Origin of the sequence: Winogradskyella bathintestinalis (assembly GCF_030407435.1) — a bacterium.
Taxonomy (GTDB): Bacteria; Bacteroidota; Bacteroidia; order Flavobacteriales; family Flavobacteriaceae; genus Winogradskyella; species Winogradskyella bathintestinalis.
In genome coordinates this window covers 461,372-576,714 of record NZ_JASDDK010000002.1, presented here as the reverse complement: position 1 = coordinate 576,714, position 115,343 = coordinate 461,372, and the positions used below count along the sequence as shown (strand labels likewise).

Below are 115,343 nucleotides of genomic sequence, written 5' to 3'. Positions count from 1 at the left end.
CTATGTCTTATTAATTGAAATACGAGAAAAATTTGCTGATATGAGTAGTTAATAATCTTAATAATTTAGTCGTTTATCGAATGCTTCAACCTTTTTCTTATATAAGCACTCTTTCTAGCGAATAATTCAGGAATTTGCACAAAAAATTTCCCTAATATGAGCAATCGCACTATTACTAATATAAATTTAAATTTTCAACAGATAGTTTTATCACTACTGTATCTGAGTTTTTCTACTCAAATTTTTTCTCAAAGTACGGTGAGTACAACTTCAAAAGAGATTTCAAAAAGTATTTATTTAACAGCCAATATAGGTTTGGATCAGTCAACAAATTCCGCTGATATTATTCAGGCTATTATTAAAGCTTCCCAGTCGGATGACAAGGCTGTATTTCTTGCATTGGGTAATACCACCAGAAAAAATGGATATCCTAAAGATAAAAATGACAGAAGTAAAGAAGAAGCATATCTTAGATCACAATTATTAGAACCACTTAAAAATTTTAATGGTGAATTAATTTTTATTCCAGGAAAGAATGAATGGAATAAAGGTGGTCACAAAAATTTAGATGACTTAGAGTCATTTCTGCAAGATAATAGTACTTCCGAATTTTGGCCGAATGATGGCTGTCCTTTAGAGCGAGAGACGTTAAGTGATGAGGTGGAACTAGTTATGGTAGATACTCAATGGTTTTTAGAAGATTGGGACAACTATCCTTATATAAATAATGATTGTGAAATAAAGACCCGCGAACAATTTTTTATAGAATTTAAAGACGAGCTTAAAGACGAGCAAAATAAGACTATTGTTGTAGCATTACATCATCCGGTTTTAACTGCCACAAACCATGGATTAATTGGTCGTATGGGAGGTTTGTCTAAACAAGCCTATTATAATAATAATATGCAGTATTTAATAGGGCGATTAGAAACTTTAGCAAGTCAATTTAATGATGTTATTTTCGTTTCTGGTAGCGATAGAAATTTACAGTTTTTAATGGACGATGGTATCCCTCAAATTATTAGTGGTGCCACCGGAAAAACGAGCAAGTCTAGGCCTGATACTAAAGATGGTCATTTTGGTAGCGATGAACCGGGTTTTGCTAAACTCAACATTTTTAAAGATGGAAGTTCTGAAGTGGAAATTTATACTGTAAAGAACAACCAGTCTAATAAAGTATTTACTTCTCAAATAAAATTAAAAAAGGGCGCATTAGAAGATTTTGACTATCATACAAATAGCGATTTTGGCGAGACTTATAAATCATCAATCTACACAGAAAAAGAAACTAATAAATCTGGATTTTATAAATGGTTTTGGGGTGATCATTATAGAGAAACTTATGGTCGTAAAATAGAAGCTCCAGTATTATTTTTAGACAGTTTACCAAACAATGTTAGAGCAATTACTGAAGGTGGTGGTAATCAATCCCGAAGTTTACGACTTATTGATGATAATGAAAATGAATTTACGGCGAGAGAATTGCGTAAAAGTGGAGTTCGTTTTATACAGTCTTTTATAAAAGATCATTACGTCATAGAATATGCTGACAATACAGCAGTTGAAACTTTAGTGCAAGATTATTACACTACAGCACAGCCTTATGCCCAATTTGTCATTAATGATTTACTAGATGCTATCGATATACCACATGCAAATCCTAAAATTGTTTATCTGCCTAAACAGGAAAGGTTAGGTCGATTTAATGAAAACTATGGAGATAAATTATACATGTATGAAGAGCATGTAGGTGATGAAAATAAAAGTTTTGAAACGTTTGGTAATGCAGATGACATTATTAGTACTAAAGATATGCTGCTAGAACTTCAAAATGATAAAGACGCAAAAATTGATGAAGACAGTTATTTAAGAGCACGATTATTCGATTTGCTTATTGGAGATTGGGATAGACACGCCGATCAATGGCGTTGGGCGCTGCACGAAAAAGAAGATGGTGTTATGCTCTACAAACCTATACCAAGAGATCGCGATCAAGCATTTCCAAAATACGATGGAGTCTTTCCCGCTATTCTAAAATTAGCAGCTCCGTTGGCAAGAAACATGCAAACGTATGCACCAGAGATTCAAAATATAAAAACCTTTAACAACGCAGTTTATTATTTAGATAAAAATTTTATAAATCATGCACAGTGGGAGGATTGGAAAAAACAGGCAGAGCAACTACAAAACAATTTAACCGACGAGGTAATAGATAACGCATTTGCGAACTTATTAGAAGATACTAAAGATCAAAGTACAGAAAAAATTAAGTCGATTTTAAAACAGAGACGTGAGAATATAGTTTCTATAGCAAAAGATTATTATCAATATTTTAAGGAGCATGAAATTATTGTAGCCACCAATAAAGATAATACTATCGATATAGTGAGATTGCCAAACGGAAAAACGAATGTAACTATTCGTCAAAAAGATAAAACACTTATTAATAATACCTATTCTAAAGATCTCACCAAAGAACTTTGGATATATGCCTTAGATGGTAATGATGACATTAACATTACAGGTGATGGCGATGATTACATACACATTAAAATTTTTGGTGGTGAAGAAAATGATATCTATAATGTAGAAAATAAGCGCGCTATAAAAGTTTACGATTACAAATCGAAGAAAAATACATTCAATTCTCCGGTGCGTAAAATGCTTACAGATGCTTACGATATTAATCATTTTGACCCGCAAAAACGAAAGTATTCAAATAATGTAGTCTTGCCAACTGTAGGCTTTGATCCTGATGCTGGATTTAATGCCGGAATAACAAACACCTTTACAACTTACAGTTTGTTAAGAAATCCATTTACTACGCAACATACATTAAATGCTTCATATTATTCAGCAACACAAGGTTTTGAGTTTTCTTATATTGGCGAGTTTGCTCATATTTTTCAAAATTGGAATTTGAATTTAGATACACGTATAACGAGTGCAAATTTCGCTACCAATTTCTTCGGAATTGGCAATGAAACGGTATATGATGAAGATGATAAGGATATGGACTTTAATCGGGTAAAAATTAAACAATGGCATATTCAACCATCATTAATTTATAGGTCGAGTGGAAATGTAAGTGCTCATGTTGCGGCAAGAATAGAAGCCCATGAAGTAGAAAATTCTGATGACGGAATTACAGAAACTATGTTTAGTTTAGATGATGATGTTTTTGATAACCAAATATATGCAGGAGCTGAAGTCGGCATAAATTTCAATAATAAAGAAGGTTTATTGAGTTTACCTCGTCGTGGAATGGAATTGGGCCTTGTTGCAGGTTACAAGCAAACTATTGATTCAGATTATGATAATAAATTTTCTTATATAACTCCAACGGCTTCGTTTATTTTTCCTATTCACGAAAGTGGTTTAGCGACTTTAGCGACCAAAGCACAAGCCAATTTTATTCTTGGAGACAATTATGAGTTTTATCATGCGGCCACGGTAGGTGGGAATACAAGTTTACGAGGGTATAGAAATGAGCGCTTTTCTGGTGAAACATCATTTTTTCAAACTACAGATTTACGAGTGTGCTTTCTTGAGAGACGAACTGGATTTGTGCCCCTTAGAATTGGTGTAACCGGAGGGTTTGATTATGGACGAGTTTGGAATGAAAATGAAGATTCTAGCCAATGGCATAATAGTTATGGTGGATCAATCTTTATTAATGGATTTCAGGCATTCACAGCAAATGTGGGGTATTACCAAAGTAATGAAGATAGCCGAATTATATTTACCGCAGGGTTTAGATTTTAAATAGTGCTTGTTATAAGCTGGATTTCTTTAAAAATACTTCTTTGAGAGACCTGTTGAAAATTCAGATGTGTTTCAGTTTGCGAATAAACTTTCAAAATTTGTAAATGAGATGATTTTAAAGACGTTAAGTTTTTCTTAAATCCAAGGGAAAATGTAGGTTTCGTTCTCTTTTGTGTAGAAGAAACAATAGTTTTGCAGCATATTTAAAATGAAATCAGAAATTTATGAGTCAAGTAAAAGAAAATGATACTGTAAAGGTACATTACACAGGAAAATTAAAAAGCGGACAAGTCTTTGATAGTTCTTTAGAGCGTGAGCCTTTAGAATTTACATTAGGACAAGGTATGTTAATTCCTGGTTTTGAAAATGCAGTTATTGATATGAAGGTGAATGATAAGAAAACAGTTGACATTCCAGTAACTGAAGCTTATGGAGATGTGAGAAAAGAATTATTCCATAAAGTAGAAAAAGCACAATTACCAGAAGAAGTAAAACCCGAAGTTGGTTTAGGTTTAGCTTCTAGAGATGAACAAGGTAATGAGCACCAGTTTAGAATTGTTGAGGTAAATGAAGATCACGTAATTGTTGATGGAAATCACCCTTTAGCTGGTCAAGAATTAGTGTTTGAACTTGAAGTTGTAGAGATCAAATAATTAATTTTTTCATAAAAATAGAATAACCTGTGAACTAATATTTCACAGGTTTTTTTTATTCATAACATTGGAAATGAATACTAAGCTTTTCTACTATTGATTCACTTTCGAAGGTTTGTTTAATTCTGACACTAATCCTGCATCAGAAAATAGCATTCGTCCAATTCAAGGCGTTCATTTAGTTTTTGATAATTTGTTTTTACCGGGCAATAATGCTATACTGGTTCCGAAAACAGCTGATAGTCGTGAATTATTTTTAGTACCATGGCACAATAGAGTAGTGGTAGGTACAACAGATACGTTATTTGATAGCTACAGTTTAGAACCAAAACTATTAGAGAATGAAATCGATTTTGTATTAGAAACGGCTAATAGATACCTGAATAAATAAGCAAGTAAAAAAGATGTCTTAAGCGTCTTTGCTGGTCTTAGACCTTTAGTTGCACCAAAAAATAAATCTTAAAAGATTCACGGAGCAAATGGCACGGAAGATTAGTCTAATCGTTTGTATATTTACGGTACAGATCAAAAAGGAATTGAAAAATAGATAATAGAAAATCCTGATTTGGGCGAAAATTTGCATACTCGATTAAAGTTTACAAACGCCTAAATCATTTGGGCTGTACGCCATGAAATAGCAAGAACTATTATAGTGTTTTAGGGAGAGAGTGTACGCGTACTGTTTTTAGGTGCTAAAGCAGCAGTGGAAGTTGCACCAATGGTGAGTGAATTAATTAGAGCGGAATTTATTGAGACCGACAAATGGTTAGCAGAACAAATATCGAAATTTAACCAAACTTCTGATTGCACAGTAATAAAAGCCAAGATAACAGGATAGTACAAGGCTATTGAGGCTTTAAAATATTGGACGGAGAACAGTTAAGATTATGGTAAATCCTGAATTACCTTTACAATGAATAAAACATTACCTAAAAATAAATTGAAAAGAATTAGACGTTTTTTCAAAATAACGAATTTATGAAGCGAACTATCAAACTTGTACATTTATATGTTATATGCCTTATGTTTTTAGGCTGTAAATCTGTTAACGAAAATTCTTTAACCAAAAGTTCTGACGTTACTTTAAAATTAATGTCATATAACATCCGATTAGATATTGCTTCCGATGGAGAAAATGCCTGGCCGAATCGACGTAATTTTTTGAGTTCGCAAATTTTATTTTTAGATCCAGATATTTTTGGAGTTCAAGAGGCTAGACCTAACCAAATTCAAGATTTAAATAAAGCCTTGCCAAATTATCAATTCATTGGCATAGGGCGCGATAACAATGGAGAGGGTGAGCATGCAGCTATCTATTATAACTCCAGGCATATGGGCGTAGAAAGGGAAGATACCTTTTGGTTGTCTAATACACCAAATGAAGTTTCTAAAGATTGGGATGCTGCGTATCCTAGGGTTTGTACTTATGGCTTGTTTACATCACTTAGAAATCAACGGAAATTTTGGGTCTTTAACACCCATTTGGATCATGTAGGTACAGTATCGCGGCAAAAAAGTATTCAGCTCATACTTAAAAAAATAAAGTTGGTAAATACTGAAAATTACCCTGTTATGCTTATGGGTGATTTTAATGTAGAACCTCAAAGTGAAGTGGTAGCTGAGATATCTAACACAATGACGGACTCAAAAGATATTGCACAAATAGAATTTGGACCTGATGGAACGTTTAATGGTTTTAAATATAATGAACCGAATGCCCGAAGAATCGATTATATTTTTGTTTCTAAATTACCAAATGTTGAAGTTCATAAATATGGGGTATTGTCAAGTGCAATAAATTTTAAGTTTCCCTCAGACCATTTCCCTGTATTTATTGAAATAGAATTTTAATACATTCTATACTATCAATAAAATAGCAAGGTATTTATATCTGAATAAAGCGACACCGAATGCAATATAGATTTGAAATTATGCGATGATCTGAAGTCATTTTAAATTTTCTATATTATTTTACAGCAGGGAAATATGAAAAATAAAAATTAGGCAACATCTTTTTTATTCAAATGAAATTGCAGGGCGCCGGATGGGCATTTCTTAATCTGATTTACAATTGTTTCGGTTTGTGCCCCTTCTAAATCAATCCAAGGAATCACGGATCTTCGAAAAACATCTGACAATTGTTGTGCACATAGTTCTGCATTTGCGCAACAACGAGGGGTGTAGGTTACGGTAATTTCAGAATTACTGAAAACGTTTGCGTTAAATTCCATAATAAGTAGATTAGTTTGGGGTTAAGCATATAAATTTAACTGGATATAGCTAAGTAAATCTAGCTAAAATATAGTTTAAAAACAAAAAAGATCGATAAAGTGCTTTTTATTTTAACTAATAAGATGAATTGTTTTATTCAAATTCTGAAGTCATATGAAAGGTAATACTAGGATATTTTTGTTGAGACATTTGTAACGAAAACATAGAATCTGCTAAAAATACCAACTGATTATGTTTGTCCCTTGCCAAATAGCGTTGTTTTACTCTTAGGAAATCTTTATATTCTTCACTTTTCTCGTCATCCGTTTTAATCCAACATGCTTTATGAACATTAAGATTTTCATAGGTACATTTCGCACCATATTCATGTTCTAATCGGTATTGAATAACTTCATATTGAAGAGCTCCTACAGTACCAATAACTTTTCTGCCGTTAAAATCGAGGGTAAATAATTGCGCTACACCTTCATCCATCAATTGATCGATACCTTTGTATAACTGCTTTGCCTTCATTGGGTCTGCATTGTTAATATATCTAAAGTGTTCTGGTGAAAAACTAGGAACTCCTTTGTAGTTTAATATTTCACCTTCAGTAAGTGTATCTCCAATTTTAAAACTACCGGTATCTTGAAGTCCAACAATATCACCAGGATACGAAATATCCACGATTTCTTTCTTTTCAGCAAAAAACGCATTTGGACTAGAAAATTTTAATTTTTTATCATGTCTAACATGTAAATATGGAGAATTTCGTTTAAATTCTCCCGATACAATTTTTACAAAAGCTAATCTGTTTCTATGGTTAGGATCCATGTTAGCGTGTATTTTAAACACAAAACCACTAAATTTCTTCTCATCAGGTTTTACTAAACGTTCTTCACTCTGTTTAGGTCTTGGTTTAGGGGCAATTTCAACAAAACAGTCTAATAGTTCTCTTACACCAAAATTATTTAAAGCCGAGCCAAAAAATACGAGCTGTTGATTTCCATTGAGATATTCATCTTTATTAAATTGAGGATAAATACCAGTAACCAATTCAATTTCGTCTCTTAATGTATTTGCAGCTTTTTCGCCAACGAGTTTATCTAAGTTAGAAGATGATAAATCTGAAATCTCAATGGTTTCCTCAATATCTTTACGGCTATCACCCGAGAAAAGATTAATGTTTTTCTCCCAGATATTATAGATTCCTTTGAAGTCGTAACCCATGCCTATTGGGAAACTAAGTGGCACAACCTTTAGACCTAATTTTTGTTCAATTTCATCTAAAAGATCAAAAGCATCTTTACCTTCTCTATCCATTTTATTGATAAATACAATAATTGGAATCTTTCGCATTCTACAGACTTCAACTAATTTTTCTGTCTGCTCTTCTACACCTTTGGCGACATCAATAACCACTATAACGCTATCTACGGCAGTTAAAGTTCTAAATGTATCTTCAGCAAAATCCTTATGACCAGGCGTATCGAGAATATTTATCTTAATTCCATTATACTCAAATGCTAAAACGGAAGTCGCCACAGAAATACCACGCTGACGTTCAATTTCCATAAAATCACTCGTAGCACCTTTTTTTATCTTATTGCTTTTTACGGCTCCAGCTTCTTGTATCGCACCGCCAAATAATAGAAGTTTTTCAGTAAGTGTGGTTTTACCTGCATCAGGGTGCGAGATGATACCAAAGGTGCGTCGTCTGTTTATTTCTTTTAAAAAACTCATATTTATAATTGGATCCGTTTTAAAGTTTGATTTCTTCCTCTTATGTTGTAAAAGGTGAATAAACTTTTTTTTTTAGTTAAAAAACGAGTGCAAATATAAGCGAATACACCAAGTTTATAAAACTGTCTTGCTATAATTCTCCACTGATGGAATCGTTGAAATGAATTTTATTCTGGTGACATATTTTATAAGACGTGAATTATCGTATTCGGTAGCTGTGGTAGGTTTTACAGGTTTATTATTAATTGCTATAATGTAAATTTCTAAAATACAATTACATTAAAATTACTATGCGTGCATAATAAATAAATAAAAACATTTGAAAATGTTAACTTTTAATTTATATTTGCACCAAATTGCATTTTATCGACTAAATGTCGACTTTTGTCGACGAAATATGTTAAAAAAAAGTTATAGAAATATAATTTTTGTAATTTAATAACGATTAATAGCATAATCATTTTGAACCTACAGACATTTCATTTAAGCCTATCACGCATTATGCGAGATCAGGTTTTTTTGTTTTTTATATCTAGGATTTTATTGTGCTAAAAAATGAATTATCATAAGTCTATAGTGACTAATAAAACATCAAAATATTAAATAATTTTACCTCAAAATAACATGAAAATCTCTACTCGATTCTCTAAGAATAATAATTTAACACGATTATTCTGTATTACGTTGACATTTGTAATGCTGTCAATGTTGGAAAGTTTTGGTCAGAACATTCCCGCTTCTAATCTTAATTCTAATGGCAATAATCCTTGTTACAATTGTGTTCCAACCAATTGGGCAGATACCGGTGGAACTCCAGATATGTCAAATGCTATTCTTGCAGCAGCAGGTACTGTGGGTGGTGGATCTGATGGATGGAATTTTTCTCCTTCAAATCAATTACCGTTACCTCCTAATAATCATGCATTATGGATATCATTGAGAGATATTGGTGGCACCGAGGAGTCCGTTACTACAACTATGACGAATTTAACTGTAGGTGCTACCTACGAGATAATTTTATATTGGTTTGCGCCAATTACTAGAGGAGTAGGACAGCCAGGTGGAAATAGCTTTTATGCAGGAACCTATATTGAAGATTTTGAATACCAAGTAGAAGGTAGTTCTAGACAATTCATATTTGTTAATAGTCCGGACAGAAATCAGTGGAATACAACTGCTGTAAGATTTATGGCAACTGCAACGGATATGGATTTTACGTTTTATCCTGGTACTGATGCTGCTCCTAGAGGTACAGGGGTTGGCTCTAGATTCGTTTATGAGACTGTACAATTATCTATAACATTAGATGCTATTAATACAGCACCAGTAGCGGATGACAATTCTGATGTTACTCCATTTAATACATCCACAACCTTCAATGTCACTAATACGGATACGGACATCGATGGAAATATAGTAGATGCTTCAGTAGATTTAGATGTAAGTACACCTGGAATCCAGAACACTATATTAACAGCTCAAGGAACTTGGTCTGTTGATACCAATGGTGATGTTACTTTTACTCCAGTAAATGGTTTTACTGGCACAGCAACCTTATTGTATACTGTAAAAGACGATTACTCAGTTGATTCTATTCCGGTACCTGCAACATCGAATCAGGCTACCTTAAGTGTAACAGTAGATGTGGACCCATGTTTAGATGGGGCAATTGTGGGTACAGTAACTGCTAATGACCCAGATGCCGACGGGATTAATAATATATGTGATGTCGATGATGATAACGATGGTATTTTAGATATCGATGAATGTGGTGGCGGTATCACGATATTAAATTCCTCAACATTGTCTAGTGGTGCAGGCGGAGATATTTCATCGTTCTCCTCTACTTTTACTCCAGTAACAGGTAATAATAGAGCTTTAATTCTAGTGTTAGGCTCAGAATATTCTCCTGCTGATGCCGGTCTTACAGAAAATGCAACCGTTTCTTTCGGTGGTATACAGATGCAACAGTTAGGTATAAAATATGGGGTGAAAACAGCTGGAGATAATAATTATATCGCAGTATATGCTTTATATGAATCAGATATTATAGCCGCAGCAAATACTAATATAATTGTAAATGCGGTTGGCATTAATCAATCTTTCGCCGCATATGTTATGACTGCAGAAAATACTGAAATTACAGATACTATTAGTCCGGTGTTTTTCGATATAGGACTCATCGGGTCCGATGATACTAATGTAAATTATTCAGCACCTACAGTGAATTATATAGCAAGTGATAATTTGTTTATGTTCGCTAATAGTGGGAGTACTGGTGCAACTTATACCTTTGATCAGGGCACGGAAATTACAGAGATTGGGGTTTCGGGGTCTTCATTAGGAGGAATGAATTACACGTCTAATATCACGCAGTCTATTGCCTTAAGTGGTACTATCTCTGCAACAAGAAGAAGTAGTGGTGTGGTTTTTAAGTTAAGACCTTCCGTTGGAAATTCATGTTCAGATTCTGATAATGATGGTATAGTAGATCGTTTAGATTTAGATTCAGATAACGATGGTATTTACGATATAGTCGAATCAGGTAATGGTGCCTTAGATACTAATAGTAATGGTTTTATAGATTCAGGTGATACCGGAGATTTAAACGATGCTGACGGTAATGGTGCTAATGATACATCAGAATTAACATCACCGATAGATACTTTGAGTGATGGAAGTTTCGATTTTCAAAACACAGATAGTGATGGTGATGGATGTTCTGATGCTAACGAGGCCTATAATGATGCTAATGCAGATGGTGGCGATGGCGGTCAGTTCGGTTTTGGTGATCCAGTTACTATAAATATTACAAACGGATTGGTGTCCGATACTGAAGTAGATTACACCATTGGCACTAATGCGGCAGTGACAGATGCTACAGGAGTATCTGTATGTGATTGTGGTATAACAGATATTGCCTATTCAAACGAAACAACCTGTAATAACAATGGTACGCCTTCAGATACCACTGATGATACCTTTACAGCTGATATTGCGATTACTTTTAGTAATCAACCTTCTACAGGAACATTAAATTTAACGGGAGATGTTATCGGAACTTATACTATTTCAGTTTCTAGTTTAACGTCACCATACACGTTTAGTAATGTAGTATTACCTGCAAATGGTAATGCGATATCATTAACGGCGACTTTTTCAGATGAATTAACATGTACTCTTGAAAACACCAATGTTTTAATAGCACCATTTGAATGTAGTGATGACGCTTGTGATGATGTGATACCTTTAGGTAGTCCAACCGCTCAAATCGATGCTGCAGATATAACATTAGATATTACAGGGACAGGTGGAGCGTCTAGTGCTATTCTAAATTCTATTTCTATTGCGGGTGAGCCTAATCCATTTACAGAATTATATATTCCAAGTCGAATGTATTATCAATTTGCTAATCCTGGAGCATCTAATCAATATATAGACGATATGTCTACGACAGGTGCTAATATTACAAATGGGGCAACCGTTTTTGATGCCGAACTTTTAGCCGCATTCACAGATAGAGATCTTACACATTATTTAGCAACGGATAATCAAATAACTAATACAGATAATGTTATTTTGCGCTATGACGCTCCGATTTCAGCAGCATCAAATCGATATGTTGCGGTAACCGAAAGAAATGGTAACAATCGTGTTAGATTACAAGCATTAGATGCTTTAGGCAACTTAATGGGTACAGCGAGAGAAATAAACCCTAGTAATTATTTTGACACCACGGTGTCCGCTGTACCAAGTACAGGTGGTGCATCACAAAATATTTATATGGCCGTATATCCTTTAACTAGTTTTGTAACTTCTGGAAGCGAAATTTATGGTTTTATCTTAACACAATCTGGGGCCGCAGGTAATGATGGTGGTGATGGAAAGGTTTTTGTAATGTTCGATTCTGCATTCTTAACTCCACCACCAACTATTAATCCATTAACTAATGTGGTGCAACCCACTTGTCCCTCAAACGAAGGTTCAATTACTGTCGATGCAACTAATAATGGCGGAGGTACTATTGAATACAGTTTAACTAGTCTAAGCGGTACGAATGAAGTGACATGGCAAACCTCAAATGTCTTTAATAATTTGCCGCCAGATGAGTATACGGTTGTAGTAAGGTATCAAGCAGCACCAGACTGTATAGCGATATCTGCTAATCCAGTAACACTAATAGAGGCTTGCTGTAATATTACAGGAATCTCAGCATTAAATATAGATCAATGTAATGATAACGGAACCCCAGCTATTTTAACGGACGATACATTTACTGCAGATATAACAGTTACTTTTATATCTGCTCCAGCTAGTGGAACATTAAATTTATCGGGAGATGGAACAACATCTGTATCGGTTACGGGATTAACTTCTCCATACACATTTGTAGATGTTGTACTTCCTGCAAACGGTAATTCTATTAATTTAATAGCTACATTTTCAGGACAAGCTGGCTGTCCATTTACCAATTCAAACGTTTTTACAGCACCATCAGAATGTAGTGATGATGGCTGTTTTGATTCGATACCAGAAGGTAGTCCAACAGCACAAATAACTTCTAGCGATGTTACTATAGATGTAACTGGAGCTGGTGGTGCTTCGAGTGCAATTCTAAATTCCATTACCATTGCTGGTGAACCTAATTCATTTACAGGTTTTTATATACCAAGTCAGGTTAATTATCAATTTGCCAATCCTGGTGCGTCAAATCAGTTTGTAGATGATATGTCATTAGTAGGTACAAACATTACTGATGGGCCAATAGTATTCGATCCAGAACTTTTAGAAACTTTTTCAGATAGAGATCTTACACATTATTTGGCTGCAGATAATCAAATTACTAATACAGATTATGTTCAAATACGTTATGATGCCCCTATTTCAGCAGCATCTAACAGATATGTTGCAGTTACAGAAAGAGACGGCAATAACCGTGTTAGGGTCCAAGCATTAGATGCTACAGGAAATGTTGTAGGAACAGCAATTGAGGTAAACCCTGGAAACTATTTTAATACTACAGTGCCAGCTATACCTAGTACGGGAGGGGCAGCACAAGATATTGGTATGGCTGTTTATCCTTTGACGAGTTTTCTAAATTCCGGTAGTGAAATTTATGGTTTTAGAGTAACACAATCTGGAGCTTCTGGTGGCGATGGTGCTGACGGAAAAGTTTTTGTAATGTACGATCCAGCCTTCTTAACACCACCTCCGACAATAGCATCAACAACAAGTGTAGTGCAACCGACATGTCCATCTAACGAAGGGTCAATTACAATTGATGCTATCGATAATGGAGGAGGTGCAATAGAATATAGTATTAATGGTGCTGCAGGTCCATGGCAAACGTCTAATGTATTTAACAGCTTGTTGCCAGATACATATACACCTGCAGTAAGATATGAATTGACACCAGAATGTTTGGCTGTTTCTATCAATCCAATTACTTTAAATACAGCCAACTGTCCTAGTATATCATTAATTAAGAGTATAACTAATAACACAGCTTTGGGTGCCTCAGGCATATTAGATGATGAACTTACGTATACTTTTACTGTTACTAATACAGGAAATGAAACATTATCCAATATTATAGTTAATGATCCTATTGTCGGCACAGTTCTTTGTGTAGCAACAACTCTTCTACCAGGGACAAGTACAACATGTGAAGCTACCTACACAGTCTTACAAAGTGATATTGATGCTGGTGGTATAGAAAATACAGCTAATGTGAGAGCTGAAGCCCCCGGTGGTAATGCGTCCGATCCTAATGATGATATTGTTGATGTCTCAGATACAGGAACCACAGCAGATGGTTCGATAGTAGCAGATCCTGAAACCGTTGAAACTGATGATATCGATAGTGTCAATGGAGATAATAATGATGCAGACCCGACGAATGACGTCACACCATTTTCAATTGTACAGAACCCAAGTATCGAAGCCGAAAAAACGGTAGCAATCACTAATGATATCGCACCAGTAGGAGCAAGTCTAGGAGATACTATGACATATATTATTACTGTGACCAACACCGGAGATGTGACTTTAGATAACGTTGCTATAGTAGATACCTTAACTGATACTGATGGTAACCCATTAGTATTGACTACAGGTCCAACGTTCGATGCTGCGAATTCAGACAATATTGAAGGAATTTTATTAGTTGGAGAATCAGCAAGCTATACAGCAACATATGTTATCGCTCAAGAAGCTGTAGATGCCGGAGGTTTTGAAAACAGTGTCGTAGCGAGTGGAGATAGTCCTGCAGATACCACGGTAAATGATACCAGTGACGATGGAGATGATACCGATGGGAATACTGAAGATGATCCCACAGAAACAATCATCGCAGAGAACCCAAGTATCGAAGCCGAAAAAACGGTAGCAATCACTAATGATATCGCACCAGTAGGAGCAAGTCTAGGAGATACTATGACATATATTATTACTGTGACCAACACCGGAGATGTGACTTTAGATAACGTTGCTATAGTAGATACCTTAACTGATACTGATGGTAACCCATTAGTATTGACTACAGGTCCAACGTTCGATGCTGCGAATTCAGACAATATTGAAGGAATTTTATTAGTTGGAGAATCAGCAAGCTATACAGCGACATATGTTATCGCTCAAGAAGCTGTAGATGCCGGAGGTTTTGAAAACAGTGTCGTAGCGAGTGGAGATAGTCCAGCAGATACCACAGTAAATGATACCAGTGATGATGGAGATGATACCGATGGGAACACTGAAGATGATCCCACAGAAACAAGTCTTGTGCCAGATCCTAAAATCAGTTTAATTAAAACTGCATTGCCTTTAGAAGACACTAATGGTGATGGTATAGTTGGAGGTATAGATGATATTATCATGTATGCATTCACTGTAGAAAACATAGGTAATTTAACGTTAACTAATATTGTAGTAGAAGATGACTTATTAGGGGTAGACTTAATAGGAGGATCAATAGCTCAGTTAAATCCTGGTGAATCAGATAGTACAACCTTTACGGCAACGTATGTAATAACTCAAGCAGATGTAGATTTAGGAAGTGTTACTAACACGGCTTCTGTAAGTAGTGAATTATCTGATGGAGATTTAAATGATCCAACAGACGATATTACAGATATCAGTGATGATCCAAATGATACAACCAATATTGATGATAATGGTGATGGCGATCCAGATGATCCAACCGTCACACCTGTAACATCCGTTTTTGATTTGGCGATTACTAAAACGGTTGATGAAACTAATCCAATTGTGGGTAATCAAGTTACTTTCATTATTGAAGTGGCAAATATTGGAAATGTTACAGCCACTAATATTAGTATTGATGAACAAATTCCAAGTGGTTACCGATTCATTTCAGCACTTATAACTGAAGGAATATATTCTGAATTAAATGGAGAATGGATAATTTCACAATTAAATCCAGATCAAGTAGAAATTCTTGAAATCACCGTTGAAGTGTTAGGTTTCGGAGAATATTTAAATACGGCATATATACAGGAATTTGATGGTGGAGATGATATTGACTCAAGTAATAATGAGGCCAATGCTACAGTAGAACCTGTTTGTTTAACAATTTATAACGAGTTTTCTCCCGATGGTGATGGTGTTAATGAAACATTTGTAATTGATTGTATTGAACAATACGCCAATAATAATTTAGAAGTCTATAATAGATGGGGGAACATAGTTTATAGTGTCAAACGCTATAACAATGATTGGGATGGTACCTCTAATGGAAGAGCTGTTATCAATCAATCCGATGAGTTACCTGTTGGAACCTATTATTATGTCTTAGATTTAGGTGATGGTTCAGAACCGCGAGTAGGATGGTTATACATTAATAGAAATAACTAATAAATACTGAAATATAAAATATATTAAAATGATACATAAATCATCATTAATAAAGGGATTAATAGCTTTAGTGTTTGTACTGATTAGTGCATTTAGCTATGCACAACAAGACCCTCAGTACACACATTATATGTTTAATACATTGAGTGTAAATCCTGCTTATGCAGGTCAAAGAGAAACGCTAAGTATTGTAGGTCTTCACCGATCCCAATGGGTTGGAGTTGATGGAGCACCACAAACGCAATCATTAGGTATTCATACTCCTTTACGCAACGAGCGAATAGGTTTAGGATTAAATGTGGTCAATGACGCATTAGGACCAGTGAGCGAAACTTTCGTAGATGCTAATTTTTCATATACCATACCTTTAAACGCTAATGATTTAAAATTATCATTTGGTGCTAAAGGAGGATTTCACATGTTAGATTCAGATTGGAGTAAAGGACGCTACAAAAATTCTGACCCTAATAACTTTGGGGATAATATAAATTTGACTTCCCCAATGATAGGAGCAGGTTTATATATGCACACACGAAAGTGGTATGTAGGTTTAGCTGTTCCTAATTTTATAGAGACTGAGCATTATGACGATTATAAAGAATCGGTTGCAATAGAGCGAATGCATTTTTATTTAATTGGTGGATATGTATTTAATATAAGTGAAACTACAGAGTTGAAACCTGCATTTTTAGTAAAAGGAGTTTCAGGCGCACCATTAATTGCAGATGTTTCAGCAAATTTATGGATTCAAAAGAAATTAACTTTAGGTTTAGCATGGAGGTGGGACGATTCTGTAAGTGCACTTGCTGGTTTGCAAATAACCCCTGGTATGTTTTTTGGTTATAGTTATGATCTTACTACGACAGGTCTAAGCAATTATAACAGTGGAACACATGAGCTAACCCTAAGATTCGAAGTTAAAAGATTAGGTAGAATATTATCACCACGTTTCTTCTAAAAACAATATTATGAAAACAATATCGAAATATATATTAGTAACATTTGTAAGTTTATTTGCCACAATTGCTTTGGCACAGAATGGCAAAATTCAAAGTGTAAAAGATGATTATCGGGATTTCGCTTATGTGAAAACTAGTGAAGTATTATTAGAGGTGGCGAATAAAGGTTACAAATCTGCAGACCTGTTTCAGAAATTAGCAAATTCATTCTATTTTCAGAATAAAATGGAAGACGCAGCCAAATGGTATGGGGAATTAATGAACATGGAAGAGGTTGTAGATCCAGAATATTACTTTAGATACGCTTTAGCTTTAAAAGGAATTAAGGATTACGAAGGTTCTGATAAATGGATGAAGAAATTCAATGAACTTAAACCCGATGACTTAAGGGGAAAGGCTTTCTTATCTAAAGTAGATTATAAATCCTCAATAGAGGAATTGAGTAGAGAAGATATTGAAATTGTTAACCTCGACATCAATACCGAGCTATCAGATTTTGGCACTACAGAATACGAAAACAGTATTGTCTTCTCTTCAGCGAGAGGTGGAGGTCGAAAATATAGATGGAATGAAGAGCCTTATTTAGATTTGTATGCGGTAGAAAAAGACGAGGAAGGTAATTTTGGTGAGGCTAAAGCAGTAGAAGGCGAAGTGAATACAAAATACCATGAGTCGAGTGCTGTATTTTCACCTAATGGAAAATACATGTTTTTTACGAGAAATAATTATCACCGCCTTAAGTATAAAGAAGACGAATCGGGCATCAATAGATTACAATTATACAGAGCTACTTTAAGTGACGATGGTACTTGGGACAATATTCATAAAATTCATTTCAATAGTATCGATTATAGTGTGGCACATCCTGCGCTAAATTTAACAGGAACTAAACTATATTTTGCTTCAGATATGCCTGGAACTTTTGGCCAATCTGACATTTTTGTAGTAGATGTGAATGATGATGGAACATTAGGTGAACCAGAAAATTTAGGCACATCAATAAATACGGAAGGGCAAGAGTCGTTTCCATTTATTAACACTAATGGTGACTTGTATTATTCCTCAACCGGCTTTCCAGGTTTAGGTGGTTTAGATGTGTTTAAATCAGAAGGTTTAGATAAAAAAGTGAAAGAAGGTTCTAACAGAAATTTTCCAATCCAAAATGTAGGGAAACCTGTAAACAGTGCAAAGGATGACTTCGGCTATTACGAAAACTTAGTCACTAAACGCGTTTATTTCAGTTCAAATAGGGAAGGCGGAAAAGGAAGTGATGACATTTATACTTTTGAAATTCCAGAATTAAAACTCTTAGTGGAAGGTACTGTTGAAGACCTTAATTCAAGAGAATTAATACCAGGTGCAACAGTTATTTTGTATGATGAAAATGGAAATGAAATAATGCGTGACACCGTTGGGGATGAGGCTTATTTCAATTTTGAAGTTGATCCTAAAAAAGAATATCTTATTAGAGCAGAAAAAGACAAATATACATCAGACGAAAAACGCTTTATAACCCCAAATAAAAATCAAGAATTAAAAATGGTGTTGCTAATAGAACAAGACGAGCAACAAATTGAACCTTGCGACGATTTAGCCAAAGTATTAGATATTCCTATTATTTATTTTGACTTCGATAAATCAATTATAAGATACGATGCTGAAATTGAAATTCAAAAAGTATTAGCAGTGTTGACTAAGTACCCAACGATGCATATTGATATTCGTAGTCATACAGATTGTAGAGGAGCCGCAACATATAACGAAAAATTATCTGATAAAAGAGCTCAATCTACGCGTCAATATCTTATCGATAACGGCATTGATGCAGACCGTTTAACAGCAAAAGGTTATGGGGAAGCTCGCTTGGTAAACGATTGTGGTTGCGAACCATCTAACGATTCAAATTGTTCTGAAGAAGAACACCAACTTAATAGACGTAGTGAATTTATAATTACAAGTATTAATGGTAAAACTTGTGAAGAGAAGGAATAAGCATTAATTAAAATAACTCTGTTTAGATAGCCGTTTAATTATTAAACGGCTATTTTTATGAAATCATTTACTTTTATTTAAACTTAAGGTAGTAATTTCGCAATATGACAGAAGAACAAGTCATCCTAGTCGATGAGAATGATAAACAGATTGGCTTAATGCCAAAGATGGAAGCCCATGAAAAAGCCCTTTTACATCGTGCATTTTCGGTTTTTATATTTAACGATAAGAATGAGTTAATGCTTCAACAGCGCGCGTTGCATAAATACCATACACCGGGTTTGTGGACCAATACCTGCTGCAGTCATCAAAGGGATGGAGAAAGTAATCTTGAAGCCGGAAAACGACGTTTGCAAGAAGAAATGGGTTTTGTTACCGAATTAGAGGAATCGACCTCCTTTATTTATAAAGCACCTTTTGATAATGGTTTAACCGAACATGAATATGATCATATTATGATTGGTTACTATAATGATAGTCCAAAAATTAATGCTGATGAAGTAGAGGACTGGAAATGGATGTCACTAGATGTTGTAAAATCAGATATGGCTGTGAACCCTCAATTATATACAGCTTGGTTTAAAATAATTTTTGAAAAGTTTTACGAATTTATAAATATTAACAAATAATAATGAAGGTTACAGTACATAGAAAAGCACATTTTAACGCAGCACATCGTCTTTATAGAAAAGATTGGAGCTTCGAAAAAAATGATGCGGTTTTTGGTTTATGTAACAATCCTAATTTTCACGGTCATAATTATGAATTGATTGCTAGTGTTACAGGAGATATAGATCCAGAAACCGGTTATGTTATAGATATTAAAACTTTAAAAGACATCATTAAATCTGAAGTTGAAGAGGCCTTTGATCATAAGAATTTAAATGTTGATGTGCCTGAATTTAAAGATTTAAATCCAACAGCCGAGAATATTGCTGTCATTATTTATAACAAAATAAAAGCCAAGTTAGATTCAAAATTTCATCTTGAAATTACACTCTATGAAACGCCACGTAACTTTGTAACTTATTCTGGAGACGAATAGTAGTAAAAAATTTAGTGCTTTACACTTTTAAATTAAAAGGTATAAAGTGGTAATGATTTACAGAACATTTTAGAATTATAAGTCTTAAACTTAAGATAATAAATAATAAAATAACTAAATGGATTTAGTATTTTTGCATCCAAATTAGCCGAGGCCTATTTGCTAAGGTGTAAGTTATATAAAACATAAATAACATGTCGAATAAAAGAGATTTAAAAAAGGATATCAACTACGTTTTAGGAGATATTATTGAAGCCGTTTACATTTGGGAACTGACAAATTCAGAAAACTCAACGAAAGAAAGTGAAGCAATTATTGATGAAGCTATCGTAACCTTTGATGAGTTAATTGCTCGAGTGAATGATAGAAGTGTCGAAAACAAAAAAGCACACTTCAAGGCTATTAATAACGATCTAGAATCTAAAGGAAGAGATCTTATTGAAAAAATAAATAAATTAAAATAAAAAGGATTTGTAAATTTGAAAATCTATTTTAAATTTGCGCCTGCTTACCATAATTAGGTAAGCTTTTTTATTGCCGATGTAGCTCAGCTGGCTAGAGCAGCTGATTTGTAATCAGCAGGTCGTGGGTTCGAGTCCCTCCATCGGCTCTAAGTTAAAACTCCAACTATATTATTTAGTTGGAGTTTTTTTTGTAAATAATGTAGATACTTTTAAATTTTGCTTTTAGAGTTCACAAAGGTTGTTTTGTTCTTTATAGGTTCCAAAAACAAAAAATCCAATCATTAAAAAGTGATTGGATTTTTTGCATTAGTAGTTATTCTACTTCTAAAAATAATAGATCAATGAAAGTTAGCGAATATTATTCAACCGAATCTCTATCTGCAATAGCTTCACCTAATTTTTTCCCGTAAAATGAATTCTTAATATCAGAAGTTAAATTGTTATAAACAGAATCAACATACACAGGATTCGTATTTCGAGCTTCATACAATACGAGATAAGGAGCTACTTCACTATCGTTATTATTCATTGCAAATTGAATAGTGTACGCGTATTTTCGTTTTATGAGTTGATCTGCTACTTTCGTTAAAGAATCTGCTGCGATACTATCTTTACTTTTTTGAGCATTAAAGCGTGCTTCAAAAACATCTAAGTTTTTATTATTGTATTGTGCCATCACATCTAAATATTCTTCTAAAAGTACTTGTTGCTTAGAACCTTTAATTTCAGAATCGAAATCGAAATGTTTTAGAGAGGTATTAATTTCAGTTACGCCTTTATCAGCAAAAAAAGGAATATAATGCTCCTCTCCATCATTTTTAAATAATTTCAAATAGAGTAGAATTGGTTCTTCTATATTGGTTTGTAATTTAAATTCAGATTGACCTACGATGACCATAGAATCTAAATCTACAATACTAGAATCACCATCCTTTTGAAGATAAACTACACCTTTTTTTAAATCTTTAATATTACCCTTTAAGGTAAAGTTAGAAGTATTTTCTTTTCCGCAAGAAACGGCTAAAATGACTAAGATAATAAGACTTAGGGCTTTACTTAATTTTGTCATGCTGGGCTAAAATTTTTGGTGGGCAAATATCTTATAATAGTTTTAATATTGAAGACAACTTGTCTTTTTATTTTTAAGGAAATACTGAAAATTAATTAATATCAAATGTTAGCTAACGGCAGCCAACTCCATTAGAATTGTACAGCCAATTGCAGCAATTGTGCCCACGGCATAACCAAATACAGCAAGTAAAACTCCTACAGTTGCTAAAGATGGATGAAAAGCAGAAGCTACAATAGGAGCAGAGGCCGCACCGCCAACGTTCGCTTGACTTCCAACCGCTAAAAAGAAATAGGGAGCTTTAATAAGTTTTGCGACCAAAATCAATAATATAGCATGTATGGTCATCCATACCACACCAATAGCGATTAGACCAACGTTATCAAAAATCATCTTAAGATCCATTTTCATACCGATACTTGCTACAAGAATGTAAATAAAAACACTCCCAAATTTACTAGCGCCAGCCCCTTCATAATTTTTGGCTTTAGTATTAGATAATAATATTGCAATTAATGTGGACACACTTATCATCCAAAAGAATTCTGAGCCTAAGAACGTAAAGATATTCCGTGTGGTTGGTGAAGCTATATCTGCAACCATACCTTCAAAAAGTGGGGCGAGATAATTAGCACTTAAATGTGCAAAACTCACGGTGCCGAAAGCAATGGCTCCGATAATCATAATGTCTGTAAGCGATGGATTTCGTTTTACTTTTTCTGAAAATGAAGATACTTTTTCCTTAAGGTCTTCAATTGAAGAGGTATCGGCTTTTAACCATTTATTAATGCGGTTTCTTTTTCCAATCCCAATTAAAATAATGGCCATCCAAATATTGGCGACTACAATATCAACAAACACCATACCTCCATATTTGGCTTGGTTATAACCATAAATTTCAAGCATTGCTGTTTGGTTGGCACCTCCACCAATCCAGCTTCCTGCTAGAGTGGAAAGTCCTCTCCAAACCGCATCTGGTCCTACACCTCCAACGGTATCAGGATGGATACTTGCAATCAATAAAATGGCAATAGGGCCTCCAATTACAATGCCTAATGTTCCTGTAAAAAACATAACCAATGCTTTCCAACCTAAATTAAACACGGCTTTTAAATCGATGCTCAACGTCATAAGTACCAAAGCTGCTGGTAACAAATACCGACTCGCCACATAATAAAGACTTGTGCTGTGTTCTGTGAGAACACCAGTTTCAGAAACCGTTGTCCATTCTGGTGCAATTAAACCAGTAGTAGTCAAAACAGCGGGTAACATGTAAGCCATAAATAAACCTGGCACAATTTTATAGAATTTTGGCCAGAAGCCCGTTTTAATGGATTCTGTGATAAATACAAATCCAAGTGCAAGCATTAAGAGTCCAAACACAATAGTGTCATCAGTAAAAATTGGAGTATTGTCCATAGTTTAGTTGTTTAGTGCGTGCAAAATACAAAAACAAAAAAAAAGTAACCGTTTCCGATTACTTTTTATCTGCAGAATTATCTTTTGGTTTGGGTTGTCTATTGTGTTCTTTTAGATATTGCATTAGCATCCACTCAATTTGGCCGTTGGTACTACGAAACTCATCTGAAGCCCATTTTTCAATGGCTTTCAGCATATCTTCATTCATGCGTAGTGCAAAGGCTTTCTTTTTAGACATTATAAATTAGTTAATTTTTGGTTTGTAAGTGGCTAATACACTTTCGGCTTCAATTTGTTTTTGAGTGCCAATTAAAAGTTTGTTACCGTTTTCTAACTCTAGTTGAATACCGATATCTCCAGAAACATTAATAGCTTTTCCTTTAGATGTATTCCAAAGAATTCCTCCTCTTAATCCCCAACCACCATATTCATTTAAAGGACTGTACGTTCTTATATAGGCATTGTTTATTTCCTTCCATGTAATGATTTTATAACTCCAATGAAACGGAAAGAATTTATAATGGATTCCTGTTTTGTCTATTCTTGTGCTTAACTTAAACAAAAATATTAAACTAGCTGCCAAGACTATGAAACTAATTGTCAATATAAATTCTATGGTGGAAAAACTGCTTGGACTATTGATGTAATCTTTAATTGTGATTCCTATCGGTACCATCATGCTAATTACTAATAGTATAATTAACCATGCCTTGGTAAACCGCTGTTCTTCTTTAAATATTCTCATAATTTTATTTCAAGCATTTTAAAAGCTAGAGCTGCTTAGTTAATTATAATTTTTATTGTCACTTCTACCTTCATATGCATAAAAATTAGTTTCGTAAACAGTTTTCTGTGAAGGTTCTAAATCAGAATTTTGACCTAGTTACTTTAGGATCCTACATATTAAATATTTAAGATCTATTTTTTGCTATGGCAAAAATTAACAGGGGATCCTTTTAATGGTTCAGTGTTCCTGTATTTACTACGGGTGAAACATCTTTATCACCACAAAGCACTACCATAAGATTACTGACCATAGCCGCCTTACGTTCTTCATCTAAATCTACCACTTGCTTTTTACTCAATTGGTCTATAGCCATCTCTACCATGCTCACAGCTCCCTCAACGATTTTATGTCTAGCGGCTACAATCGCAGTGGCTTGTTGTCGTTTTAGCATCGCGTTGGCAATTTCGTTTGCATAAGCCAAATAGCCAATTCTCGCTTCCAAAACTTCTATGCCAGCTATAGTTAAGCGTTCGTCAATTTCTTTTTCTAGAGCTTCACTGACTTCATTGAGGCTAGAACGAAGCGTAATATCTTCATCCAACCCTTCATCTGCAAAGTTATCATAAGGATACATACTTGCTAATTTCCTAACGGCAGCATCGGTCTGTACACGCACAAAGTTTTCGTAATTATCAACATCAAAGGCGGCGTTATAGGTGTTTGCTACTCGCCAAACCAATATGGTACTAATCATTACTGGATTCCCTAACTTGTCATTCACTTTTAACCGCTCGCTATCAAAATTTCTAGCTCTAAGAGATATTTTCTTTTTGGTGAAGAGTGGATTTACCCAATAAAAGCCATTCTTTTTTACAGTACCTACATATTTTCCAAATAAAAGCAATACACGTGAGCCATTTGGTTGTACCATTAAAAACCCGAATGCCAATATAATGGCCGTAATTATTCCAATTATGGACCAACCTGTTTGTGTTAATGGTATAAGTGCAATACTTCCAAAAAATAACGCTATAAATAGGAAAAGCATTAAGTAGCCATTTGCTGGGACGATGATTTTTTCTGCAGACATAAGTTTTAGATTTAATTGGTTAGTAATCCTTTTAATTCAATATGATATTAAAATGATATCATAAAGATATGTTTTATTTTATTAGTGTGCAAATATTTAATTTGTTACAGTCTCGGTTACAGTTTCAATTTTTCATTTCAGTATCCGTCGTAATCACAATTTCGGATAAGGTGCTTAGGAAATATTTTAACGGAAAGAGTAGCAATGGAGAGGATACAAAAGAGGAAGCAATTGTTTATCCATAAAAGGTTTTAATAACCAAAATTTTTATTAATCTATATAAGCAATAAATTATTGCAAAATAAGTGAAATATAAAGTTTGGCACAGCATTTGTAATATACTAAGCGTAATGACTATTACAAGAGTTACCATTTGGTAACAATACTACAAAGTAGTAGCATTATTTTTTGGTTGGTTAGTTAGAAAAAGCATCTCGTGGTTGGGATGCTTTTTATTTTTAATTATGCTAGAATCTAAAAGCAAAACGAAGAAAAATGCAGTGTTATTAAAGTAGGATTTTGTAATATATTAGGATTGTATGAATTCCACAATACTCTCAATAAGCTGCGGTGAAATATTACGAAATGACTCATTGTACGATTTTGAATTTTCTAAATCACCTCCATCAATTTCAAATAGTACATGATTCATATTTTCAATAATAATTAATTTAGCTTTGTTGTTGGCTCCTTTTAGGACTTCAGCTTCCTTAACAGAAACCTGAAGATCCTTGGTACCATTAATAATCAAAATAGGCATGTCTAGCTCGTTAATAATTTCGGTCGGATTGTGGGTCATCCAATTCATCATAAATTCTTGAATCTCTGGACCAAATAAGGAGCCTAATGCGGCAGGATAATCTGTGGTATTTTCGCCTTGTTTTAGTAAACTAACAACGCGTTGGGCTTCTTCACCTAATTTAGGTGCCATTTTAGTGACTTGCTCAATAATAACATCTCCAATATTGTTACCCGCACCAGCTAATGAAATAAAACCATCGGCTTTGTCTTTAGCAGATAGCATTCCGACTAAACTCCCTTGACTGTGACCAATCACATAAATTTTGTTATAATTTTTTTCATTCTTGAAGTAATTCAATACAGCGGAAGCATCACTTACAAAATCATCAAACGTAATATCTTTATCGATATCATTTTTGAGAATTTGTTTTACAATACGTTTATCGTATCGAAATGTGGCTATACCATTTTCCGTTAAACCTTCCGCTAATTTCTTGAGAGAATTATTTTTTAAGAAATTCTGATTGCCATTACGATTTGTAGGCCCAGAACCGGCAATTATAATGGCTAAATTAGGTTTTGTATTTATTTTGGGTGTTAGTAATGTACCATCAATCCATTTGGTTATAGCTAATTCTTCTTCTGAATACGTTCTTTCTTGACCAAAACCATTAAAACAAATTAAACACAAAGCGAGAATTATATACTGTTTCATTTCAAATCTATTTAATGAGGTTTAAAGTTACTTTATAAAGATTGAAAATGAAATTTTAGATTCAAGTTTTATTCCAATTTAAATTTTACTAGCACAATATATTCTGTTTTGAAATATGTATTTCAACGATAAAAATGATATTTTCAACTGTAAATGTTAAAATTAAGCGCATTACATCGATTAAATATGTTTTTTAGCGTTATATTTCAAAATGAATTATATATTTGACATGTACTGAAAATTAGTTTTTAGTTCAATGGATTAATTAATTAATATTTGCCTTATGTTGTGTAATTAGAGACCCTAAATCTACCAGCATAGTTAGAAAGCAAATAAACGAAAACCGAGATTGAGGGATCTCGGTTTTTTGTTTTTAAGAGTTTCGATCTAGCTCAGCTATTCTGCATTTTTCTTATAAATTAAAAGGTTTTAGTTTAATTAAATTTTTGTTTGGCTCCAGCAAACTGGTCTACATTCTATTTTTTTAGTAATTTAGTATCTGGTCAGAAATAGTACAATTTGAAAGAGGTTTTTTCCAAGTCTAGTTCAGTATATGCTTTTCTACGATATTTGCCTTTGTTTTTAATCGTTTACTGTTCATGCGCAACTCATGGAAAAGAACAAAATTTCATCCAGAATAATTCAGTTTATACTATGTTTCTATTTTCGACTACACATTAATTTTAATATTTCAATATGAATTATAAAATAATTTTACTTTTAGGAAGCTTGTTATTCATGACTTTAAGTTTTCAAAAAAAGGAAACCTTACCTGATGGTTTCGTGTATGCAAAATCGGTTATTCCCGATTTAAATGTTGAATTACGGTATTTTTCTGAAAACAATTTTGTCGGTGATACCATAGACGGATACAAATCCAATCGTTTAATTTTAACAAGGGATACAGCGGAAAAACTAAAATTGGTTCAAGATGAATTGCAAAAACAAAATTTATGTCTCAAAGTGTACGACGGGTACCGACCGCAACGTGCAGTTAATCATTTTATCCGCTGGGCAAAAGATTTGAATGACACAATCAACAAACCACAATTTTATCCTGAAGTTTGTAAAAACACCTTATTTGAAGCAGGTTATATATCATCTCGTTCTGGGCATAGTAGAGGCAGTACAATAGATCTAACGATTAGTGATGGAGAAACGGGTGAGCCTTTGGATATGGGCAGTCCTTATGACTTTTTTGGTGAGCAATCTTGGGTAGATCACAATGATATAAGTGAAGAACAAAAAAAGAACCGACAATTATTACAAACCGTAATGTTAAAACACAACTTCAGAAATTATAGTAAAGAATGGTGGCATTTTACATTGCGTTGGGAACCATTTCCTAAAACTTATTTTGATTTTGAAGTAGAATAATCTATGTCTTTCTTAAATAGATAAGTCCAACGGCGGGTCCTATAGCGAGGATTAGAAATACATATTGTATAGATATTTCTACTGCAATTAACAGGTTTATTAACTGTATGCTTACAATGGTGATAGCGAAACCAATACAATTTACAATCGTTAAGGCCGTTCCTTTTGATTTAGAATTGCTGTTTTGTGCAACCATAGTGGAAAACAATGGAGAGTCTGCGATAACGGCCATACCCCAAATAATAAGAAATGCAATAAATAAGATACTGGAATTTATTATAAAGAACAATGGAGACAGTAAACAGCATAAACCAGACGTACACAAAGCTACCATTGCCGTTTTCTTAATGCCATAAATTTTGAAGCCTATACCACTTAAAACACAGGCAATTGCGCCAGAAGCAATGATAGTAAAAATTAACAAATAAACATTTATTATTATGTTATGAAACGTGCAATAGGAGATAAGCAAAACCGGTAGAAAGGTCCAAAACGCATACAGTTCCCACATGTGTCCAAAATAACCGAAGGCGGCGGCTCTAAATGCGTTGTTTTTAAAAATTTTAATAATCTTAGTTATTTCAAACTTAGAGGCTAATTTTTGATAAGGACCATTTTTCACGAACATAAAAATGAGCAAACCTCCAATCAATGCCATGATGGAAGTCGTCCATACAACAATTTTCCAATCGAAGTTTAACCCAAGAGATTTAATAAAATGAGGAAAAGCGGTGCCTAAAACTAATGCTGCAACTAAAAAACTCACTGATTTTCCCAGACCTTTTTTAAAATGGTCAGCTGCAATTTTCATCCCCACAGGATAAATCCCGGCTAAACTAAAACCTGTTAAAAAACGAAAACATAATAATGTAGAAATGGTATTGTGAGAATAAAGCATACCAAGATTAAAACCAGCACCAAGAAGGGCACAGGTAAAAAATATCTTGGAAGGCGAAAAACGATCACTTAACGTAAGGATGGCAAATATTAAGGTTCCAACTATAAAACCGAACTGTACGGAAGCGCTCAAATAACCCAACGATTGTGGATTCAGGTTGTAAACAGCGATTAAATCTTCAATAACTGAGTTGCCTGCAAACCAAATAGACGTGCAACAAAATTGGGAAAAAATAATAATTGGTAAAACCCGTTTCGTGGTGCGAGATTTGGTTTGGGTTTTCAACGTGATTTTAGTTTAAATAAATCCAAGCCCAATACATCAATCCAAATTGCAATGGAATACGAAGTATCAAAATCCATCTTGGAATACCTGCTGCAGCTTTTTCGCTAGAAAGCATATAGAAATGTACCAATAGAAAAACAGCCAACATAGCAATAATTCCATAAATAGATATAGCTTTTAAATCTGGAACGCATAAGCCTATGCCTAATAAAATTTCTGCAATACCGCTTAAATAGACTAAAGCTTTATGACCCGGTAAATACTTAGGCATAATTCGCATATACATTTTCGGTTTGAAGAAATGCATTAATCCGGCGAAAACATAAATTCCTGCCATAATATATAGACCTAACGGTTCATTCATCTTTGTAGGTTTTATAAGTTAATCCTATGCCATAGTTAAATAAATCTCTTTTGAGTAAACTAGATTGCAGACCATTGCCTTTGTCGAAATTTACCCAATTATTTCCATTGATAAACACTCGTTTTATATAGGTGTTTTTTTCTTCAACTTTATCAGTAAATGGTAATAAGGGTCTAAAGTTGGTCGGGATTTTAACGATGCCTCCAGTTTTAGATTTTATCTCTTTGTATTTCTTGTTGGGCAGCAACTTACCGGCTTTATTGGTGTAACCTAAAACTTGAAGCGATACAAAAAAGCCGTTTTCCGGAATATAAATATCAAATTCATCTACTTGCAATTCAAATGCATCTCCATCTTTTTCAGTAGCTCTAAAAACAATAGTTTCATTAGTTAATACTTTGTCTGGAACACCATCGTTATTATTGTAAAACTTCACTTTAAACAGTGTAGAAAACTTTTTCTTTTCACTGTTCTTGCGATTGCGTTTCTCCCAATCTTTAGATTCTAAGGCAATAGGAAAAAATACCGTTTTCAACCTTTGATCCTGACTTGTCGTTTTAGGAAAATAAACTGCTATTTCGGATTCTATAGTGGGCAACCAGCAATTATAATAATCATTGTCTAAGTATGGCTTTAGGTTTTCTTCTCTAAATTTTCGGTCTAACGCGACATCAAGTACCACTTCGTCTAATTCAGCAGCTTCGGGGTGCATGCGTAATTGATTTGGTAAATTTTTTGTCGCCACATTTAGGTCTTTAAAACCCAAAGCCGAAATAAAGAGTGAGTCGATATCTGGATATAATTTTTCAGTAAAGTAAAATTGCCCTTCATCATCTGCAAAAATACCGTTGCCATTACCAAAAGAAATAGTAGCATAACTTACAGGATAGGTTGTAATACTGTCTTTAATAGTAATCTGACTAAAAGCCAATGGCCCGATGAATAGAAATAGGGCTAAAGTTTTGTACATATTTCAATTTTCGTTAGGTAAAAGATTAAAGATGCTGAAATAAATTCGAGATTACAATTAATGGAATGGATAATTACTGAAAAAAATACGTTTTCTAGGTATATTTAGTTTCTCTCTCAACTTCCCACTTCTAACATCACACTTCTCAATACCAACGCTTTTTCTTCTTTTTAGAAGCTTCACTTTTACGTCCTTTTTTGTACTTACTTCCTTGTTTTTTATGTACAATAGGTTTCGCCTTTGGATCCAGCGGATAAGGATGTTCATTCTCTACAGGAATTTGAACATTTATAGCATTCTGAATCGATTTTACATAGCTTTTTTCATCAGCAGAACACATGGCGTAAGCTTTACCAGAGTTACCCGCTCTGCCTGTTCTACCAATACGGTGTACGTAAGTTTCAGGTACATTTGGCATATCAAAATTTAGAACATTGTCTAATTCATTGATGTCAATGCCACGAGCTGCAACATCAGTTGCAATTAATACCTTTACATAGCCATTTTTAAATTTATTTAAAGCCGTTTGCCGATCACTTTGGTTTTTATCTCCGTGAATACTATTTACAGAATAGCCATTTTTAAGCAAAGTTTGCTCTAATTTATCAACACCGAACTTGGTACGTCTAAAAATAAGGATATTACCTTTAATGGTATTTCTTAACAAGTGCAAACACAGTTCAATTTTGTTGCGTTTTGGAACATAATACAACACTTGACTAACATCTTTGGCCACCGATTTTGTTGGAGTCACATCAATACGTTCGGGATTTTTGAGAATAGTATTTGCTAATTCTTCAATTTTATGAGGAATGGTTGCCGAAAATAATAAGGTCTGTTTGTCTTCTGGACACAAGCGTTCAACTTTCTTTATATCATCGATAAAACCCATATCTAACATGAGATCGGCTTCGTCTAAAACAAAAGTCTCAATATGATCGAGGTTAATGTAATCTTGTTTGTGCAAATCGAGCAATCTACCAGGAGTGGCTACTAAAATATCAACTCCTTTATTTAGTACATCGATTTGTGGTTCAATAGAAGCGCCACCAAAAACGACTAAAGAGCGCAGATTAGTAAATTGAGCGTAAGTTTTAAAATTCTGTTGAATTTGAACCGCTAATTCACGTGTCGGACTTACAATAAGTGCTCTGATTTTTTTACCTTTTTTTGGGGCGTCCTGTCTATCAAAAAGTTGCTGTAAAATGGGAAGTGCAAAAGCTGCTGTTTTGCCTGTTCCGGTTTGTGCTGAAACAATCACATCCTTTTTATCTAAAACCAATGGAATAGCACGTTGCTGAACTAACGTTGGCTCTGTGTATCCAGAGGCGTCTATGGCTTTCAATAGGGGTTTAATAAGTTGTAAGTCTTTAAATGACATGTGCTTTTTATTTTAGCAAAGGTAGAATAAATGTTCTACCAACGATCTTTTATCCAATTCTTCTGTTCCTCTTCAGACAAAAACGTCCAAGCAATACATCGGCTAATTTTATGGCCTTGACCCATTTCTATCGTTTTTACATCGGTAGCATTAACCTTTTGTAAAATTTTATAGGTAGGTTTTAGTGTCGTTTCTTTCGAGATTAAACTTGTAAACCAAAAGCATTGTTTGCCAAAATGCTTGCTTTCATAAATCATATCTTTTACAAAACGTGCTTCACCTCCTTTGGTCCAAAGTTCGTTATGCTGGCCGCCAAAATTTAAAAGGGCTTTGTTTGGTCGTTTTCCTTTAAGATTTTTCTGCTTTTTTAAACTTGCCTTTTGAGCTTCTTCTGCAGACGCATGAAACGGTGGATTGCAAATTGTAAAATCAACTTTTTCTTCGGGTTTTAAAATGTTGTGAAAGAAGTCATTGGATTTTTCTTGTCGTCTAATTTCTAATGTAGATTTTAAACTAGAATTGCGCTGCTCAATTTCTTTAGCCGACGTAATTGCGGTATCGTCTGTATCACTGCCTATAAATGACCAACCATACTCGTGCTGACCAATAATTGGATAAATACAATTGGCTCCCACACCAATATCTAGACCTTTTATTTGTTTGCCTTTTGGGATATCAGAACGATTACCTTTTAAAAGATCAGCAATATTATGGATATAATCTGCCCGTCCAGGAATCGGTGGACATAAATAATGTTTAGGAATATCCCAATATTCTAATCCATAATGATGAATTAACAAAGCTTTGTTTAAAGCTTTAACGGCATTAGGGTTAAAAAAATCGATAGACTCATCCCCATATTTATTTGGAGCAACGAATGCTGCTAATTTTGGTGAACTTTTAATAAGTGCTTCAAAATTATAGCGTTCTCTGTGTTGACTTCTGGGATGAAGTTCTGATTTTACTTTCGGATGTGATTTTTTCTTTTGCAATGTATTAAAATTAGTTAGACCAAAGGTAGGTTAAAAGAGAATGATGATCAGTAATTTTCAATTTCAAATTAAATTATTATAAGATGCTTACGATTATAAAATGCGATTAATAGGATAGCAAAACTTAATCAACTTTCTTAAATCGAAGAATTTCTTCTCCGCTATTATTTAATAATAATAAATTTAAACCATCTTTTTTATAGCTCACTGAATTCCTTAAGGCATTGTCAAAACGATCTGAAACAGTCATATCCGGGCACATTTTTCTAGTGGTCGCTATGGCCCCAAATTTAATGGATATCGAGTCCAAGGATGTAATTGATCCGTTGTAATTGTTGCAACCATTGTTTCCCATAACACGCATTTCAGTGGTATTAATTTCTAAGCTTGGTGCTATTAGTTGATCCGTAATTGCTTTTCCATTAATATGGGTGGTTGACCAAATATCGTGAATTGCCAATTTTGGATCTTGAATTTTCTCTAAAACATCAATAAGTTCATATTGAATTGATGATGTATCAGCAGGAACTTTATTAGGATCTAAGGTAGTTTCAGAAACTTCAATTTTATATAAATATCCAGGTTCAAAAGTAAAGCCATTTATGGAGGCATAAAACAAATTCCAATCAGCATTCACATAGCTTTCTGCTTTAGTTACTTGTAAACATTGCGTTTTTCCTACACCAGCATCGCAATCTACTTTAGCACTATTTACCCAATAAGTTGAGATTGTAGTTGCATTTTTTGAAGACCCACAAGACGTTAATAGGACAGTAAACATTATAATAAAAAGTGTTTTTAACTTAAACATATATTTCTATTTAATTTTGAAATTAAAATATATTCAAAATACCTTTCATTAGACAGCATAAAACGTTAAATCTATGTTAGAAAAATTACTAATTCATTTTTATTGAGCGTTTTATTTTAAGCCCTATGAACAATATATTCTTAAGGTTGCGATGTAAAAGGAAGAGCACATGTTATTCCATAATAATTATCAAATCATCTTGTTTCACCATTCGACCTTCTTTTAGGATTACCGATTTAATTTTTCCAGATTTATGAGCGGTTACTGTAGTTTCCATTTTCATGGCTTCTATCACAAACAATGGATCATTTTCTTCAACCGAAGCTCCTTTCTTTACCAGTATTTTATACAGTGAACCCTGTAATGGCGCTCCAATTTGGTTAATATCATCTTTATCTATTTTTGCATTTTCTACTTTTTCTATATTTAATGAAGTGTCAAAGACTTCTACAAATCTGTTTTCACCGTTAACTTTGAAAAAGACTGTTCTTACACCTTCATCATTAGGAATTCCTACAGAAAGTAGTTTAACAATAATTGTTTTACCAGGCTCTAAAGTAATATTAGTTTCTTCTTGAAGTTTCATACCAAAGAAGAAATCCTTAGTTGGTATCAGGGCAATATTTCCGTAAAGTTTATAATTTTCGTGAGCTTTCTCAAATACTTTTGGATATAACATATAAGATAAAAAGTCTTCCATTTCAATAGGTCTTGTAAAGCCTTGTTGAAATTTTTTCTTAAAAGCAGCATATTCCTTAGTGAAATCTATTGGCTCTAAATGTGCATTTGGTCGGTCAGTATAGGCTTCTCTATTTTTAAGAATAATTTTCTGTAGTTTCTTTGGAAACCCTCCAACAGGTTGTCCTAAGTCTCCCTTAAAGAAATTAATTACCGATTCAGGAAACGAAATTCCTTCCCCACGTTCCATCACATCAGCAGGAGTTAGATTATTGGTCACCATAAAAATGGCCATGTCACCAACGACTTTAGAACTTGGTGTTACCTTAATCAAGTTACCAAACATATTATTGACCTCTGCGTACATTTTTTTAACGTCATCGAAACGATCGCCTAATCCTAAAGCAATGGCTTGAGGTCGTAAGTTTGAATATTGACCTCCAGGAATTTCATGCTGATACACTTCTGCTGTTCCTGCTTTTAAGCCCGATTCAAATGGATAATACATTTCGCGCGTATCTTCCCAATAATTAGAAAATTGATTTAATGAGCCCATATCAAAATCGTGTGCACGATCTTGCCCTTTTATCATTTCTACTACTGCATTAAAATTGGGTTGGGAAGTAAGACCTGACAGCCCACCAAGCGCAACATCAACCACATCAACTCCGGACTCTATGGCTTTTAAATAGGTGGCAGTTTGTAATGACGAGGTATCATGCGTATGCAAATGAATAGGAATATTTAAAGTGTCTTTTAACGCCGTTACCAATTCCGTTGCAGCATAAGGCTTTAATAGGCCTGCCATATCTTTAATGGCGACCATGTGTGCACCTGCATTTTCTAAATCCTTAGCGAGTTGCGTGTAGTATTTTAGATTATATTTGGTTTCTTTTGGATCTAAAATATCACCTGTATAACTGATCGCAGCTTGGGCAATACCACCAGTTTTGTTTCTAACATAATTAATACTTGGTTCCATAGCTTTTACCCAATTGAGCGAATCGAAAATTCTAAAAATATCAACGCCATTTTCCCAAGATTTTTCCACGAATTTCTCGATCAGGTTATCAGGATAGGCTTTATAACCCACTGCATTGGAGCCGCGAAGTAACATTTGAAATAGGATATTTGGAACCGCTTTACGTAATTCTCGCAAACGTGTCCACGGACTTTCGTGTAAAAATCGTAAACAAACATCAAAAGTAGCTCCTCCCCAAACTTCCATACTAAACGTATTAGGATGGTTTTTTGCAAAACTTTCTGCAACTTTCAACATATCGTAACTTCGCATTCGAGTTGCCAAAAGTGATTGATGTGCATCGCGCATCGTGGTATCTGTATAATGAATCTTTTTGTCTTTCATTAACCATTCACAAAATGCTTCAGGACCTAATTCTGTTAATAAATTTTTTGTGCCTTTCGGAAACGATTCCGTACGGTTATATTTTGGAATTTTAGCGGTTCTGAATATTTTAGTCTTATCAATGTTTTTAACATCAGAATTTCCATTGACAATAACTTCGGCAAGAAAATTAACAGCCTTGGTAGTACGGTCTTGCGGTAATTTTATTTCGAATAAAGATGGTGTATTCTGAATAAAATTAACCGTCACTTTACCTTCTTTGAAAGTTTCATGCTGAATGACATTTTGAAGAAAATGAATGTTGGTCTTTACACCTCTAATCCTAAATTCTTTCAATGCGCGAGTCATTTTCCGAACGGCTCCATCTAAAGTTCTACCATGAGCAGACACTTTTACAAGCATAGAATCGAAAAACGGACTAACATTATAACCTTGGTAAATACTGCCGGCATCTAATCGAATCCCCATTCCCGACGCACTTCTATAAGTTGTGATATTACCGTAATCTGGCGTAAAATTATTTTCAGGATCTTCGGTAGTTAATCGACATTGAAGCGCAAAACCATAAGTGGCTAAGGTCTCTTGCTCATATATTTTTATTTGTTTATCAGATAATTTATAACCCCCAGCAATAAATATTTGTGTTTTAACCAAATCGATTCCAGTGACCATTTCAGTTACCGTATGTTCTACCTGAATTCTTGGATTGACTTCAATAAAATAAATGTTGTCTTGTTGATCGACTAAAAATTCAACCGTACCAATATTGTTGTAATTTACTTCTGAAGTAATTGCGATGGCGTATTTGTACAAGGCATCTTTCACTTTTTGAGATACATTGTAAGAAGGTGCCACTTCCACCACTTTTTGATGACGACGTTGTACGGAACAATCGCGCTCAAATAAATGGCGAATATTGCCATGTCTATCGGCTACAATTTGTATTTCAATATGTTTTGGGTTTTCGACATATTTTTCTAAAAACATGGTGTCATCACCAAAGGCGTTCAGAGCTTCGTTTCTTGCAGAATCAAAATGTTGCTCCAAATCTTTGTCATTTCTTACCACACGCATACCACGACCTCCGCCACCTGAAGCCGCTTTGAGCATTAAAGGGAAACCAATGGAATTGGCTTCCGAAAGTGCTATTTTTAATGAGGAAAGGTTTTTTTTGTTACTTTCAATAATAGGAACTTTACATTTTACAGCGATTTTCTTTGCGGTTATTTTATCTCCCAAGGCATCCATAACTTCGGGATCTGGACCGATAAAAATGATGTCGTTTTCGGCACATCGTCTTGCAAATTCTGAATTTTCAGACAAAAATCCATAACCCGGATGTATGGCATCGACATTTTTATCCTTCGCTAAAGCCACAATCTCATCAATATCTAAATAGGGTTTTAAAGGATCATTATTTTCGCCAATTTGGTAAGATTCATCAGCTTTGTTTCTATGTTGTGAGTAGCGATCCTCATAAGTGTATATAGCTACAGTCGCAATGTTAAGTTCTGTACAAGCTCTTAGTACACGGATGGCAATTTCACTTCGATTGGCAACTAATATTTTTTTAATTTTCATGGTCGGCAGAATATGATGATTTGTAATAATATATAAGTTTTATACGTAATTATGTTGTTTCGTTTTAGTTATTCTCAAATATATAAAAGACTTACTACAACGTTTTCGTAATTATGGTATATTTTTTTTAAAGCTAATAATTAGATGTGAAGATTCTCGGTTAATTTTTGCAATTACCATAAACTAATTCAGTCTTTAAAGAAGATTATAAGTCTAGAGGAGTGCGTGGAAATAATAATCAACGTAAAAAAGGCATTAAGCGCTTTTTTATACTTGGAGGCAGAGCCTCATTGGTTAGTAATACACTGATATGTTTTTTGTTTTTATGTTCGGCATATAATAGTTTGAAGAGATGAAAAATGGAAAGACTGTTATTTGAACGTTCAACCAATTGAAATAAGTCTCCATTTTTTACAGTTCCTACTTCTAAAACCCGAACGTAGGTTCCAGAATAACCATGATCTATAAATTGTTGCAATACTGCTTCACTCCCAAATTTATGAGCAAACTTGAAGCAAGGTTCTCTTGGTTGAGTAATTTGTATTAAAGCATTACCAACTTTATATTTATCACCAATATATAGCTGTTTTTCGTCTAAATTTTTAACCGTTAGGTTTTCACCCAGCATTCCGTAAGTCCAATCTAAATTGGGGTATAAATTTTGCCAGTACGGATATTGATTTGCTGAAAATAAATAACAAGCTTTAAATTCTCCACCATGAACTTTTCGGTCTGAAACTTCATCGCTTCTAACACGGTCTTTTTCTAAATGTATGGGTACGTCAATGGGTTTCTTATAGATTCCAGTGGTGACCTCTTTTCCATGCCATTGAAAAGTTTGAGGTTGCGCAATATTGGTTGAAATGATTTCCATGTGTTAAAAGTACTATAATAAGAATAATTGAAGTTTAATTAAAATTCTTTAATAATTGAACAAAAATAAACCTTTGAATTTTCTGAATTCATAATAAAATTATGTTAACAAAATGTTAAAATTTAAATTTTTTAAAACCCGACTATTCAATTTCTCGTAAGTATTAATGTCTTACCCAAAGAGGCGTTAATCGTTAACCTTCAAACTAAAAACTAATCAACATGAAAAACAAAATTACTATGGTTATTGCATTTGCAATGACTTTTTTTATTTCAACAGATTTGTTTGCACAAGTAGTTACTAGTAGTGCAGATGATGGAACAGACGGAACTCTGCGAAACGAAATTGCGGACACACCTGCTGGAGGAACTATTACTTTTGATCCTGCAGTAACAACAGTAACTTTAACGAGCGAACTATTAATAACGAAAGAATTAACAATTACTGGTCCCTCAGTTACGATTGATGCTAATAATAATAGTAGAGTATTCTACGTTACAGCTGGTTCGTTAGAATTAAATTATCTAACATTAACTAATGGAATGGCTATAGATGGTGGTGGTATTTATATGACCAATGCAGCTGTTACAATAAATAATTGTACAATTTCAAATAATATAGCCTACGGAGCTTCTGGTTCTGGTGGAGGAATTTACAATGCGGCTGGTGGTACTTTGGTCGTGAATGATTCTGAAATTTCTAACAACACGGCAAATAGAGCAGGTGGTGGAATTGAAGACAACTCGGGTGCTGGTTTAGCAATTACATTAAATAACGTAAATCTAGATTATAATAATGCAGGGGTATATCCGGCTATTGCTGCACCAGGAAATGGTGGTGGTTTACACATTACAGGTGCAGGCGACACTAATATTTCTGGAGGAACTGCAAATGGAAACGTTGCTGCACTCGAAGGTGGTGGACTATGGAATGGTTCTGGTGTAATGACTATTGACAACGCAACTGTGCAGAACAATACAGCTTCTGGAGATGCTGCAGATGATGGTGGAGGTGGAATCTTTAATAATGGAGGAACGTTAACATTATATGGTGGATCTCAAGTTTTATACAATACTGCTGATGGAACATCTGGATCTGGTGGTGGTATTTTTAGTACTAATGGAGTTGTAACTATTAATTCATCATGGGTAGCTTATAATAATTCACAGAGAGCTGGTGGTGGTATTGAAGCTATTGAAGGAACGATAAATCTTACTAATGTTACATTAGACTATAATGAAACTGGACCAGCGCCAGGAAATGGAGGAGGACTTCATATTACCGGTGCTGCAGATGCTTATATAAATAATGGAACCGTAAAAGATAATATAGCAGCACGAGAAGGTGGTGGACTATGGAATGGTTCTGGGAGCATGACTGTAGATGGAACGATTATAGATGGCAATGATGCACAAGGTGCAGCAAGCGACGATGGAGGTGGAGGAATCTTTAATAATGGGGGTGCTTTAGTGGTGATGCCAGGAACCACAATTTCAAATAATATGGCTTCAGGAACATTAGGTTCTGGTGGTGGAATCTTTTCTTTAACACCAGGGACGCTTGATATCGATGGCATAACAATAAATAACAATACGGCTAACCGTGCTGGTGGAGGAATCGAAATTAATTCAGCAGCTTATGAAACTTATACCTTTAATAATCTATCCTTACATTCAAATACGGTAAACGGTCCAGCACCAGGAAATGGTGGTGGCTTACATATCTCAGGAATGGGGAATGTAGTTTATAATGGTGGAGCTGTTACCAATAATACGGCTTTTGAAGGTGGTGGACTATGGAATAGTGTAGGTGTAATGTCAATTAATGGAACTACTATTACAGGAAACACAGCCAATGGCAATGCTACTGGCGGTGGTGGACTTTTTAATAATGGTGGAATCTTAAATGTAGATGAAGATACTACCTTAACAGGAAATATTGCTGACGGAACAGATGTTGGTGGTAGAGGTGGTGCTATTTTCAATAATGAAAATGGAACTTTAAATTTGGCTAATGGATTAGCAATCACCGGAAACTTCGCAAGTAGGGCTGGTGGAGCCATTGAAGATAGCTCAAATGGAACTTTGATTTTATCTGGAGTAACATTTACAGGAAATGCTGCTGGAGTCGATATTGAATTAGGAAACACCATAACTCCTAATCCAGGAAATGGTGGTGCGATACACTTATCTGGTACAACAAATGCCACAGTTTCCAACTTTTCAACGATTTCAAATAATTATGCTGCTAAAGAAGGTGGAGGACTCTGGAACAATATGGGAACCATGGACGTGAGCGTATCATTTTTGGACGGTAATATAGCTTCAGGTGATGATGCCGATGATGGTGGGGGAGCAATCTTTAACAATGGAGGTACATTGATTGTTGGAAACGCAGCGTCAATATTAAATAATATTGCTGACGGAGCTTCAGGATCTGGTGGTGCTATTTTAAGTACGGATGGTGCTGTAACGATTTCAGGTGCAGTTATAACGTTTAACCGATCTAATCGTGCAGGTGGTGCCATAGAAATTATAGAAGGTTCAATTGAATTTTCAGAAAACTTTAATGTAAGCAATAACAACACAGGAGTTGAACCAGCAGTCGCAAATCCAGGAAATGGAGGCGCACTACATATTAGTGGTTCTGCATCTGCGACGATTACAGGTGGAACGATGAGCAATAACGTTGCCGCGAGAGAAGGTGGTGGATTGTGGAACAGTACAGGAACTATGACCATTAATGGTACAACCATCAATGGAAATGAAGCACAAGGACCGGCAGCGGATGACGGTGGTGGTGGAATATTCAACAATGGAGGTACATTAATTGTTCAAAATGACACAGCTATTACTAACAATACAGCAACTGGAGCCTCAGGTTCTGGTGGAGGCATTCAAAATATTTCTGGAGGTAACGTAACTGTTTTAAACTCTGTAATTACAGGGAATACTTCCAATCGTGCTGGTGGTGGCATTGAAGATAATTCTACAATGGCCTCAGGAACTTTAATATTAACTAATGTAACTTTAGATAATAATTCTACTGCTTCTGCCCCTGGAAATGGTGGAGGTTTACATATCACGGGTCCAGGTAATGCAACAATTACAGGAGGAACAACAAATATGAACACAGCTGCTAACGAAGGTGGTGGATTATGGAATGGATCTGGTGTAATGACTATTGTTGACCATACGGTTGATGGCAATATAGCCTCCGGAAGTGATGCTGAAACAGCAGGCGCAGCAGGTGGCGGAGGCATCTACAATGAAGGTGGAACTTTGGAACTTTCAGGTGCAACAGAAATTAAAAATAACATAGCCGACGGAGCACAATCCACAGGTGGTGGCATATTGAATGCTGCCGGAACCTTAACGGCTAATGGAATTACAATTCAAGATAACACCTCAAACCGAGCAGGTGGCGGAATTGAAGTTAACGGTGGCGGAGCAGTAATGCTGACTAATGTCTATTTAAATTTAAACGACACTGGAGTCGTAACCGGAATGGGAGCACCAGGAAATGGCGGTGGACTTCATATTAGTGGTAATAGTAATGTTGACATCACAGGGGGAACAACAAATATGAATACAGCCGCTAACGAAGGTGGTGGATTATGGAACGGATCAGGAATAATGACCGTTATAGATCATACGGTAGATGGTAATACGGCCTCAGGAAGCGATGCTGATACAGCGGGAGCTTCAGGAGGTGGAGGGATTTACAATGAAGGAGGAACTTTAGAACTTTCGGGTTCAACAGAAATTACAAATAACGTTGCCGACGGAGCACAATCCACAGGTGGTGGTATATTGAATGCAGCCGGAACGTTAACAGCGAATGGTATTGCGATTATGGATAATACCTCTAACCGAGCAGGTGGAGGAATCGAAGCCAATGGAGGTGGAGCAGTAATGCTTACAAACGTTACTTTGAATTCTAATGATACAGGAGTTGTAACAGGTATGGGAGCACCAGGAAATGGTGGTGGTCTTCATATTAGTGGCAATAGTACTGTTGATATAATAGGAGGAACCGTAAATATGAATACTGCAGCTACTGAAGGTGGTGGTCTTTGGAACGGTACTGGAACAATGACTGTCGAAGGGTCTACCATTAGTTTAAATATTGCTTCAGGTGATGATGCTGCCGATGGTGGTGGTGGAATCTTTAATAATGGAGGAACTTTAATGGTTCAAAACGATGCCATTATAAGTAATAATTTGGCTAACGGAACCGCTGGTTCAGGTGGTGGAATTTTTAGTATTGCGGGGGCGGTTACAGTTAATAATTCAAATATCCAATTCAATTCTGCAAATCGTGCAGGTGGTGGTGTTGAGATTGTTGATGGTACAGCTGACTTTCTAAATAATGCTAATCTTTTAAATAATGATGTTAATGGATTGGAATCAGGAACACCCGCGCCAGGTAATGGTGGAGGTCTTCACGTTACAGGAGGTGCTGCAGTAATAACATATACCGGTGGAACCGTTTTTGCAAATGAAGCTGCTAGTGAAGGTGGTGGATTATGGAATAACGGAGGAACAATGACCATTGCCGGAACTCTAATTGACGGAAATATTGCTTACGGTAATGATGCTGATAATGGTGGTGGCGGTATCTTCAACAATGGAGGTACATTGAATATTAATGACACTACTCAAATAAAAAATAATTATGCAGACGGTAGTTCTGGTTCTGGTGGTGGAATTTTCAGCACAGATGGTATGATAACTATTATTGGTGCAGTAATTACATCAAATAAAGCTAACCGAGCAGGTGGTGGTATTGAAATTATAGATGGTACATTATTGGTCACAAATACCGACCTGAACACTAACGACGCCGGAAGTTTAGCACCAGCACCAGGAAATGGAGGAGGACTTCACATTTCTGGCATGGCGGACGCAACATTTATTGGAAGTACAGTTAATGAAAATAGTGCGGCTCGTGAAGGTGGTGGATTATGGAATAGTACTGGAATAATGACGACTGATGCGACGATTATTAATGGTAATATTGCTTCGGGTGGTGCTGCTGATGATGGTGGAGCAGGGATCTTCAATAATGGAGGAACTTTAAATGTAACGAATGGAACAATTATAAATAATAATATTGCTAACGGAGCTTCTGCTTCTGGTGGCGGATTATTAAGTGTAGGCGGTTCTGTAACTGTAGAAAATTCTTCTATTGTTTATAACCGTGCTAATAGAGCTGGTGGAGGTATTGAGCTGGCAGCGGGTACATTAAACATGACCAATTCAGATTTAAGCGCTAATAATGTTGGAGTTTCACCAGCAGTGCCAGCACCAGGAAATGGAGGTGGACTTCATTTAGGTGGAATGGCAACCGCAACCATTGCGCTTTCAACTATACGAGATAATTATGCTGTTGAAGGTGGCGGACTTTGGAACGGTGGGTCAGATATGACAGTAACTACTTCTGAAGTTTCCGGTAACTATGCCGCTGAAGGTGGTGGAGTTTACAATAACACGGGAGCAACGTCGACGGTGATGACAACTACGATTTCTGGTAACTCTGCATCAATGTCTGGTGGTGGTTTAACTAATGCTGGTACAAGTATGGACTTAAATGCTGTTACTGTTGCAATGAATTCAACCGATGGATATGGCGGAGGTATAGATGCCGAAAGTTATACGTCTTTAATGAATACTATCGTAGCATTAAATATGGCCAGTTCTGGTGTTGATGTTTCAGGTTTAATAACGTCAAACAATTATAATTTAATTGGAGAAGACGATCTGAATGTATTTACAGTGGAAGCTAATGATGTTGTTGATGTTAATCCATTGGTTGGACCGTTACAGAATAATGGAGGTACAACATTTACACATCAATTATTAGACAATTCACCAGCGTTCAATGCAGGTGATCCAGAAGATACATTTACAGATCAAATTGGTCAGTTGGTATTTGGTAGTGCTCGTGATATTGGAGCCTATGAAGCACAAGTGGCTTTATCTGTAGAGGATTTCAATGTTGCATCTGTTTTAAATATATATCCAAATCCAACCAAAGGACAATTTAATATTGTGATTGATGATGCAGTTTCTGGGAATGTAAAAGTTCAAATTGTATCAATGACAGGAAGATTAGTTAAACAATTGTTACTTGGAAATGGCACTAATGCTTTAGATATAAGTGGAATGTCTGCAGGAGTTTATATTGTAAATATTAATACAGAAAATGGTGATTCGTCACATAAATTAATTTTAGAATAAAGGGGTATTAAAACCATTTATATAGTTGAAAAGACCATCGAAAGATGGTCTTTTATTTATAATAAAGTTCAATTTATTAAGCTATATAAAAGCAAAATTCCACAATATTAATGGGATTTTCTGTAATCTCATTTAAATAAAAAGCGCAAGTTATATAACTTGCGCTTTTTGGTGCTATTAATCTTTAAGGGTAAAAGATCTTTAATCAATTGTATAATTGTGGTGCAAAATTAGTAATATTTTTTCTTCTAAAAATTGATGTATGGTAATAAACTTATTTACGAGCTAGATCCTTTCTGATTCTACTTAAACTTTCAGTGGTTATACCTAAGTAAGAAGCGATATGATAGTTTTTAATACTTTTTTCAATATTTGGATACGTATTTATAAAGTTGAGATAGCGCTCAGTTGCGGTTTTGGATATATTCGCGAGAATTCGTTTTTGAAAAGCAGCAAAAGCACGTTCGAGCTTTATCCTAAAGAATCGATCAACTTTCGGAACGTTATTATATAAATAATCCTTATCCTTTTTTGAAATTTTATAAATTGTAGAATCTTGTAAGACTTCAATGGTTAGACTAGCCTTTTCTGATGTGAGAAACGCAGTAAAATCACCCATCCACCAATCTTTTATTCCAAATTGTAAGGTGTACTCTTTTCCATTTGGTGCCGTATGATAACTTCTTAAGCAGCCATCTAAAATATAGTATTTACAATCAGCAATATCCCCAGCATTGAGTAAAATAGTGCCTTTTTTTACAAAAATCTTATGAAAAGAAGACTCAATTATCTGAAGTTCTTCATCCGTGAATTTAAGACCATTAAAAATGTCTCGAGTTTTTGGGTTAACAATGTTCACTTTATTTAGGGTTGATTGGCTAGATAAATATATATAGAACTTGCTAATTTACTTGGTTAATATCGTTGTACTTAATAAAAAATAGGTTGACGGCTTTAAATATGTAAACCTATGGGTTATAGTGCAATAAGTTGATTGGGAAATTGTAAGTTAGTGTAACTAGATTTATGTGCCGTTTTAAATGCTGATTAATAAAGTTATAATTGATATTATGTTTTTATAACTTCAATAGTATAAGTGGCAACAATATCATTCTTAATATTTAAATGCACATCATAGAAGCCGTTACTTTTAAACTTGCATTTAAAAGAGATTATCCCATTCTCGTTTTTAAGATCATAAATTTTATAAGGCTTTTTATCCGCTCCTGATATTTGAATTAGTGAAATTTCGTCTGTATTAATGGATTTTAAGTATTTAAATTTAAAGTTTATTTCTTCATTTTTATTTATAGTAGTGACCAATTTTTTCGGGCTAATAGGAATCGTTTTTTGACTAAATGTTTCTCCATAAACTATGGGTTCTGCTCTAAATTTAGCCTTTATTTGATCGTCATTTAGAAACCATTTTTTTTGTATGGGAAAATGATTTTTAGCAAATAATATGGGATCTGTTAGAAAATAGCCGTCATTATACTCTTGTATAAATAACTGACCATTAATCATATATCCACTAGACCAAGTGGCATCACATAAATACCATTTATTATTTAGTTTTACAGCGTTCCAAGAGTGATTGGCAGATTCAAGTTTTTCTACGTTTGTTTCAAAACTTCTGCCATAACCATCAATGATTACGGATTCAATATTAGCGATAAAACACATCTCTTTAATTAAATATGCATAACCTGTGCAAATGGTTTTTTTCTGATTCAGCAATTTTTTAAAAACGGTTTTTTTAAACTCACTATTCCATATCAAGTAACCTATACTGTCATTTTTAAAGTTTTCCCGAGATTTTTTTACTTTGTTTTGTTGCTTGTAATCTCCTCTAATATTTGTGCAGACCCATGTGTAAATTGCTCTAAATTTTTCTACATCTGTAGTTAATTTCGACGTTAATTTATGTACCAAAACTGGTAAATTTTCTAAACTTCCGTCTTTATTTAATTTAGCAATATTATCTGCTTTCGTGAAATCGATGGTTTTAAAATCCGAAACTTGGGCATTACAAATAGTCAAGATAAAAATCAACAAGAAACTGAGTCTATTTTTCATAAAACAGAATGGCTTAATTTCTTTTGGACTTATAAACGTCTTTAACGGCAACTTTCCCCATAATGATGCAAGCATCAGCTTTCATATCAATATTAAGTGCAATGTTTAGATCAGCATCTTTATTCTCAATAACAATTTTTTGAGATTCCATGCCGATATAACTAATGATTAAAATATCTCCGATTTTTAATTTTTCAGGAAATTCAAAATTACCGTCAAAATCGGTTGCAACGCCAATAGTCGTACCTTCTAAAACTACATTGGCTCCAGGAAGTGGCATATTGTTTTCTGTGACATTACCTTTTACCACAATATTTTTCACAAATTTTGAAGCTTTAATTTCTGACTTGTTATTTTTTTGAGCTATAGCTTTTACTGTATCCTGAGCCTGTGCTGTAAAACTAGAAAAGAATGCCAAACATGTCAATCCTATGGTAGTTATAAAACCAATCCGCTTGTTCTTTTTGGATTCAACGTTATAAGTTTTTAATTGGTTGTTGTTAAATCGGCCACAAGTGTTTTGAGTTGCTTTAGTTTTGAAAAAGGTTATAATGTCTTCAGTAGTCATTACAGAAAAGTCTATAACTTCTTTTTCGCAAGAACCACAAAAACCGCCGTTAGAAGTCGGTGAAAACTGATCGAAATTTTCTGAACATGGTGTTGTAATGTCTAAATGGAATTGATTTTTCATGATGTAAAGTTTTAATGTTACTATGCATCAAACTTATACATCAATGAGAAGATAAAAAATGAAGAATCAGGGAACTGTGCTTTTTGGTGAGTGAGTGGTACCTATTAATTAGCAACAAAAAACCACTCTGCGTTGACAAAGTGGTTTCAAATAATAATTTTTATACTTATTCAACTTTCCTGGCCACATTTTCCTGTCCGGCCTGAAATATTGTAAAGCTTTCTACCTTTCCAGAAGTATCTTTATTGAATTTAACTTTTATGGCAGCAACTTTAGCGAAAAAAGTCGTCTCATCTTCGGCATATATTTCAAATTGGCCTTGGCCTGTAGCTTGGGCAAAAATTTGACTGCCATCCACACTAATCTGAACGTGAAAATTAGGTCCCAACTCGTATTTGCCGATGTACGGTTTTAAAACAGCATTTGTAAGTGTCACTGCTTTCTTTTCTTCGGGCATTAGTTTATTAACTTTCTTACCTCGACTTTCAGTATTGGTAATAAAAATAGCTTCATGTTTTCCATTTTCGGAATTAGAAAACTTGTATTCTATGCCACTGCCCTCAAACATATAACGATTTTCGGATAACGGAAAAATTTCAAAAATTGTATTCGTTTCCGATTCTCTCATGCTATAGAGTTTGTTATCTTTTAAAAAAATATGCCTTACTGCTCCATCTTCAAATTCATAAGCTCCAACCCACTGTTTCATTTTATCTTCAGGTATGTTTACGACATCAGACATTGTGGGAAACGGTTTTCCTATGGCAACAGCAGCTAGATTACGGGTTACAGCACCGATGTCATTGCAACTACAATTACTTAAACCAATAACATATACATCTTCTTTTATCAAATAAATTCCATCTGTGGAGGTGCCAAAAATTCCACCACTGTGTGAATATCCTTTAGAACCTTTAAGATTCATTTCACCCAAACCATAGCCATAAGCAATATGTTCACCATTATTAAGGTTTGAACCATTTATAGCTTTATCCAATGATGTAGCTTTAATTAGTGTATTGTTGACTAAGGCATTTTGCCATTTTAGCATGTCATCAATAGTAGAAGTCAATGAACCTGCAGCTTGTGGTAAAGTCATACTCAAATAACTCGCATTAACATAGCCATTGTCATTTTGTTCGTAAGGTCTTACTCTGTTTTTAACTAATTCTCTATTATTTCCATAACTGGATTGCTGCATATTTAAAGGTTCAAAAATGTGCTTTTCTATAAAGTTTTCGTATGTATCTTTTGAAATCACTTCAATGATTTTTCCTAATAATATATAGCCAGAGTTATTGTATTTAAAGGCCTCTCCTGGTTCAAAATCCAGTGGATCATTTTTAAAAGTATCTATTAACTCATCGAGTGTTTTATCCATACGAGCAAATTGTAAAAAATTTGCATTGTCGGTATAACTTTTAATTCCTGAAGTGTGATTGAGCAACTGATGAACAGTTATCGTTTTTCCTTGTGTAGGATACTCGGGGATAAACTTAGTAATTGGATCATTTAATTTCAATTTCCCTTGTTCTTCTAGCATTAAAATTGCGACGGCTGTAAATTGTTTTGTAATAGAAGCAAGCATAAACACATTTTCTGGAATCATATCGACATCGAGTTCTAAACTCGCTTTTCCAATAGCTTTTCTATAAATGGCTTTACCGTCTTTGGCAACTAGAATTGTAGCTCCAGGCGCATCTGCATTGTAATTCTGAGTAACAATAGCGTCAAATTGTTGTGTTAAATCTTGAGCCTTGATATTTAAAATAAAAAGGAAAGTAAATAGCAATAATGGAAGAGTGTGATTTGTTTTCATTTTTCTTTGGATTGATTAATACTTGTAGGACGTGCTAAAAGAGAATAAGTTACAAAAAAAACCACCTTGAATTAACAAAGTGATTTTAGTTTTTTCCGAAATTTCGGGATTGGCTCTAAAATTCCCTTTTTCAAGAGAATTGCGTTACGCTTATTTAATCATTTCGTAACTACGTTTTATAAAGTTCGTCAACTCTTCGCCTTTTAATAGACCTTGAGATAAACGTGCTAAATCTAAACTCTGCGTAATTAAACGTTCTTGTTTCTTTTTGGTTTTAGTTCCTAAAATTTCACCGACTAATTCAGAATTTGTGTTCACTATAAGATTGTACATTTCTGGCATATTACCCATACCAAACATACCTCCGCCGCCACCAGTCTGCTGCATTTCTTTCATTCTGCGCATAAATTCTGGTTGTGTAATGATAAAAGGAGAGGCACCACTATCCATAGCTTCTAATTGCACAGCGAACTTTTCAGATGGAATTACTTCTTTTAAAAGCGTATCTAATTCTGTTTGTTGCTCTTCGCTTAATTTAGAAATCGCAGTTTCCTCTTTCTTAATTAAGTTATCAATATGATCACCATCTACACGTGCAAAAGAAATGTTTTCTTTAGTCGATTCTAACTTCTGAATTAAATGCGATACAATTGGAGAATCTAACATTAGCACTTCATAACCTTTGGCTTTAGCAGCTTCAATATAGCTGTGCTGTTGGTCTTTATTTGAAGCGTAAAGAATGACTAACTTACCATCTTTATCTGTTTGAGTTGCTTTGGTTTTGTTAAAAAGCTCCTCGTACGTATAATATTTACCATCTACTGTTGGATATAAAGCAAATGCATCTGCTTTTTCGAAGAATTTTTCTTCAGACAACATACCGTATTCAATCACGATTTTGATATCGTCCCATTTCTTTTCGAAATCTTCACGATTCGCGTTGAATAATGATTTCAACTTATCAGCCACTTTTCTCGTGATGTAAGATGAAATTTTCTTAACAGCACCATCTGCTTGCAAATAAGAGCGCGATACATTCAACGGAATGTCTGGAGAATCGATAACTCCACGAAGCATCGTTAAAAATTCAGGAACAATACCTTCTACATTGTCGGTTACAAAAACCTGATTTTGGTAAAGTTGAATTTTATCTTTCTGAATATTCATATCGTTCGTCATCTTAGGGAAATACAAGATTCCTGTTAAGTTGAACGGATAATCGACATTTAAATGAATATGGAATAATGGCTCCTCAAATTGCATTGGATACAATTCTCTGTAGAATTCCTTGTAATCTTTATCTTCTAATTCGGTAGGTTGTTTTGTCCAAGCCGGATTTGGGTTATTGATAATATCATCTACCGTAATCTGCTTGTGTGGCTCCGTGGTTTCTTTACCATCTTTATCTTTTGTGGTTGCTGGTGTAAACTCAGGATCGTTTATGTCCTTTGTACCAAATTTAATCGGAATAGGCATAAACTTGTTGTACTTATTCAACAACTCACGGATTTTAGCTTCTTCTAAAAATTCAGTAGAATCTTCCGCAATATGAAGGATGATTTCTGTTCCTCTTGTGTCTTTATCAGATGACTCTAATGTGAATTCTGGAGATCCATCACAGGTCCAATGAGCTGCTTCTGTACCTTCCTTATAAGATTTTGTAATAATTTCAACTTTTTCTGCTACCATAAAAGCAGAATAAAAACCAAGTCCGAAATGACCGATAATTCCGGTATCCTTACCTGAGTCCTTGTATTTATCTATAAATTCCTCAGCTCCAGAAAAGGCAATTTGATTGATATATTTTTCAACCTCCTCGGCTGTCATACCCACACCTTGATCTACGATATGGATTTTTTTACCTTCCTTATCGATTTTTACCTCAATAATAGGGTTGCCATATTCTACCGAAGCTTCTCCAATGCTAGTTAAATGTTTTAATTTTAAAGTCGCATCTGTTGCGTTACTAATGAGCTCACGTAAAAAAATTTCGTGATCGCTGTACAAGAATTTTTTAATAAGCGGAAAGATATTCTCTACCGATACATTAATGTTTCCTTTTGCCATGTTTAATTTTATTAATTATTCCCACAAGAGTGGAAATCAGTTTATATTTTAGTTTTTACTTCTATTCATTTACTTGTCAAATAAAATACCAATTAAAAATTAATGACAAGATGGCATAAAAAAAGCCATTCCTATTAAGAATGGCTTTCTACTAATTAAAGGAGCTCTTAATCTTTTATCATGTTATCATTTTCACTTTCATCATCATCTTCATTCTCTTTTTTATTTTTCACATGCTTATCTAACCATTGGTCTTGTTCCCAAAGCATATGCATAATAGATTCTTTTGCTCTGTAACCATGACTTTCCTTTGGTAACATTACTAATCGCACAGGTGCACCTAGTCCTTTTAAGGCATTAAAATAACGTTCACTTTGTAAAGGGTAAGTCCCAGAATTATTATCTGCAACTCCATGAATGAGGAGTAGTGGAGTTTTCATTTTATCAGCATGCATAAAAGGGGACATGGTATTGTAGGTGTCTGGAGAATCCCAATAACTACGTTCTTCACTTTGAAACCCAAAAGGGGTTAATGTTCGGTTGTAGGCTCCACTTCTGGCAATTCCGGCAGCAAATAAATTGGAATGCGATAATAAATTGGCGGTCATAAATGCACCGTAACTATGGCCACCAACAGCGACTTTATTTCTGTCTATATAGCCCAATTCATCAACAGCATCGATGGCCGCTTTACCATTAGCTACTAATTGTGTTCTAAAAGAATCATTCGGTTCTTTAGTGCCTTCACCAACAATCGGAAAAGCAGCATCATCTAAAACAACATAGCCTTTAGTAACCCAATAAATCGGTGAACCCCAATTTGGATACACAAATTCATTTGGATTTGTGGTACTTTGCGATGCGCTAGCTTTATCCTTATATTCTCGAGGATAAGCCCATAATATCATTGGATATTTTTTTCCGGCTTCATAATTTAATGGCAAGTAGAGTGTGCCTTCTAAATCCAATCCGTCATCACGTTTATAATTGATGACACGTTTATCTACACTCTCGAGACTTTTAAATGGATTTTCAAAAGCTGTGATTGCCGTTAAATCATTCTTTTTATTAATATTTCTTATATAATAATTAGGATATTCTTTTTGAGACTCAATACGAACAAGAATTTCTCCTTTCTTCATATCTATTGCAGAATTTAAGCTTTCTAATTTGTCAGTGTATTCAGATTGATATAAACGTTTGGTTTTGTTTGTCTTAATATTATATTCATCAATAAAGGGAAATTGCCCTTCTTTAGAATACCCATCTCCCATAAGGTAAAGCTTGTCTCCATTCATAGTTAAGGTATATTTCCCGAATTTGTTTTTAGAGTTCACAAAATCTCCTGGATCGCTATAAACATCTTGATAACTTCTATCTGTTATTACTTTCGCGTCCATTTTAGAATTTGAAGGATTAAAAAGATAGGTCTTTGTATTTCTGGTATTCCACCAATAATCATAAGCTACAGCCGTATTATCATCTCCCCATTCAATCCCGGCAAAACGCTGTTTGGTTTTTAATAGCAGTTTAGGCTCTCCATTAAATGGAGCATCAAGCTGGTAAACGGCATCTCTAAAATCTACGTCCATTTCTGGGTTACCTTGGTCTAAAGCCTCTGCCCACACCAAGGTTGATGCTTTATCGTCTCTCCAAGTCATGCTTCGTTTTCCAGTCCTTGTAGCCATAAATCCCTTAGGTCTAACTTCATCTAAAGGAACTTCGTTTACGGTTTTAATTTTAGAACCTTTAGTATCATAAATTATACTTTCGTTGGGAAATCTTGAATAGGTTACTAAATATGAAAATGGTCGTTTAATTTTGGAAATCATGATATAATTTCCGTCGGGTGAAAAATTAATGCCACGATACATGTCGGCTTCTAAAAAATTACTAACATCACCATTTATGGATACTTTTTTAATTTCGGAACGTGCTAGCTGTTCAAAATTAAATTCATCGTTGGGGGTTTTTAATAAATCTTGATAGGTCCTATTCTGTGCCTTTTCACCATCACTTACCGATATTGTTGGTCCAGTTGCTACAGCAGTTTCTGTATCGACTAATTGCTTTCTATCCGTAGGTAACATTTTAACCAATAAATTTTCATTATCTGCGAACCAATTAATAGTACTGCCTGTATTCGCATTTACATTCGCATCTGTTAATTTGGAAACTTTAGCTTCCTTAATATTTAATACCCATACTTCTACACCTTTTAATGTGGTGTTAAGACAAGCAATCATGGTTTCGTCCGGGGACCAGCTAAAACCAGTTAGACGTGCGTCTTTCGGTAAGCCAGAAATCTGTTTGGCGTCTTTATCTGTTGTTTTTTTGACTTTAATATTGGTGTAAAAAGTGGTTCTGCTGCCGATGTTTGTTACGGGATTTATTCGTAACCCAGCTAGTCTTAATTCAGTTTCAGACAATTCTGCTATAGATTTATATTGGTTGCGATACAGCAATACCATGTTTTCTCCTTTACTGTCTATTTGCACCGCAGGGGCTAAATCGACGTCCGCAAGTTCTAAAATTTCTTTGGACGGCTCTTGATAAGTTAAGCTTTGTTGCGCATAACTATTTACAAAAATGAATAGGATAAATAATTGAAATAATTTTTTCATGATAATTTTATGATTGGATTAACGCTCTTAAGATACTGAAAAAAATGCGTTTTCAAATGATAGAGCGTGGTTAAAAATGAGGGCTTGTTTTTTATCGATAGACTTAAGGAATTAAAATAGTAAATTTGCCGTATATTTAATGTTTAAAGTAAATAATGAGATTCCTTTTTTTTAAGGAATAAAAAACAGTGGTTTTTTATGTATAATTCAAAAATAATAGGTTTAGGCAAATACGTGCCAGACAATGTGGTAACGAATAACGACTTGTCTAAAATGATGGATACTAGTGATGAGTGGATTCAAGAACGTACCGGAATTAAAGAACGTCGATGGGCGAAAATGGGTGATGGGGATACCACGGCAACTATGGGAGTAAAAGCGGCCAAGATTGCGATTGAACGATCTGGACTAGATAAAGACGATATTGATTTTATTGTTTTTGCCACCTTAAGTCCGGATATGTATTTTCCTGGTCCAGGTGTACAAGTACAACATGCTCTAGACATAAAAACTGTGGGAGCACTAGATGTGCGTAACCAGTGTTCTGGTTTTGTATATGCCATGTCTGTCGCTGATAATTTTATTAAAACCGGCATGTATAAGAATATTCTTGTTATAGGTAGTGAATTACATTCTCATGGTTTAGACAAGACAACTAGAGGACGCGGAGTATCTGTAATTTTTGGAGATGGTGCAGGAGCGGTAGTTTTAACAAGAGAAGAAGATAATACGAAAGGTGTTCTCTCTACACACTTACACTCTCAAGGCGAACATGCCGAAGAATTAGTTTTAATCGCTCCAGGAATGGGTAAGCGTTGGGTGAATGATATACTTGAAGACAATGACCCTAATGATGAAAGCTATTTTCCGCACATGAATGGGCAATTTGTATTTAAAAATGCTGTAGTTCGTTTTAGTGAAGTAATCATGGAAGGTTTAACAAAAAACAATTTACAGCCAGATGCTATTGATATTTTAATTCCACATCAAGCAAATTTGCGTATTTCGCAATTTGTACAGAACAAATTTAAATTGTCAGATGATCAAGTGTTCAATAATATCCAGAAATATGGCAACACCACTGCGGCATCAATTCCGATTGCAATGACTGAAGCTTGGGAAGAAGGAAAAATAAAAGAAGGTGATACGGTTGTCTTGGCCGCTTTTGGTAGTGGATTTACTTGGGGAAGTGTGATTATTAAATGGTAACAAAATCACTTTCAAAAAAAGAGATCTCATAGATTGAATATTAATATCCATTATATGTTTTTTTTAGAAAATAAATTGCGTTTTAATAAACTATCTATTGGCGAGCAAATGCTAGTAGTTTTCTTACTATTTATTTTTTTTGGTTTAAATATTGGATTCGCTCAACAAAGCGATATTTATATTAAAGCTGGAATTTTATACGATAGTGAACAAAATGAACTTCTAAGAAATAAAGTCATTCACGTTAAGAATACAGAGATTGTTTCAGTGGGAACAATTGAAATGATTCCGGAGAATGCTGAAATTATAGATTTATCAGCATATACAGTTCTTCCCGGATTTATCGATGCACACACTCACGTACTTTTTTCTCAAGATGCAACAGAAGATTTTTCCGAGCATAGCATACATTCACTCACCATGGAGAGTGATGCTTTGAGAACACTTAGAGGTTATAAAAGAGCGAAATCTTATTTAGATGTCGGAATAACGAGTGTAAAAGATCTCGGTAATTCAGGATTATTTTTAGATGTTGCTTTGCGCGATGCCATTAACGAAGGTACAATTGAAGGACCTCGAATTTTTGCATCAGGACCAATAATGGGAGCAACGGGAGGGCAGGTTTATGGAGTATCGCCAAAACATCAAAACCTTATTGATTTAGAATATCGAATTATTAATGGCGTAGAAGATGCTCAAATTGCGGTTAGGGAACACGTAAACCAGAAGGTGGATCTCATTAAGATTTGTGCAGACAACATACCGAACAATACGCATTTGTCTATTGACGAAATGAAAGCTATTGTAAAAACAGCAAATTCTTACGGTCTCACAGTTGTAGCACATTCAATTACCAATCAATCGGCATGGAATGCTATACAAGCGGGTGTTTCCGGAATTGAACATGGTTTTAAATTGGCCGATTCTACATTAACTTTAATGGCACAGAAAGAAGTTTTTTTAGTTCCAACAGAAAATAGTAGAACGTATATGAAAACCTACAGCAAACTTGCTAGTTTTGACGACGGCGACTTGGGTTGGGTAGATAATTATATAGACCGAATGAAGGGCAGATTAACTAGAGTCATCGCTAAAGGTGTTACCATCGTAGCAGGTTCGGATAACTATACAGATATTGGTGGAACTCGTGGTGAATCTTCTATTGATATGTTTCGTGCATATTTTGAGGCGGGAATGAAACCTTTAGATATTTTACAGTCGGCAACATATCTTTCTGCATTTAATTTAAATATGAAAAATGATATAGGTGTTCTTAAGGCTCAAGCAAAAGCAGATATCATTGCAGTAAAGGGCGATATAACCAAAAATTTTATTAGTACAATTGAAGCTATAGTCTTTGTGATGAAGGATGGGGATATCTACAAAAGCGACATTAAGCAAATTAATAAATCCAAGTAGAAAATTTATTATAGCGATAATTTTGTATTTTTAGGACTACAGATGAATCGTGCAACAACAATACAAGAGGTTATTAATCAGCTAGATAGTATCATAGAAAATGCTGTCAAAAGAGATGATCGTCTTGGACTGTTCGCTTATGTATATCGTAGAACTACAGCAGAAATATTAAAAGAAGTTCAATTAGGAAATTTTGAAAACAATGAACTTTTGGAACAACTTGATGTTGTTTTTGCTAACTTGTATCTTGATGCTTATATAAAATATCAAAGGAATGAACCTGTCCGCAAATCTTGGCAGTTTGCTTTTGTAGAGACAGACAATTCATTATCTATTTTACAACATATTATGTTGGGCATGAATGCGCATATCAATTTAGATCTAGCGATTGCTACTAGTGACACCATGACCGGAAAGGATATTGAATCCGTTAGAAATGACTTTGACAAGGTAAATGATATTCTGTTTGGTATAGTCAATGAGATTCAAGATCGATTAAGCAGAGTTTCACCATTACTATTTCTGTTAGATTGGGCAGGAAAAAATTCTGATGAAAAAGTTATTGATTTTAGTATGCGCAAAGCGCGCCAACAATCTTGGAACAGCGCTAACCTCCTTTGGGGACTTGGGGCTGAAAACCAATCGGGTTCAATAGACATTATCGATAAGGTAACCTTAGAGCTTGGGAAAATGATGGCTGCTCCTAAATCTAGGTTCATTCGTTTCTTATTAAAAGCCATTAGTCGATTTGAAAGTAAAAATGTCGGACAGGTAATTTCAAAATTAAGAGCAGACTGACAACAATTAATCAGCAATTTTATACACGAATAATATTAAAAAAAGCCCAAACAAAAAACTGTCTGGGCTTTTCAGCTATTAACCAACTTAACTAACACTATTATAAAAACTAATCTATAATAATTATTACTTAAAACTTATTACACCTATAGACGTAGAAAGTTCTATTTTATTTCATGATTTTTTAGCTTTAACGTGCATTTAACAAAAAACCTGATAATTTAAAAAAATAGACTTATCAAGATTTTCTCAATTTTATAGGTAAGCATTTTCACTAACTATCAACTAATTTTTTGATTGGTTTTTTTTTGATTGATATTTTTGAATGTCGTAAATTAGAGGACTAATTCTAAAATATGTTACTTGATTTAATTTGCCCTAACAAACTTTAACAATATGAATAAAAAAACATTAGTCATCGGAGCTTCATTAAAACCACAGCGTTATTCTAACATAGCTATAAAGCGTTTACGGAGTTATAATCATGAGGTAAAAGGTTTCGGTTTAAGATCTGGTGAAGTTGAAGATGTAACTATTGACACGGAATTAATGTCTTATAAAGATATCGATACGGTAACTTTATATCTCAATCCCCAACGTCAAAAACCGTATTACGAATATATTATTGGTTTAAAACCTAAACGTATAATCTTTAATCCGGGCACCGAAAACCCTGAGTTTTATAATCAATTAAAACAGAATGACATTGATTTTGAGGTCGCATGTACTTTAGTAATGTTGAGCACTGGTCAATATTAATCAAACCGGTTCACATTATCTTTGGTTTTCAGGTATGTAAAGTTGACATTTCTGTTTTATCGAATAATATCACCAAATGAATTCTGTTCAATATTTACAAAGAATCAATGTGTGTAAGTTGAATACTAACTCTTTGGTAGTAAGTTAATTAAAGAGTCTTTCGTAAAATAGAAATTATCTGTCTAATTTTTTAGTTGTTCTGTTCTCTGACAGTCGTCATGGAATCATTTTTCTTCCTAATTAATAATAAGCCTAAAAACATTATTAATCCGTTATATATTAATATTTCGAACCCAATTTCGTGTCCATTAAACAAATCTTTAGAATAAAGGTTTAATGCATAAGATATTAGGGGAGCGACAATAGCAATAATCCAAACATACCGATCTTTTATTTGTGATTTGGTGATTAATCCGAAAGCAAACAAGCCTAATAAAGGTCCGTATGTGTAACCAGCAGCTTTAAAAAGTTCCCAAATTACGGAAACATCTGTAAAAATTAAATCGAACAACAGTATAACAATAACTAACACAATACTAAAGCCAATATGAACACGTTTCCTTAAGCTTTTTCTTTTAGGTTCTGGTCGGTTTTCAATATTTAAAATATCGAAACAAAATGAGGTGGTCAAAGAGGTTAAAGCCGAATCTGCGCTAGAATAAGCGGCTGCAATTAAACCTAATAGAAAGAAGGCAGAAGTAGCAATACCTATTTCAGGAAGCATTGCAATGGTTGGAAATAAGTCGTCTTTTGTAGCGGTAAGCCCATTTTTAGCTGCATACTGTGTGAGCATTAATCCTAGTACCAAAAAAAGAATATTCACAAAAATCAACACAATACTAAAGGTAACCATGTTTTTCTGGGCATCTCTCAAATTACGACAAGTCAAGTTTTTTTGCATCATATCTTGGTCTAGTCCAGTCATGGTGATGGTAATAAAAATTCCCGATAAAAAACTCTTCCAAAAGTATTGCGAATCGTTACCATCTTCAAAAAAGAATACCTTGCTTAATTGACTTTCTTTGGTATAGGTAATAAGATCTCCTATGCTATTTAAATCTAAAGCAGAGGCTAAAAACACAATGGTTACCACAACAGAAACCAGCATAAATAAGGTCTGCAACGTATCTGTAAAAATAATTGTTTTAATGCCTCCTTTAAATGTGTAAAGCCATATTAAAGCAATAGTAATCATTACTGTAAAAGCAAACGGGATGTCAAAAAGATCAAACACCAATAATTGTAAAACTTTGGCGACTAAAAACAAACGGAATGCTGCACCAACGGTTCTAGATATGAGAAAAGCGACAGAGCCTGTTTTATAACTAACAATTCCAAAACGATCTCTTAAATATGTGTAGATTGAGGTTAGGTTTAGCTTATAGTACAGTGGTAATAAGACATAAGCTATAATGAGATAACCAAAAAAGTAACCAAAAACCACTTGCAAATACCCAAATTGTTTTGCCTCTACAGCTCCTGGAACTGAAATAAAAGTAACACCAGATAAAGACGCACCGATCATCCCAAACGCTACTAAATACCACGGTGCAGATTTGTTAGCCTTAAAAAAAGCAGCATTAGAATCTTCTTTTCCAGTGAAATAGGATATCAAAACAAGCAATCCGAAGTAAGCTGCAATTAATATTAATATAGATATCGGAGACATAAATTAGGGATTATTAGTATTATTTTTGAAAAGTAGTACTTTTGAAAAAAACAGACCGCTTAAAAAATGAATTATTTATGAAAAAAATTGTTTGCATTTCTGCATATATCCTGTTTGGTTTGTCTCTTTATGCTCAAGATTATAAACAGCTCATTGCGGAAGGAGAATCTACTGTAGAAGAAATAATTGAAGTAGCAGAACGTCACTTTGATACTGTAGGTAGAGAACGAGGTAGAGGGTACAAGCCATTTAGAAGATGGCAGTATTTTGCAGAACGTGCCATGGATGAATCAGGAAAAGTAAAATCTCCTGAGTTTTATTACAAAGAATTACAAGATTATAATGCGAGAATTAATAATGAAAGTTTAGCGGCTAGAACCATTGTGGGGACGTGGCAAGAAATGGGACCAACGTATTGGAATGCGACTTCTGGTTATAATCCTGGTGTGGGCCGAATTACTTCTATTGCCACAGAAAAAGGTAATCAAAACCATATTATCGTGGGTAGCGATACAGGTGGAGTTTGGAAAAGTTTAAACGGAGGTACTACTTGGACGGTACTTACCGACAATTTAGCAAACATGGATGTCTACGCATTGGCTATAGATCCACTAAATAGTTCAACATATTTTTGGGGTTCTTATGGAGGTTCAATTTTTAAATCGGTTGACGGAGGTGCTACATGGTCGTTATTAGGTAATTTGCCTGGTGGCGGAAGAGTGAACAAAATTTTAGTTCATCCAACAGACACTTCAAAAATGTATTGTAGCTCTGAAGGTGGTGGTTTGTTTAAGTCTGTAGATGGCGGTTTTAATTGGTCTATAATACATCATACGGCTACCAATGGTTATGATTTTGAATTTAAATCGGGCGATCCTGATGTGATCTATGCTTCAGGCAACAATGTATACAAGTCAGTAAATGGAGGTTTAAGTTTCGAAATTTTTGAGGAAGCATCAATTTGGGATCAAGAATTTATTTCTGGGTCTATTTCTTGGACTACAAGTGGATCAAACATAAACAATTCTGTGGTTCCAAGAACAGGAGAATCCATGGGATTATTTTATGTCGAAAATTATTCAAATCCTATGACCCAATTAATAAGTCCGGCATTAGATTTATCAGAAACAGTATCACCAGAACTAAAGTTCTCTTTTACACAAGTAGGTTGGGATGGCGATATTGATGCTTTAAAGGTGTTATACAAAACATCGGCTACAGCAAATTGGATAGAACTTGCGAATTATACAGCAGAAGTAACTAATTGGTCTGATATAACCCTTAGTTTACCAAATCCATCAGCAAATTACTATGTTGCTTTTGAAGGAACAGCTAATTACGGTAGAGGTATAACATTAGATGATGTGTCAATCGAATCCTCCAATTTAGGAGTGGTATTTTCAGATGGTTTTGAATCTACTTCCAATGCCTTTGGTTTCGGACCTAAGTTAATTGGGGTGTCTCCTGACAATCCTTCGGTTGTCTATGTTTTAGAAGCAAAAGATAATGTATTTGGTGGAATATATAAATCTACGGATAATGGTTCTACGTTTTCGAAACTGAATCATACTAATAAAAATTATTTTGGTTATGATTCTTTTGCTTCAGATGACAAAGGTCAAGCACCACGAGATATGGCTATTGCTGTAAACCCTAATAATATAAACGATGTGCATATTGCAGGTATTAATACCTGGCGATCAACGAATGGAGGTACTGATTTTACTATAAGTTCACAATGGACTCCTTACGATGCTTATATAGGTAATGTTGGCTATTGTCACGCCGATGTGGATATTTTAGAATTTGTAGGCAATGGAGCCAATACTAAGCTTTTGGTAGGTACAGATGGAGGTATATATAGTGCAGAGAATCCTACAGTAGTAAACAACCAATATTACACTGATTTAACAGCAGGTTTAGGTATTAGACAATTTTATAAAATTGGAGTCAGCCAAACCAATCCTGTTATAGTAACTGGTGGTTCTCAAGATAACGGATCGTCAATTCTTGGATCTGATGGTAATTGGACTGACTGGTTTGGTGCAGATGGCATGGAAGGTTTTATAGATAAAAACAATTCACAGGTTATTTATGGTACCGCTCAATATGGTAATTTGATTAAAAGTTTTGATAGCGGAGCAAATGTTTCTTATTTAACACAACCCGAGGATAAGGGTGGCGACTATTCATGGAATTGGGTGGTGCCTTTTGAACAAGATCCTGTATTACAAAATGTTGTGTATTGTGCTTTTGATGTCGTTTATAAATCGGTAGATGGTGGGTTTAATTGGATTGCTATTTCGCCAGAATTTTCTGGAAATATTGATCATTTTAAAGTGGCATCAACAAATAGTAATATAATGTATGTGGCTATTAATGGCATCTTTGTTTACTCTACCGATGGCGGAATGAATTGGGTACAATCCTCTTTAAATTTAGGTGGTGGACGAATAAATGAGATCGCTGTACATCCTACAGATCCTAGTAAGATTGCTATTGCAACCACAAACAATCAAAAGGTATATATAAGTACAGATAATGGAGCGTCGTTTACATCAGTACGGTGGGATTTGCCAGGTTTCTCATCTCAAGCATTGACTTGGCAAGATAATGGTAAAGATGGACTTTACGTTGGGATGAATTACGGTATATATTATACCGATAATGAATTGGGTAATACTTGGACAGCTTTCAATAACGGTTTACCCAATGTAAGAATTAATGAGCTCGAAATTAATGCTGTCGAAGGCAAAATATACGCGGCAACTTATGGTAGAGGGTTGTGGAGTTCTAATCTTTATGACGAAACACTAGGTGTTAATAACTTTGAATTAGATGATCTGGTGTTATACCCAAACCCAGCAACTTCTGAAGTAAAGCTAAAATGGAATGTTTCTGAAGACGTATCAATTCGTATTTATAACACCTTAGGAAAATTAATGTTTTATACGAAAAGTGAGAATCTAACGAATGATTATAAGATAAATTTATCAACTTTTAAAACTGGTGTTTATTTTGTAAAATTAAATACGTCCAAAGGCGAAATCACTAAAAAACTTATCTTGAATTAAAATTGCAAATCATAACTAAAGTCCAGTTGTAAAGTCTTTGCAATTGGGCTTTTTTATTTGCAAAAATCAGTACCTTCGTAATCATGGAATTTTCATCAAAACTCTTAGAGAACGCTGTCAACGAAATGTCGCAATTACCCGGAATCGGTAAGCGTACAGCACTGCGTTTAGTCTTACATTTACTGCGTCAGCCAGAAAGTCAAACGAATCAATTAGCAAATGCTTTATCAAAGGTACGAAGAGAAATAAATTTCTGTAAATCGTGTCATAATATCAGTGATAAGGTATTGTGTGAAATCTGCGAAAACCCTAATAGAAACAGTGAAATTATCTGTGTGGTTGAAGATATTAGAGATGTTATGGCAGTAGAAAATACCAGTTCTTTTAAAGGGTTGTATCATGTTTTAGGTGGAAAAATATCACCAATGGATGGTATTGGTCCCCAAGATTTAAATATAAGCTCGTTAGTAGGCAAAGTTAAAGAAGGTAAAGTAAAGGAATTGATTTTTGCCATGAGCCCTACGATGGAAGGAGACACCACTAATTTTTATATTTTCAGACAAATACAAGACTGTAACGTGGCTACATCTACTATAGCTAGAGGGGTTGCGGTAGGTAACGAATTAGAGTATACGGATGAAATCACTTTAGGACGAAGTATTATGGACCGTGTACCTTTTGAAGCCTCATTAAAATCGTAATGAAATTATCTATCATCATATTAAATTATAATGTACGCTATTTTTTAGAATTATGTCTAAAGAGTGTGGAAGATGCCATTGCTCAATTGGATGCCGAAATTATTGTGGTGGATAACAACTCTCCCGATGATAGTTGTGCTATGGTAAAGCAATTATTTCCTCAAGTAAAACTAATCGAAAATAACGAAAACTCAGGATTTTCTAAAGGCAATAATCGTGGCGTGGCTACAGCTAAGGGTGAATATCTTTGCATTTTAAATCCAGATACAGTGGTAGCAGAAGATACGTTTTTAAAACTTATTGATTTTGCTGATTCTACAAATAATCTAGGTATTGTTGGTTGTCAGCTTATCGATGGTCGAGGAGAATTTCTTCCAGAAAGTAAGCGCAATATACCAACTCCCATCGTCTCCCTAAAAAAAGTATTAGGCAATGGAAGCGCTTATTATGCAAACCATGTGTCCTCAGAAGGCACTGCTAAAGTGGATATATTAGTTGGTGCATTTATGTGGCTAAAAAAAGACGTTTATGAATCTGTTGGAGGCTTTGATGAAGACTATTTTATGTACGGTGAAGATATAGACTTGTCCTATAAAGTAGTGAAAGCCGGTTACGATAATTATTATTATGGTAAGACAACTATTATTCATTTTAAGGGAGAAAGTACACTAAAAGATGCCAAATATGCACAACGCTTTTACGGAGCTATGCAGATATTTTATAAAAAACATTTTAAACAGAACTTGTTTTTTAATGCTATGGTTTGGTTAGGTATTAAAACGGCACAGATGTTGCGTAAATCTTCAGAGGAAGTAGAGTTAAAGTCTAAACGTTCTTATGTGTATTCTACAACGATAGACCATTCTCTTGAAAAACAATTATTAAAACCGATACTTATTACTGATACTATACTGCAAGAAATTGAAAACTGCAGTATGTTGGTATTCGATTTTAATAAGCTGAGCACCAAAGAGGTAATTAAAGAAATGAAAAACAAATCGAAGCAAAAAAATATAGTTTTTAGATTTCTACCAAAAAACAGTAAATTTATCCTCGGAAGTGATAGTGCAACCAGCAGAGGTGAAGTGCTACATTTCTAAGATGTATATAATTGAATAAAAATCAATGATTCATCTGTTTTTTTATTAATTTTGCAACCGATTACAAAATAAAGACCTTCAAATTAAAGATATGGCAAAGTTTGAACTTAAATTACCTAAAATGGGAGAAAGTGTTGCAGAAGCAACCATAACTTCATGGCTTAAAGATATTGGGGATACCATTGAAGCCGACGAAGCCGTTTTGGAAATAGCAACGGATAAAGTAGATAGTGAAGTTCCGAGTGAAGTCGATGGAGTTTTAGTTGAGAAACTTTTCGATATTGATGATGTTGTGCAAGTAGGACAGACCATTGCGGTAATTGAAACAGAAGGTGGTGAAGCGGTAGAAGTAAAAGCGACTACAGCGGAAACAAAGCCAGAGGTAGAGTCGGAAACACTTAAGGAACCAGAAACCTCAAAAGCGGTAGCTGATGTTGCAAATACGGTTGTTGCTGCAAAAACTTCAGTGGAACCTGTAGTCTCTACAGAAGATCGATTTTACTCTCCATTAGTGAAAAACATAGCTAAAGAAGAAGGTATTTCGCAGTCTGAATTAGATCGTATTTCAGGGACAGGAAAAGATAATCGCGTTACAAAAAACGATATTAAGGCTTACTTAGAATCTCGTAGTTCTTCAAATGTTACTCAGGGTGAAGAAATCATGGAGACATCAAAAACAAAACCTGTTTCAGCAACGAAAAATGATGACACCATGCAGGTGGAAGCAGCACGAAGCAGAGATTCAATAAAAAGAACTGATAATAATGTAACCGCGCCTGCAGATAAGCCAAAAACTGATAAATCTTCTGAAAAGAAAGTTACGGCATCAAATGGTGATGAGATTATAGAAATGACTAGAATGGGGAAACTCATTTCAAAATATATGGTAGATTCGGTACAGACGTCTGCACATGTGCAATCGTTTATAGAGGCCGATGTAACTGCTATCTGGAACTGGCGAAAGAAAGTGAAGAGCGATTTTATGAAGCGCGAAGGTGAAAATTTAACCTTTACTCCAATTTTTATGGAAGCGGTGACTAAAGCGTTGAAAGAATTTCCAATGATGAATATATCCGTTCAAGAAGATAAAATCATTAAAAAGAAAGCCATTAATGTTGGTATGGCAGCTGCTTTGCCAGATGGTAACTTAATTGTTCCTGTAATTAAAAATGCAGATCAGTTAAATTTATTAGGCATGGTGAAGCGTGTTAATGATTTAGCTAATAGAGCGCGTACTGGGCAATTAAGTCCAGATGACATACAAGGTGGTACATACACCGTTACCAATGTGGGAACATTTGGTAGTATTATGGGAACACCAATTATCAATCAGCCGCAAGTTGGTATTTTAGCGTTAGGTGCTATTAGAAAAACACCTGCAGTAATTGAGGGGCCAGAAGGAGATTATATTGGTATACGTTACAAAATGTATCTATCACATTCTTACGATCACCGAGTTGTTAATGGAGCGCTTGGAGGTCAGTTTGTAAAAGCCGTTAAGGATTATTTGGAAGGTTGGGATTCCGATCGAGAAATTTAAACACATCCTTTTAAAATAGGATGAGATAATAGAAAAAAGAAAAGCACAATTTAAAATTGTGCTTTTCTTTTTTGTTTAGGAAACGTTAGTTCTTGTCCTCTACAAAACCATCCCAACGTTGCATATAAGTAATAAAGGTATCACTTAACCCTTCATTTTTTAAATATTGTGCTGATACTGGAGTGTCAATAGGATTAAAGTTGTGATTTTCCATTACTTTTTTAGGAAAATCATGATGCAAAATGGCCGAACGACCAATAGTTACAAAGTCAACACCTAAGTCTAACACTTTGAGAACTTCATTGCCTGTGCCAATTTTTCCTGCAACCGTAAGTTTTACATTTTTATAGTCGAGCTGTAAAATATGTTCTAATATATTTAATGGACTTTCAGGATATTCTTCAGGGGTTTTAAAACAATCCCAAAGTGATAAATCTAAAAAGTCAATGTGATTACTATCAATTAATTGTTGCGATACTATTTTAATTTCAGATAGTTTCATGGCAAATCGTTCTGGTGATAATCGCACACCTAATAAAAATTCTGGACCACATTGAATTCGGATTTCATTAATAATTTCGAATAACAATCTTGAACGATTTTCAAGTGACCCACCATACTTATCTGTACGCTTATTAATATCAGAACTTAAAAACTGCGTTAGAATATAGCCATGCGCTCCATGGACTTCAACACCATCATATCCTGAGCGTTTTGCTCGTATTGCAGCATCTACAAAATCCTCTTTCAGTTGATATATTTCTTCTAGAGTTAATGCCCTAGCATTATGTTCTTTATTTTCAGAAGGACATACAGCTTTTTGTTCAATAACTTCTTTGGGCGAGCGCATTCCGGCATGATGCAATTGTATAACTGCTAAACTACCTTCTTCTTTTATTGCTTTTGTAAGTTTGGTATGACCTGGAATTAAATCATCCGAAAAAATACCTAACTGTCCTGAGAATCCTTTCCCGATTTTTTGGACATGAGATGCACAGGTCATCACCAAGCCAAATTGTCCTTTGGCACGCATGGTTAGCCAACGAAACTCGTCCTCTGAAAGTTGTCCGTTTTCATGACTTTGTCGATTGGTTAGCGGGGCTAGCATAAAACGGTTTTTTAGTTTCGCTCCACAATTAAATGTTACACTGTCGTCAAGATTATATTTCATAAATTATTTAAGATTTATAGGGTTGCAAAGTTCGGTTATTTATTTTTTAATTTCAAATTAGAGGAAAGATCGAGGCGATAATTTTAATCTCCATATCTTTGCATAAAAATTTAATAATAATGCAACTCAATCTCAATAAGCCGATCTGTTTTTTCGATTTAGAAACCACAGGTATAAATATTTCTAAAGACCGCATCGTAGAAATTTCCATTTTAAAAGTACACCCAAACGGGAAAGAAGAAGCTAAAACGTGGATCGTTAATCCTGAAATGCTAATTCCCGCTGAAGTTACAGCTATTCATGGAATTTCAGATGCAGATGTTGCTGATAAACCTACTTTTAAAGAATTATCTAAGGACATTTATAACTTAATAAAAGATTCTGATTTAGGTGGTTTTAATTCTAACCGTTTTGATATTCCTTTATTGGCAGAAGAAATGCTTCGAGCTGAAGTAGATTTTGATATGAAGAATACGCAATCGATAGATGTACAAACCATATTTCACAAAATGGAACAACGTACCTTGGTTGCCGCTTACAAATTCTACTGTGATAAAAGTTTAGAAGATGCGCATAGTGCAGAAGCAGATACTAAAGCGACTTACGAAGTTTTAAAAGCACAACTCGATCGTTACGAAGATTTAGAAAATGACACTAAATTTTTAGCGGAATTTAGTTCGCGCAAAAAGTTTGCCGATTTTGCTGGCTTTTTAATTTTTAATAAAGAAGGTGAAGAATGTTTTTCGTTCGGAAAACACAAAGGAAAACGTGTGTTAGATGTCTTAGAAAAAGAACCTGGTTATTTTGGTTGGTTGCTGAATGCTGACTTTCCGCTTTATACAAAGAAGGTGTTAACCGCTATAAAGTTGCGTCAGTTTAATAATAAGTTTTAAGAAAAAACATTTAGAAAATTCAACCTAGAATCTAGACATTTTTTATGATAATTATATGTATATAATTTTTACAGTCTATAAATCTAAATAGTGAAACGATCTAATATTTAACGTCGATAAAAAATGAAACTCATCTGCATAGGTCGAAACTATACCGACCACATTAAAGAATTAGAAAACGAGAAGCCGACAGATCCTGTTGTTTTTCTTAAACCAGATACTTCAATTTTATTGAAGAAACAACCCTTTTTTATTCCAGATTTTTCCAATGATGTGCATTATGAAGTTGAGGTACTCATAAAAATCAATAAGGTAGGTAAGCATATAGATAAAAAATTTGCAAATAAGTATTATGACCAAATCGGACTTGGTATTGATTTTACTGCGCGCGATCTCCAAGCGCAACTTAAAGCTAAAGGTTTGCCATGGGAGAAAGCTAAAGCCTTTGATGGTGCTGCCGTAATAGGAAAATGGTTACCAAAGTCTGAATTTCAGGACATAAACGATATCAATTTTAGTTTAGAAAAAAATGATGCGATTGTTCAAACAGGAAATACAAGTCTAATGTTATGGAAAATTGACGAAATAATAGAATATGTGTCAAAATATTTTACTTTGAAAATTGGAGATATTATATTTACAGGCACACCTGCAGGGGTTGGTAAAGTTATTGCAGAAGACCAATTAAAAGGATACCTTGAGGGCGTGGAAATGTTTTCATTAAAAATTAAATAAATGTCACAACATTATAAATTACATCGTGTACGGGAAATGGCTGATAACGACGAAGATTTCGTTGCAGCTCTAGCCGCTGCTTTTTTAGAAGAAGTACCAGAAGATGCTGAGCGATTAAGAAAAGGCGTGCCAGCGAAGGACTATAAAGACGTCTATCAAGCGGCTCATAAAATGAAACCGACTATAGATTTGTTTGAACTTGGAGTTTTAGATACCTTGATTGAAGTACAGGATTGGGGAAAGTTTGAGCAAACTGACAAAAATGTAGATCAACAATTGACTATGGTTTTGACTGCTGTCGATAATGCGGTTAATGAAATTAAAGCCGATTTCGGACTTTAAATCACTGTATTAAATGCAAGCAGAGATTATTACTATTGGAGATGAGATACTCATCGGTCAGATTGTGGATACCAATTCGGCATTTTTAGGTAAGGCTTTCAACAAAATTGGCATTTCTATTTATCAGATAACCTCAGTGCAAGATGACGAATCTCATATTCTTAAAGCGCTTAAAGAAGCTGAAGAGAATGCAGATATTATTATCATCACCGGTGGGTTGGGACCTACTAAAGACGATATAACTAAACACACTATTTGTCAATATTTCAATGATACTTTGGTAGAAGATAAAGCTGTATTAGCTCATGTAGAGCAGATTTTCTCAAAATATAGTACGGCGCCACTTTTGGAAGTCAACAAGCAACAAGCTTTAGTACCTTCAAAATCTAAAGTATTAATGAATCATAATGGAACCGCACCTGGAATGTGGTTAGAAAAAAATGGGAAAGTGATTGTGTCGCTTCCTGGAGTGCCTTATGAAATGAAGGCATTAATTACAGAACAGGTAATTCCAGAGTTAAGAAAAAAATTTAAGTTTCCTTATATATTACACAAAACAATCCTAACCTATGGTCGTGGGGAAAGTGCTTTAGCGGATCAAATTGAGAATTGGGCGGATAATTTACCCAGCTTTATTAAGTTAGCTTATTTACCAAGTTTAGGGCGTGTACGATTGCGATTATCAGGAAAATCATTTGATAAAAAAGCGCTCGAAAACGAAATTCAAAATCAAGTTAATTTATTATTACCTCAAATAGAAGATGTTTTTGTTGGTTATGAAGAAGACTTATCCTTAGAGGCTATAATTGGTGAACAATTAACCTTAGCTGGAAAAACTTTAGCTACAGCCGAAAGTTGTACAGGCGGACGTATTGCAGAATCCTTAACTGCCAATGCTGGTGCTTCAACCTATTTTAAAGGCAGTATTGTGGCTTATGCAACGGAAACGAAAGTGAAAATATTAAATGTTTCTCAAGAGGACATTAATACCTATTCCGTAGTCAGTAAAGAGGTGGCAGAAAGCATGGCGAAGAATGCAAGAACCTTATTCAATACCGATTACGCCATAAGTACCACAGGTAATGCTGGCCCTTCAAAAGGCGAATCTGATGCAGACGTTGGTACTGTTTGGATTGCTATTGCTACAAAAGAGAGGGTTTATTCTGAATTTTTTAATTTTGGAAATCATCGAGAAAAAGTGATTGGCAGAGCTACAAATAAAGCTTTTGAAATGCTTCAGAAACTTTTTTTGAAAAAGTAGAGTTTTAAGTTTGCTGAAATGTAAAGTTTTATTAAATTTGCACCCTGTTTAAAATATCCATGTTCGGATTTTAGATTCTTAATACTACTATTTGATGACCATGTCTTCAATAACAATGACGGAATTAAGAGTTAACAGAAAAATAATAATAGACCTAAAGAAAGAAAACAATGTCAAGAGTTTGTGAACTTACTGGGAAAAAAGCGATGGTTGGAAACAATGTTTCTCACGCTATGAATAAAACGAGACGTACATTTGATGCAAATTTAATGAAAAAGCGTTTTTACATTCCTTCAGAAGATAAGTGGGTAACATTAAAAGTTTCTACATCAGCATTAAAGACTATCAATAAAATTGGTATCGAAGCAATGTTAAAAGAAGCTAGAGCAAAAGGATTTTACAAATAATAGCGTCATTTAACGCTTAAGTCAATTTACAATGGCAAAAAGAGGAAATAGAATACAAGTCATCTTAGAGTGCACAGAGCATAAAACTTCTGGGAAACCTGGAACATCAAGATACATTACAACAAAGAATAAGAAGAATACGCCAGACCGTATGGAGATTAAGAAATTTAATCCTATCCTTAAGCGTATGACAGTTCATAAAGAAATTAAATAAATGTAGATTCCCATTTTATGGGGATTGTAAAAATATTTTACAATGGCAAAGAAATCAGTAGCGTCTTTACAGACAGGATCAAAACGTTTGACAAAAGCGATAAAAATGGTAAAATCACCAAAAACAGGAGCTTACATGTTTGTAGAATCTGTAATGGCACCAGAATTTGTCAATGATTTTTTAAATAAAAAATAATCTTTTTTACTATAAAGATTAACGGAACTGCTTTCTTATGAAAGCAGTTTTTTTATGGCTATATTTGAATGTTTTTATGACAATTTAGCAGTAAATCTTTAAGGGCAAGGTTGTTGTATTTGTTTTTGGCGTTACCCTTGAAACCTATGATATTTTAGAATATTGTAGAAAACGGGGAAGGCTTACAAAATGCTATCTTCGTAGAGCTTAATTAATTTGCTCAAATTCGACGCATTAGCGATTTTTGTTAAAGTAAAATATGTTGGGTAGAGTACTCCTTGACACAGCAAAAAATAACTAAATATCTAACAACCAGAAATAATGAGTTTTTTTAAAAAAATATTCTCTTCCGACAAAAAAGAAACATTAGATAAGGGTTTAGAGAAATCTAAAACTTCATTTTTTAGTAAACTAAATAAAGCCGTTGCCGGAAAATCTAAAGTCGATGAAGACGTCTTAGATAATCTTGAAGAAATATTAGTGACAAGCGATGTAGGTGTTAACACAACATTAAAAGTTATTGATAGAATTGAAGCACGCGTCTCGAAAGATAAATATTTAGGAACTTCAGAACTTAATAAAATATTAAGAGAAGAAATTGCAGCCTTATTGTCTGAAATCGAATCAGGCGAAGAAACTGAATATACTATACCCAAATTACCAAATCAAGCAGACGGTACAAAGACTCCATATGTGTTAATGGTCGTTGGAGTTAATGGTGTTGGTAAGACTACAACTATAGGTAAATTAGCTTATCAATTTAAAAAGAAAGGTTTAAAAGTTGTTCTTGGTGCTGCAGATACGTTTAGAGCAGCTGCTATAGATCAATTACAAGTTTGGGCAGATCGTGTAGATGTTCCCATGATAAAACAAAAAATGGGTTCTGATCCCGCATCTGTTGCTTTTGATGCTGTAAAATCTGGCGTGAACCAAGATGCTGACGTAATTATAATTGATACTGCTGGACGATTACACAATAAAATCAACTTAATGAACGAGCTAACCAAGGTAAAACGCGTAATGCAGAAAGTTATTGGTGATGCACCTCACGATGTGTTATTGGTATTAGATGGTTCAACAGGTCAGAATGCTTTTGAGCAGGCTAAACAATTTACGGCAGCAACAGAAGTAACGTCTTTAGCTGTAACCAAATTAGACGGTACGGCCAAAGGTGGTGTTGTGATTGGAATTAGCGATCAATTTCAAATTCCTGTAAAATATATTGGAGTAGGAGAGGGCATTGAAGATTTGCAGGTTTTTAATAAGTACGAGTTTGTGGATTCTTTCTTTAAATAATAGATATATTCACGAAAACAGAAATCCTTATAATATAAATAAAGCTTCAATAATAGGGAAGCAAAAATTTTAAAGCCGAATACAATAGTAATAGTTGTATTCGGCTTTTTTCGTTGTTCAGAGGTCTTATCCATTGTTCGGATGTCTATCGACATTATTTACAGATGCTCATGGTTATGGATAGATAATTTAACCGTTTCACCCTGTTTTACATCATAATTTATAATTTTATACCAGCCACTAAATCAATTTTTTACACACAAATTTGAGCAATCGTAAATCAAAAACTGAATATCGTAAATCATTCCGTATCTTTGCAAACTGATTTACAAAAAGCATGAGAACCAAAACTATAAAAAAGAATAGAATCAACGTTGTTACACTGGGTTGTAGTAAAAATGTTTACGATAGTGAAGTGTTAATGGGACAACTAAAAGCAAGCGGCAAAGACGTGGTCCATGAGCAAGAAGGCAATGTGGTAGTGATTAACACTTGTGGCTTTATTAATAACGCCAAAGAAGAGAGTGTGAATACTATTCTCGAGTTTATGAAGAAAAAAGAAGAGGGCGATGTCGATAAGGTTTTTGTAACCGGTTGTTTGAGCGAGCGCTATAAACCAGACTTGCAAAAAGAAATTCCAAATGTAGATCAATATTTTGGTACCACTGAATTACCGGGTTTATTAAAAGCTTTAGGTGCAGATTATAAACACGAATTAATTGGTGAACGTTTAACAACAACTCCAAAAAATTACGCATATCTTAAAATTGCGGAAGGTTGTGACAGGCCTTGTAGCTTTTGTGCTATTCCGATTATGCGTGGAAAACATAGAAGTACTCCTATTGAAAATTTAGTGACCGAAGCTGAGAAATTGGCAGCTTCCGGTGTTAAAGAATTAATTCTTATTGCACAAGATTTGACCTATTACGGTTTAGATTTATATAAGAAAAGAAACTTGGCTGAATTATTAGAAAACTTAGTTAAAGTTGACGGCATTGAATGGATTCGTTTACATTATGCGTTTCCGACTGGTTTTCCGATGGATGTACTAGACGTTATGAAACGAGAACCGAAGATCTGTAATTATTTAGATATTCCTTTACAGCATATTTCTAATGATTTATTAAAGTCGATGCGTCGTGGTACAACCAAAGAAAAGACGACTAAACTCATTAAAGAATTTAGAGCTATAGTTCCTGAGATGACGATTAGAACAACACTAATTGTCGGTTATCCTGGTGAAACAGAAGAGCACTTCGAAGAACTTAAGCAATGGGTTTCAGAAATGCGTTTTGAAAGGTTAGGGTGTTTCACTTATTCTCATGAAGAAAATACACATGCTTACAATTTCGAGGACGATGTTCCTGAAGATGTAAAAATGCAACGTGCCAACGACATTATGGAGATTCAATCCCAAATATCTTGGGAATTAAACCAAGCTAAAATAGGGCAAGAGTTTAAAGTGGTTATTGATCGAAAAGAAGGGAATTATTTTGTTGGACGTACGGAGTTTGACTCGCCAGATGTGGATAATGAAGTGTTGATTGATGCGTCTTCTACATATTTAAAAACTGGTGAATTTGCGACTATTAAGGTAACTGAAGCAGAAGACTTTGATCTTTATGGAGAAGTCGTAGCATCTAAATCGTAATAGAAAAAATCATTTATATAGAGAAGAGTTTATAACATATTTTTTAAACTATAAACTCTTCTTGCAATTTAAAATTCAGTCTATATCTTCTAAAATATTATCTGGCCAAAAATTAGGATGTTCCCCACTAAATCCAAATTTCGGTAATTGATCAATTTGTTTCATTTCTGAATCAGACAGTTTAAAATCAAAGAGTTTAATATTGGCTTCAATCCTTTTATTGGTTGTTGATTTAGGAATCACTATAACTTCATGTTGAATAATCCAACGAAGGCAAACCTTGGCAACAGTAATATCATGTGCTTTTGCTATCTTTTTTAATACGTCATTTTCAAATACTTTCCCTCTTGCTAGTGGTGACCACGATTCCACCGCAATGTTTTGTTTTTTACAATACGCAACCAGTTCTGGTTGCCAATAGCCAGGATGAAATTCTATTTGATTTACTGCTGGTTTGACGCGTGTGGTTTTAAATAACGCTTCAAGATGCTCTTCATAAAAATTACTCACGCCTATAGATTTTATTTTTCCTTCCGCTTGTAGATCCTCCATGGCTCTCCAAGCCTCGGCATTGGCGTGTTGCCAGTTATCATAGTTTTTGGAGTTGGCAGGCCAATGAATCAGATAAAGGTCAATATAATCTAAACCTAATCTGACTAGTGAATTTTCAAATTCTTGCTTAGCTGAATCATATCCTAAGTTTTTGCGCCACAATTTAGTGGTCACAAAAATGTCATCTCTCGCGACACCGCTTTGTTTAATTCCTTTTCCAACAGCTTCTTCATTTCCATAAACTGCCGCTGTATCTATTGACCTGTACCCATTTAATAGAGCATGTTTTACGGCGTCAATACCTTCTTGCTCTGTTGCTTTATAGGTTCCGAAACCTACAATTGGCATAGAATTGCCGTCATTTAGTTTGAGATTTTTCATAATGTATTGCGTTTGATATTATAGTTTATGTGATCTAAAAATTAATGCTTATTTTATTAAATAAAGCTCTATTGTTTTAAAAATGAACGTAATGGTTTTATAAAACTGTCAAATTTTTCAATATGAGGTAAATGGCCGACATTTTCTATTTCCACCAATGTTGCATTAGGGATTTTCTCTTGTGTGCTCTTTCCCAATTTATCATATAGTCCCATTGTATTTCTAACGTCTTCGGATACTAGTCCTTTACCTAGAGCTGTTCTATCTCTTGTGCCAATAATTAAAAGAGTGGTTGCCTTAATGTTTTTAAATTCGTAAACCACAGGTTGGGTAAAAACCATATCATAAGTTAACGCTGCATTCGTAAACTATCTGATTGGGCTGTTGACAATTGAAATACAAATAGAAGTGTTAATGTTAATAGTAAATTTGTTTTCATAATATTTTTTTAAGATGAGTTCTAATTTTGAAATCGTTCAATTCTAGATCTAAATCGAATAAGCAATCTTAAAACTACTAAACCAATTTCGCGGCATTCCTGGATAATAATACCTCGGTTCTGAATTGCCAAATCCCACCGCATTTATGAGTATGGAGGAGTCATAGGCTTCATTTGTAAAATTGTTAATTCCGGCATTGATTTCCATTGATAAATGTTTTGAAAGATTATTATTATAGGATAATTTCGTGCTAAAAACGGTATACTCGTCAGAATACAACGTGTTTGCATCGTTCATTGGCATTTCTCCAATATGAAGGAAATTAGTGTTTAAAGTGAAATTTTTAAATCCGAATTGAATTCCACCGTTTACTTTTCTACTTGGTACACCTGTTAATTCGTTACCGGAAAAATCATTTTCATCATCTACAAAATCGATAAATTTATTGTCGGAAAGTTCAGCATTCAAATATGGAGTAATTAAAAAATTGTTGTTGAAGGATTGTGTATAAGATAGGGCCAGTTCAATTCCTTTGTGTTCGGTTTTTCCGGCATTACGGCCAATGTACTGATCGTCGCCTACGCGTTCGGCCACAAGCAGATTGTCAATATCTAGTAAATAGGCCGAAATATGTATTTGTAAACGTCCTTTGAGTAAGCTTACTTCGCTTCCAATTTCATAATTAAATCCTGTTTCGGGCCCCAAATCAGGATTAATAACACCTTCTGGCGTCAGCGTTTCTTCAATGGATGGATAATTAAAGCCACGACTGAAATTCGCATAAACATTGGCATGGGGCGTGAACTGGTATAGAAGATTCACATTTGGTGCGAAAATAGGATCAAAATCGCGATCTGCATTGAGGTTGGCTTCTCCAACGTTAAAATCATCCGTGAACGAATAATTGGTGGTATTCACGTTAATACCAAATTGCGCTTTTATCTTTGTGGTAAATGGAAGTGTGGCCGTCGCAAAAACGTTAAAATTATTTCGGTTTTCAATATTGTCGCTGAGGGTTTGGCCTTCTAAACTCCCGTTACCATTATTTTCGTCGTAGAGATTTTCTATGGTTTTCCAGTTGTATTGATCCTTATAAATTTCACCACCAAAACTGAGATTGGCTTTATTGTTTAAAAAATTAAAATCCTTAGCGAATAGTGTTCTTGCACCATAACCGTTGGTGTATTCATCTAATATATTAAATGGTCGTGGTTCATAATGATCCAAGTACGTATAAAAAAATGTGGTGGTATTACTAAAATGGTCAGAAAAGCGGTGTGTATAATTTAGGCCTGCTAAAATCTGTTGATTGTCCTCATAACCTTCAGCGGCATTCCATGTAAAAGCAGCTTGGGACGGATCTTCTTCAAATGCTGTTTTACTAATGGAACTGGGAATTTGGGCAAAATAATCCGTGTAATTCATTAAAACGCCGAGCTCATTTTTTTTATCAAATCTATAATTGGCCGTTAAGAAAACTGCGTGGCGAGTGTAACTATTGTTATCGCGAAAACCGTCTGTTTCTAGATAATCATAATTCAGGTTGAGCGCTAATTTATCAGTTGCGGTAGCGAAAGACACATTGTTTTTTATCAATCCATAACTGCCAACGGTAAGATTGGTCTTAAAATAAGTTTCTCCTTTTAAGGCTTGTTTTGAATTTAACAATAAAGTTCCGCCTAAATTAGTCCCATATTGTGTGGCTTTCGGACCTTTAACGATTTCTAGATTTTCTATATCTTCAGGGTCAAATGCATCAATAGCCGTATCGCCTGTGCCATTTGTAATCGGAATACCATTAAAATAGGCGCGTATTTTATTGGTGCCATAGAGCGTTCGAGAGCCAACACCTCTAATAACAATTCTGTTGGTATTTATGGCGCCACTTTGAATATAAATACCAGGGGTTTCGTTAATGGCAGAAACCAAATCTACAGGACTATAGGTTTCAATTTTTTCTGAAGTCACTTTAGCCGTGGGAATAATGATTTGACTTTCTTTTTGGTAGGTGGAAGAAATAATTACTTCCTCAAGATTCTGTGTGTTTTCTAATTCCAAAAGCTTAATTGTGCTATTGTTTTTTGAAAATATCACAGTTTTAATATAATAATCGGGATGTTTTAAAATCAGTTCAATAGGAAGCTGATAAGTTTCAGATAACGTAAAAATACCGTCGGCATTGGTTTCAGCAATAATTTCGTTATTAATAAAAATCGAAACGTCTGGTATAGTTGCGTCTGAATAATCAGTCACACGACCGCTAATATTTTGAGCATGTAGAGGATTGATAATGGCGATTAAAAATATAATCGCCATTATTTTAAATTGTATTTCTTTCATGTGATACTTAAAGTGTGGATTTTTAGATACTACTTATTATAGCTCACTTTCCAAATGACATTGCCCGAATCATCATTGACCAATAAATCTCCCGACGGTGTCACAGCAACACAAACAGGTCTTCCATAAACGTCAGTCTCACTATCTTCCGCAATAAAACCAGTAAGGAAATCTTGTGGTTCACTTGTAGGCTTTCCGTTTTTAAAAGGTATAAAAACGACACGGTAGCCTGAAAGCACAGATCGGTTCCAAGAACCATGTTGACCAACAAAGATGCCGTTGTTATATTTAGCGGGAAAATTTCCTTCGTTATAAAACGTAAGTCCGAGTGACGCAGTATGCGGACCAACAGAAACATCTGGTACTATGGTTTTGGCCACAAGATCTGGTGCTTCACCTTTTAATCGTGGATCTTCAATAGAACCAAAATAAGCATAAGGCCAGCCATAAAACCCACCTTCTTTTACACTCGTTACATAATCTGGCACTAAATTATCTCCGATTTTATCACGTTCATTTACCGCTGTCCAAAGTTCGCCATTGGCAGGATTCCAATCCATGCCTACGGGATTTCGAAGTCCACTGGCATAAATTTTTTCATTCTCTCCGTTTAAATCAACTTCCAAAATATTAGCACGTCTAATTTCTTCTTCCATGCCATATTCGCCAATATTACTGGCAGAGCCAACCGAGATATAAATTTTATCTTGTGCATCATTGGTAATGATATTTCTCGTCCAATGGTGGTTGTAACCTCCAGCAGGCAGGTCTACTATTTTTTCCGCTTCTGAAGCTTTTAATGCCGTTTGACCCGTTTTGTATGGATATTTATATAGACCATCGGTATTGGCGACATAGAAATGATTATCAATAATTAACATACCTAAGGGTTGCTTTAAATCATCGAGAAAAGTTTCACGTAAGTCTATGGTGCCGTCATTATTTTTATCTCGTAAAATCGTTATCAATCCCGCACTTTCTTTAGTATTTGCTTCACAAACAAAGAAGTCTCCATTAGGTCCAACGTATGTCCAACGCGGATTTTGAAATCCGTCAGCAAATTTGGTAACTGTAAATCCGTCTGGTGCAGTAGGCATTTTACCCTCAGGCCATTCCACCATTTTACTTTCGTTTCTAACAGACTCAGATGAATATGGTTTAGGCAAAATCACTTGGCCTACGGCGGTCTCAACAGTATCTGCCGATTTTTGAGATATCATTTCTTTTTCGTTTTTAGATACCTCTGTCATTTCCGTTTCAGAGTTGTCTTTATTGGTTTTACAAGATAGCATAGAAACTAAAAGCGCTATAAATAATAGGAGTTTTTGAGTTTTCATAAGTGTTAGTTTTTTATTTAATCAAAGTTAGTTTCTTCTCTCGAAATGTTTAACTCAAATGATTTATGCATGAACGCATATAAATCCTTAATATACGGTTAACATTGGCATTTATGAATCACAAGTAGAACGGTAAGTGAGTTATTTTATCTATAAATAATAGAAATGATTTGGTTCTTTTTTTTAGACTTTCTATAACATTTTATGGTATGATTTATGTTTGTTTTTAAGTATGAAATTGAACTACTTTATTCTACTCTTTTTTCTAATATTAACCTCTTGTAAACAAGTTCAGAAAGTTTCGGATGTGATAACAAATCCATCTTCAAAAGAAATTTTTGAACGCGAAATTGTAGCTAATGATAGTGTTTATCAGCATTATCAAAATATTTATTTAAATGCGAAACAGAATGGATTGCGTTTGGAATTGCCATCAACATTACAATCAAAGTCGGATACTTTAAATTTTAAGGTCTTAGCTTATACCGTTGACTTGCAACGTGGAGAACGTTTTAAAATTGAATCGAATATGGAATCGGATAGTTTGAAATTGGCTATAGATTTATATATGTTTGAAAATGATTCTGTAGTGGCTAAAAAACCGATAACCTCAAATGAACCTCAAGAAAATTATTTAGAGTTGACGGTTACACAAACTGGTCTTTATAAATTAGTTATACTTCCTTATCGTACTCATAATACCTCCTTTGGATTAAAATGTTTTACAGAACCACCTATGGCATTTCCTGTTAGCGGAAAAGACAATAGGGCGATTCAGAGTTTTTGGGGAGCTTCAAGGGGAGGTGGTAGTCGGTCGCATAAGGGTATTGATATTTTTGCTAAAAGAGGCACACCAGTTGTAGCGGCAACGGACGGTTTTATTTCAAATACAGGGAATCGTGGTTTAGGAGGTAAGCAGGTTTGGTTACGTGATGGAATTTTTGGGCAATCCTTATATTATGCCCATTTAGATAGTATCACTGTTTCTGGAGGTAAACGTGTAAGGGTCGGAGATACGCTGGGTTTTGTCGGGAATACCGGAAATGCCAGAACGACTGCGCCACATTTGCATTTTGGGATTTATACAAGTAATGGAGCCATTGATCCATTGCCATTCGTAAAATTAAATACGCCTACTGATTTTAAAGTGGAATCATTCCTTACATATGGTGAAACACGATTACGAAAAAATGAACTTAGGATTGGAGCCGCTGTTAAAACAAGGAAAATACAAGATTTAGAGCCAAACACCCATGTTGAAATTTTAGGAAAAACGGACCGATGGTTGCACCTACGAGTTAATGATAGTTTACAAGGTTTTATGCATGAATCCTTAGTTAAGGCAATTCTATAATTTCTAAATGGCCAGCAGATACGCTTCTTTCATCCATTTAATCAATTCATCATCCACATCTTCAACAGCAGTGATTTGAACTCTGTGTGTGCACATGGTACCAAATGGTCCGGAATTCTCAAGTCGATCTGTAGTTGGTTTGTTTGGAAGTTTTAATCCCAAATCGATGCGAGTTTTTGTAGCTGGTTTTATCAGTACAAATTGCCGTTTTCTAATCACACTCACACTTGTTTTTTTTGGAGTAATCGTAACATCATTTCCAAATTGCTTTACAGCTGTTAGTAGTCTTTCAAAAATAGGAATTAGCGATTCTTTGCCTTTGTACTGAGTGGATACTAAATCTTCGGCTGAATTATTTTCTTCTTTAGAGAGTGTTACAATAGTATTGGCAAAACCATGTGTAACATTATGTTCTTTCTTAAGAAAATTAACTCCTTCTGAGTGTTTTGAGAAAGCTTTGGTCGTTAAAATTTTTTTCCATTGCTCTAATGATTTACCAGTTTTCTCTGGCATATTGTCAATCATGGTTTGCAGTGCTTTTTCCATAGTTTTAGTATTGGCAATACCTTAGTGAATATCTTATAGGTGTCGTTTGGTTATTTTTCTACGTTATAATAATTTTTTAGAATAGAATCCATGGTTTCTTTACCAAAAACTATACGCTCTATTTTGTGCCATAAGTCATCTTTTAATAGCACTTTTAAGGGTTGGTTGTGATCAGTTATTCTATCAAAAACATCCGTGAGTTGTTTATCCCAAGTTTTATGAAAGTTTACCAAATCATCTGGATAAACCACTTTTCTTTTTGTGCCTTCATCGACAGGTTAAAAAGGTTCGGTAATATTTAAATATCCATAATCATCAGTTAATTGTTCCCCTCTTTATATATCTCTAATGGCAATTTCAAAATCATAAGCCGTTGTGAGACAATTGGCTCTAAAACTGTGATTTACAAAGCGCCCATTATCCCAACACAACACAAAGTTGCCTTTATTATTCCTATAGGAATACGTATCCATAATATTTTTATAAACCGAATCCATTGCTTTAACTGCATCTGGAGTAAACGCTCTATCTAAATCGTCTAAGGCCCATGTTATAGTTCCGGCGGGAATAAACTCTGTGGCCACAACCCCATAACCAATGCTGTCGTTTATAAATTTTAATGCAGTTTTTGGATGTATCATATGATTTAAAAATATAAATTGAATTATAACCTTAAATATGTTGGTCAATCAAAATCGCGTTCCCATCGGGATCTAAAACCACAAAACTTGCAGGTCCTGTAGTAGATTCATCAGCTTCGTGTTCTAGCTGTATGTTTTTGCTTTTTAAATGTTTCTGAATAGTTCGTACATCATTAAAGTTTTGAAGTGGATTGGCACTTTGGTCCCAACCAGGATTAAAAGTTAGAATGTTATTTTCAAACATGCCTTGAAATAAGCCAATGAGCGTTTCTTCATTTTTCAAAATGAGGTAATTTTTTTCCATATCTCCGGCGAATACAGAAAATCCTAAGCTTTCATAAAAGGCTTTGGACGCTTTGATATCTTTAACGGCTAGACTTATGGAAAATGCTCCTAATTTCATTTTTTAAGAATTTTGTTAGAAATAAAGATAATAAACTTTTAATTCACTTCACTTTTAATCTATAAAATCATTTAGGAAATTGCTGTGCTGTTTGCGTAGTTAAGGTCTGCCCTTTTTAAGCTTTAAAAGCCTCTTGTACAGGTCTAATATAGTGCTTTTGTCATTGGCGTTCGGTTAGGAAATAATTGTATACATAGTGCGCGAAATCTTGAAGCTTTACATTTCTTATTTTAAAAAACGTTCGCTTAATTACAACTCATAAGCATTATTATTCACCATAAAAATAGCATTTACCAAAAACAATTTTCCATTTTCCCAGAAGCTTCTAAAAAGTATATTATCTACCATGTAAATAAAGCTGCCACTACCCATGCGTTCTTCGCCAAAAACTAAAGTTTGTTCTAAATTTTTCACGGCATTTTGTCCAGCGAAACCAGAATATACTTTAGTATCATCTAGGTAAGCGATGTTATAACCACTATCTAATAAACTGTAAGCTGAGTTCCCTAATTTTAAGGTAAAATAATTAGTGTCATAACCAAAAGCCATAGGATGTGTGTTATCTACTTTGGTATTAAAAATGGCACCTGTAATTAAGTCGTTACTAGATTCGCGTTCACGATCAGCATAAGGTGTAAGATTTTGGATCTTTTTATCTTCTTCTTCATCGTCAGATTTTTTGAATTTTAAGCTAAAACCATCTTTTCCAGCAAAACTTTGTAAGGCACCATCAATCGCAATTACTTTACCTCCTGCGCTGACCCAAGTTTTTAATTTGGCCATATTTTCATCGTTTAATACATTATTATAATACCCATTAGGAAGAATTAAAATAGTATAGTTGTCTAAATTAATTTTGGCAAAATCCCTTGTATTAATTGAGGTAAGTGGATACTGTAATTGCTGTTCAAAGAAATGCCAAATTTCACCATAATTCAATGAGTTAGTACCTTCACCAGAGAGCACAGCAACCTTTTGTTTATTCAATAATTTAATATCTGGCGAGCCAATATCGGGTATGGTTTGAGAAAATCCTGTATTAATTGCTGTTAATGGTTGTGCATGATGTTGCGCAATGGTATTTAGTTTTGAAACCATTTTATCAATATGCTTATTGTCTCCTTTAGTAATAATTAATGCGCCCCGATTAAATTTTTTGTTATTTGAACTGAATGGCTTTTCAGTAAAACGTACTTTAAAATTTTGGCGTAATAATTCGGTTAAGAACTGAGCATCTTCCATAGAATTCCATTTACTCACATAACCATAGGCATCATTTAATGTTTGAAGAACTTTAGGGTCAGACAATGTATTACCGGCTACTTCTGTAGTACTCGCTATAGCATCTAATCCATAAGCATAAGGCAGTGACCATGCTGTAATATCATAAGTTAAAGAATCCGAAAGTTTGGTATTGGGTTCAAACAACGATTTTACCATTTTGCCTTTGGGCTGATTAGTTTGTACCACGAGCGCATTGTTATCAACATTCAAATTTGTTTGTTGACCTGTAGTATAATTATATCCAGAAATTTTAGAGGCTAATGCGTTTTCGTAAGTGATGTTGTGTTTGCTTAAAAGTGTTTTCAAACGATTTAGGCGATCTTCATTACCCTTAATAACGTAGCTCTTGTATTTTAAGTTGGAATTATCAAAGAATTGTGCAAATTCAGAATTTAATTTTTCGGCATTTTTAGAAGCCATTTCAACCGTTGAAATCCCAGCGGTGGTGTGATGCGTTAATCGATCAATTAATGTTAAAACTTCACCTTCATCATTACGTATGCCTAAACCAGCTCTTCCGTGTCCTGCTTGTTCATAAGTCATGCCTATAGCACCCATAAATGTTGGGTAGGTGTCGCCATAGCTCGGATACAACAAATCGAAACGTTCTCTGGTAAAGAACAACCAACCTTCAGCATCAAAATATTTAGCATGGTTTTTACCTATTTGTGTTTGAAAATCACGTTGCCAATCAGATATAATTTCATGAAACGGCTCTGCTGCTGGTGCAAAATAATAGGGTTCGTTAATGCCTTGTTCATGAAAATCGACATGTACATGAGGCATCCATTTGTTATAAACAAGCAAACGTTGTTGTGTTTCTACTTGCGTTGCCCAAGCCCAATCTCTGTTGAGGTCAAATAGATAATGATTAGGACGACCACCAGGCCAAGGTTCATTGTGTTCATTGGCATTACTGTCAATATCGAAAGGTGTACTTTTTGTTTCATTATACCAATTAACATAACGATCGCGACCATCTGGATTAACACTTGGATCCATAATTACTACAGTATTTTTAAGTAAACCTTGGTGTTCTGTAAGTAATTTATAAATAGTTAGCATCGCCGCCTCAGTACTCGACGCTTCGTTGCCATGTACATTGTAGCTTAGCCAAACAATTGCGACGTCTGTAGAAGTTGGGTTGCCTTCTAATAAGCCAATTTGTTTTAAATTATTTTCACGAATTGTTTCGAGGTTTTTAATATTTGCTTCGCTAGATATATAGGCCAAGTGCAAGCCTCTTCGCTCATAGGTGTTACCATATTCTTTTAATATAACTTGATTTGGAAGGGTTTTAGCCACTGATTTAAAATAATCAATTACTTGGTGGTGGCGACTAAATTGCGTGCCGATATCGTAACCTAAAAAACTACTTGGGGATTGAAGATTTTGAGCCGATGTTAACGTGAAACTACCAAAAACGACCCACAGAATTAAAACTATTTTTTGCATTTAAATGATATTTATGATGAAAAGTTTAAAGATAGGTAGTGCAACTGAATTAACTAAAAATTAGCAGATAAAAAATTGAAGAGTATTATATTTATGCCTTAATTGAATTTACGTATGCCAACCAACTATATTCCGTTTAAGGAAACCAATTATTTTTCGGATTTTATATGCGACTATCTCGCTGAGAAAGACGAATTAAAGAAATTTTACCATCACTTTCCTAACCTAGAAAATTTTGAAACACAGCTTGCAGAAAAACGTGCATCTGTAAAATCAAAATCAAGGACAGTTTTGGTTGAATGCTTGAAATCGCAATACAAAACGCTCCAAATTTCAGATGCAACTAATGATAACATTGATAGTTTGGCTTCTGAAAATACCTTTACCATCACTACTGGCCATCAATTAAATTTGTTTACAGGGCCACTCTATTTCCTGTACAAAATCATTTCTACTATAAATTTAACTAAACAACTAAAAGAAGCGTATCCTAAAAATAATTTCGTGCCTATTTATTGGATGGCTTCCGAGGATCACGATTTTGATGAAATTAATTTTTTCACTTTTAAAGGTAAAAAGATCCAATGGAATTCTAGCCAAACAGGAGCCGTAGGTCAATTTAATTTAGAAGGTTTAGAAGAGGTTTATAAAGTGGTTAAATCTGAATTTGGGGAAGGTAGAAATGCACAGCAATTAAAATCTTGGTTTAAGGAAGCGTATTTAAATCACAATAATTTAGCCGATGCTACACGGTATTTAGCTAATGAGTTATTTGCAGAATATGGCTTAGTCATTTTAGATGCGGATGATAAAGATTTGAAACGTTCTTTTATTCCTCAGATGAAAAAAGAAATGTTGAAGCAAACAGCCTTTAAAACAGTTTCTAAAACCAATAAGAAATTGGAAGATTTAGGGTTGAAAATTCAAGTCAATCCCAGAGAAATCAACCTATTTTATATTAAGAATGGCTTGCGAGAACGTATTGTTGAAATTAATGGTGTCTATTCGGTTTTAGATACCGACATAACATGGAGCGAAAGTGAGTTACTAAAACATCTCGATGAAGTACCAGAGCGTTTTTCACCTAATGTCATTATGCGTCCTTTATATCAGGAGGTTATTTTACCAAACCTCTGCTACATTGGTGGTGGTGGCGAACTTATTTATTGGTTACAATTAAAGTCTAATTTTGAAGCTCAAGATGTGACATTTCCGATGTTACTATTAAGAAATTCAGCATTAATTAAAACGCAAAAGCAAACCGATAAACTTGAAAAATTAAATATTTCAGACAACGATTTATTTTTAGATAGACATTCTTTTATTAATAAAAGGGTTCGGAAAATTTCAAATATTGATATCGATTTTTCAAAACAAATGCAGCATTTGGTAAAACATTTTGATGAGATGTACCAACTTGCAGAAGACACGGATAAGTCGTTTATTGGTGCAGTGAAGGCGCAAGAGGTGAAACAGATCAAGGGCCTAAAACATCTTGAAAAGCGATTGCTTAAAGCCCAAAAAAAGAAATTAGCTGACCAAATTAGCCGTTCCACAGAATTGCAAGAACAACTTTTTCCAAATCAAAGTTTACAAGAGCGGAATACTAATTTTTCGGAATTGTATTTGGAATATGGCGACGAATTGATTCCTGCGTTGATAAAGCGTTTAGAGCCATTAAAAGGAAAGTTCTTAATTTTAAATTTAAAATAATTCATGCACCATATCGATATAGAGTTAATTGAAATGACATTAGATGTCATGAAATATGTCATCGGTAGAGTTTCCGCAACAGAACATCAAATAGGAAAACCAAGAAAAGCCGAAGAGTTAAAAGCAGCAGTAGGGGAAACTGTAACAGCAAAAGGAGTTGGTGGAGAGTATGCTTTCAACTTGTGGAAAGCGCATTTGGCAAATACAAATGTTCCTGTAGACCATCCTCGTAATTTAGCTTTTGTACCGGCATCGCCAACCAAGGCAGCTATTATGTTCGATTTAATTACTTCAGCATCTAGTATTCATGGAGCCTATTGGATGGAAGGTGCAGGCGGGATTTTTTGTGAAAATGAAGCCATGAAATGGATTATTTCTTTAACTGGTTTGCCAGAAGGGGCTTTCGGTGTGTTTACAAGTGGTGGCACAGCGGCTAATTTATCTGCAATAGTTACGGCTAGGGAGCACTGGAGAGAAAATCCAAAATATAAGCGAGAGAAAGGTTTGATTATTACTTCAATGGGCGCACATTCTTCAATAAAAGCCATGGCAAAAGTTGCTGACGTTGATATTGTGTTGGTAGATTCAGAAGAACATTTAACAGGTGAAGCGCTTCAAGAAACAATTTTATCTTTAAGTGAACATCAAAGAAAATGTTTGTTTGCTGTTGTAGCTACGGGCGGAACAACAAATGCAGGTATTATTGACGATTTACAAAGTGTTGCCAAAATATGCGCTGAAGAACAATTATGGTTTCATGTTGATGCCGCATACGGAGGCGGTGCATTGGTCGCCGATTCTGTTCGTCATTTGTTTAATGGTATTGAAAAAGCAGATAGTATTACTATCGATCCTCACAAATGGATGTTTTCCCCGTATGATTGTGGTGCCGTTATTTATAAGAATATGGAGTTGGCAAAAAATGCTCATTCACAACAAGGCTCTTATCTCGAAATATTTAAAGATGAGGGAGCACACGGTTTTAATCCAACAGATTATCAAATTCAACTTACACGCCGAGTTAGAGGTTTACCATTGTGGTTTTCATTGGCAACACATGGAACGGACCGTTATAAAGAAGCTGTAGAACGCGGTTTGGAATTGGCTCAAATTGCAGGTAGAATGATAGAAGAGCATCCCGATTTAGAATTAGTTAGGGAGCCTAGTTTATCTTGTGTGCTGTATCGTAGAAAAGGTTGGGCACCCGAAGATTATACACATTGGACGTATGAAAACCATCAAAAAGGGTTTGCTTTAGTAACGCCGACCAAATGGAAGAACGGGGATACATATGAAACCTGTTCGCGATTTTGTTTTATAAATCCTGATACTACAGAGCGCGATATTGAGATGATTTTAGAAAGTATGGTTTAAGTTTTAAATAAAAATTGAAGGCTTACGTTGTTGAATAATTTGACCTTAGGATAACGTAACTCAAACGTAGAATAACTGATTTCGAGAATTGTGGTTTTATGTTAAAAATTAATTTAAAAAATCACATATCGTAAATCGTAAATCCCAAATCAATCACTATTTTTGCACATGCAACACAACAAAATCCTAATATTAGATTTCGGATCGCAATACACACAGCTTATTGCGCGCAGAGTTAGAGAGTTAAACATCTATTGCGAAATTCATCCCTACAACAAAATTCCAGCAGATTCAGAAAGCTTTAAGGCTGTTATATTATCTGGTAGTCCTAATTCCGTCAGAGGAGAAAGTGCACTCCATCCTGAATTAGATAATATTAGAGGAAAAAAACCAATGTTAGCCGTTTGTTACGGTGCTCAATATTTAGCTCATTTTTCAGGTGGCGAAGTTGCTGAATCCAATTCTCGAGAATATGGAAGAGCAAATTTAAGTTTTGTAAAATCAGATGAGGTTTTCTTTGAAAATATTCACAAAGGTAGCCAAGTTTGGATGAGCCATAGTGATACTATAAAGCAATTACCAACAAATGGTGTGCTTTTAGCAAGTACAAGTGATGTTGAAAATGCTGCTTTTAAAATTGAGGGAGAACTAACCTATGCTATTCAGTTTCATCCAGAAGTTTATCATTCTACAGATGGTGCACAATTATTAAAGAATTTTTTAGTTAAAATAGCAGAAGTAGAACAAGATTGGACTCCACAATCTTTTGTTGAAGAAACCGTCGATTATCTAAAGACTAAAATCGGTAACGATAAAGTAGTTTTAGGGTTGTCAGGTGGTGTAGATTCTTCTGTAGCAGCCATGTTATTACATAAAGCGATTGGGAAAAATTTGTATTGCATTTTTGTGAATAATGGCTTATTACGAAAAAATGAGTTTGAAGATGTCCTTACGCAATACGAAGGCATGGGATTAAATGTTAAAGGTGTAGATGCTTCGGCACGCTTTTTGGATGCATTAAAAGGATTGAGTGATCCAGAATTGAAGAGAAAAGCGATTGGTCGTGTATTTATTGAAGTTTTTGATGATGAAGCGCATGAGATTAAGGAGGTAAAATGGTTAGCTCAAGGCACTATTTATCCAGATGTTATAGAAAGTGTTTCTGCTACAGGTGGACCAAGTGCTACTATAAAAAGTCATCATAATGTTGGGGGGTTGCCAGATTTTATGAAACTTAAAGTTGTTGAGCCTCTAAAAGCATTATTTAAAGATGAGGTAAGACGCGTTGGCGCTTCCATGAATATGGATAAACAATTGTTGGGTCGTCACCCTTTTCCAGGACCTGGTTTAGCGATCAGAATTCTCGGTGATATTACAGCTGAAAAAGTACGTATATTACAAGAGGTTGATGCCGTATTTATAAATAACTTACGCTCTTGGAATTTGTACGATAAAGTTTGGCAAGCAGGTGCTATGTTGTTACCTGTAAATAGTGTAGGAGTAATGGGAGATGAGCGTACCTATGAAAAATGCGTAGCTTTAAGAGCAGTAGAAAGTACAGATGGTATGACGGCAGATTGGGTAAATTTACCGTATGAGTTTTTGCAAAAAACATCTAACGAGATAATTAATAAAGTGAAAGGGGTGAATAGAGTTGTTTATGACATTAGCTCAAAACCACCAGCGACTATTGAGTGGGAATAAAAACCGTAATGAATATATAGTCTCAATTTTCAGTAAAAAAAGTTTTCAGTCTCAGACTATGCTATTTCGATTATTATCGGGATTGATTTAGCTTACATATATAAAGAAAAATAGATTTCATGAAAAACATATTAACCATCATATTAATTGTGTTTGCAATTGGCTTAAATGCCCAAAATTACATTGAGCACACGGTAAAACCTGGTGAAACCATTCAGACTATTGCCAAAGAATATTTGGTAACACCTTTTGATATTTATGCTTTAAATCCTGATGCTAAACGCAAGTTTCAGCCAAATACGGTTTTAATTATACCGAATTCTAAAGTTAAGAATGACAGTATTATAGAGGATAGTAAAAATCTTATCGGTTATAAAAACCATAAGGTTAGACGAAAAGAAACCTTGTATGGTTTAGCTCAAGAATACAATGTTTCGGAAGAGGAATTGAAGAAAGCTAATCGCTTTTTATATTCTGAAAATCTCAAAAAAGGAGATAAAATTAGAATCCCGAGATACCGAACTGTAGCTTCTAAACAAACTTTGAATAATACCATAAAGAAATATACCGTTCAACCTAAAGAAGGAAAATGGCGAATCGCTTATAAATTTGGAATTTCGGTATCCGACTTGGAAGCTTTAAATCCTTTTATGAATGCAACCATTCAGCCAGGCAATGAGCTTAATGTTCCCAATATTAAAGACCAAGAAGAAAAAGCAATTGACTCTACTTATGGTTATTATGAAGTCTTACCGAAAGAGGGTTTTTTTAGATTAAAAGTAAAACTTAATCTCACACAAGAACAATTAGAGGAATTAAATCCTAATTTGAAAGAAACAGGTTTAAAAGCTGGAATGGTCTTAAAAGTCCCAGAAGGTGTTGACACATTAGGCAACTTAGAAACCGTTGAAACTATTGATTTAAAAGGTAATTTAAAAAATTATAAAACAAAAAAAATAGCTTTAATGATGCCATACCGTCTCGATAGAATCGATGTTGATGCGGTTGACGAAACTAAAGATAAACTTAAGAATGACAAACGATTATCTGTTGTTATGGATTTTCATGTGGGTGTTATTATGGCTTTAGATTCTGCTAAGCAATTGGGGATTTCTACTGATTTAAAGGTGCTAGATACAAAATACCATATTTCTGGAACAAGTGAATTATTAGCGAATAATGATTTTTCAGATTATGATGCTGTAATTGGTCCTATGGAAGAAAACAGCTTTAATCGTGTAGCACTAGCATTAAAGTCAAAGAATATTCCTGTCATTGCAGCTATGAATAAACCAAAAGAAGTTTATAGTAATGTATTTCAGACCATACCTGAAGAGAAATTATTACGTAAGGCTATTATAAATTATGTTAAGGCCGATAGCTCAAAAACTAGAGTGGTAGTTATTTCAGATCGAGCTCATAAAACGACAAGTGAAGCGTTACAAAACGAGTTTCCAAATTCTAAGTTAATTCTTTCTAGAATGGACAGAAAAAATAAAACTAAGGACGGACATTTTATTCATCATGTTGATTTGCAAAATATTTTTTCCCCTGGTAAAACTTATGTGTTTTTAGAAACTGATAATAATTCTTTCGTCTCTAATGTTACTAGTTTGCTAAACGGGTTAGTCGTTAATAAAAGAGAGATTATTTTAGCTACAACGGACAAGAATAAGGCATTTGAAGGAAAAGATATTGATAATAATAATTTATCTAATTTAAAATTTCATTACCCGTCAATTCATAAGGATTTTGATGAGACCAAGGCTAATGGTTTTGTTTCTGCCTATCGAGAAGCCTATGGAGTATCACCAAGTAAATATGTGTCCCGTGGTTTTGATATTACTTTAGATATTTTAATGCGATTGGCTTCAGCAGAAAGTTTATATGATGCATCTATGGAAGCAATTGAAACGGAATACGTAGAAAACAAATTTAGATACGATAAAGCCCTATTTGGCGGATATGTAAATCAGGCCGTATATGTGGTGAAATTTGATGAATTAAGAATTGTAGAAGCAAATTGATTTCTTTTAAAGTTGCTATTTAAGGTTGATTTTTTTGTTGTATATCCCATTTTTTAGACCTATAATTAAAAAGATATTACTTTTAAATCAATTCATAAATACACACTGTTGAAAAATTTAATCTTATTTATCGCATTTATTTTTTTTGGTAATATTACAAATGACCAAGTTATGATTTGGAATGAAACCTCCAAACTGACTTGGGCAGATTTTAAAGCCCATCCAGATACCGAGTCAGATGCTGTCGCATTAACTGCATCAGGCATTACATTTGGGTATTCATTAAAGACTTCAGGAGATAAAATTGTTGACTTTTCTACAAATGTTGAAGCGCATTTTTACCCCGATAAATCGTGGTACGTTAAAGAAAGAGGAAATGCTCATATATTAGCGCACGAACAATTACATTTTGATATTACCGAACTTTACGCACGTCAGTTTAGACAGAAACTCACTAAATTAAAAGTTAATCAGAACCTAAAGGCCCAACTAAATCAGTTACAGGTATCCATTAATGAGGCTATTACTGAAACGCAACAACGTTACGATAAAGAAACTAACCATTCAATGGTAATAGATAAACAAAAAAAATGGGAAGCTTTTATTGCCATAGAGCTTAATAATCTAGCCCAATATAAATCATAATATTTACACAATTAATCTTCGAATTAATTAGATAAAATCTCCTGCAACTAAGATGGAATTAGACGGCACCGTTTTAATCGAATTAGCACATTATAAAATGCCATTTGGTAAATATAAAGACCAATATTTAGTCGATATTCCGGAATATTACTATATATGGTATCAACAAAAAGGTTTTCCCGAAGGAAAATTAGGCCGTATGATGGCCCAAATGTGCGATATTAAAATCAATGGTTTAGAAAATTTGATTTATACAATCCGCCGAGATTTTAGAAAGTGATATTTTTTTATTCTTTTAGTTTAGCATTAAATTGGATTTGATTTTAGAACATCAAATAAATGATAAGATCTCATAGCAAATTAGGAGCTTGCGAAGGATGCTGACTTCTATACTGTATCAAAAATTACTGAGCAAATTCGTAATGTACAAAGTAAACAGCAAATGATTTTATGGAGATAATCCACATAGTTTATGCTTTTATACCTCGGGACGACTTTAATTTTTCCAAATTAACTATTTTAGTTTTGAATTTATATTTCTTATATAGTAAGTCTGAGAAATAATTCGTTAAAAATACTTCTCAGAATTTTAAGATATATTGTTACGCATTATTGTTTTAGAATTTTAAAATTATGCTTTCCGGTGGTTGTATTTAAATTAACTACATATATTCCTCTAGCTAACTCCGTTAAATTTAATTGTATATGAGATGATGTCGTTTGTTGAGAAATAACTTCTTGACCTATAAGGTTGATAATGTGAACGGAATTGATTTCAGAATTGTAAGCTATATTCAAAAAATCTTTTACAGAAGTCGGAGAGACAGATAAAGCATTTGTGTTAAATTCATTTATACTTAAACTACTAATATTCAAGGTGAAATCAATAGCTTGTCCATATCCGTTTTGAACTCCTTGACCAAAAGCGTTGAATGCTATGGCACAAGGATCGACTATAGCAGGTGAAGTAGAATCTGTATAAGTTTTGGTAATTCTAATTCGAGTATTTCCTGCAGTAGCATCCGATGGCACTACAATTTCTGCAGTAACAGCATCAGCTTCGGTGTTTCCATCGGTATCGAATAGGGTGCCAATGGCATATACTTCATTATCATCGTCTAAAATATTATTTTGATTCCAGTCGATAAAGGCGACAATATTAGTTGAAAAGGTTCCATAAGTATTACCGTTAACCGTTATAGAATAGGTTTCTTCTGGAGTAACATTAATTACAGTGCTTGTAGCATCAATTAAATTTAAAGTCGTATCTGTATTTGTAATACTATTTGTGTCAAAATCTACCGAAGTGATTTCTTCAACTATAGTGCCATTTGTAATTTGGCAATATGGATTGGGGAATGTTTGGGCCTGACTACTAAATGTTAGAATAACGAGGACGAGAGTAATTTTTTTCATGAATTGTGAGTTTGTGATTGACCTTCAAGTTAGTGAAAATTAAACTTAAAAGTCTTATAGTATCCATCTCTTAATAGGATATGGTCATTTAATACTTGTTAAAAAATTGAAGATCATCTTAGTAAAAGCCTTTGACACTAGGCTTTAGTATACCAAATTACAACATATCAACAAACCATAAACAAATCATAGATAACTCGTTTTATTTCGTAAATTTGCCTGCGTTTAACAGCGCATCATGACCACAAACCCTAAATATATTTTTGTAACAGGAGGTGTGTCTTCTTCACTAGGAAAAGGCATTATAGCTGCATCTTTAGCTAAACTCTTACAATCTCAAGGTTACAGAATTACCATTCAGAAATTAGATCCATATATCAACATTGATCCTGGAACCTTAAATCCTTATGAACATGGCGAATGTTACGTCACTGATGATGGTGCCGAAACAGATCTGGATTTAGGACATTACGAACGTTTTTTAAATGTTGCTACATCACAGGCCAATAACGTAACGACGGGAAGAATTTACCAAAGTGTTATTGATAAAGAACGACGTGGCGAGTTTTTAGGAAAAACAGTACAAGTTATTCCGCATATTACCGATGAGATAAAGCGTCGAATTCAAATTTTAGGGAACTCAGGAGATTACGATATTGTTATTACCGAAATAGGAGGAACCGTTGGCGATATTGAGTCTTTACCATACATTGAAGCTGTTAGACAGTTAGAATGGGATTTAGGAGAGCACAATACTTGTGTTATTCATTTAACCTTGGTTCCATTTTTATCGGCAGCCGGGGAATTAAAAACTAAACCGACCCAACATAGTGTAAAAACTTTAATGGAAAGTGGAGTTCAAGCAGATATTTTAGTTTGTAGAACAGAACATAAACTTAATGATGGTTTAAAAACCAAACTGGCACGTTTTTGTAACGTGAAAAAGGAAGCGGTTATAGAATCTATTGATGCATCAACTATTTATGATGTTCCAAATTTAATGTTGGAAGAAGGACTTGATAAAGTCGTTTTAAAACAACTACAATTAAAAAGCGATGTACCAGATTTAAAACGTTGGAATCAGTTTTTAAAGCGTCATAAAAACCCAAAGAGTGAAGTCTCAATTGGATTGATTGGTAAGTATGTGGAACTTCAAGACTCTTATAAATCCATTCTCGAAGCCTTTATTCATGCAGGTGCAGAAAATGAAGTTAAGGTTATTGTGGAACCTATTCATTCTGAATATTTATCTGAAAGTAATATTGAATTTAAACTGGGGCATTTAGATGGTGTTTTAGTTGCGCCAGGTTTTGGAGAACGTGGTATTGAAGGTAAAATTGATGCTGTACGTTTTGTGAGAGAACATAATATTCCTTTTTTAGGAATTTGTTTAGGCATGCAAATGGCTGTGATTGAATACGCTCGGAATGTCCTGAATATTAAAGATGCAAATTCAATTGAATTAGATGATCAGACACCAAATCCAGTGATCAATTTAATGGAATCACAGAAAAATGTGGTGAACAAGGGAGGTACCATGCGATTAGGCACTTGGGATTGTCAGCTCGAAAAAGACAGTATAGCTTATGATGTTTATCAATCTGAAATGATAACAGAAAGGCACAGACACCGCTTTGAATTTAATAATGCCTACAAGACACAGTTTGAGAATGCCGGATTAAAAGCAACAGGTTTCAATCCAAAAACTAAATTGGTAGAAATTGTAGAAATTCCAGAAAATAATTGGTTTGTTGGAGTACAATATCATCCAGAATACAAAAGTACGGTAAGAAATCCACATCCTTTATTTGTGGCCTTTGTAGCTGCAGCCTTGAAATATAGAAAGAAGAAAAACTAACTTACAAACGTGCCACTTTGGCGCATATAGAACTTTTGGGTAACTTTTTGAGTCAAGCAAAAGTGACTGTAAATGACTTGTCAACTAAATACTGATTCGAACTCGGCATAAAACAACTGACAGGTCTAAAATTAAAATGATTAATTAGATTACCGCCCTAGCGGAAAAGAGTATGGAAGAAAAGAAATTCGACGTTAAATCTATTATAGGTTTTGTCCTTATATTCGGAATTTTGGTATTTATGATGTATCAAAATCAACCCACACCAGAAGAACTTGAAGCTCAGAAAAAAGCAGAACAAGAACAAGTTGAAGCAGAAAAGAAAGAAAGACAGCAAAATGAAACCTTAGTTACAACTTCGGATGATTTTACAAATACTCAAGCTTTAGATTCTACACAACAAGTTGCACTTCAAAATAAATTAGGATCTTTTGCCTATGCAGCAACATTACCAGGTGAAGATATTACTACCGTACAAACGGATGTTTTTGAACTTAAATTTAACCGCAAAGGGGGACATTTAGCACAAGTAAAACTCAAGAATTTTGTTGATTATGATTCAGTGCCAATTTATTTGGTTAAGGAGAATAACAGTGCATTCAATATAAGGTTTGGTACATCAGATAATCGTACTTACAACACTCAAGAACTTCCGTTTCAGCCTAACGTAACCAAAAGTGGAGAGAATACGGTGGTATCCATGAAATTTAAAGCTTCTGAAAGTGCCTTTATAGAATATCGTTACGAATTGAAGCCTAATGATTACATGATTGATTTTTCAATTAAGTCCCAAGGTTTAAGTAGTGTTTTTAATACGTCGCAAGCTATTGAGTTAGATTGGAAACAAAAAAGTATTAGGCACGCAAAGAGTATCAGCTACGAAAATCGCTACACCAGATTAACCTATATGCATGACGACGGGCGGGTAGATAAATTATCTCAAAATGGTGATGACGATGAAATTATTGATGATGTAGAATGGTTATCTTACAGACAACATTTTTTTAGTTCTATATTAACTTCAGATGATGGTTCATTTAATAATGTGTCAATAACCTCTCAGGATTTAGTTGAAGATGAAGAAATAGATACTTTATTTACCAAGTTGTATACATCAAAAATGCCTTTAGCGTTTAGTGGCGGAGAGCTCAATAAAAATTTAGGCTTGTATTATGGCCCTACTGATAGTAAAACGTTAAAGCAATACGATAAAGGCTTGCAAGAAAGTATTCCTTTTGGATGGGGTATTTTTGGATGGATTAATAAAGCATTGTTTATTCCATTATTTGGTTTTTTAAGCGGGTTTTTACCGTACGGAATTGCGATTATAGTAATGACTATTTTGGTGAAAATCTTATTATCATTTGTGCAGTATAAACAATTCTTGTCGCAGGCGAAGATGAAAATATTGAAGCCAGAATTAGATGCTGTTAGAGAAAAATACAAAGATAATAAGTTAAAAGCTCAACAGGAAACTATGGCTATTCAGAGTAGAGCAGGTGCTAGTCCATTAAGCGGGTGTTTGCCTGGTTTAATGCAGATTCCAGTATTTTACGCTCTATTCATGTTTTTCCCTACAGCGTTTGCATTGCGACAAAAAAGTTTTCTTTGGGCAGACGATTTAAGTTCTTTTGATTCTGTTTTAGATTTACCATTTCATATTCCTTTCTATGGTGATCACGTAAGTTTATTTCCAATATTGGCAGCTATTGCAATTTTCTTTTATATGAAAATGACCACTGGTCAGCAAATGGCAACGCAACCTACACAAGAAGGTATGCCAGATATGGCCAAAATGATGAAGTATATGATTTACTTCTCACCAATTTTAATGCTAATATTCTTTAACAACTATGCATCAGGTTTAAGTTTGTATTATTTTATTTCTAACCTAATTAGTATTGGAATAATGTTAGTGATTAAAAACTACATTATCGATGAAGAAAAAGTGTTGGCAAAAATTGAGGTTAATAAAAAGAAGCCTAAGAAACAAAATAAGTTTCAAAAGAAAATGGCTGAGATGATGGAACAGGCTGAACAACAAAAACAAGCACAACAAAGAGGTAAGAAAAAATAAATTTTATAGATAGATTAAATAATTTTATCGAATTAATTATTCTCTTATTGATGTTATTATATAGCCACAACTTTAATGTTGTGGCTTTTCTTTTGTTGAGATATTGAAATCGTTTGTTTTGACGTATTGAATTGTACCAATATTTTGGTTACATTAAATTAATAAAAAACCTTAAAATCCTATAGATAGGAAGATAGGAAGATAGGAAGATAGGAAGATAGGAAGATAGGAAGATAGGAAGATAGGAAGATAGGAAGATAGGAAGATAGAAAGATAGAAAGATAGGAAGATAGGAAGATAGGAAGGAAGATAGGAAGGAAGATAGGAAGGAAGATAGATAGATAGATAGATAGATAGATAGATAGATAGATAGATAGATAGATAGATAGATAGATAGATAGAACCGGCGGCTGTAGCGCAGATAATGTACGGTGTTCTTTTTTTAGAACTTTCAGTTTTATAAAATGGGTAGCTATTTTTAACCTAACAAAGTTCAAGAAATAATAAATGTCTTGTAATTAGATACTGAACCGAATGCCTATTCTTTCAATATAAAAAAAAGCTCAAACCATAATGGCTTGAGCTTTTAACCTAACTAAAATCAACTACTTATAAAAAAAAGTTTTATAACGTTGTGTTATTAATTATTGAGGTGTTAAAATTACTTTGTCAATTACATGCACAACACCATTCATACTTTGTATATCCACAAGTGATACAACAATATTACTCACTCTTCCATTGGCATCGGTTAGTGTAAAGGCAGAATTATCAGCAGTTATATCACCTCCCAATGTACTAACTGTACCGTTTGGTAAGCCTGAAGACTGTATGTTTCCACTAATGATATGGTATAATAATACGGCATCAACAGTGTCAGTTCCTAAATCCGATAAACCAGAAACGCTTAATTCAGTTAATAAGTTAGAGAAAGCATCATTTGTTGGAGCGAATACTGTAAAAGGTCCTGCATTAGCATCCGATACTGTAGCAATATAAGGTACGGTTGGTGAGCCTGTGTCTGCATACGCTAAAGCCGCTACTAAAGTTTCCAAAGCCGGATTTGTTGTAGCAAATGTCGCTATAGTTGGTAATTCAATTACAGCATCCACGACATGTACAATACCGTTAGACGCTGTAACATCAGCAGTAACTACGGTAGACATACCATTTAACATTACACCGTTTGATGTAGTGTAATATAAACTTAAATTCTCATTATTTGGTCCTACAGCAGCTGTATTAGTGTAGCCAGAACCAGCATTAACCAATGCAGTCGAGTTAATAGTTTCTCCAACTATGACGTGATTTAAAAGTATATTTCTTACAAGAGCCTCTTCATCACTAGACAAATTGTCTAAGTCTAATCCTGTAGCCGATAATAAATCAGCAAAGGCTTCATTGGTCGGCGCAAACACTGTAAATGGACCGGCACCTTGAAGTGTAGATACTAGATCTGTAGCTTGTAACGCTGCAGCTAAAGAGGTTAAATTGTTTTCTAAAGCAATATCAACTATAGTCGAAGGTGCAGGGGTTACATTTCCATCGTCGTCATCACTACATGAAGTAAGACCTATAACCACTAGAAATACTAAAAGTAATTTGACATTTTTTGAAATAATTTTCATTTTTTTGAGTTTTAAAATTGTTCAACATTCAAACCAATTATTGGTTTGTTTAACAAAAATACAAAATGATTAAACAAAATATTTATATAATTTTAATTTTAACATTATTTTTAACAAATGCGCGTGCTCAAAATCCAATTAATCAATTCGATGATAATAACAAACGTCATGGGTTGTGGACAAAGAATTACCATAAGACGAGCGAAAAGCGTTACGAAGGGGTTTTTGACCACGGTAAAGAAATAGATTCATTTAAATTCTATACACTATCTAATGGTAAAAGTGTATTAAGTGCCATTAAGGTTTTTAATCCTACTGATAGTATTGCAGATGTAACATTCTTAGCTTCAACGAAGCATGTTATTAGTAAAGGTAAGATGAATGGTAAACGTTTTATAGGCGAATGGATCTATTATCATAAAAATTCGAAAGAAAAGATGATTGTGGAGAATTATAATAAACAAGGTTTACTTGAAGGTGAACGTAAGGTGTATTTCAAGAATGGAGAGCTTGCAGAAATTGCCCATTATAAGAACGGTAAACTACATGGGGCATCGAAATGGTTTTCCGAAAACGGTACACTTTTACGACAAGCTACTCATAAAGATGATCATTTAGAAGGTAAAAATACTAATTATGATGCTAAGGGAAATATAACCTCGGAAGGTAATTACATTAAAAGCCAGAAAAAAGGTGTTTGGAGGTATTATGACAATGGGGAACTCACTAAAGAAATTGATCATACCAAGCAAGAAGTAATTTCAAAAAATGAATAGTTTAACTCTATTATATTGATAGCATTTTCAAATAGCAATCTTATCAGGATTGCTTTTTTTATTTTGTAATTTTGCCGAAGTTTTTCGAACCAATAGGTTGAATATATAGAAAGTCGCTCTGTGCGGATTTAGAACATATTTGACATAATCATAATAATAAAATAAAAAACACCTGTTTTACGGGTATTACACATGAAAAGAGTCATTGTAGGTCTTTCAGGAGGAGTAGATTCTAGCGTTGCAGCCCATCTCTTAAAGGAACAAGGTTACGAAGTTATAGGGTTATTTATGAAAAATTGGCACGACGATTCTGTAACCATTTCAGACGAGTGTCCGTGGCTAGAGGATAGTAACGATGCTATGTTAGTGGCCGATAAATTGGGAATTCCGTTTCAAACTGTTGATCTAAGTGAACAATATAAAGAGCGAATTGTCGATTATATGTTTGATGAATATGAGAAAGGACGTACACCAAATCCCGATGTACTTTGCAATCGTGAGATAAAGTTTGACGTCTTTATGGATATCGCACTCGAATTAGGTGCAGATTTCGTAGCTACAGGTCATTATTGTAGAAAAGCTACGATTGAAAAGAACGGCAAAGAAATTCATCAACTATTATCAGGGGAGGACTCTAATAAGGACCAATCCTATTTTCTTTGTCAATTATCCCAAAATCAATTAGCAAAAGCTTTATTCCCAATTGGCGAACTGCAAAAGTCCGAAGTAAGGGCAATAGCCAAATCTCAAGATTTAATTACTGCCGAGAAGAAGGATTCTCAAGGCTTATGCTTTATTGGTAAAGTGAGGTTACCAGATTTTTTACAACAACAATTAAAGCCTAAAGAGGGTGTAATTGTTGAAGTGGATGCTAATTTTGAAACTTATAATAATTGTATACCAATATTTGACACAAAAGAGAACGAACTAGCATATTTTTCCAAGAAACCTGATTATAAAATATCAGATGGCAAAGTTGTGGGCAAGCATCAGGGCGCTCATTATTTTACCAAAGGTCAACGTAAAGGTTTAGGTGTTGGTGGCACAGTAGAACCTTTATTCGTTATAGATACAGATGTCAATGAAAATGTTATTTACACAGGTCAAGGCAAACAACATCCCGGTTTATATAGACATGTATTATTTGTATCTAATGAGGAATTACATTGGGTTAGAGAAGATTTAGCCTTAAAAGAAGGACAATCTATGTCCGTTATGGCAAGGATTAGATATAGACAAGATTTGGAAGATGCCACCTTACATAAGGTGGCTTCTGGATTGTATGTCGAATTTAAAAACAAACAATCGGCAATAACAGAAGGACAGTTTGTTGCATGGTACATTGCAGATGAACTCATAGGTTCAGGAGTAATTTCTTAACTTGCGTTATGAGCTATTCCATTAATTTTGAAACTTTTAAGGTTTTTGAAACTTGGAAGCTTTGGTTTGCGTATATATTTTAAATTTCAAGTTAAAAGAAATCACCATGAAAAAACCTATTGCATCACTATTATTCTTTTTAGTAATAAACATAGCATTTGCACAAGAAGATGCATGGGTTTATTTAACGGATAAGCCAAATGTTACAGCTTCAATTGCAAACCCAATTAGTATTCTTAGCCAAAAAGCAATAGACAGAAAGCAGAATCATAATGTGGCTATCGATGAACGTGATGTGCCCGTTAATGAATCTTATATTTCAGATTTAAAAAATCAATCTGGAATTGTTGTTATGGCAAAATCCAAATGGTTCAACGCAATTCATGTGAGAGGTTTAGAAGCGGATATTAGTGCTTTAATTAATTTAGATTACGTAGAGTATATTGATTTTGCTAATAATAATTTAAACATATTATCCCGAGGTATTGCCAATATCAATAAAAACCATATAGAGGAAGAAACTATAACCTTTACCTATGGCGAGACCCTAAATCAAGTCGAAATGATCAATGCTGATAATTTGCATGACGCAGATTATACAGGTGAAGGTATCACGATTGCGGTAATGGATTCTGGTTTTCCGAATGTAGACACTATGGGGGCATTTCAGCGTTTAAGAAATAACAACAATCTTTTAAATGGTTACGATTTTGTAGATAGAACTACAGATGTATATGCCTTTACTGGGAGTAGTCATGGTACTAAAGTATTAAGTACTATGGCAGGTTTTGTAGAAAATCAGTTTGTGGGTACAGCACCAGATGCCGCCTATTATTTGTTTAGAACGGAAGATTCATCAGCTGAAAATCCTGTTGAGGAAAGTTATTGGGTAGAAGCTGCTGAGCGTGCAGATAGCTTAGGTGTAGATATTATAAATACGTCTTTAGGTTACACCGTTTTCGATAATCCTAACTATAATTATACACCGGCAGATATGAACGGACAAGTGGCATTTATTACTAAAGGAGCTTCCATTGCTGCTGAAAAAGGTATTTTAGTAGTTGTCAGTGCCGGAAATTCTGGTTCCAGTAGTTGGCAAACGGTTGGTGCGCCAGCAGATTCTCCAAATGTATTATCTATAGCTGCAGTTGATGCAGATGAGAACTATGTAGCATTCAGTTCGCAAGGGAGCGATGCTCAAGTTGGGTATGTAAAACCCGATGTGGCGGCTAAAGGGGGAGCTACGTCTGTTGTAAATCAATTAAATAATATTGTTCAGAATAATGGCACCTCTTTTAGTGCTCCTGTAATGTGCGGAGGCATTGCTTCGTTATGGCAAGCAATACCAGAGGCGTCACCAACTGACATTATGGACTTTGTTCGGCAATCGGCTTCACAATTTACAACCCCAGATTATTTTCTAGGTTACGGTATTCCAGATTTAGATTTAGCCAGAACAATGGCGCTATCTATACCTGAAGTTTTGATTGAAGATTTTAATATCCAGCCCAATCCAGTACGTCATGAATTGAATCTTTCGATACCTTCATCGGTCCATCGGGCTGAAATAGTTATATATAATCAATTGGGTCAACTAATTTTGAATCAAACTATAACGGAACAGTCTAATATTATAAATGTCTTAGATTTAGCCCCAGGTTTATATTTACTGAAGATTTCGGCTAATAAATACTCAAGAACTTTCAAATTTATCCGGAGTTCTAATTAGAAGATCTAAAAATTAAGCAGTGTTAAACCTTAAAAATTTTATAGATTTTAATCATATAAGCCACTATTGAAATTTGTTGCATATCCTCAGTGTGTTTTCCAATCAAAAATTTCACCCATTTCGTTCGAGAAACTCATCTGAATTGCCGAATTTTAGCATTTATATAACTGATAATTAAATATAATGAACAACAGAGTTACAGAACTTTTTAATATTAAATATCCAATAATTCAAGCAGGAATGATATGGAATAGTGGTTGGCGATTGGCGGCTGCATCAAGTAATTCGGGTATATTAGGTTTAATCGGTGCAGGTTCTATGTATCCAGATGTTTTGCGTGAACATATTCAAAAATGTAAAGCGGCAACTGATAAGCCATTTGGTGTTAATGTCCCGATGTTATATCCCAATATTCAGGAAATTATGGATATTATTGTAGAAGAAGAGGTGAAAATTGTTTTTACATCTGCAGGAAATCCGAAAACTTGGACAAAGTGGTTACAAGATAAAGGCATAACCGTTGTACATGTAGTTAGTAGTGTGAAATTTGCACTTAAAGCACAAGAGGCCGGGGTCGATGCTGTGGTAGCTGAAGGTTTTGAAGCTGGAGGACACAACGGAAGAGATGAAACTACAACATTAACGTTAATACCAATGGTAAAGGAGCAACTTCAAATTCCTCTAATTGCTGCAGGTGGTATTGCCACCGGAAAAGCGATGTTAGCTTGTATGGTTTTAGGTGCCGATGGAGTTCAAGTGGGAAGTCGTTTTGTTGCAAGTGAAGAATCCTCTGCGCACCAAGCTTTTAAACAAGTAGTGGTGGATGCGAAAGAAGGAGATACCCAATTAACCTTGAAAGAATTGGCTCCTGTAAGATTAATAAAAAATAAATTCTTTATTGAGATCCAGGAGCTTTATAAAACGAGTCCAACACCAGAGCAACTCATTAAGTTACTAGGACGAGCTAGAGCCAAACGTGGTATGTTTGAAGGCGATTTGGAAAATGGAGAGCTTGAAATAGGTCAAATTTCTGGGTTAATCCACGATGTAAAACCAGTTGCTGAGATAGTGGAGGATATAATTGCTGAATTTGAAAACATGAAAAAATGGGTGAGTACCATTTAATAATACTTTAAATATAGCTTTTAGTAGATACCTGGTTAGTGATGGTTACTATAAAATTAAAAATTCCGTGATAAAGCATCACGGAATTTTCCTTTTACGATAAAAATAAATTTTTCTATTTCATGTCATTTTTATTCTCCTCGGTATCAGAAATTTTTTCTCTAATTGTATTATAATCTGTTTTCATTGCGTCATGCTCATCTTTCATGGTTGCATGCTCACGCATCATTTTGTCGTGTCCTTTCTCCATTTCTTCAATTTTTGCCGTTTTTTCAACATCAGATAAATTATCGAATTTTGCTCTTAAATTGCTGTGTGATTTCATAATCTCATTATGACTCATTAAGATTGCGTCATGTCTTTCTAGCATTACTCCATGCTTGGCAACATCATCTAAAATCGTTGAATCTTGTAATTCCATGCCATTCAGTTCTTCTGAAAATGCGTTGTGTTCATTAACCATTTGCTTATGAGTATCCGCAAATTTGGTATGTGCAACTTCAATACTATCACTTTCTTTCATTAAAATATCGAACTGATTAGTCATGTTTTTCTTGTTGTCATCACAGCTTATAAAAATTAAAGCTGCCGTAAATAATAAAATACTAATTTTTTTCATAATTTGTTTGTATTAATTGATCTTTAGCAAAATAATTTAATCTTTGAGAGTAGCTTAACTCAATCACTGTAAATAATTACCTTATCTAAATACAAAACTATTATTTTTGTTTATGGACTTAATTTATATTCAATGAAACACATAACTTTCTTTATCATTATAATTTGTAGTTTTTATGCTTGTGATAACAAGATAAACTTAGAAAAGAACGAAGACCCGATAAAGGTAAATTGGAAAAAGAGAGCAATCAAGTTGTCTAACAACGATTCTTTAGAGTCAGGCCATTCGTATTTATCGATTTATTCCCAGATTTATAGTTTCTCACAACATAAAACGTATAATCTCACAGCAATGGTAAGTCTTAGAAATACAAGTATGAAGGATACCATTTATTTGACCAATGTTGATTATTATGATACCCACGGAGCACTTTTACAGCGCTATGTCAAAAAAACGGTGTATTTAGCACCTTTAGAGACCATAGAAATTGTCATCGATGAAGCCGATGTTACAGGAGGTACAGGATCTAATTTTATCTTTGATTGGAAAATTCCTAAGAACTGTCCAGAGCCACTTTTTGAAGGTGTAATGACTTCTACTGCTGGTCAGCAAGGGTTATCTTTTATAACTCATGCTAAACGAATTCGTTAATTTATTTAATAATTTTAATAAACTTAGAAGTTGTTAAAATAATATTGTTTTAGCCTTAAGTGAACCTGAAAAAAATTAAATTTCTTTTAAGAAAACGTATTGGTACGCTCTTTATAAAAGCTTTAAATTTGGCAATGCTAAACGTTGAGATTAATAAATGAATTTAACTACCGAAAATATCCTTTTAGTAGGTTCACTGTTGCTTTTTATAAGTATTATAGTTGGTAAAACATCTTACAAGTTTGGTGTTCCGACGCTTATTCTCTTCTTGGCAATAGGTATGTTGGCTGGCTCAGATGGAATTGCAGGTATTCGCTTTAATGATCCTAAACTGGCGCAATTTATAGGTATTGTGTCACTAAATTTTATTTTGTTTTCAGGGGGTTTAGATACTAATTTTAAAGCCGTTAAACCCATTCTCAAAGAAGGATTAATGTTATCTACTTTAGGAGTGTTATTAACAGCTGTTACGCTAGGGACATTTGTATGGTGTGTTACAGGTCTAACGGTTTATGAGAGTATGCTGTTAGGTTCAATTGTGTCTTCTACTGATGCTGCGGCAGTATTTTCTATTTTACGTTCAAAAAATCTCGCTTTAAAAAGTAATCTTAGACCTACTTTAGAATTAGAAAGTGGTAGTAATGACCCTATGGCTTATGTATTAACGTTAGCATTTTTAACTTTAGTTATACATCAAGATCAAAATTTATGGTCTATAATTCCATTATTTTTTCAGCAAATGATTTTCGGAGCCGTTGCGGGATTCGCTTTTGGAAAATTAAGTAAACTTATAATCAATAAAATAGAATTAGGTTTTGAAGGATTGTATCCTGTTTTAGTAATAGCACTAATGTTCATCACCTTTTCAGCAACAGATTTTGTTGGAGGTAACGGTTTTTTGGCGATATATATCTGTGCCGTTTATTTGGGGAATCAAGATTTAATACATAAAGGGACAATCTTAAAAATGTTTGATGGTATAGCATGGCTAATGCAAATTGTGCTATTCCTTACTTTAGGTTTATTGGTTTTTCCCTCTCAAATCATTCCATATATGGGTATTGGTTTACTTATATCAATGTTTCTGATTATTGTGGCGCGTCCTATTAGTGTATTTCTAAGTTTAATGTTTTTTAAAATGAAACTTAGAAGACGTTTTTATATCTCTTGGGTAGGGTTACGTGGGGCAGTACCTATTGTTTTTGCTACCTATCCGCTCTTAGCAGGTATAGATAAAGCAAATGTGATTTTTAATATTGTCTTTTTTATTTCCGTCACGTCTGTTCTTATACAAGGAACAACGTTATCAATTTTAGCAAAATGGCTTCATGTGGCGCTGCCAGAAAAAGTGAAACCTATCGCTCAAAATGATAGATATATACTCAATTTACCAAAATCTGAAATGGAGGAAATAACTATTTCGCCAGATAGTTTTGCAATTGATAAACGAATTGTAGATTTGCATTTTCCAAGTTCTGCATTTATTGTTATGATTAAGCGTAATAATAAATATGTTCGTCCGGTAGGAGCTACGGTAATAAAAGCCAATGATACGCTAGTCGTTTTGTTAGATAATGAAAACAGTTTAAATGAAGTACAAAATGTACTTGCATAAAGCATACAGATATTAAAAAGTGAACAATTTTAATCACATATTAAAAATAGTTCTACTCATTACAATTTATTGTTTTGGGGTATCTGTTTCTGCAATAAATCTTAAGAACTCTAATTTTAATACTGTTCAAAATACTTCTGAACAGCAAGATTATTTAGTTAAGAATACTAAAATACATTTTCTTCATACTATACAATCAGAAAATATATTACCATCAGGCGAATTAAATATTTCACCTGAATTCAAATTGTCTTTTGATGATTTTATTAAGCATACGGTCTCTCAAGAATTGCAATATCTTTCACAATTCAGGCAGTATAATAATCATTTACAAACTATTAGAGTCCGATTTCGAAAGTCAGATCTCATTTTTCCTTTTCATAATTTTTGGTAATTTTTACGTTTTAATCTTCAGTTAATGTAAAACTAAACGTATTCGTACGCCGTGGATAATCACGACGTATTAGAATTATTATATCAAAATTTTAAATAAAATAAAAATGGATTTAGGAACAGCCATAGTTGGCTCTGTTTGTGTTATTCTTTGTGCAATACCATTTGCACTTATAAGTATAAATACAAAACGAAAAGAAAAAGAAATACTAAAAGTATTAAAGAATATTGCTACAAAACACCAAAGTAAATTAACAGAAATTGAAGTTTGCGGACGGTATGCAATAGGTATAGATAAGCATAATAAAAGGTTGTTTTTTATAAAAAAAAATAATGATGATTATAAAGAACAGGTAATTGAGTTGTCTCAGGTAATTGATAGCAAAGTGATTAATACTAACCGATCAATTAAAGATGAAAAAATAATACAACAACTACATTTGCAGCTTAGTTATAAAGGTGTAATGAAACAAGAAGATGTTTTAGAGTTCTATAATGTTAATGAAAGTTATCAATTGAGTGGTGAACTTCAATCTATAGAAAAATGGAAGAAAATCACTATAAATGTACTGAACAATAACGATGAGTAAACGTAGTTAAAATGCATAAATAATAACTTGGCTAACAAGTCGATAAGTTATTATTTGTGCATTTCTATTTTTTAATATTGAATTTTGAGCTTAAATTTCGAGGTTATTAACTTAGAACTAACCTAAAACTAACTTAGAACTAGCTTATAAAGTCCACGGTAAAATCATAAATAAATTTAGCCTTTTTTACAAAATTTTAAAGGTAAAATACTAACTCTAATTGTTACTTTTGCACAATGGTTTTAAGTAATTATACTAAGGAATTTAAATACAATCTCAAACTTGCATCACCAGTAATGCTAGGCATGCTTGGTCATACTTTTGTTAGTTTTGTAGATAACGTAATGGTAGGCCAATTGGGGGCTGCGGAATTAGCAGCGGTATCTTTGGGTAACAGTTTTATATTCATTGCTATGTCGTTGGGTATTGGATTTTCTACTGCAATTACTCCTTTAGTGGCCGAAGCCGATACGGAGAATAATTTCGAAAAAGGAAAATCAGTATTTAAGCATGGTCTTTTTCTCTGCACAATTTTAGGTCTAATATTATTTGTAATTCTGCTGTTTGCTAAGCCCCTAATGTACATTATGGATCAGCCAGAAGAAGTAGTAGATTTGGCCATTCCGTATTTAGATTTAGTCGCCTTTTCTTTAGTGCCATTAATAGTTTTTCAGGCATTTAAGCAATTTAGCGATGGTTTGTCCTTAACGAAGTATCCAATGTTTGCCACAATTGTAGCCAATGTGTTGAATGTCGCCATTAACTACGTACTTATTTTTGGGAAATTTGGTTTTCCTGAAATGGGTATTGTGGGTGCAGCGGTAGGAACTCTTGTGTCTCGTTTTGTTATGGTAGCTTATTTATGGTGGCTTCTCGCAAAGCGTAAAAAATCTAAAGCGTACGTTACAAATATTAAATTTTTCCAATTAAGAAAACAACCTTTAATAAAGTTAAGCAATTTGGGACTGCCGAGTGCAATGCAAATGTTTTTTGAAGTCGGAATTTTTACAGCTGCCATTTGGTTAAGTGGAACGCTCGGTGCCAATGCCCAAGCAGCAAATCAAATTGCACTGAATTTATCGTCTATGACTTTTATGGTTGCTACAGGCTTAAGCGTGGCTGCGATGGTTAGAGTTGGTAACCAAAAAGGGTTAAAAGATTTCAAAGCTTTAAAACGCATTGCAGAGTCCATCTTTTTTGTTGGTTTTATTTTTGCGGTAATTTTCGCTCTATTCTTTGTGGTTTTTCATACGTTTTTACCCGATTTATACGTCGATTTAGATGATCCTGAAAATGCTATGGATGCGGCAGAAGTAGTTTCTATTGCGTCTACACTTTTATTGGCTGCCGCGGTTTTTCAAATTAGTGATAGCCTTCAAGTTATTGCTTTGGGTGCTTTACGGGGTTTACAAGATGTTAAGATTCCAACTTTAATTACGTTTATTTCATATTGGGTTGTTGGCTTTCCTATTAGTTATTATCTAGGGAAAGAGGATGCCTATGGAAGTCTTGGTATTTGGATTGGCCTAATTCTCGCATTAAGTGTGGCTGCAATATTATTGTTTATTCGTTTTAATATTTTAACAAAGCGCCTAATTTTAAAGAATACTAAAGATTAAAAGTACTTTGAGTGCATCATGCTCATGTGGTCAATAGAACCTATAAATATTTAAAAGGATCTTGAAGTACTCACGTAGAATTAAAGAATAGAAAATTATAAGTACCTATAACTATAGACACTTTAAGTGTTTTACACCTATTAACTCAAATTCATTTATTATTTTTGTGGCTAGTAACTAAAGGTCTAAATACTTATATTTCTAGGTGCTTTTAATACTTTAAACTAACAACAAAACATGGAACTACCAAAATTCATACTAGGCGATAATACAGATTATCCAGAGGCAATTTTTATTATTCACACGGAATTTCCTCGTTTTATTATCAATCTCGAAAATGATGAGGTAGAATGGTTTGAAGAGTTCGACCAACATGATGAGAAAGAATTAGAAACAGAAACGGAGAACTATATTCAACAGGCCACGGATTTTTACGATAGGGAAATTGAGAGATACGACGATTAATGTTAGATCAAATTTTACAATACGATAAAGAGCTTTTTTTATATCTTAATAATTGGGGGTCAGAAACTTGGGATGATTTATGGCTAGTAATTACCTATAAGTTTTCGTCTATACCATTATATGCTACTTTATTATTCTTAATTTATAAGAGACTAGGTTGGAAAGCGTTATTGCTAATAGTTGTAATTATTGCCGCTATGATTACGTTTACTGACCAAATTACAAACGTATTCAAAGATACATTTCAACGTCCTAGGCCGTGTAGGGCAGAAGGCATAGTGGATTTAACACGTTTTATAGCTCCACGTTGTGGTAAATACGGATTTTTCTCTGGCCATGCTTCTAACTCCATGTCTACGGCCATTTTTGCAGGTTTGTTGCTAAAACCTTATTTTAAAAATTTAATATATCTTTTATTAGTTTGGAGTTTGGTAGTAGCTTACAGTCGTATTTATGTTGGAGTCCATTACCCTATTGATATTATTTGTGGATTAACATTTGGCGGATTGTCTGGATTTGGTTTTTTTAAATTGGCACAATATCTAATTAAGCGATTTTCATTGCAACAATAACCTTTGTTATTTTCGTGTCAGTTTATAGAGCTGATTCACTAGTCTCGATTTATAATCTCTCGCTGAAAAATTTAAATCGTAAGTGGCTATAAATTCAATAGTGTATAGCTTTGATAGTTCCTGTATATCTTCAGGCTTAGAGTCACTGGTTAATAGTCTAAATTCTGTTTCCTTTGGAATTATAATACCTTCTTTAGATTTTATACTCGGAATTTTATCACCATAACTATAAATAGCTTCAGGCGATATACCGTCTAACGTATAAAGAGATAAGCGATCTGCTGAAAGTTCAGAAAGCGGTCTATAGTTTTCTTGAGATTGAGTTTTCGCTAAAGGCAATGCCAAAAGACCAATACTTAGCATAAACACAACAACCAGATAAAACACAATTTTAATATTTTTTGCTTTGAGATGTTTCAAAATAAAAAAACCAATTAAAGCTAAAAGTAGACTCGTAATCGTAAATCTTACCCAAGTCGAGTCTGTAAATGAGGACGCTAAGAAGAAGCCAGAGACCCAGAATAGAATAGCAATTGTGCCAATTAATCCAAAATGAAAATAAACAGGAATAATTTCCTTTTTTGTCATTAAATGCTTGAATTCTCGAATTAAATAGTCAATATAAAACCCGATATTTATAGCTAACGGAAGTAATACTGGCATTAAATAACGCGATTTCTTTTCAGGGATAATAGACAAAAGTATCACTGCAAAGATTGTCCAATAAAAACTAAATTGATAAGCCTTTAAATTGGTTACTCGAGATTTAAGATAAGGATACAATAAACTGATAAAAGCGGGGACTGTCCATAAGCCACTCTGAATAAAGAAACTCCAATAGTAATAAAAAGGTCTCACATTATAACTGCTCCAATTAGAAGTTTCACGTTCCGCAATTCTGGTGAAAGTTTCAGGATCGGCAATTCTCACGTGAAAATACCACCAACCGCCTAAAACCAATCCGAAGATTAGCAGACTGATTAATTTTAAAAAGTGGATAGGTTTTCCTTTAAATTTAAAAACAATGCCATAGGTAATTATAAAAGGTAAAAACAATACATAAAGAGAAACAGGACCTTTAGATAATATAGAACCAGCTAAAAATATGACAAACAGTAAACTTCTTAAAATCACCGTTTTTTCGCTTTTGAACAAAATAAATAATTGATATAATGCCATAAGCATAAAGCCATGTGTGTAAATATCCCATGGGGCTTCTATGGTAATACCGATACAATAAAAAGACGTTAATACAATAAAACCATTTATTAAGCTGAGTGCTTTATTTAGTTCTAGCTTTTTAGAGATGAAATATATTGAAATTCCAATACTTGCTAAAAAGAGAAGTGCAGGCCAGCGTAGTGCTAAAACAGATTTTATACCAAATAGGTAACCGAACATGGCCGTAATCCATGTAGGTAAGGGTGGTTTTTGGTATCGAGCTTCCCCATTCATGGTAGTTAATATCCAATTGTTATCGGTAAGCATTTCTCTAGCCGAAATGAAATTACGCGCTTCCATTATAGTTACTGGAATGGAGTCTATGGTAAACCCTAACATTAAAATAACGAAAAGTAAAAGACTTACTACTGGCTGTTTTTCGATAAACTTAATCATTGTTCTTTCTGATTAAATACGCATTACGTGCATAAATTATCAGTCCGAATAAATGGCCGATAAATAATACAGGATCTTTTCTGAAAATGGCGTAGGTTAGTATTAATCCGGCTCCTACCAAACTGAGTATCCAAAATTCTAAGGGTAAACTAGATTCTTTTTTTCGCTCAGAATAAATCCATTGATAGACGAACCTTAAGGTAAAAACAACTTGGGCTACAATTCCCAATACTAATAACCAGTTCGGAATATCAGCATTTTTAAAGAGCAAATCAACATCAATTTTATTGTTGTTAAAGTAAAACAACACAATTAATATAGGAGCGAATACCAACAAATACTGAATTATTTTAGGGAATTTCTGCCATTGCCCTTGTAGTTGTAGATTTCGTATATAAATGAAATAGGTTAAACTCTGTCCCAACATAATAGCAAAATCTAAGCGTAAATAACCATAAATAAACAAGAGGAAGGATGCCATTAAACTTAATGTCCAAAATATTTTTGGAGTAATTACCTTTCCTTGTTTTTCTGAAGTTATCCACTGAATTATTAGCCGAGAAGAAAACAATATCTGAGCTAAAAATCCAATGCCGTAAATGAACCAATCTTTCATTTACTAGATTTAAACACTTCGTAATTAATATATTTTTTCTTCATCCATAGATAAGCAAAGCAATCCATAAGAGGACCAAGAAGGCGATTCCAAACTCCGAAATTCGCTGTACCAGCAAGTCGCGGAAAATGCTGAACAGGGATTTGTATCACCCGACCATTTTGCAACATCACCATTGCAGGTAAGAAGCGGTGTAGACCCCTAAACATTGGGATACGTTTAGCATAATCCGTTCTAATGACTTTAAGCGGACAACCCGTATCATCCATGCCATCGTGTGTAAATGTGCGTCTTATACCATTTGCAATTTTAGAGGACATATTTTTTACAAACGAATCTTTTCGGTTAGAGCGAACCCCTGTTACTAAGTGATAAGAATCTATATGCTCTAAAAGCTTATTAAAATCTTCTGGAGCTGTTTGCAAGTCAGAATCAATGTATCCCACCAATTCAGATTCAACGTAATCAAAACCAGCTTTTATAGCCGCGCTTAAACCTCTATTTTGTTTAAATAAAATGTATTGGAAAGCAGCGTTACGCTCACAAATAGATTCGATTAGTGCTTGACTATTATCGGAAGATCCATCATTAACAAAAAGTATAGAAGTAGGAACACTTGCGATTTCTAGATAATTAGAAAGTTCCGTTTCTACACGTTCTAAATTTGCTTCCTCATTATAAACAGGAACAATGATGGTAAACTTATACGTCATTAGTTATTTTCTTAGTCGGCACAAAAGTATTCTTTTTTATATTACAAAGAAAGTAAATACTCAGCAGCAGCGAAGGGGGTTGTTTTTCCAGTTTCAACCAGTTCAATTTGATTTTGTAAAGCTGTTTTTATTTCAGCAGAATTATAAAAGTTCGATTTTAAACGATCTTCAATTGTTTGAAGCAACCAAAACTTATTCTGGTTATTTCTATGGGATGTAAAATAATGGTTTGCTTTGGTAGTCTCGGTATATTCTTGAATCATAACCCAGACTTCAGAAATACCTTCGCGTTTTAAAGCACTACAAAGCGATACTTTTGGTGACCATTGTGAGGCTTTCTGAGGATATAAATGTAAAGCTCTATTGAATTCTACTTTAGCAGATTTTGCGGCTTTTATATTTTCGCCATCCGCTTTGTTAATCACAATGGCATCTGCCATTTCAATAATACCACGCTTAATGCCTTGCAGCTCATCACCAGCACCGGCTAATTTCAATAGCAAAAAGAAATCTACCATGCTATGAACGGCTGTTTCGCTTTGCCCAACACCGACCGTTTCGATAATAATTGTGTCAAACCCGGCCGCTTCGCACAAAATGATGGTTTCACGAGTTTTTCGGGCAACACCACCTAAAGACGTACCAGAAGGAGATGGTCTAATAAATGCCTTACTGTTTCTTACGAGATCTTCCATTCGGGTTTTATCTCCCAAAATACTGCCTTTGCTTAAACTACTACTTGGGTCTACCGCTAAGACTGCTACTTTATGACCTAATGAAGTGAGATGGATTCCGAATGCTTCAATAAAAGTGCTTTTTCCCACACCCGGTACTCCTGTTATTCCTATACGAATAGATTTATTCGCAAAGGGCAAACATTCAGTAATAATAGCATTTGCTTTTTTAGAATGCGAAGGATTGGTACTTTCTACGAAAGTAATTGCTCTACTTAGAGATGTTATATTTTCTGATGTAATACCTGAAACTAATTCAGCGACTGAAGGCTGTACTTTACGCTTCGCTTTTATTGATTTGGCAATATTAGGATTTAAACTGTTTGGTGATTCAACTCCGTCCTTTTCTTGCAAAGCAGATTTATATGTTTTGTTTTTCTTGGCCACACGTTTTAATCAATGGGTTACGGATTTATTTCCGAGTATTCTTTTATAGGAACTTCAATAAAAGTATCGTCCCAAGCCATGGTTAATTTTAAATTTCCCGTTTTGTTATCAAAGGCAATCGTAAACTTTTCTGCGATTTCGTCTAATTGCTGTGTTGGAACTTCAAGGTCTAGGGCATCAAAATTCGGATCCCACATAGGTTCCATTTTTTCATTAACACCCCATTCATATTGCTTGGAATTTAACATTACTTTCCACGTATCTTTCATGGGTACAGTCCAAATAGTATATTTTCCTTTTTTTAGCCTAATGCCATCTATTAAAAGATCTTTGTTGGTTTCAAACGTAGTGGCTTCGTTGGCACCAGTTCGCCAAACTTTATCAAAGGGAACCAGAGCGCCAAAGACTTCACGTTCGCGTTTAGAAGGTCTGTTGTATTCTACCGTCAATTTTAAATCGTTAAGTGCGATTTCCGCAGAATCCTTAGGACTCAATCGTTCGGAAAAAATGTTTTCAACAAATACAGAATATATAAGTAAGCCTATAGCCAAAATAGACAAGACAATGAGGAG

88 protein-coding genes, 1 tRNA gene and 1 pseudogene (1 of these 90 cut by a window edge) are annotated in these 115,343 nt (G+C 34.4%); 49 read left to right on the top strand and 41 right to left on the bottom strand.

All coding sequences use genetic code 11. The features are described from left to right. Positions 1 to 156: 156 nt before the first annotated feature. From QMA06_RS07445 to QMA06_RS07430, 4 genes are all read left to right on the top strand, one after another. Complete coding sequence (locus tag QMA06_RS07445) at positions 157 to 3,765, top strand: metallophosphatase (protein ID WP_290206241.1); 3,609 nt, start codon at positions 157 to 159, stop codon at positions 3,763 to 3,765. A gap of 224 nt (positions 3,766 to 3,989) precedes the next feature. Then, positions 3,990 to 4,418, top strand: a complete 429-nt coding sequence (locus tag QMA06_RS07440) for an FKBP-type peptidyl-prolyl cis-trans isomerase (RefSeq protein ID WP_290206240.1) — start codon at positions 3,990 to 3,992, stop codon at positions 4,416 to 4,418. Between the two features lie 115 nt (positions 4,419 to 4,533). Next, positions 4,534 to 4,809 (top strand): FAD-dependent oxidoreductase, encoded by a 276-nt coding sequence (locus QMA06_RS07435; protein ID WP_290206239.1) that lies wholly within the window; start codon positions 4,534 to 4,536, stop codon positions 4,807 to 4,809. Positions 4,810 to 5,396: 587 nt separating this feature from the next. Further along, positions 5,397 to 6,269: an endonuclease/exonuclease/phosphatase family protein gene (locus tag QMA06_RS07430; RefSeq protein WP_290206238.1), complete on the top strand. Its 873-nt coding sequence runs from the start codon at positions 5,397 to 5,399 to the stop codon at positions 6,267 to 6,269. A gap of 149 nt (positions 6,270 to 6,418) precedes the next feature. On the opposite strand, the gene QMA06_RS07425 is transcribed toward QMA06_RS07430, so the two are convergent. Further along, positions 6,419 to 6,649, bottom strand: a complete 231-nt coding sequence (locus QMA06_RS07425; RefSeq protein ID WP_290206237.1) for a (4Fe-4S)-binding protein — start codon at positions 6,647 to 6,649, stop codon at positions 6,419 to 6,421. A 133-nt stretch (positions 6,650 to 6,782) separates the two neighbouring features. Then, positions 6,783 to 8,372, bottom strand: a complete 1,590-nt coding sequence (locus QMA06_RS07420; RefSeq protein WP_290206236.1) for a peptide chain release factor 3 — start codon at positions 8,370 to 8,372, stop codon at positions 6,783 to 6,785. 624 nt (positions 8,373 to 8,996) lie between these two features. Here QMA06_RS07420 and QMA06_RS07415 point away from each other — a divergent pair. The 7 genes from QMA06_RS07415 to QMA06_RS07385 all read left to right on the top strand — a co-directional run bounded on the left by QMA06_RS07415 (position 8,997) and on the right by QMA06_RS07385 (position 20,850). Next, complete coding sequence (locus QMA06_RS07415) at positions 8,997 to 16,244, top strand: DUF7507 domain-containing protein (protein ID WP_290206235.1); 7,248 nt, start codon at positions 8,997 to 8,999, stop codon at positions 16,242 to 16,244. 28 nt (positions 16,245 to 16,272) lie between these two features. Continuing rightward, entirely contained in the window at positions 16,273 to 17,202 is a 930-nt protein-coding gene (locus tag QMA06_RS07410; RefSeq protein WP_290206234.1) for a PorP/SprF family type IX secretion system membrane protein, read from the top strand. 10 nt (positions 17,203 to 17,212) lie between these two features. After that, the gene (locus tag QMA06_RS07405; protein ID WP_290206233.1) at positions 17,213 to 19,195 is read left to right on the top strand and encodes an OmpA family protein; all 1,983 of its coding nucleotides are present in this window, start codon (positions 17,213 to 17,215) and stop codon (positions 19,193 to 19,195) included. Positions 19,196 to 19,299: 104 nt separating this feature from the next. Further along, complete coding sequence (gene idi, locus QMA06_RS07400) at positions 19,300 to 19,824, top strand: isopentenyl-diphosphate Delta-isomerase (protein WP_290206232.1); 525 nt, start codon at positions 19,300 to 19,302, stop codon at positions 19,822 to 19,824. Between the two features lie 2 nt (positions 19,825 to 19,826). After that, entirely contained in the window at positions 19,827 to 20,240 is a 414-nt protein-coding gene (locus QMA06_RS07395; RefSeq protein ID WP_290206231.1) for a 6-pyruvoyl trahydropterin synthase family protein, read from the top strand. A 194-nt stretch (positions 20,241 to 20,434) separates the two neighbouring features. Further along, positions 20,435 to 20,704 (top strand): hypothetical protein, encoded by a 270-nt coding sequence (locus QMA06_RS07390; protein WP_290206230.1) that lies wholly within the window; start codon positions 20,435 to 20,437, stop codon positions 20,702 to 20,704. A 72-nt stretch (positions 20,705 to 20,776) separates the two neighbouring features. Next, a tRNA-Thr gene (locus QMA06_RS07385) sits at positions 20,777 to 20,850 on the top strand. 212 nt (positions 20,851 to 21,062) lie between these two features. Here the strand turns inward: QMA06_RS07385 and QMA06_RS07380 are convergent. The 6 genes from QMA06_RS07380 to QMA06_RS07355 form a co-directional block, all read right to left on the bottom strand. Further along, complete coding sequence (locus tag QMA06_RS07380) at positions 21,063 to 21,773, bottom strand: DUF4369 domain-containing protein (protein WP_290206229.1); 711 nt, start codon at positions 21,771 to 21,773, stop codon at positions 21,063 to 21,065. A 108-nt stretch (positions 21,774 to 21,881) separates the two neighbouring features. Further along, positions 21,882 to 23,192: a DUF819 family protein gene (locus tag QMA06_RS07375; protein ID WP_290206228.1), complete on the bottom strand. Its 1,311-nt coding sequence runs from the start codon at positions 23,190 to 23,192 to the stop codon at positions 21,882 to 21,884. A 58-nt stretch (positions 23,193 to 23,250) separates the two neighbouring features. Then, positions 23,251 to 23,430, bottom strand: coding sequence for an Arc family DNA-binding protein (locus QMA06_RS07370; RefSeq protein WP_290206227.1), 180 nt, complete (start codon positions 23,428 to 23,430; stop codon positions 23,251 to 23,253). 6 nt (positions 23,431 to 23,436) lie between these two features. Further along, entirely contained in the window at positions 23,437 to 23,937 is a 501-nt protein-coding gene (locus tag QMA06_RS07365) for a hypothetical protein (RefSeq protein ID WP_290206226.1), read from the bottom strand. Positions 23,938 to 24,148: 211 nt separating this feature from the next. Further along, positions 24,149 to 25,009: an SPFH domain-containing protein gene (locus QMA06_RS07360; RefSeq protein ID WP_290206225.1), complete on the bottom strand. Its 861-nt coding sequence runs from the start codon at positions 25,007 to 25,009 to the stop codon at positions 24,149 to 24,151. Between the two features lie 529 nt (positions 25,010 to 25,538). Continuing rightward, positions 25,539 to 26,465, bottom strand: coding sequence for an alpha/beta hydrolase (locus QMA06_RS07355; RefSeq protein ID WP_290206224.1), 927 nt, complete (start codon positions 26,463 to 26,465; stop codon positions 25,539 to 25,541). A gap of 696 nt (positions 26,466 to 27,161) precedes the next feature. Between QMA06_RS07355 and QMA06_RS07350 the strand changes: the two genes are divergently transcribed. Next, positions 27,162 to 27,842, top strand: a complete 681-nt coding sequence (locus QMA06_RS07350) for a M15 family metallopeptidase (protein ID WP_290206223.1) — start codon at positions 27,162 to 27,164, stop codon at positions 27,840 to 27,842. A 1-nt stretch (position 27,843) separates the two neighbouring features. Here the strand turns inward: QMA06_RS07350 and QMA06_RS07345 are convergent, their stop codons facing one another. The 8 genes from QMA06_RS07345 to QMA06_RS07310 all read right to left on the bottom strand — a co-directional run bounded on the left by QMA06_RS07345 (position 27,844) and on the right by QMA06_RS07310 (position 38,042). Next, the gene (locus QMA06_RS07345; RefSeq protein WP_290206222.1) at positions 27,844 to 29,025 is read right to left on the bottom strand and encodes an MFS transporter; all 1,182 of its coding nucleotides are present in this window, start codon (positions 29,023 to 29,025) and stop codon (positions 27,844 to 27,846) included. A gap of 7 nt (positions 29,026 to 29,032) precedes the next feature. Continuing rightward, positions 29,033 to 29,389, bottom strand: coding sequence for a DoxX family protein (locus QMA06_RS07340; protein ID WP_290206221.1), 357 nt, complete (start codon positions 29,387 to 29,389; stop codon positions 29,033 to 29,035). Beyond that, positions 29,382 to 30,359: a peptidase associated/transthyretin-like domain-containing protein gene (locus QMA06_RS07335; RefSeq protein WP_290206219.1), complete on the bottom strand. Its 978-nt coding sequence runs from the start codon at positions 30,357 to 30,359 to the stop codon at positions 29,382 to 29,384. The genes QMA06_RS07340 and QMA06_RS07335 overlap by 8 nt, the downstream gene beginning before the upstream one ends. 145 nt (positions 30,360 to 30,504) lie before the next feature. After that, the gene (locus QMA06_RS07330) at positions 30,505 to 31,740 is read right to left on the bottom strand and encodes a DEAD/DEAH box helicase (RefSeq protein WP_290206218.1); all 1,236 of its coding nucleotides are present in this window, start codon (positions 31,738 to 31,740) and stop codon (positions 30,505 to 30,507) included. Positions 31,741 to 31,775: 35 nt separating this feature from the next. Continuing rightward, complete coding sequence (gene rlmF / locus QMA06_RS07325) at positions 31,776 to 32,732, bottom strand: 23S rRNA (adenine(1618)-N(6))-methyltransferase RlmF (protein WP_290206217.1); 957 nt, start codon at positions 32,730 to 32,732, stop codon at positions 31,776 to 31,778. Between the two features lie 124 nt (positions 32,733 to 32,856). Continuing rightward, positions 32,857 to 33,543 (bottom strand): DUF4377 domain-containing protein, encoded by a 687-nt coding sequence (locus QMA06_RS07320; RefSeq protein WP_290206216.1) that lies wholly within the window; start codon positions 33,541 to 33,543, stop codon positions 32,857 to 32,859. A gap of 172 nt (positions 33,544 to 33,715) precedes the next feature. Continuing rightward, positions 33,716 to 37,168: a pyruvate carboxylase gene (locus QMA06_RS07315; protein ID WP_290206215.1), complete on the bottom strand. Its 3,453-nt coding sequence runs from the start codon at positions 37,166 to 37,168 to the stop codon at positions 33,716 to 33,718. Between the two features lie 238 nt (positions 37,169 to 37,406). Next, positions 37,407 to 38,042, bottom strand: a complete 636-nt coding sequence (locus QMA06_RS07310) for an MOSC domain-containing protein (RefSeq protein WP_290206214.1) — start codon at positions 38,040 to 38,042, stop codon at positions 37,407 to 37,409. 221 nt (positions 38,043 to 38,263) lie between these two features. Between QMA06_RS07310 and QMA06_RS07305 the strand changes: the two genes are divergently transcribed. Continuing rightward, the gene (locus tag QMA06_RS07305) at positions 38,264 to 44,284 is read left to right on the top strand and encodes a T9SS type A sorting domain-containing protein (RefSeq protein ID WP_290206213.1); all 6,021 of its coding nucleotides are present in this window, start codon (positions 38,264 to 38,266) and stop codon (positions 44,282 to 44,284) included. A 274-nt stretch (positions 44,285 to 44,558) separates the two neighbouring features. On the opposite strand, the gene QMA06_RS07300 is transcribed toward QMA06_RS07305, so the two are convergent. The 6 genes from QMA06_RS07300 to QMA06_RS07275 all read right to left on the bottom strand — a co-directional run bounded on the left by QMA06_RS07300 (position 44,559) and on the right by QMA06_RS07275 (position 53,561). Then, the gene (locus tag QMA06_RS07300; RefSeq protein WP_290206212.1) at positions 44,559 to 45,143 is read right to left on the bottom strand and encodes a Crp/Fnr family transcriptional regulator; all 585 of its coding nucleotides are present in this window, start codon (positions 45,141 to 45,143) and stop codon (positions 44,559 to 44,561) included. Between the two features lie 209 nt (positions 45,144 to 45,352). Continuing rightward, positions 45,353 to 46,360, bottom strand: a complete 1,008-nt coding sequence (locus QMA06_RS07295; RefSeq protein ID WP_290206211.1) for a transglutaminase domain-containing protein — start codon at positions 46,358 to 46,360, stop codon at positions 45,353 to 45,355. A gap of 13 nt (positions 46,361 to 46,373) precedes the next feature. Further along, the gene (locus tag QMA06_RS07290) at positions 46,374 to 47,051 is read right to left on the bottom strand and encodes a carboxypeptidase-like regulatory domain-containing protein (RefSeq protein WP_290206210.1); all 678 of its coding nucleotides are present in this window, start codon (positions 47,049 to 47,051) and stop codon (positions 46,374 to 46,376) included. Positions 47,052 to 47,217: 166 nt separating this feature from the next. Continuing rightward, entirely contained in the window at positions 47,218 to 48,870 is a 1,653-nt protein-coding gene (locus tag QMA06_RS07285) for a serine hydrolase (RefSeq protein WP_290206209.1), read from the bottom strand. 150 nt (positions 48,871 to 49,020) lie between these two features. After that, positions 49,021 to 50,937: a molecular chaperone HtpG gene (gene htpG, locus QMA06_RS07280; protein WP_290206208.1), complete on the bottom strand. Its 1,917-nt coding sequence runs from the start codon at positions 50,935 to 50,937 to the stop codon at positions 49,021 to 49,023. A 167-nt stretch (positions 50,938 to 51,104) separates the two neighbouring features. Beyond that, entirely contained in the window at positions 51,105 to 53,561 is a 2,457-nt protein-coding gene (locus QMA06_RS07275; RefSeq protein WP_290206207.1) for a prolyl oligopeptidase family serine peptidase, read from the bottom strand. A gap of 198 nt (positions 53,562 to 53,759) precedes the next feature. Between QMA06_RS07275 and QMA06_RS07270 the strand changes: the two genes are divergently transcribed. The 4 genes from QMA06_RS07270 to QMA06_RS07255 all read left to right on the top strand — a co-directional run bounded on the left by QMA06_RS07270 (position 53,760) and on the right by QMA06_RS07255 (position 57,746). After that, on the top strand, positions 53,760 to 54,770 hold the full coding sequence (locus QMA06_RS07270; RefSeq protein WP_290206206.1) for a 3-oxoacyl-ACP synthase III family protein: 1,011 nt from the start codon (positions 53,760 to 53,762) through the stop codon (positions 54,768 to 54,770). A gap of 54 nt (positions 54,771 to 54,824) precedes the next feature. Next, positions 54,825 to 56,189: a metal-dependent hydrolase family protein gene (locus QMA06_RS07265; protein ID WP_290206205.1), complete on the top strand. Its 1,365-nt coding sequence runs from the start codon at positions 54,825 to 54,827 to the stop codon at positions 56,187 to 56,189. 42 nt (positions 56,190 to 56,231) lie between these two features. Continuing rightward, a complete protein-coding gene (locus tag QMA06_RS07260) occupies positions 56,232 to 56,987 on the top strand; it encodes a DUF5995 family protein (protein WP_290206204.1) in 756 nt (251 codons plus the stop codon). A gap of 396 nt (positions 56,988 to 57,383) precedes the next feature. Next, complete coding sequence (locus QMA06_RS07255; protein WP_290206203.1) at positions 57,384 to 57,746, top strand: CoA-binding protein; 363 nt, start codon at positions 57,384 to 57,386, stop codon at positions 57,744 to 57,746. A 190-nt stretch (positions 57,747 to 57,936) separates the two neighbouring features. On the opposite strand, the gene QMA06_RS07250 is transcribed toward QMA06_RS07255, so the two are convergent. Next, entirely contained in the window at positions 57,937 to 59,415 is a 1,479-nt protein-coding gene (locus QMA06_RS07250; RefSeq protein WP_290206202.1) for a sodium:solute symporter, read from the bottom strand. Between the two features lie 77 nt (positions 59,416 to 59,492). On the opposite strand from QMA06_RS07250, the gene QMA06_RS07245 reads away from it, so the two are divergent. From QMA06_RS07245 to QMA06_RS07230, 4 genes are all read left to right on the top strand, one after another. Then, positions 59,493 to 62,489: a T9SS type A sorting domain-containing protein gene (locus QMA06_RS07245; protein WP_290206201.1), complete on the top strand. Its 2,997-nt coding sequence runs from the start codon at positions 59,493 to 59,495 to the stop codon at positions 62,487 to 62,489. 83 nt (positions 62,490 to 62,572) lie between these two features. Further along, positions 62,573 to 63,190, top strand: a complete 618-nt coding sequence (gene recR, locus QMA06_RS07240) for a recombination mediator RecR (RefSeq protein WP_290206200.1) — start codon at positions 62,573 to 62,575, stop codon at positions 63,188 to 63,190. Beyond that, on the top strand, positions 63,190 to 64,290 hold the full coding sequence (locus QMA06_RS07235) for a glycosyltransferase family 2 protein (RefSeq protein WP_290206199.1): 1,101 nt from the start codon (positions 63,190 to 63,192) through the stop codon (positions 64,288 to 64,290). The genes recR and QMA06_RS07235 overlap by 1 nt, the downstream gene beginning before the upstream one ends. A gap of 91 nt (positions 64,291 to 64,381) precedes the next feature. Continuing rightward, complete coding sequence (locus QMA06_RS07230; protein ID WP_290206198.1) at positions 64,382 to 65,830, top strand: dihydrolipoamide acetyltransferase family protein; 1,449 nt, start codon at positions 64,382 to 64,384, stop codon at positions 65,828 to 65,830. An 85-nt stretch (positions 65,831 to 65,915) separates the two neighbouring features. Here the strand turns inward: QMA06_RS07230 and QMA06_RS07225 are convergent, their stop codons facing one another. After that, on the bottom strand, positions 65,916 to 67,001 hold the full coding sequence (locus tag QMA06_RS07225) for an NADH:flavin oxidoreductase (protein WP_290206197.1): 1,086 nt from the start codon (positions 66,999 to 67,001) through the stop codon (positions 65,916 to 65,918). 119 nt (positions 67,002 to 67,120) lie between these two features. Here QMA06_RS07225 and QMA06_RS07220 point away from each other — a divergent pair, with 119 nt between their 5' ends. From QMA06_RS07220 to rimO, 9 genes are all read left to right on the top strand, one after another. After that, on the top strand, positions 67,121 to 67,894 hold the full coding sequence (locus QMA06_RS07220; protein WP_290206196.1) for a 3'-5' exonuclease: 774 nt from the start codon (positions 67,121 to 67,123) through the stop codon (positions 67,892 to 67,894). A gap of 123 nt (positions 67,895 to 68,017) precedes the next feature. Next, positions 68,018 to 68,629: a fumarylacetoacetate hydrolase family protein gene (locus tag QMA06_RS07215; protein ID WP_290206195.1), complete on the top strand. Its 612-nt coding sequence runs from the start codon at positions 68,018 to 68,020 to the stop codon at positions 68,627 to 68,629. Beyond that, the gene (locus QMA06_RS07210; protein ID WP_290206194.1) at positions 68,630 to 68,971 is read left to right on the top strand and encodes an Hpt domain-containing protein; all 342 of its coding nucleotides are present in this window, start codon (positions 68,630 to 68,632) and stop codon (positions 68,969 to 68,971) included. 13 nt (positions 68,972 to 68,984) lie between these two features. Next, positions 68,985 to 70,232, top strand: coding sequence for a competence/damage-inducible protein A (locus QMA06_RS07205; RefSeq protein WP_290206193.1), 1,248 nt, complete (start codon positions 68,985 to 68,987; stop codon positions 70,230 to 70,232). A gap of 170 nt (positions 70,233 to 70,402) precedes the next feature. After that, complete coding sequence (gene rpmB / locus QMA06_RS07200; RefSeq protein ID WP_290206192.1) at positions 70,403 to 70,639, top strand: 50S ribosomal protein L28; 237 nt, start codon at positions 70,403 to 70,405, stop codon at positions 70,637 to 70,639. Between the two features lie 31 nt (positions 70,640 to 70,670). Continuing rightward, positions 70,671 to 70,853, top strand: coding sequence for a 50S ribosomal protein L33 (gene rpmG / locus QMA06_RS07195; protein ID WP_215924165.1), 183 nt, complete (start codon positions 70,671 to 70,673; stop codon positions 70,851 to 70,853). A 42-nt stretch (positions 70,854 to 70,895) separates the two neighbouring features. Next, positions 70,896 to 71,048 (top strand): DUF4295 domain-containing protein, encoded by a 153-nt coding sequence (locus QMA06_RS07190; RefSeq protein ID WP_008271041.1) that lies wholly within the window; start codon positions 70,896 to 70,898, stop codon positions 71,046 to 71,048. 321 nt (positions 71,049 to 71,369) lie between these two features. Beyond that, positions 71,370 to 72,344, top strand: coding sequence for a signal recognition particle-docking protein FtsY (gene ftsY / locus QMA06_RS07185; protein ID WP_290206191.1), 975 nt, complete (start codon positions 71,370 to 71,372; stop codon positions 72,342 to 72,344). Positions 72,345 to 72,681: 337 nt separating this feature from the next. Then, positions 72,682 to 73,995 carry a 30S ribosomal protein S12 methylthiotransferase RimO gene (gene rimO, locus QMA06_RS07180; protein ID WP_290206190.1) on the top strand — a complete coding sequence of 438 codons (1,314 nt, stop codon included), beginning with the start codon at positions 72,682 to 72,684 and terminating at the stop codon, positions 73,993 to 73,995. 75 nt (positions 73,996 to 74,070) lie between these two features. Here the strand turns inward: rimO and QMA06_RS07175 are convergent, their stop codons facing one another. The 4 genes and pseudogenes from QMA06_RS07175 to QMA06_RS07160 form a co-directional block, all read right to left on the bottom strand. Continuing rightward, a complete protein-coding gene (locus tag QMA06_RS07175; RefSeq protein WP_290206189.1) occupies positions 74,071 to 74,928 on the bottom strand; it encodes an aldo/keto reductase in 858 nt (285 codons plus the stop codon). Between the two features lie 68 nt (positions 74,929 to 74,996). Next, positions 74,997 to 75,290, bottom strand: a pseudogene (locus QMA06_RS07170) (alpha/beta fold hydrolase); the annotation flags it as partial. Between the two features lie 126 nt (positions 75,291 to 75,416). After that, entirely contained in the window at positions 75,417 to 77,708 is a 2,292-nt protein-coding gene (locus tag QMA06_RS07165) for a TonB-dependent receptor domain-containing protein (RefSeq protein ID WP_290206188.1), read from the bottom strand. 29 nt (positions 77,709 to 77,737) lie between these two features. Then, the gene (locus tag QMA06_RS07160) at positions 77,738 to 79,045 is read right to left on the bottom strand and encodes a PQQ-dependent sugar dehydrogenase (protein ID WP_290206187.1); all 1,308 of its coding nucleotides are present in this window, start codon (positions 79,043 to 79,045) and stop codon (positions 77,738 to 77,740) included. 232 nt (positions 79,046 to 79,277) lie between these two features. Here QMA06_RS07160 and QMA06_RS07155 point away from each other — a divergent pair, with 232 nt between their 5' ends. Further along, positions 79,278 to 80,399 carry a M23 family metallopeptidase gene (locus QMA06_RS07155; RefSeq protein WP_290206186.1) on the top strand — a complete coding sequence of 374 codons (1,122 nt, stop codon included), beginning with the start codon at positions 79,278 to 79,280 and terminating at the stop codon, positions 80,397 to 80,399. A 3-nt stretch (positions 80,400 to 80,402) separates the two neighbouring features. Here QMA06_RS07155 and QMA06_RS07150 read toward each other — a convergent pair whose 3' ends face one another. The 5 genes from QMA06_RS07150 to QMA06_RS07130 all read right to left on the bottom strand — a co-directional run bounded on the left by QMA06_RS07150 (position 80,403) and on the right by QMA06_RS07130 (position 84,728). Beyond that, positions 80,403 to 80,945, bottom strand: a complete 543-nt coding sequence (locus tag QMA06_RS07150) for a DUF4287 domain-containing protein (protein WP_290206185.1) — start codon at positions 80,943 to 80,945, stop codon at positions 80,403 to 80,405. A 50-nt stretch (positions 80,946 to 80,995) separates the two neighbouring features. Next, entirely contained in the window at positions 80,996 to 81,196 is a 201-nt protein-coding gene (locus QMA06_RS07145) for a hypothetical protein (protein WP_290206184.1), read from the bottom strand. Positions 81,197 to 81,280: 84 nt separating this feature from the next. Beyond that, positions 81,281 to 81,586 carry an SET domain-containing protein gene (locus QMA06_RS07140; protein ID WP_290206183.1) on the bottom strand — a complete coding sequence of 102 codons (306 nt, stop codon included), beginning with the start codon at positions 81,584 to 81,586 and terminating at the stop codon, positions 81,281 to 81,283. Positions 81,587 to 81,617: 31 nt separating this feature from the next. Further along, positions 81,618 to 81,989: a VOC family protein gene (locus QMA06_RS07135; RefSeq protein WP_290206182.1), complete on the bottom strand. Its 372-nt coding sequence runs from the start codon at positions 81,987 to 81,989 to the stop codon at positions 81,618 to 81,620. A 249-nt stretch (positions 81,990 to 82,238) separates the two neighbouring features. Next, a complete protein-coding gene (locus QMA06_RS07130) occupies positions 82,239 to 84,728 on the bottom strand; it encodes a M14 metallopeptidase family protein (RefSeq protein WP_290206181.1) in 2,490 nt (829 codons plus the stop codon). A gap of 114 nt (positions 84,729 to 84,842) precedes the next feature. Here QMA06_RS07130 and bshC point away from each other — a divergent pair, with 114 nt between their 5' ends. The 6 genes from bshC to QMA06_RS07100 all read left to right on the top strand — a co-directional run bounded on the left by bshC (position 84,843) and on the right by QMA06_RS07100 (position 92,471). Then, on the top strand, positions 84,843 to 86,441 hold the full coding sequence (gene bshC / locus QMA06_RS07125; protein WP_290206180.1) for a bacillithiol biosynthesis cysteine-adding enzyme BshC: 1,599 nt from the start codon (positions 84,843 to 84,845) through the stop codon (positions 86,439 to 86,441). 3 nt (positions 86,442 to 86,444) lie between these two features. Further along, positions 86,445 to 87,815, top strand: a complete 1,371-nt coding sequence (locus tag QMA06_RS07120; RefSeq protein ID WP_290206179.1) for a pyridoxal phosphate-dependent decarboxylase family protein — start codon at positions 86,445 to 86,447, stop codon at positions 87,813 to 87,815. A gap of 168 nt (positions 87,816 to 87,983) precedes the next feature. Further along, positions 87,984 to 89,519 carry a glutamine-hydrolyzing GMP synthase gene (gene guaA / locus QMA06_RS07115; RefSeq protein ID WP_290206178.1) on the top strand — a complete coding sequence of 512 codons (1,536 nt, stop codon included), beginning with the start codon at positions 87,984 to 87,986 and terminating at the stop codon, positions 89,517 to 89,519. Positions 89,520 to 89,638: 119 nt separating this feature from the next. Beyond that, a complete protein-coding gene (locus tag QMA06_RS07110) occupies positions 89,639 to 91,546 on the top strand; it encodes a lytic transglycosylase (protein WP_290206177.1) in 1,908 nt (635 codons plus the stop codon). Between the two features lie 108 nt (positions 91,547 to 91,654). Beyond that, complete coding sequence (locus tag QMA06_RS07105) at positions 91,655 to 92,191, top strand: DUF922 domain-containing protein (RefSeq protein ID WP_290206176.1); 537 nt, start codon at positions 91,655 to 91,657, stop codon at positions 92,189 to 92,191. 52 nt (positions 92,192 to 92,243) lie between these two features. Beyond that, the gene (locus QMA06_RS07100; RefSeq protein ID WP_290206175.1) at positions 92,244 to 92,471 is read left to right on the top strand and encodes a DUF3820 family protein; all 228 of its coding nucleotides are present in this window, start codon (positions 92,244 to 92,246) and stop codon (positions 92,469 to 92,471) included. 329 nt (positions 92,472 to 92,800) lie between these two features. Here the strand turns inward: QMA06_RS07100 and QMA06_RS07095 are convergent, their stop codons facing one another. Then, positions 92,801 to 93,607, bottom strand: a complete 807-nt coding sequence (locus QMA06_RS07095) for a T9SS type A sorting domain-containing protein (protein WP_290206174.1) — start codon at positions 93,605 to 93,607, stop codon at positions 92,801 to 92,803. Between the two features lie 238 nt (positions 93,608 to 93,845). Here QMA06_RS07095 and QMA06_RS07090 point away from each other — a divergent pair, with 238 nt between their 5' ends. Together QMA06_RS07090 and yidC are read left to right on the top strand one after the other, a co-directional pair. Beyond that, positions 93,846 to 95,465, top strand: a complete 1,620-nt coding sequence (locus QMA06_RS07090) for a CTP synthase (RefSeq protein WP_290206173.1) — start codon at positions 93,846 to 93,848, stop codon at positions 95,463 to 95,465. A gap of 172 nt (positions 95,466 to 95,637) precedes the next feature. Continuing rightward, positions 95,638 to 97,542 carry a membrane protein insertase YidC gene (yidC, locus tag QMA06_RS07085; RefSeq protein WP_290206172.1) on the top strand — a complete coding sequence of 635 codons (1,905 nt, stop codon included), beginning with the start codon at positions 95,638 to 95,640 and terminating at the stop codon, positions 97,540 to 97,542. 644 nt (positions 97,543 to 98,186) lie between these two features. Here the strand turns inward: yidC and QMA06_RS07080 are convergent. Next, positions 98,187 to 99,170 (bottom strand): fasciclin domain-containing protein, encoded by a 984-nt coding sequence (locus QMA06_RS07080; protein ID WP_290206171.1) that lies wholly within the window; start codon positions 99,168 to 99,170, stop codon positions 98,187 to 98,189. Positions 99,171 to 99,235: 65 nt separating this feature from the next. Between QMA06_RS07080 and QMA06_RS07075 the strand changes: the two genes are divergently transcribed. From QMA06_RS07075 to QMA06_RS07060, 4 genes are all read left to right on the top strand, one after another. After that, positions 99,236 to 99,946, top strand: a complete 711-nt coding sequence (locus QMA06_RS07075; protein ID WP_290206170.1) for a toxin-antitoxin system YwqK family antitoxin — start codon at positions 99,236 to 99,238, stop codon at positions 99,944 to 99,946. Between the two features lie 192 nt (positions 99,947 to 100,138). Then, positions 100,139 to 101,326, top strand: coding sequence for a tRNA 2-thiouridine(34) synthase MnmA (mnmA, locus tag QMA06_RS07070; RefSeq protein WP_290206169.1), 1,188 nt, complete (start codon positions 100,139 to 100,141; stop codon positions 101,324 to 101,326). Between the two features lie 106 nt (positions 101,327 to 101,432). Next, on the top strand, positions 101,433 to 103,055 hold the full coding sequence (locus QMA06_RS07065; protein WP_290206168.1) for a S8 family serine peptidase: 1,623 nt from the start codon (positions 101,433 to 101,435) through the stop codon (positions 103,053 to 103,055). Between the two features lie 183 nt (positions 103,056 to 103,238). After that, positions 103,239 to 104,180 carry an NAD(P)H-dependent flavin oxidoreductase gene (locus tag QMA06_RS07060; RefSeq protein WP_290206167.1) on the top strand — a complete coding sequence of 314 codons (942 nt, stop codon included), beginning with the start codon at positions 103,239 to 103,241 and terminating at the stop codon, positions 104,178 to 104,180. A 115-nt stretch (positions 104,181 to 104,295) separates the two neighbouring features. On the opposite strand, the gene QMA06_RS07055 is transcribed toward QMA06_RS07060, so the two are convergent. After that, positions 104,296 to 104,799 (bottom strand): hypothetical protein, encoded by a 504-nt coding sequence (locus QMA06_RS07055; protein ID WP_290206166.1) that lies wholly within the window; start codon positions 104,797 to 104,799, stop codon positions 104,296 to 104,298. Positions 104,800 to 104,931: 132 nt separating this feature from the next. Between QMA06_RS07055 and QMA06_RS07050 the strand changes: the two genes are divergently transcribed. From QMA06_RS07050 to QMA06_RS07025, 6 genes are all read left to right on the top strand, one after another. Further along, positions 104,932 to 105,450, top strand: coding sequence for a DUF3124 domain-containing protein (locus QMA06_RS07050; RefSeq protein ID WP_290206165.1), 519 nt, complete (start codon positions 104,932 to 104,934; stop codon positions 105,448 to 105,450). 157 nt (positions 105,451 to 105,607) lie between these two features. Next, entirely contained in the window at positions 105,608 to 107,065 is a 1,458-nt protein-coding gene (locus QMA06_RS07045) for a potassium/proton antiporter (RefSeq protein ID WP_290206164.1), read from the top strand. Between the two features lie 500 nt (positions 107,066 to 107,565). After that, positions 107,566 to 108,048: a hypothetical protein gene (locus QMA06_RS07040; protein WP_290206163.1), complete on the top strand. Its 483-nt coding sequence runs from the start codon at positions 107,566 to 107,568 to the stop codon at positions 108,046 to 108,048. 236 nt (positions 108,049 to 108,284) lie between these two features. Continuing rightward, a complete protein-coding gene (locus QMA06_RS07035; RefSeq protein ID WP_290206162.1) occupies positions 108,285 to 109,667 on the top strand; it encodes an MATE family efflux transporter in 1,383 nt (460 codons plus the stop codon). A 237-nt stretch (positions 109,668 to 109,904) separates the two neighbouring features. Then, the gene (locus QMA06_RS07030; RefSeq protein ID WP_290206161.1) at positions 109,905 to 110,132 is read left to right on the top strand and encodes a hypothetical protein; all 228 of its coding nucleotides are present in this window, start codon (positions 109,905 to 109,907) and stop codon (positions 110,130 to 110,132) included. Continuing rightward, a complete protein-coding gene (locus QMA06_RS07025; RefSeq protein WP_290206160.1) occupies positions 110,132 to 110,704 on the top strand; it encodes a phosphatase PAP2 family protein in 573 nt (190 codons plus the stop codon). The genes QMA06_RS07030 and QMA06_RS07025 overlap by 1 nt, the downstream gene beginning before the upstream one ends. A gap of 6 nt (positions 110,705 to 110,710) precedes the next feature. Here QMA06_RS07025 and QMA06_RS07020 read toward each other — a convergent pair whose 3' ends face one another. The 5 genes in view from QMA06_RS07020 to QMA06_RS07000 are tightly spaced (at most 41 nt apart) and all read right to left on the bottom strand, a layout consistent with a single transcriptional unit that may run on beyond the window. Beyond that, positions 110,711 to 112,321: an ArnT family glycosyltransferase gene (locus tag QMA06_RS07020; RefSeq protein ID WP_290206159.1), complete on the bottom strand. Its 1,611-nt coding sequence runs from the start codon at positions 112,319 to 112,321 to the stop codon at positions 110,711 to 110,713. Further along, on the bottom strand, positions 112,314 to 112,937 hold the full coding sequence (locus QMA06_RS07015; RefSeq protein WP_290206158.1) for a lipid-A-disaccharide synthase N-terminal domain-containing protein: 624 nt from the start codon (positions 112,935 to 112,937) through the stop codon (positions 112,314 to 112,316). Before QMA06_RS07015 ends, QMA06_RS07020 begins: the two co-directional genes overlap by 8 nt. Beyond that, positions 112,934 to 113,650: a glycosyltransferase family 2 protein gene (locus tag QMA06_RS07010; protein WP_290206157.1), complete on the bottom strand. Its 717-nt coding sequence runs from the start codon at positions 113,648 to 113,650 to the stop codon at positions 112,934 to 112,936. Before QMA06_RS07010 ends, QMA06_RS07015 begins: the two co-directional genes overlap by 4 nt. Positions 113,651 to 113,691: 41 nt before the next feature. Continuing rightward, entirely contained in the window at positions 113,692 to 114,771 is a 1,080-nt protein-coding gene (meaB, locus tag QMA06_RS07005) for a methylmalonyl Co-A mutase-associated GTPase MeaB (RefSeq protein WP_290206156.1), read from the bottom strand. A gap of 17 nt (positions 114,772 to 114,788) precedes the next feature. Then, a protein-coding gene (locus QMA06_RS07000) for a DUF2911 domain-containing protein (protein ID WP_290206155.1) crosses the window boundary here: on the bottom strand, positions 114,789 to 115,343 show its 3' portion. 12 nt of this gene lie beyond the right edge of the window; only the last 555 of its 567 coding nucleotides appear in the window; the start codon falls outside the window, past its right edge; it ends in the stop codon at positions 114,789 to 114,791.

Coding starts and splice junctions, on each gene's coding strand:
- QMA06_RS07445 (WP_290206241.1), top strand. CDS start 157: ATGAGCAATCGCACTATTACTAATATAAATTTAAATTTTCAACAGATA.
- QMA06_RS07440 (WP_290206240.1), top strand. CDS start 3,990: ATGAGTCAAGTAAAAGAAAATGATACTGTAAAGGTACATTACACAGGA.
- QMA06_RS07430 (WP_290206238.1), top strand. CDS start 5,397: ATGAAGCGAACTATCAAACTTGTACATTTATATGTTATATGCCTTATG.
- QMA06_RS07425 (WP_290206237.1), bottom strand. CDS start 6,649: ATGGAATTTAACGCAAACGTTTTCAGTAATTCTGAAATTACCGTAACC.
- QMA06_RS07420 (WP_290206236.1), bottom strand. CDS start 8,372: ATGAGTTTTTTAAAAGAAATAAACAGACGACGCACCTTTGGTATCATC.
- QMA06_RS07415 (WP_290206235.1), top strand. CDS start 8,997: ATGAAAATCTCTACTCGATTCTCTAAGAATAATAATTTAACACGATTA.
- QMA06_RS07410 (WP_290206234.1), top strand. CDS start 16,273: ATGATACATAAATCATCATTAATAAAGGGATTAATAGCTTTAGTGTTT.
- QMA06_RS07405 (WP_290206233.1), top strand. CDS start 17,213: ATGAAAACAATATCGAAATATATATTAGTAACATTTGTAAGTTTATTT.
- idi (WP_290206232.1), top strand. CDS start 19,300: ATGACAGAAGAACAAGTCATCCTAGTCGATGAGAATGATAAACAGATT.
- QMA06_RS07395 (WP_290206231.1), top strand. CDS start 19,827: ATGAAGGTTACAGTACATAGAAAAGCACATTTTAACGCAGCACATCGT.
- QMA06_RS07390 (WP_290206230.1), top strand. CDS start 20,435: ATGTCGAATAAAAGAGATTTAAAAAAGGATATCAACTACGTTTTAGGA.
- QMA06_RS07380 (WP_290206229.1), bottom strand. CDS start 21,773: ATGACAAAATTAAGTAAAGCCCTAAGTCTTATTATCTTAGTCATTTTA.
- QMA06_RS07375 (WP_290206228.1), bottom strand. CDS start 23,192: ATGGACAATACTCCAATTTTTACTGATGACACTATTGTGTTTGGACTC.
- QMA06_RS07370 (WP_290206227.1), bottom strand. CDS start 23,430: ATGTCTAAAAAGAAAGCCTTTGCACTACGCATGAATGAAGATATGCTG.
- QMA06_RS07365 (WP_290206226.1), bottom strand. CDS start 23,937: ATGAGAATATTTAAAGAAGAACAGCGGTTTACCAAGGCATGGTTAATT.
- QMA06_RS07360 (WP_290206225.1), bottom strand. CDS start 25,009: ATGTCTGCAGAAAAAATCATCGTCCCAGCAAATGGCTACTTAATGCTT.
- QMA06_RS07355 (WP_290206224.1), bottom strand. CDS start 26,465: ATGAAACAGTATATAATTCTCGCTTTGTGTTTAATTTGTTTTAATGGT.
- QMA06_RS07350 (WP_290206223.1), top strand. CDS start 27,162: ATGAATTATAAAATAATTTTACTTTTAGGAAGCTTGTTATTCATGACT.
- QMA06_RS07340 (WP_290206221.1), bottom strand. CDS start 29,389: ATGAATGAACCGTTAGGTCTATATATTATGGCAGGAATTTATGTTTTC.
- QMA06_RS07335 (WP_290206219.1), bottom strand. CDS start 30,359: ATGTACAAAACTTTAGCCCTATTTCTATTCATCGGGCCATTGGCTTTT.
- QMA06_RS07330 (WP_290206218.1), bottom strand. CDS start 31,740: ATGTCATTTAAAGACTTACAACTTATTAAACCCCTATTGAAAGCCATA.
- QMA06_RS07320 (WP_290206216.1), bottom strand. CDS start 33,543: ATGTTTAAGTTAAAAACACTTTTTATTATAATGTTTACTGTCCTATTA.
- QMA06_RS07315 (WP_290206215.1), bottom strand. CDS start 37,168: ATGAAAATTAAAAAAATATTAGTTGCCAATCGAAGTGAAATTGCCATC.
- QMA06_RS07310 (WP_290206214.1), bottom strand. CDS start 38,042: ATGGAAATCATTTCAACCAATATTGCGCAACCTCAAACTTTTCAATGG.
- QMA06_RS07305 (WP_290206213.1), top strand. CDS start 38,264: ATGAAAAACAAAATTACTATGGTTATTGCATTTGCAATGACTTTTTTT.
- QMA06_RS07295 (WP_290206211.1), bottom strand. CDS start 46,360: ATGAAAAATAGACTCAGTTTCTTGTTGATTTTTATCTTGACTATTTGT.
- QMA06_RS07290 (WP_290206210.1), bottom strand. CDS start 47,051: ATGAAAAATCAATTCCATTTAGACATTACAACACCATGTTCAGAAAAT.
- QMA06_RS07285 (WP_290206209.1), bottom strand. CDS start 48,870: ATGAAAACAAATCACACTCTTCCATTATTGCTATTTACTTTCCTTTTT.
- htpG (WP_290206208.1), bottom strand. CDS start 50,937: ATGGCAAAAGGAAACATTAATGTATCGGTAGAGAATATCTTTCCGCTT.
- QMA06_RS07275 (WP_290206207.1), bottom strand. CDS start 53,561: ATGAAAAAATTATTTCAATTATTTATCCTATTCATTTTTGTAAATAGT.
- QMA06_RS07270 (WP_290206206.1), top strand. CDS start 53,760: ATGTATAATTCAAAAATAATAGGTTTAGGCAAATACGTGCCAGACAAT.
- QMA06_RS07265 (WP_290206205.1), top strand. CDS start 54,825: ATGTTTTTTTTAGAAAATAAATTGCGTTTTAATAAACTATCTATTGGC.
- QMA06_RS07260 (WP_290206204.1), top strand. CDS start 56,232: ATGAATCGTGCAACAACAATACAAGAGGTTATTAATCAGCTAGATAGT.
- QMA06_RS07255 (WP_290206203.1), top strand. CDS start 57,384: ATGAATAAAAAAACATTAGTCATCGGAGCTTCATTAAAACCACAGCGT.
- QMA06_RS07250 (WP_290206202.1), bottom strand. CDS start 59,415: ATGTCTCCGATATCTATATTAATATTAATTGCAGCTTACTTCGGATTG.
- QMA06_RS07245 (WP_290206201.1), top strand. CDS start 59,493: ATGAAAAAAATTGTTTGCATTTCTGCATATATCCTGTTTGGTTTGTCT.
- recR (WP_290206200.1), top strand. CDS start 62,573: ATGGAATTTTCATCAAAACTCTTAGAGAACGCTGTCAACGAAATGTCG.
- QMA06_RS07235 (WP_290206199.1), top strand. CDS start 63,190: ATGAAATTATCTATCATCATATTAAATTATAATGTACGCTATTTTTTA.
- QMA06_RS07230 (WP_290206198.1), top strand. CDS start 64,382: ATGGCAAAGTTTGAACTTAAATTACCTAAAATGGGAGAAAGTGTTGCA.
- QMA06_RS07225 (WP_290206197.1), bottom strand. CDS start 67,001: ATGAAATATAATCTTGACGACAGTGTAACATTTAATTGTGGAGCGAAA.
- QMA06_RS07220 (WP_290206196.1), top strand. CDS start 67,121: ATGCAACTCAATCTCAATAAGCCGATCTGTTTTTTCGATTTAGAAACC.
- QMA06_RS07215 (WP_290206195.1), top strand. CDS start 68,018: ATGAAACTCATCTGCATAGGTCGAAACTATACCGACCACATTAAAGAA.
- QMA06_RS07210 (WP_290206194.1), top strand. CDS start 68,630: ATGTCACAACATTATAAATTACATCGTGTACGGGAAATGGCTGATAAC.
- QMA06_RS07205 (WP_290206193.1), top strand. CDS start 68,985: ATGCAAGCAGAGATTATTACTATTGGAGATGAGATACTCATCGGTCAG.
- rpmB (WP_290206192.1), top strand. CDS start 70,403: ATGTCAAGAGTTTGTGAACTTACTGGGAAAAAAGCGATGGTTGGAAAC.
- rpmG (WP_215924165.1), top strand. CDS start 70,671: ATGGCAAAAAGAGGAAATAGAATACAAGTCATCTTAGAGTGCACAGAG.
- QMA06_RS07190 (WP_008271041.1), top strand. CDS start 70,896: ATGGCAAAGAAATCAGTAGCGTCTTTACAGACAGGATCAAAACGTTTG.
- ftsY (WP_290206191.1), top strand. CDS start 71,370: ATGAGTTTTTTTAAAAAAATATTCTCTTCCGACAAAAAAGAAACATTA.
- rimO (WP_290206190.1), top strand. CDS start 72,682: ATGAGAACCAAAACTATAAAAAAGAATAGAATCAACGTTGTTACACTG.
- QMA06_RS07175 (WP_290206189.1), bottom strand. CDS start 74,928: ATGAAAAATCTCAAACTAAATGACGGCAATTCTATGCCAATTGTAGGT.
- QMA06_RS07165 (WP_290206188.1), bottom strand. CDS start 77,708: ATGAAAGAAATACAATTTAAAATAATGGCGATTATATTTTTAATCGCC.
- QMA06_RS07160 (WP_290206187.1), bottom strand. CDS start 79,045: ATGAAAACTCAAAAACTCCTATTATTTATAGCGCTTTTAGTTTCTATG.
- QMA06_RS07155 (WP_290206186.1), top strand. CDS start 79,278: ATGAAATTGAACTACTTTATTCTACTCTTTTTTCTAATATTAACCTCT.
- QMA06_RS07150 (WP_290206185.1), bottom strand. CDS start 80,945: ATGGAAAAAGCACTGCAAACCATGATTGACAATATGCCAGAGAAAACT.
- QMA06_RS07140 (WP_290206183.1), bottom strand. CDS start 81,586: ATGATACATCCAAAAACTGCATTAAAATTTATAAACGACAGCATTGGT.
- QMA06_RS07135 (WP_290206182.1), bottom strand. CDS start 81,989: ATGAAATTAGGAGCATTTTCCATAAGTCTAGCCGTTAAAGATATCAAA.
- QMA06_RS07130 (WP_290206181.1), bottom strand. CDS start 84,728: ATGCAAAAAATAGTTTTAATTCTGTGGGTCGTTTTTGGTAGTTTCACG.
- bshC (WP_290206180.1), top strand. CDS start 84,843: ATGCCAACCAACTATATTCCGTTTAAGGAAACCAATTATTTTTCGGAT.
- QMA06_RS07120 (WP_290206179.1), top strand. CDS start 86,445: ATGCACCATATCGATATAGAGTTAATTGAAATGACATTAGATGTCATG.
- guaA (WP_290206178.1), top strand. CDS start 87,984: ATGCAACACAACAAAATCCTAATATTAGATTTCGGATCGCAATACACA.
- QMA06_RS07110 (WP_290206177.1), top strand. CDS start 89,639: ATGAAAAACATATTAACCATCATATTAATTGTGTTTGCAATTGGCTTA.
- QMA06_RS07100 (WP_290206175.1), top strand. CDS start 92,244: ATGGAATTAGACGGCACCGTTTTAATCGAATTAGCACATTATAAAATG.
- QMA06_RS07095 (WP_290206174.1), bottom strand. CDS start 93,607: ATGAAAAAAATTACTCTCGTCCTCGTTATTCTAACATTTAGTAGTCAG.
- QMA06_RS07090 (WP_290206173.1), top strand. CDS start 93,846: ATGACCACAAACCCTAAATATATTTTTGTAACAGGAGGTGTGTCTTCT.
- yidC (WP_290206172.1), top strand. CDS start 95,638: ATGGAAGAAAAGAAATTCGACGTTAAATCTATTATAGGTTTTGTCCTT.
- QMA06_RS07080 (WP_290206171.1), bottom strand. CDS start 99,170: ATGAAAATTATTTCAAAAAATGTCAAATTACTTTTAGTATTTCTAGTG.
- QMA06_RS07075 (WP_290206170.1), top strand. CDS start 99,236: ATGATTAAACAAAATATTTATATAATTTTAATTTTAACATTATTTTTA.
- mnmA (WP_290206169.1), top strand. CDS start 100,139: ATGAAAAGAGTCATTGTAGGTCTTTCAGGAGGAGTAGATTCTAGCGTT.
- QMA06_RS07065 (WP_290206168.1), top strand. CDS start 101,433: ATGAAAAAACCTATTGCATCACTATTATTCTTTTTAGTAATAAACATA.
- QMA06_RS07060 (WP_290206167.1), top strand. CDS start 103,239: ATGAACAACAGAGTTACAGAACTTTTTAATATTAAATATCCAATAATT.
- QMA06_RS07055 (WP_290206166.1), bottom strand. CDS start 104,799: ATGAAAAAAATTAGTATTTTATTATTTACGGCAGCTTTAATTTTTATA.
- QMA06_RS07050 (WP_290206165.1), top strand. CDS start 104,932: ATGAAACACATAACTTTCTTTATCATTATAATTTGTAGTTTTTATGCT.
- QMA06_RS07045 (WP_290206164.1), top strand. CDS start 105,608: ATGAATTTAACTACCGAAAATATCCTTTTAGTAGGTTCACTGTTGCTT.
- QMA06_RS07040 (WP_290206163.1), top strand. CDS start 107,566: ATGGATTTAGGAACAGCCATAGTTGGCTCTGTTTGTGTTATTCTTTGT.
- QMA06_RS07035 (WP_290206162.1), top strand. CDS start 108,285: ATGGTTTTAAGTAATTATACTAAGGAATTTAAATACAATCTCAAACTT.
- QMA06_RS07030 (WP_290206161.1), top strand. CDS start 109,905: ATGGAACTACCAAAATTCATACTAGGCGATAATACAGATTATCCAGAG.
- QMA06_RS07025 (WP_290206160.1), top strand. CDS start 110,132: ATGTTAGATCAAATTTTACAATACGATAAAGAGCTTTTTTTATATCTT.
- QMA06_RS07020 (WP_290206159.1), bottom strand. CDS start 112,321: ATGATTAAGTTTATCGAAAAACAGCCAGTAGTAAGTCTTTTACTTTTC.
- QMA06_RS07015 (WP_290206158.1), bottom strand. CDS start 112,937: ATGAAAGATTGGTTCATTTACGGCATTGGATTTTTAGCTCAGATATTG.
- QMA06_RS07010 (WP_290206157.1), bottom strand. CDS start 113,650: ATGACGTATAAGTTTACCATCATTGTTCCTGTTTATAATGAGGAAGCA.